84 protein-coding genes, 2 tRNA genes and 1 other RNA gene (1 of these 87 running past the window's edge) are annotated in these 85372 nt (G+C 68.2%); 30 read left to right on the plus strand and 57 right to left on the minus strand.

The window, feature by feature from the left end:
- Positions 1-350, plus strand: the 3' portion of a protein-coding gene (locus F6X53_RS12695) for a cupredoxin domain-containing protein (RefSeq protein WP_238298571.1). Its footprint begins 61 nt before the window's first position; the window shows 350 of its 411 coding nt (coding positions 62-411); its start codon lies off the left edge, out of view; the stop codon is at positions 348-350.
- 11 nt (positions 351-361) lie between these two features.
- Here the strand turns inward: F6X53_RS12695 and F6X53_RS12700 are convergent, their stop codons facing one another.
- Positions 362-1636 carry an efflux RND transporter periplasmic adaptor subunit gene (locus tag F6X53_RS12700; protein ID WP_151000397.1) on the minus strand — a complete coding sequence of 425 codons (1275 nt, stop codon included), beginning with the start codon at positions 1634-1636 and terminating at the stop codon, positions 362-364.
- A gap of 153 nt (positions 1637-1789) precedes the next feature.
- Positions 1790-1864: transfer RNA gene (locus tag F6X53_RS12705), tRNA-Val, on the minus strand.
- A gap of 171 nt (positions 1865-2035) precedes the next feature.
- On the opposite strand from F6X53_RS12705, the gene F6X53_RS12710 reads away from it, so the two are divergent.
- Both F6X53_RS12710 and gltX read left to right on the plus strand, forming a co-directional pair.
- The gene (locus tag F6X53_RS12710) at positions 2036-2518 is read left to right on the plus strand and encodes a PAS domain S-box protein (RefSeq protein ID WP_191970817.1); all 483 of its coding nucleotides are present in this window, start codon (positions 2036-2038) and stop codon (positions 2516-2518) included.
- Between the two features lie 79 nt (positions 2519-2597).
- Positions 2598-3941, plus strand: coding sequence for a glutamate--tRNA ligase (gene gltX, locus F6X53_RS12715; RefSeq protein WP_151000399.1), 1344 nt, complete (start codon positions 2598-2600; stop codon positions 3939-3941).
- A 55-nt stretch (positions 3942-3996) separates the two neighbouring features.
- On the opposite strand, the gene F6X53_RS12720 is transcribed toward gltX, so the two are convergent.
- The 3 genes from F6X53_RS12720 to F6X53_RS12730 form a co-directional block, all read right to left on the minus strand.
- The gene (locus F6X53_RS12720) at positions 3997-5205 is read right to left on the minus strand and encodes an MFS transporter (RefSeq protein ID WP_151000503.1); all 1209 of its coding nucleotides are present in this window, start codon (positions 5203-5205) and stop codon (positions 3997-3999) included.
- Positions 5206-5368: 163 nt separating this feature from the next.
- A complete protein-coding gene (locus F6X53_RS12725; protein WP_151000400.1) occupies positions 5369-7540 on the minus strand; it encodes an OmpA family protein in 2172 nt (723 codons plus the stop codon).
- 230 nt (positions 7541-7770) lie between these two features.
- A complete protein-coding gene (locus tag F6X53_RS12730; protein WP_151000401.1) occupies positions 7771-8772 on the minus strand; it encodes a DUF2865 domain-containing protein in 1002 nt (333 codons plus the stop codon).
- 185 nt (positions 8773-8957) lie between these two features.
- On the opposite strand from F6X53_RS12730, the gene F6X53_RS12735 reads away from it, so the two are divergent.
- Complete coding sequence (locus F6X53_RS12735) at positions 8958-9464, plus strand: CreA family protein (RefSeq protein ID WP_151000504.1); 507 nt, start codon at positions 8958-8960, stop codon at positions 9462-9464.
- Positions 9465-9477: 13 nt separating this feature from the next.
- On the opposite strand, the gene F6X53_RS12740 is transcribed toward F6X53_RS12735, so the two are convergent.
- Positions 9478-9828 (minus strand): hypothetical protein, encoded by a 351-nt coding sequence (locus F6X53_RS12740; protein ID WP_191970818.1) that lies wholly within the window; start codon positions 9826-9828, stop codon positions 9478-9480.
- Between the two features lie 230 nt (positions 9829-10058).
- On the opposite strand from F6X53_RS12740, the gene cysS reads away from it, so the two are divergent.
- Positions 10059-11441 (plus strand): cysteine--tRNA ligase, encoded by a 1383-nt coding sequence (gene cysS, locus F6X53_RS12745; RefSeq protein ID WP_151000402.1) that lies wholly within the window; start codon positions 10059-10061, stop codon positions 11439-11441.
- 90 nt (positions 11442-11531) lie between these two features.
- Here cysS and F6X53_RS12750 read toward each other — a convergent pair whose 3' ends face one another.
- The 7 genes from F6X53_RS12750 to F6X53_RS12780 all read right to left on the minus strand — a co-directional run bounded on the left by F6X53_RS12750 (position 11532) and on the right by F6X53_RS12780 (position 18613).
- The gene (locus tag F6X53_RS12750; protein WP_151000403.1) at positions 11532-12914 is read right to left on the minus strand and encodes a class II 3-deoxy-7-phosphoheptulonate synthase; all 1383 of its coding nucleotides are present in this window, start codon (positions 12912-12914) and stop codon (positions 11532-11534) included.
- Positions 12915-13604: 690 nt separating this feature from the next.
- Positions 13605-13904, minus strand: a complete 300-nt coding sequence (locus F6X53_RS12755; protein WP_151000404.1) for an RNA polymerase sigma factor region1.1 domain-containing protein — start codon at positions 13902-13904, stop codon at positions 13605-13607.
- A 66-nt stretch (positions 13905-13970) separates the two neighbouring features.
- Positions 13971-15371, minus strand: a complete 1401-nt coding sequence (gene gor, locus F6X53_RS12760) for a glutathione-disulfide reductase (RefSeq protein ID WP_151000405.1) — start codon at positions 15369-15371, stop codon at positions 13971-13973.
- On the minus strand, positions 15368-16519 hold the full coding sequence (locus F6X53_RS12765) for an O-antigen ligase family protein (protein WP_151000506.1): 1152 nt from the start codon (positions 16517-16519) through the stop codon (positions 15368-15370). The genes gor and F6X53_RS12765 overlap by 4 nt, the downstream gene beginning before the upstream one ends.
- Before the next feature lie 96 nt (positions 16520-16615).
- Entirely contained in the window at positions 16616-17170 is a 555-nt protein-coding gene (locus tag F6X53_RS12770) for a DUF2059 domain-containing protein (RefSeq protein WP_151000406.1), read from the minus strand.
- 134 nt (positions 17171-17304) lie between these two features.
- Positions 17305-18015 carry a ribose-5-phosphate isomerase RpiA gene (gene rpiA / locus F6X53_RS12775; protein ID WP_151000407.1) on the minus strand — a complete coding sequence of 237 codons (711 nt, stop codon included), beginning with the start codon at positions 18013-18015 and terminating at the stop codon, positions 17305-17307.
- 142 nt (positions 18016-18157) lie between these two features.
- A complete protein-coding gene (locus F6X53_RS12780; RefSeq protein ID WP_151000408.1) occupies positions 18158-18613 on the minus strand; it encodes a hypothetical protein in 456 nt (151 codons plus the stop codon).
- A gap of 237 nt (positions 18614-18850) precedes the next feature.
- Here F6X53_RS12780 and F6X53_RS12785 point away from each other — a divergent pair, with 237 nt between their 5' ends.
- Positions 18851-19549, plus strand: a complete 699-nt coding sequence (locus tag F6X53_RS12785; RefSeq protein ID WP_151000409.1) for an HAD family hydrolase — start codon at positions 18851-18853, stop codon at positions 19547-19549.
- A 14-nt stretch (positions 19550-19563) separates the two neighbouring features.
- Here the strand turns inward: F6X53_RS12785 and F6X53_RS12790 are convergent, their stop codons facing one another.
- From F6X53_RS12790 to F6X53_RS12810, 5 genes are all read right to left on the minus strand, one after another.
- Positions 19564-22791, minus strand: a complete 3228-nt coding sequence (locus tag F6X53_RS12790) for an efflux RND transporter permease subunit (RefSeq protein WP_151000410.1) — start codon at positions 22789-22791, stop codon at positions 19564-19566.
- A gap of 184 nt (positions 22792-22975) precedes the next feature.
- Entirely contained in the window at positions 22976-23410 is a 435-nt protein-coding gene (locus F6X53_RS12795) for a tellurite resistance TerB family protein (RefSeq protein ID WP_151000411.1), read from the minus strand.
- A gap of 58 nt (positions 23411-23468) precedes the next feature.
- On the minus strand, positions 23469-23666 hold the full coding sequence (locus F6X53_RS12800) for a DUF3606 domain-containing protein (protein WP_151000412.1): 198 nt from the start codon (positions 23664-23666) through the stop codon (positions 23469-23471).
- Positions 23667-23788: 122 nt separating this feature from the next.
- Positions 23789-24013 (minus strand): YbdD/YjiX family protein, encoded by a 225-nt coding sequence (locus F6X53_RS12805; protein WP_151000413.1) that lies wholly within the window; start codon positions 24011-24013, stop codon positions 23789-23791.
- Between the two features lie 5 nt (positions 24014-24018).
- Positions 24019-26076 (minus strand): carbon starvation CstA family protein, encoded by a 2058-nt coding sequence (locus F6X53_RS12810; RefSeq protein WP_151000507.1) that lies wholly within the window; start codon positions 26074-26076, stop codon positions 24019-24021.
- 215 nt (positions 26077-26291) lie between these two features.
- Here F6X53_RS12810 and F6X53_RS12815 point away from each other — a divergent pair, with 215 nt between their 5' ends.
- Complete coding sequence (locus tag F6X53_RS12815; protein WP_151000414.1) at positions 26292-27158, plus strand: NAD(P)-dependent oxidoreductase; 867 nt, start codon at positions 26292-26294, stop codon at positions 27156-27158.
- On the opposite strand, the gene miaA is transcribed toward F6X53_RS12815, so the two are convergent.
- Entirely contained in the window at positions 27136-28080 is a 945-nt protein-coding gene (miaA, locus tag F6X53_RS12820) for a tRNA (adenosine(37)-N6)-dimethylallyltransferase MiaA (protein ID WP_151000415.1), read from the minus strand. The genes F6X53_RS12815 and miaA overlap by 23 nt on opposite strands.
- Before the next feature lie 17 nt (positions 28081-28097).
- Between miaA and serB the strand changes: the two genes are divergently transcribed.
- Positions 28098-29000, plus strand: a complete 903-nt coding sequence (serB, locus tag F6X53_RS12825) for a phosphoserine phosphatase SerB (protein WP_151000416.1) — start codon at positions 28098-28100, stop codon at positions 28998-29000.
- A 165-nt stretch (positions 29001-29165) separates the two neighbouring features.
- Here serB and F6X53_RS12830 read toward each other — a convergent pair whose 3' ends face one another.
- The 6 genes from F6X53_RS12830 to F6X53_RS12855 all read right to left on the minus strand — a co-directional run bounded on the left by F6X53_RS12830 (position 29166) and on the right by F6X53_RS12855 (position 35492).
- On the minus strand, positions 29166-30698 hold the full coding sequence (locus F6X53_RS12830) for a Do family serine endopeptidase (RefSeq protein ID WP_151000417.1): 1533 nt from the start codon (positions 30696-30698) through the stop codon (positions 29166-29168).
- A 165-nt stretch (positions 30699-30863) separates the two neighbouring features.
- Positions 30864-31826, minus strand: a complete 963-nt coding sequence (gene hflC / locus F6X53_RS12835) for a protease modulator HflC (RefSeq protein WP_151000418.1) — start codon at positions 31824-31826, stop codon at positions 30864-30866.
- Positions 31823-32986 carry an FtsH protease activity modulator HflK gene (gene hflK, locus F6X53_RS12840; protein WP_151000419.1) on the minus strand — a complete coding sequence of 388 codons (1164 nt, stop codon included), beginning with the start codon at positions 32984-32986 and terminating at the stop codon, positions 31823-31825. Before hflK ends, hflC begins: the two co-directional genes overlap by 4 nt.
- Positions 32987-33267: 281 nt before the next feature.
- Entirely contained in the window at positions 33268-33759 is a 492-nt protein-coding gene (locus F6X53_RS12845; protein ID WP_151000420.1) for a dihydrofolate reductase, read from the minus strand.
- A 53-nt stretch (positions 33760-33812) separates the two neighbouring features.
- Entirely contained in the window at positions 33813-34607 is a 795-nt protein-coding gene (locus tag F6X53_RS12850) for a thymidylate synthase (protein WP_151000421.1), read from the minus strand.
- A gap of 87 nt (positions 34608-34694) precedes the next feature.
- A complete protein-coding gene (locus tag F6X53_RS12855; protein WP_151000422.1) occupies positions 34695-35492 on the minus strand; it encodes a CPBP family intramembrane glutamic endopeptidase in 798 nt (265 codons plus the stop codon).
- Between the two features lie 15 nt (positions 35493-35507).
- Here F6X53_RS12855 and ssrA point away from each other — a divergent pair.
- Together ssrA and F6X53_RS12860 are read left to right on the plus strand one after the other, a co-directional pair.
- Positions 35508-35763, plus strand: a transfer-messenger RNA (tmRNA) gene (gene ssrA, locus F6X53_RS33975).
- Positions 35764-35835: 72 nt separating this feature from the next.
- On the plus strand, positions 35836-36477 hold the full coding sequence (locus F6X53_RS12860) for an SspB family protein (RefSeq protein ID WP_151000423.1): 642 nt from the start codon (positions 35836-35838) through the stop codon (positions 36475-36477).
- 306 nt (positions 36478-36783) lie between these two features.
- On the opposite strand, the gene F6X53_RS12865 is transcribed toward F6X53_RS12860, so the two are convergent.
- Positions 36784-38175 (minus strand): cytochrome P450, encoded by a 1392-nt coding sequence (locus F6X53_RS12865; RefSeq protein WP_151000424.1) that lies wholly within the window; start codon positions 38173-38175, stop codon positions 36784-36786.
- Between the two features lie 128 nt (positions 38176-38303).
- On the opposite strand from F6X53_RS12865, the gene fumC reads away from it, so the two are divergent.
- From fumC to F6X53_RS12880, 3 genes are all read left to right on the plus strand, one after another.
- Positions 38304-39719 (plus strand): class II fumarate hydratase, encoded by a 1416-nt coding sequence (gene fumC / locus F6X53_RS12870; RefSeq protein ID WP_151000425.1) that lies wholly within the window; start codon positions 38304-38306, stop codon positions 39717-39719.
- A gap of 74 nt (positions 39720-39793) precedes the next feature.
- Positions 39794-39985 carry a DUF4169 family protein gene (locus F6X53_RS12875; RefSeq protein WP_151000426.1) on the plus strand — a complete coding sequence of 64 codons (192 nt, stop codon included), beginning with the start codon at positions 39794-39796 and terminating at the stop codon, positions 39983-39985.
- Complete coding sequence (locus F6X53_RS12880; protein ID WP_151000427.1) at positions 39982-40203, plus strand: ribbon-helix-helix domain-containing protein; 222 nt, start codon at positions 39982-39984, stop codon at positions 40201-40203. The genes F6X53_RS12875 and F6X53_RS12880 overlap by 4 nt, the downstream gene beginning before the upstream one ends.
- A gap of 42 nt (positions 40204-40245) precedes the next feature.
- Here F6X53_RS12880 and glcF read toward each other — a convergent pair whose 3' ends face one another.
- The 3 genes from glcF to F6X53_RS12895 all read right to left on the minus strand — a co-directional run bounded on the left by glcF (position 40246) and on the right by F6X53_RS12895 (position 44445).
- Positions 40246-41589 carry a glycolate oxidase subunit GlcF gene (gene glcF / locus F6X53_RS12885; protein WP_151000428.1) on the minus strand — a complete coding sequence of 448 codons (1344 nt, stop codon included), beginning with the start codon at positions 41587-41589 and terminating at the stop codon, positions 40246-40248.
- Positions 41590-41716: 127 nt separating this feature from the next.
- Complete coding sequence (locus F6X53_RS12890; protein WP_151000429.1) at positions 41717-42907, minus strand: FAD-binding protein; 1191 nt, start codon at positions 42905-42907, stop codon at positions 41717-41719.
- Positions 42908-43002: 95 nt separating this feature from the next.
- A complete protein-coding gene (locus F6X53_RS12895) occupies positions 43003-44445 on the minus strand; it encodes a lipopolysaccharide biosynthesis protein (protein ID WP_151000430.1) in 1443 nt (480 codons plus the stop codon).
- A gap of 230 nt (positions 44446-44675) precedes the next feature.
- On the opposite strand from F6X53_RS12895, the gene F6X53_RS12900 reads away from it, so the two are divergent.
- The gene (locus tag F6X53_RS12900; RefSeq protein ID WP_151000431.1) at positions 44676-44915 is read left to right on the plus strand and encodes a hypothetical protein; all 240 of its coding nucleotides are present in this window, start codon (positions 44676-44678) and stop codon (positions 44913-44915) included.
- 42 nt (positions 44916-44957) lie between these two features.
- Here F6X53_RS12900 and F6X53_RS12905 read toward each other — a convergent pair whose 3' ends face one another.
- Positions 44958-45494, minus strand: a complete 537-nt coding sequence (locus F6X53_RS12905; protein ID WP_191970819.1) for a GNAT family N-acetyltransferase — start codon at positions 45492-45494, stop codon at positions 44958-44960.
- Positions 45491-47104: a glucan biosynthesis protein G gene (locus tag F6X53_RS12910; RefSeq protein WP_151000432.1), complete on the minus strand. Its 1614-nt coding sequence runs from the start codon at positions 47102-47104 to the stop codon at positions 45491-45493. Before F6X53_RS12910 ends, F6X53_RS12905 begins: the two co-directional genes overlap by 4 nt.
- 697 nt (positions 47105-47801) lie before the next feature.
- Here F6X53_RS12910 and F6X53_RS12915 point away from each other — a divergent pair.
- Entirely contained in the window at positions 47802-48968 is a 1167-nt protein-coding gene (locus F6X53_RS12915) for a type III PLP-dependent enzyme (protein WP_151000433.1), read from the plus strand.
- A gap of 160 nt (positions 48969-49128) precedes the next feature.
- Complete coding sequence (locus F6X53_RS12920; RefSeq protein WP_151000434.1) at positions 49129-49680, plus strand: GNAT family N-acetyltransferase; 552 nt, start codon at positions 49129-49131, stop codon at positions 49678-49680.
- Between the two features lie 34 nt (positions 49681-49714).
- Here the strand turns inward: F6X53_RS12920 and F6X53_RS12925 are convergent, their stop codons facing one another.
- From F6X53_RS12925 to fliL, 4 genes are read right to left on the minus strand one after another with little or no spacing between them, the layout of a single operon-like run.
- On the minus strand, positions 49715-50578 hold the full coding sequence (locus F6X53_RS12925; RefSeq protein ID WP_244965562.1) for a hypothetical protein: 864 nt from the start codon (positions 50576-50578) through the stop codon (positions 49715-49717).
- Positions 50575-51063 (minus strand): DUF6468 domain-containing protein, encoded by a 489-nt coding sequence (locus tag F6X53_RS12930; protein WP_151000435.1) that lies wholly within the window; start codon positions 51061-51063, stop codon positions 50575-50577. Before F6X53_RS12930 ends, F6X53_RS12925 begins: the two co-directional genes overlap by 4 nt.
- A 20-nt stretch (positions 51064-51083) precedes the next feature.
- Entirely contained in the window at positions 51084-52301 is a 1218-nt protein-coding gene (fliM, locus tag F6X53_RS12935; RefSeq protein WP_191970820.1) for a flagellar motor switch protein FliM, read from the minus strand.
- Between the two features lie 18 nt (positions 52302-52319).
- Complete coding sequence (gene fliL, locus F6X53_RS12940; RefSeq protein ID WP_151000437.1) at positions 52320-52826, minus strand: flagellar basal body-associated protein FliL; 507 nt, start codon at positions 52824-52826, stop codon at positions 52320-52322.
- A gap of 264 nt (positions 52827-53090) precedes the next feature.
- On the opposite strand from fliL, the gene flgF reads away from it, so the two are divergent.
- From flgF to flgH, 4 genes are read left to right on the plus strand one after another with little or no spacing between them, the layout of a single operon-like run.
- Positions 53091-53831, plus strand: coding sequence for a flagellar basal-body rod protein FlgF (flgF, locus tag F6X53_RS12945; RefSeq protein WP_151000438.1), 741 nt, complete (start codon positions 53091-53093; stop codon positions 53829-53831).
- 30 nt (positions 53832-53861) lie between these two features.
- Positions 53862-54653 (plus strand): flagellar basal-body rod protein FlgG, encoded by a 792-nt coding sequence (gene flgG, locus F6X53_RS12950; RefSeq protein ID WP_151000439.1) that lies wholly within the window; start codon positions 53862-53864, stop codon positions 54651-54653.
- Positions 54654-54691: 38 nt separating this feature from the next.
- On the plus strand, positions 54692-55741 hold the full coding sequence (gene flgA, locus F6X53_RS12955) for a flagellar basal body P-ring formation chaperone FlgA (RefSeq protein WP_151000510.1): 1050 nt from the start codon (positions 54692-54694) through the stop codon (positions 55739-55741).
- A gap of 42 nt (positions 55742-55783) precedes the next feature.
- The gene (gene flgH, locus F6X53_RS12960) at positions 55784-56533 is read left to right on the plus strand and encodes a flagellar basal body L-ring protein FlgH (RefSeq protein ID WP_151000440.1); all 750 of its coding nucleotides are present in this window, start codon (positions 55784-55786) and stop codon (positions 56531-56533) included.
- A 19-nt stretch (positions 56534-56552) separates the two neighbouring features.
- Here flgH and F6X53_RS32370 read toward each other — a convergent pair whose 3' ends face one another.
- The 5 genes from F6X53_RS32370 to F6X53_RS12980 all read right to left on the minus strand — a co-directional run bounded on the left by F6X53_RS32370 (position 56553) and on the right by F6X53_RS12980 (position 60453).
- Positions 56553-56729, minus strand: a complete 177-nt coding sequence (locus F6X53_RS32370) for a hypothetical protein (protein WP_191970821.1) — start codon at positions 56727-56729, stop codon at positions 56553-56555.
- Between the two features lie 187 nt (positions 56730-56916).
- Complete coding sequence (gene dksA / locus F6X53_RS12965; RefSeq protein ID WP_151000441.1) at positions 56917-57336, minus strand: RNA polymerase-binding protein DksA; 420 nt, start codon at positions 57334-57336, stop codon at positions 56917-56919.
- 173 nt (positions 57337-57509) lie between these two features.
- A complete protein-coding gene (locus F6X53_RS12970; protein ID WP_191970822.1) occupies positions 57510-58535 on the minus strand; it encodes a hypothetical protein in 1026 nt (341 codons plus the stop codon).
- 4 nt (positions 58536-58539) lie between these two features.
- Positions 58540-59913, minus strand: a complete 1374-nt coding sequence (locus F6X53_RS12975; protein ID WP_151000443.1) for an MBOAT family O-acyltransferase — start codon at positions 59911-59913, stop codon at positions 58540-58542.
- Positions 59914-60027: 114 nt separating this feature from the next.
- Complete coding sequence (locus F6X53_RS12980) at positions 60028-60453, minus strand: flagellar assembly protein FliX (RefSeq protein WP_151000444.1); 426 nt, start codon at positions 60451-60453, stop codon at positions 60028-60030.
- A gap of 245 nt (positions 60454-60698) precedes the next feature.
- Here F6X53_RS12980 and F6X53_RS12985 point away from each other — a divergent pair, with 245 nt between their 5' ends.
- The 3 genes from F6X53_RS12985 to F6X53_RS12995 are packed head-to-tail and all read left to right on the plus strand — an operon-like array spanning position 60699 to position 62706.
- A complete protein-coding gene (locus tag F6X53_RS12985) occupies positions 60699-61832 on the plus strand; it encodes a flagellar basal body P-ring protein FlgI (protein ID WP_151000445.1) in 1134 nt (377 codons plus the stop codon).
- Positions 61833-61874: 42 nt separating this feature from the next.
- Positions 61875-62234: a rod-binding protein gene (locus F6X53_RS12990; protein ID WP_151000446.1), complete on the plus strand. Its 360-nt coding sequence runs from the start codon at positions 61875-61877 to the stop codon at positions 62232-62234.
- Positions 62224-62706 carry a hypothetical protein gene (locus tag F6X53_RS12995; RefSeq protein WP_151000447.1) on the plus strand — a complete coding sequence of 161 codons (483 nt, stop codon included), beginning with the start codon at positions 62224-62226 and terminating at the stop codon, positions 62704-62706. The genes F6X53_RS12990 and F6X53_RS12995 overlap by 11 nt, the downstream gene beginning before the upstream one ends.
- Positions 62707-62713: 7 nt before the next feature.
- Here F6X53_RS12995 and F6X53_RS13000 read toward each other — a convergent pair whose 3' ends face one another.
- From F6X53_RS13000 to F6X53_RS13015, 4 genes are all read right to left on the minus strand, one after another.
- The gene (locus F6X53_RS13000) at positions 62714-63040 is read right to left on the minus strand and encodes a porin (protein ID WP_151000448.1); all 327 of its coding nucleotides are present in this window, start codon (positions 63038-63040) and stop codon (positions 62714-62716) included.
- Between the two features lie 166 nt (positions 63041-63206).
- Positions 63207-64748 (minus strand): flagellin, encoded by a 1542-nt coding sequence (locus F6X53_RS13005; RefSeq protein WP_151000449.1) that lies wholly within the window; start codon positions 64746-64748, stop codon positions 63207-63209.
- Between the two features lie 8 nt (positions 64749-64756).
- Entirely contained in the window at positions 64757-66649 is a 1893-nt protein-coding gene (flgK, locus tag F6X53_RS13010) for a flagellar hook-associated protein FlgK (protein ID WP_151000450.1), read from the minus strand.
- A gap of 43 nt (positions 66650-66692) precedes the next feature.
- Positions 66693-68111, minus strand: a complete 1419-nt coding sequence (locus F6X53_RS13015) for a flagellar hook protein FlgE (RefSeq protein WP_151000451.1) — start codon at positions 68109-68111, stop codon at positions 66693-66695.
- Positions 68112-68367: 256 nt separating this feature from the next.
- Between F6X53_RS13015 and F6X53_RS13020 the strand changes: the two genes are divergently transcribed.
- Together F6X53_RS13020 and F6X53_RS13025 are read left to right on the plus strand one after the other, a co-directional pair.
- Positions 68368-68835 (plus strand): BLUF domain-containing protein, encoded by a 468-nt coding sequence (locus tag F6X53_RS13020; protein ID WP_151000452.1) that lies wholly within the window; start codon positions 68368-68370, stop codon positions 68833-68835.
- A 57-nt stretch (positions 68836-68892) separates the two neighbouring features.
- Positions 68893-69345 carry a response regulator gene (locus F6X53_RS13025; protein ID WP_151000453.1) on the plus strand — a complete coding sequence of 151 codons (453 nt, stop codon included), beginning with the start codon at positions 68893-68895 and terminating at the stop codon, positions 69343-69345.
- 22 nt (positions 69346-69367) lie between these two features.
- On the opposite strand, the gene F6X53_RS13030 is transcribed toward F6X53_RS13025, so the two are convergent.
- The 3 genes from F6X53_RS13030 to F6X53_RS13040 form a co-directional block, all read right to left on the minus strand.
- Complete coding sequence (locus tag F6X53_RS13030; protein WP_151000454.1) at positions 69368-70159, minus strand: DUF2189 domain-containing protein; 792 nt, start codon at positions 70157-70159, stop codon at positions 69368-69370.
- Between the two features lie 166 nt (positions 70160-70325).
- Entirely contained in the window at positions 70326-71942 is a 1617-nt protein-coding gene (locus tag F6X53_RS13035) for a peptide chain release factor 3 (RefSeq protein ID WP_151000455.1), read from the minus strand.
- A 157-nt stretch (positions 71943-72099) separates the two neighbouring features.
- Positions 72100-72843, minus strand: a complete 744-nt coding sequence (locus F6X53_RS13040) for an SDR family oxidoreductase (RefSeq protein ID WP_151000456.1) — start codon at positions 72841-72843, stop codon at positions 72100-72102.
- Between the two features lie 99 nt (positions 72844-72942).
- On the opposite strand from F6X53_RS13040, the gene F6X53_RS13045 reads away from it, so the two are divergent.
- A tRNA-Gln gene (locus F6X53_RS13045) sits at positions 72943-73017 on the plus strand.
- 226 nt (positions 73018-73243) lie between these two features.
- Positions 73244-74494: a DUF2252 family protein gene (locus F6X53_RS13050; protein ID WP_342353995.1), complete on the plus strand. Its 1251-nt coding sequence runs from the start codon at positions 73244-73246 to the stop codon at positions 74492-74494.
- A 40-nt stretch (positions 74495-74534) separates the two neighbouring features.
- Here the strand turns inward: F6X53_RS13050 and F6X53_RS13055 are convergent, their stop codons facing one another.
- The 3 genes from F6X53_RS13055 to F6X53_RS13065 all read right to left on the minus strand — a co-directional run bounded on the left by F6X53_RS13055 (position 74535) and on the right by F6X53_RS13065 (position 77625).
- Complete coding sequence (locus F6X53_RS13055; protein ID WP_151000458.1) at positions 74535-75464, minus strand: DUF6328 family protein; 930 nt, start codon at positions 75462-75464, stop codon at positions 74535-74537.
- Positions 75465-75868: 404 nt separating this feature from the next.
- A complete protein-coding gene (locus F6X53_RS13060; RefSeq protein ID WP_151000459.1) occupies positions 75869-76318 on the minus strand; it encodes a low affinity iron permease family protein in 450 nt (149 codons plus the stop codon).
- 167 nt (positions 76319-76485) lie between these two features.
- A complete protein-coding gene (locus tag F6X53_RS13065; protein WP_151000460.1) occupies positions 76486-77625 on the minus strand; it encodes a potassium channel family protein in 1140 nt (379 codons plus the stop codon).
- Positions 77626-77828: 203 nt separating this feature from the next.
- Here F6X53_RS13065 and F6X53_RS13070 point away from each other — a divergent pair, with 203 nt between their 5' ends.
- Positions 77829-78080 (plus strand): hypothetical protein, encoded by a 252-nt coding sequence (locus tag F6X53_RS13070; RefSeq protein WP_151000461.1) that lies wholly within the window; start codon positions 77829-77831, stop codon positions 78078-78080.
- A 175-nt stretch (positions 78081-78255) separates the two neighbouring features.
- On the opposite strand, the gene F6X53_RS13075 is transcribed toward F6X53_RS13070, so the two are convergent.
- The 5 genes from F6X53_RS13075 to F6X53_RS13095 all read right to left on the minus strand — a co-directional run bounded on the left by F6X53_RS13075 (position 78256) and on the right by F6X53_RS13095 (position 82372).
- Positions 78256-78492: a tautomerase family protein gene (locus tag F6X53_RS13075; RefSeq protein WP_151000462.1), complete on the minus strand. Its 237-nt coding sequence runs from the start codon at positions 78490-78492 to the stop codon at positions 78256-78258.
- Positions 78493-78504: 12 nt separating this feature from the next.
- The gene (locus tag F6X53_RS13080; protein WP_151000463.1) at positions 78505-79218 is read right to left on the minus strand and encodes an SDR family NAD(P)-dependent oxidoreductase; all 714 of its coding nucleotides are present in this window, start codon (positions 79216-79218) and stop codon (positions 78505-78507) included.
- A gap of 14 nt (positions 79219-79232) precedes the next feature.
- Positions 79233-79925 carry a type 1 glutamine amidotransferase domain-containing protein gene (locus tag F6X53_RS13085; RefSeq protein ID WP_151000464.1) on the minus strand — a complete coding sequence of 231 codons (693 nt, stop codon included), beginning with the start codon at positions 79923-79925 and terminating at the stop codon, positions 79233-79235.
- Positions 79926-80346: 421 nt separating this feature from the next.
- Positions 80347-81708, minus strand: a complete 1362-nt coding sequence (locus F6X53_RS13090; protein WP_151000465.1) for a HAMP domain-containing sensor histidine kinase — start codon at positions 81706-81708, stop codon at positions 80347-80349.
- On the minus strand, positions 81692-82372 hold the full coding sequence (locus tag F6X53_RS13095; protein WP_151000466.1) for a response regulator transcription factor: 681 nt from the start codon (positions 82370-82372) through the stop codon (positions 81692-81694). Before F6X53_RS13095 ends, F6X53_RS13090 begins: the two co-directional genes overlap by 17 nt.
- A gap of 582 nt (positions 82373-82954) precedes the next feature.
- On the opposite strand from F6X53_RS13095, the gene F6X53_RS13100 reads away from it, so the two are divergent.
- Both F6X53_RS13100 and F6X53_RS13105 read left to right on the plus strand, forming a co-directional pair.
- A complete protein-coding gene (locus F6X53_RS13100; protein ID WP_151000511.1) occupies positions 82955-83440 on the plus strand; it encodes a heavy metal-responsive transcriptional regulator in 486 nt (161 codons plus the stop codon).
- Positions 83441-83442: 2 nt separating this feature from the next.
- The gene (locus F6X53_RS13105; protein ID WP_151000467.1) at positions 83443-84159 is read left to right on the plus strand and encodes a sigma-70 family RNA polymerase sigma factor; all 717 of its coding nucleotides are present in this window, start codon (positions 83443-83445) and stop codon (positions 84157-84159) included.
- Between the two features lie 453 nt (positions 84160-84612).
- Here F6X53_RS13105 and F6X53_RS13115 read toward each other — a convergent pair whose 3' ends face one another.
- On the minus strand, positions 84613-84840 hold the full coding sequence (locus F6X53_RS13115) for a hypothetical protein (protein ID WP_151000468.1): 228 nt from the start codon (positions 84838-84840) through the stop codon (positions 84613-84615).
- A 138-nt stretch (positions 84841-84978) separates the two neighbouring features.
- On the minus strand, positions 84979-85372 hold a 394-nt coding region (locus F6X53_RS33155), incomplete at its 5' end, for an MFS transporter (protein WP_244965563.1).

Below are 85372 nucleotides of genomic sequence, written 5' to 3' on the forward strand. Positions count from 1 at the left end.
CGCGGCGCCTGCGCCGGCTCGCGGCCAGCACCGGCCCCGCCCTCCTCGCCGGGATGCTGACCGGCCTCGGGCTCGTGACGACCATCGAGGCGAGCGGCCGGGTCATCTCGCAGAAGGGCCGCGCCTTCCAGCCCGCGAGCCTCGTGGTGGAGCGGGGCGAGACGATCACGATCGTCAACGACGACAGCGACCTGCTGCATCACCTCTACGTCGAGGCGGACCGCTTCAACTTCGATTCCGGCGACCAGATGCCGGGCAGCCGCACGGCCATCACCTTCACGGAAAGCGGCAGCTTCCAGGTGCTCTGCGGCATCCACCCCAAGATGAAGCTCGCCGTCCGGGTGAACTGAGCCCGGAGGCCTCAGCGCGCCGCCGCCTGAACCGGCTTGCCCGGCTCGGGATCGGGCGCGCGCTCGATCGGCTGCCCGTCGCGCAGGTCCGGCGGCGGGCTGAGGACGATGCGCTCGTGGCCGGACAGGCCTTGGTCGAGCTCGATCGTCTGGCCGAAATCCCGCTTGATATGGACGCCGCGCCATTCCGCGTGGCCGTCCTCGCGCATCACCACCACCTGCGTGCCGTTCTGGTTGAACACCAGGGCCTCGGCCGGCACCACGATGGCGGGGGCGGTACGGGGGATCTGCAGCGTGACGTAGACGTAGAGGCCGGCCCGCAGGGTCCCGTCCGGGTTCGGCACGTCGACCTGCGTGGTCAGGGTGCGGGATGCGGTCAGGAGCGCCACGGAGCTGCGCTCGACCCGCCCCCGGAAGGCGCGGTCGGGCATCTGCGGCACCTTGATGCTGGCCTCGACGCCCGGGGCGACGCCGACCGCCGCGTTCTGCGGCACGTTCACGGAGATGCGCAGGATGTCGTCGCGGTCCATGGTCAGGAGCGGCGTGCCGCCCGCATCCGCCTTGACGAGGTCGCCGACATCGACGGTCCGGGTCGTCACCACGCCGTCGAAGGGCGCGACCACGTCCTTGAAGCCCGTCAGGGCCTTCAGGCGGTCCACCGTGGCGCCCTGCGCCTTGATGTTGGCCTCCGCCACCTTCACGCCGGCCTCCGCCGAGGCGAGGTTGGCGGATTGGCTCAGCACGCCGGCCTGCGAGTTGTCGGCGTTCTGGCGGGAGGCCCAGCCCTGCACCGCGAGGGTGCTGGTGCGGCTATTCGTGACGTTGGCGAGGTTCACGTTGGCGCGGGCCTGATCGACCATCGCCTTGGCTTGGAGGAGCTGCGCCTCCTGCTGGCCGAGCTGCGCTTCGGCCTGGGCGAGTTGCTGGTCGAGATCGGGCGCCGCGATCCGGAGCAGGATGTCGCCCGCCTTGACCCGGGACCCGATATCGACCCGGCGCTCGGCGACGTAGCCGGTGGCGCGGGCGAAGATCGCCGCCTTGGCGAAGGCCTGGGTCTCGCCCGGCAGGGTCAGGTCGACGGGCGTCTCGACCCGCTCCACCCCGGTCGTGCGCAGGCGCGGGACGAAGTCCTTGACCTTGCGCTGCGTCTCCGTTGCCGCGGCCCGCTGCTGCCATTTCCCGTAGCCGCCCCAGCCGAGGAGGCCGAGGGCGACGAGCCCGACGAGGAGGAACGGTCCCGTGCGCGGCGGCGGCGGGATCTCGTGCACGTCACCGTGCGCTTTCATGAATTGCGGATCCTCGAGCCCGGAGACGCCAGCGGAATGTGGTAGACCCTATACCGTGCCGCCGCCCGGTCCTAGAGCCGCGCGATGACGCATGCGACGGCGCACACAGCTGGAGCGCGAGCGTGCGACGTAAATGCAACGATTTAAAGAAAATGGTGGGCGCGACAGGGATCGAACCTGTGACCCTTCGCGTGTGAAGCGAATGCTCTCCCGCTGAGCTACGCACCCGGACCGAGGGCCTTCTAGGGCCGGTCATGCGGCCGCGTCAAGCCCGATGCGGCCGGCGCCGCCGGGCCAGCCCGGTCGGTCGGCGCGGGATTGCGAGTGGAAATCATCGGCGGAATCGTAGCAAGATCGCTCCCCCGTGGCCGCAGGCATCGGGAGGTCTGGAGGCAGGCTGTGATCTCGGAATGGAATCTGCGATCCGGGATCGCCTACGCGGTCACGGATCTCGAGGGCCGGTTCGTCCAGGCCGACACGCGCTACGCCGAAATCCTCGGGTACCCGGTCGAGGAATTGCTGATCAAGCGGGTGGCCGACGTCACGCATCCGGACGATTGGCAGGCCAATGCCCGCCTGCTCGAGGAGCTCGCCCGGACCGGGCAGCCCTTCAGCCTGCGCAAGCGCTACGTGCGCCGGAGCGGGCGCGCTGTCTGGGTGGAGGTGCGCGCCTCGATGCTCTGCAGCCGGGATGCGGGCGGCTCGCTCATCGCCGTCTGCCGGCCGCTGCCGGAGCTCAACGAGCCGAATCGAAATGCCATCCAGGGCTCGTTCAAGGCGGGGATGCTCCCGGAGGCCGACCGCCACGTCCTGGTCCGGTCCTTCGATCGGATCGCGGAGAGCCGCGCCCTGCTCGACCGGACCGAGCGCTGGCTGCGCTAGGGGCGAGCCTGCGGCCCGCGAGACCCGGCCTTGCGCGAACCGGATCGACGCCGCGCGAAAATCCGCTAGGACGTCGGCCATGGAACCACTCGTCCGCTTCGCCCCCTCGCCCACGGGCTACCTGCATATCGGCAACGCCCGTCCGGCGCTCCTCAACGCCCTGTTCGCGCGGGCGCGGGGCGGGCGCTTCCTCTTGCGCCTCGACGACACCGACCGGGAGCGCTCGACCGAGGCCTACGCGGCTGCGGTCGAGGAGGACCTCGCCTGGCTCGGCATCGTGCCGGACCTGCGCGCGCGGCAATCCGACCGGGTCGCGACCTATGACGCCGCGGCCGAGCGCCTGCGCGCCCTCGGTCGGCTCTATGCCTGCTACGAGACCCCGGAGGAGCTCGACCGGCGGCGCAAGCGCCAGCTCGGCCGCGGGCTGCCGCCGATCTATGACCGCGCCGCCCTCGCCCTCACGGCGGAGGAGCGCGCCGCCTACGAGGCGGAGGGCCGCCGGCCGCATTGGCGGTTCAAGCTCGACCACCGCACCGTCACCTGGGACGACCTCGTGCGCGGCCAGGCGCATATCGACTGCGCCTCCCTGTCCGACCCGGTCCTGATCCGGGCCGACGGCACCTACCTCTACACCCTGCCCTCCGTGGTCGACGATGCCGAGATGGGCGTCACGCACATCATCCGCGGCGAGGACCACGTCACCAATACGGGCGTGCAGGTGCAGATCTTCGAGGCGCTCGGCCGGCCGGTGCCGGTCTTCGGGCACCACAATCTCCTGACCACCGCGGATGGCGAGGGCCTGTCGAAGCGCCTCGGCCACCTGTCGCTGCGCGGCCTGCGCGAGGCCGGCTACGAGCCCGCCGCCGTGCGCTCGCTGGCGGTGCTGACGGGATCGGCGGAATCGGTGCGCCCCGTCGCCTCCCTCGACGAACTCGCGGGCCTCGTCGACCTTGCGCATATCTCGCGCGCCCCCGCGAAGTTCGATCCGCACGATCTCGACGCGCTGAACGGGCGCCTCGTCCACGAGATGCCCTTCGGTGAGGCCCGCGCGCGCCTCCTCGCCCTCGGCATTCCGGAGGACTACGCCGAGCCGTTCTGGGGCGCGGTCCGGGCCAATCTCCAGAAGGTCCGGGAGGCCCGCGACTGGTGGGTCGTGGTCGCCGGCCCGGTGATTCCGGCGCTCACGGACGCGGCTCTGATCGCCGCCGCCGCCGAGACCCTGCCGCCCGAACCCTGGGGCCCGGAGACCTGGAAGGCCTGGACCGGCGCGATCCGCGAGCGCACGGGCGCCAAGGGCAAGGCCCTGTTCATGCCCCTGCGCCTCGCCCTCACGGGGCTCGACCACGGGCCGGACCTCGCGGGTCTGCTGCCGCTCATCGGGCGCGCGCGCGTTGCCCGCCGTCTCGCCGGCGAGACGGCGTGAGGCCGGCGCCTTCCGTCCTGCCCCCTCGCCCCGCGATCGTCCGGATGCGGGCCGGTTACGTCGTCCTGAGCGGCGCGAGGCGCGCGAGGCGGATCGCGATCGCCAGGGCGATGCCGTAGAGGCCGCCGACGAAGACCACGACGCCGGTCCAGCCCGAATGGGCGAAGAACCAGCCGCCGGCCGTGCCGAGGATCGAGGAGCCGAGGTAATAGAGGCAGAGATAGATCGACGAGGCCTGGGCGCGGTCGCGCAGGGCCCGGCGCCCGATCCAGCTCGACGCCACCGAATGGGCCCCGAAGAAGCCCACCGTCACGACCACGATCCCGGCGATGATGACCCAGAGGTTCTGCGACAAGGTCATGAGGATGCCGACGAGCCCGACCGTGATGGCGAGCCAGAGCACCTTGCGGCGCCCGAGCCGGCTCGCGATCTCGCCGGTGAGGGCGGAGCTCGCGGTGCCGGCGAGATAGACGACGAAGATCGCCCCGATGGCGCTCTGGCTCAGGGAGAAGGGCGGATCCAGCAGGCGGAAGCCGATGTAATTGTAGATGCAGACGAAGCCGCCCATCAGCAGGAAGGCCTCGGAAAAGAGCCAGGGCAGGCCGGGATCGCGGAAATGCTGGCCGAAGGTGGCCGGAACCGCGCGCCAGGCGAGATCGCTGCGCACGAAGCGCCGCGAGGGCGGCAGCGCCCGCCAGAAGGCGATGGCGGCCAACAGAGCCAGGACCCCGATGGTGCCGAGCCCGAGCCGCCAGGAGCCGTGATCGGCGATGACGCCGGCGATCAGGCGCCCGACCATGCCCCCGAGCGCATTGCCGCCGATGAGGAGCCCCATCGACAGGCCGATGGAGCGCCCGTGCATCTCCTCGCTGAGATACGCCATGGCGACCGCCGGCAATCCGCTCGCGGTGAGCCCCGTGAGGGCGCGCAGGACCAGGAAGCCGTGCCAGCTCGGCACCAGGGCGGCCACGATGGTGAGGAGCGCCGAGGCGAAGAGCGAGGCGGTCATCACGGGCTTGCGGCCCCAGACCTCCGAGAGCGGGCTGACGACCAGCAGCGCGATCGCCAGCATGGCGCAGGGCAGCGACAGCGCGAGGCTGCTCTCGGCCGGCGAGACCCCGAAATCCTCCGCATAGACCGGCAGCAGGGGCTGCACCCCGTAGAGCACCGCGAAGGTGGAGAAACCGGCCGCCGCCAGCGCGATCGTGGTCCGGCGAAAGACCGGCGTCCCGGCCTCGATCAACCGGGCGCTCGCCTCGTCCATGCTCATGCTGCTCCCGCATTCCGCGCGCCGGCCCCGAGCGTGTTGGGCCCGGTCGCCGGCGCCGTCAACCGGAAGTCGCCGTGGCCGCAGGGCAGCGGCGCAACCCTGTCACGCGCGTGGCCCTCCCCGCGGCGCCTGCCCGGCGCCGCGGGGGCCCGCCCGCTCAGCGCGGCGGCGGGGCCGCCTCGGCCTGGCCCTGCTGGATCAGGGGCGTGATGCGCCGGACCGTGACGCGCCGGTTCTCCCGCGCGGCGTTCTGCGTGTTCACCTTCAGGTACTGCTCGCCATAGCCCTGCGTCGTCAGGTTCTCGGGCGGCACCTGGAATTGCTGGGTCAGCACGGTCGCGACCGATTGCGCCCGGCGGTCCGAGAGGGACAGGTTGTCGATATCGGCCCCGACCGCGTCTGTGTAGCCCTCGATCAGGAACACCTCCTGCGGGTTGGCGCGGATCGCCTGGTTGATCGCGGCCGCGATGGTGGAAAGCCGCGCCGCCTGATCCGGCGTCACCGTGAAGGAGCCCGATTCGAAGTTGATCGTGTCGATGTCGACGCTGCGCATGCGGGCCCGCAATTGCGGGCTGTAGCGGACCTGATCGAGCGTGTAGCGCCGCTCGATCGGAACCACCGGAGGCGCCGACAGGGCCTCGTAGACGCTGCGCTCGTCCGCCCGGTCGTACTCCACGACGTAGCGCTCGCGCGGGATGCGGATATCGGGCGGCGGCAGGGCGACCACGTCGTCGTAGATCGGGCGCGGCCGGCCGCCAGAGGCGTTGTCGATCAGCACCACCTCGCGCCCGTCGCGGAAGCGGCGCGAGCGGCGCAGCAGCCGCCCGTCATCGTCCACCACGGTGACGATGACCTCGCCGCCGGGGCGCTGCAGGTAGGTGACGGTGTCGGCGCCCCGGCGCTCGCTGCGATAGGCGCCCCGGTCGAGATCGCGGAAGCGCTCGTTCTCGTCGTGGCGGATGAAGTAGCCGTCGCGGTCGCGCACGATGATGCGGCCGGGCTCGCGGATATAGGTGCGCCCGTCCTCATTGTACTCGCGCCGGTCCCGCCGGATCCGCTCGTAATCCCGAATATTGTCGTCGTCATCGCGAAAGCCGCCCGGAACGTAGCCGGGGCGGCCGGGCGTGTTGAAGCCGCCTGCATCGCGCGGGCCGCGCTCGTCCCGGCCGCCGCGCTCGTCGGTCCGCCCGGCCGGCAAGCCGCCGGCCCCGGGCGGGGCGGCCTCCGGCGCCGGGACGGGCTGGCCGGGAACGCCCGGACGGGCATTCGGGGCGGCGCCCGGTGCGCTCCTGAGATTGCCGCCGGCGCCCGGAGGCGCGGCATCGGGCTGGACCGGACGGCCCGGAACGCCCGGCGCCGCGTTCGGGGCCTGGACGGGACGACCGGGCACGCCGGGTGCCGCGTTGGGAGCCAGGCCGGGCGCGGTGTTGGGTGGCGCGGCGCCGGGACGCGGCGCGTCGGAACTCGGCGCATCCGGGCGCGGCGCTCCGGCATCCGGCCGGACCGGGCGACCGGGAATTCCTGGCGCGGCGTTGGGCGCCGTGCGTTCGGCGGGGGCGCCGCGCGGCTCGGGCGCACGCTGCGGCTCGGGCGCACGCTGCGGCTCGGGGGCGGCCTGCGGCGCGGGTGCACGCTGGGGCGTCGGCGCCGGGCGCTGGGCCGGCGAGGTGTCGCTGCCCGGCGCGCGCCGCTCGGGCGCGGCGGTATCGCGGCGCTCCTGTCCCGGCGCCTCGCGCCGATCGGGCGCGGCCCGCTCGGGGGTGGCGGGCCGTTCGGGGTTGCGGTCGCGGGCGGCCGGGCGCTCGTCGGGGTCTCGCCGGTCCGGACGCGCGGCGGGGGCGCGGTCCTCGCGCGGCTCCGGACGCTCTTGCCGCTCTTGCCGCGGCGCGGGCCGTTCGGGCGCACGCTCCGGGCGCGCCTCCGGCGCGCGGTCCTGGCGCGTCTCGGGCGCGCGTTCCGGGCGCGCTGCCGGCCGTTCCTCGCGGCGCTCCGGGGCCGCACGCTCCGGGCGCGGCTCGGGCCGGGCCGCGGGCGGGGCGGCGCGCTCGGATGCCGGGCCCCGTTCCGGGGCCGGCCGTTCCGGGGCCGCGCGCTCCGGGGCCGCCCGCTCCGGGCGTGCCCCGCGCGGGCCGTCGCCGCCGCCGCGCGGGCCCTCGCCGCCGCCGCGTGGACCTTCGCCACCACCACGCGGGCCCTCGCCGCCGGGGCCGCCCTGCGCCAAGAGGAGGGTGCCAGTGGCCATGTCCGCGGGGCGCGACAGGGTCGGGCCCGAGAGAAGCAGGCCGGGCAGCACGGTGCCGGTCAGGAGCAGCAGGCGGGTTGTCCGCATCAGGTCATGTCTCGCGTTCTGGGTCGGGGCGATCCCAACAGGATCGGGCCGATATGGTTCCAAAACGCCGGAGGTCAAATCGAGACGCGGACGATGCTGTGGCGCGACCTGGCTTTATTCACCGAGCTGCGTGCGAGAATTTCGGAGAGAGCCTGGACGTCCGTCGGCTCTACAATCCGGGCTTGCGGAGCATCTCCGGGCATGAACCGGCGCGGGCATCCCGCCCCGGTTCAGGGCGTCGCGGTGACGGGGCCCGGGAGGGTCGGGAGCTTCGGCACCGCGATCACGTTGGGGGCGATGATCCGGATCGCGGGCCGCTCGTCCTTGGCACCCGCGATGGCGGCGTCGGGGCTCAAGGGGGGCGCCTCCCCGGCGCGGCCGGCGGCATCCGCCGCGAGGCTGGCGGCGGTCTTGTCGGCGCGTCCCACGAGGGTCAGGCGCACCTTCGGGCGAGACAGGGCCTCGGCCTGCATCGGGGTCACGAAGATGTCGCCCTTGTGCCGGACCAGCATGCTCTCGGCCTTGACCAGGGATTGGGCCCAGCTCTGCCCCTCGCGCTTGCAGGAGCAGTTCGGCACGAAGGTCTTCTGGAACTTGAAGGCGTTGGCCAGCGAGGCGTAGGAGCGGCTGCCCTTGAGGGTGGCGGCCGATTTCAGCGCGTCGTCGCCCCGGGGCATCGAGTAGGCGGCGGCCTCGGCGCCCGGGCAGAGGGCCTGGCACAATTCGTTGGCGCCCTCGCGCCCGTCGGGCAGGTTGTTCATCGGGAAATAGGCGCCGTCGCAGGTGCGCACGCAGATTACCTGAGACCCGCCGCGGGCATATTGGTCGGGGGTGCCGTCGGCGTTCTTCGGCTGGTCGGCGCAGGCGCTCGTCACCGCGGCCTGGAGCTGGCGGCGGCGCGCGGCGGCGACCTCGCCGTTCTCGGCCCCGTAGCCGGCATTGAGCGCGCGGATGCGCTGCTCGACGGCGCCGCATTGCGGCGGGCGGGTGTCGAAGAACAGGAACTTGCCGCCCTCGCAATTGAGGGTGCGGTAATAGGCTTCGAGCCGGGCGATCTCGCCCTGGAGCGCGCGGGCGACGCTCGCCCCGTCGCTCACATTGGCGAGCTCGGCGCGGTAGCGCTGGCAGGCGGAATTCGCCATCGCCTGCACCGCCCCGGCGCCCATGAGGGCGACGAGAGCGAGGGCAAGCACCCGGACGAGCCGATATGTCTGCGAACGGATCAGCGGCATGGCTTTCGAGGCAACGGGCTGGAAGCTTGGCAGTTCCGGGCCGGCCGCGAACGGTCCGGAACGGCACGAACTTAACTTTTTTAAACCCCCTCGCTCCCGGGCGACAGCCCCACTACATGCGCGGCAGCTGTGTTGCGGGGAATGATCGGATGATGTGGCTTCGGGGTCTCACAGGCGGCCGGGAGATGGCGCGCGCGGCCTTCCTGCTGGGGGCCGCGCTCGCGGCGCTCCCGGGCGCGGCGGCGGCGCAGGAGCCCGACCGCATCTTCGACAAATCGACGGTGTGGCGGCCGCTGACGCCCAACGACAAGCTCGTGGTCTACGGGATCGACGATCCGATCGTCGGGGGCGTCGCCTGCCACTACACCCAGCCCGAGAAGGGCGGCATCAAGGGCACCCTCGGCCTGGCCGAGGACGTCTCCGACATCTCGCTCGCCTGCCGGCAGGTCGGCCCGGTGCAGTTCAAGGGCAAGTTCGGGCAGGGCGAGGTCGTGTTCAGCGAGCGGCGCTCACTGATCTTCAAGTCGATGCAGATCGTGCGCGGCTGTGACGCCAAGCGCAACACGCTGATCTACATGGTCTATTCGGACAAGGTGATCCAGGGCTCGCCCAAGAACTCGACCTCGACGGTGCCGTTGATGCCCTGGGGCACCGAGGCTCCGCCGAAATGCGCCGACTTCCTCAAGGGCTGATCCGGGCGCAAACCTAGTCGCGGCAGGTGATTCGGATCGGGCGCTCGTCGAGCTTCGGGGCCGGGGCGGCCTCGATGGCGCCGGTATACTCGTCGGCCGCCGCGATGCCGTAGGAGCCGGCCGAGGCGAATCCTTGCGATTCGCACCAGGCATTGGCGACGACCTGGCCGCACTCGCTCTTGCCGTCGCTGAGGCAGTCGCCGACGCCGTAGCCCTCGCTCGAGGGGATCAAAAAGGTCTTCTCGACCTGGGCTGGGGCGTGCGCCGGGGTCTCTCCGTCCGGGCCCGCGAGGGCCGTGTGCGCCAGGGAGGAGATCAGGACTGCGCTGAACAGGGCGCCGAGGCCGAGAGCCGAGCGTCGCATGAAAAATTCCTCGTCACGGGGAAGTCCGGTTGGGCCGAAGTTCCGACGGGTGGGTAAACAAAAGCTTTAGACGGTCGTCCGTTTTCGGCGCGATCGGCGGGGCCTTCGCCCGCCGTCGTTCTCGAAATGCTCACCGTTTTGGGTTAGCGCAGGTCAGCCGCCGGGGCCGTCGCCTTCGCGCAACACGGCCGGGAGACCCGTCGGCGGCGTCAGGGACGAGAGTTGGTTTCATGGCCCCGTTGTTGCGGCTCTACAACACGCTGACCCGCGAGAAGGCGCCCTTCGCGCCGATCGATCCGTCGAACGTGCGCCTCTATGCCTGCGGGCCGACGGTCTACGACGCCGCCCATATCGGCAATGCCCGGCCGATCATCGTGTTCGACCTGCTGTTCCGGCTGCTGCGCCAGCTCTACGGCGCGGACCACGTCACCTATGCCCGCAACGTCACGGACGTGGACGACAAGATCAACGCCCGGGCGGCCGAGCGCGGCATCTCGATCCGCGAGCTCACCGACGGGACCCTCCGGGCCTTCCACGACGACATCCGGGCGCTCGGCGTGCTGATGCCCGAGGACGTCAACAGTCCGGGCGCCCCCCCGCGCTTCATCGAGCCCCGCGCCACCGACCACATCTTGGAGATGGTCGCCCTGATCGAGCGTCTGGTGGCCAACGGCCACGCCTACGTGGCGGAGGGGCACGTGCTGTTCGACGTGCCGGCGATGCGAGATTACGGCGCGCTCTCGAAGCGGCCCCTCGACGAGATGGAGGCCGGCGCCCGCGTCGAGGTCGCGCCCTACAAGCGCTCGCCCCTCGACTTCGTCCTGTGGAAGCCCTCCAAGCCCGGCGAGCCGTCCTGGCCCTCCCCCGCGGGCATCCCCGTCCCGGGGCGCCCGGGCTGGCACATCGAGTGCTCGGCGATGTCGTGGAAGCATCTCGGCGAGACCTTCGACATCCACGCGGGCGGCATCGACCTGATCTTTCCCCACCACGAGAACGAGGTGGCGCAGTCGCGCTGCTGCTTCGGCACGCCCGTGATGGCCAATGTCTGGCTGCATAACGGCTTCCTCCAGGTGGAGGGGGAGAAGATGTCGAAATCGCTCGGCAACTTCGTCACCATCCGGGAGGTCCTGAATGACTGGCCGGGCGAGGTGGCGCGGCTCGCGATGCTGCGTACCCATTACCGCCAGCCGATCGACTGGACCCTGCGGAGCCTCGAGGAGGCGAGCCGGACCCTCGACCGCTGGTATGCCGCCATCGGCGACATGCCGGGCGGCGGGGAGGTGCCGGAGGCGGTCCTCGAACCCCTCCTCGACGACCTCAACACCGCGGCGGCGCTCGCAGAGCTGCACCGGCTCGACGACCCGGCCCGGCTGAAGGCCGGCGCCGGCCTGTTCGGCCTCCTCGCGCGGACGCGTTCCGAGCGGGACGCCGCCACGGTCGCGGCCTCGGGCGTCGATGTCGGGGCGATCGAGGGGCTGATCGCGGCGCGCCGCGCGGCGCGGGCCGCCAAGGACTGGGCGGAATCCGACCGCGTCCGCGACGCGCTCGCGGCGATGGGCGTCACCGTGAAGGACAACAAGGACGGGACGACGAGCTGGAGCGTGGCGGGCTAGGATCGCGCCCCGCCGCTCGGGCCCGAAGCCCCCCAAGTGGGGCGCGGTCGACCTCCGGGACGGGCCGAGCCCATCCCGGAGGTGCCGGTCTCACTCCGCCGCGTCGAGGCGCGGGCGCTCGATCTCGGCCTGCTCGCGCTTGACGAGCTCCGCCGTCAGGAAGGCCACTTCCAGCGCCTGCTCCGCGTTGAGGCGCGGGTCGCAATAGGTGTGGTAGCGGTCCTGCAGGTCGTCCGCCGTGAGCGCGCGGGCGCCGCCGGTGCATTCGGTGACGTCCTTCCCGGTCATCTCGAGATGCAGGCCGCCCGCCACCGTGCCTTCCGACCGGTGGATGTCGAAGAAGCTCTCGATCTCCTGCATCACGCGCTCGAACGGGCGCGTCTTGTAGCGCCCCGCCGCGACGGTGTTGCCGTGCATCGGGTCGCAGGCCCACACGACGGAGCGCCCCTCGCGCTCCACCACCCGGATCAGATTCGGCAGGTGATCCCCGACCTTGTCGGCGCCGAAGCGGCAGATCAGGGTCAGGCGGCCGGCCTCATCCTCGGGGTTCAGCGCGTCGATGAGGCGGATCAGCCCCTCGGCGGTCATCGAGGGCCCGCATTTCAAGCCGATCGGGTTCTTGATGCCCCGGGCGTACTCGATATGCGCGTGGTCGGCCTGGCGCGTGCGGTCGCCCACCCAGAGCATGTGCCCGGAGGTGGCGTACCAGTCGCCGCTCGTCGAATCGACGCGGGTCAGCGCCTCCTCGTAGCCAAGCAGCAGGGCCTCGTGGCTGGTGTAGAAATCGGTGGTGCGGACCTCCTGGTGCGTCTCGGGATTGATCCCGATGGCGCGCATGAAGTTCAGCGCCTCCGTCATCCGCTCGGCGCAATCGGCGTAGCGCGAGGATTGCGGCGAATCCTTCACGAAGCCGAGCATCCAGCGGTGCGAGTTCTCGAGATTCGCGTAGCCGCCCTGCGCGAAGGCGCGCAGCAGGTTCAGCGTCGCGGCCGATTGCCGGTAGGCTTCGAGCTGGCGGCGCGGATCGGGGATGCGGGCCTCGTCCGTGAAGGTCAGCCCGTTGACGATGTCGCCGCGGTAGCTCGGCAGCGAGACCCCGTCCATCGTCTCGGTGGGCGAGGAGCGCGGCTTGGCGAACTGCCCCGCGATGCGGCCGACCTTCACCACGGGCGAGCCGCCCGCGAAGGTGAGGACCAGCGCCATCTGCAGGAAGACGCGGAAGAAATCCCGGATGTTGTCGGCGGAATGCTCGTCGAAGCTCTCGGCGCAATCGCCGCCCTGGAGAAGGAACGCCTCGCCGGCCGCGACCTTGGCGAGGCTCTTCTTCAGCTTGCGCGCCTCGCCTGCAAAAACGAGGGGCGGAAACGAGGCGAGCTGCGACTCGACCGCTTCGAGCGCGGCGGTGTCCGGATACTGGGGCACCTGCTGGATCGGCAGGTTCCGCCACGTCTTCGGTGTCCAACGCTCACCCATGACCAACTCCCGTACACCTCTCGGCGGGCTTCGCGCGGGAGATCCCGCGCGGAAAGCGCGGCTTATACGGGGGATTGCGCGCGGATGCGAGGGGTTATCAGGTTACGGCGCGCAGGGCCGCTATCGCGGCGCGATATGGCTTCGCGGCCTTGTCACCGCCGTCCTAGTGCTGTTCCCGATCGCGTTGCAACGGGATTGTCGGCCGCGCCTGTGCCGAAGCGGGCGCGGATCCCCTCTCCCGTGCGGGAGAGGGACAGGGTGAGGGTCGAGACCTTTCAGAACGAGGTGCGCCCGATCGGCGCCCAGCCGGCGATACGACCGCATGCTCCATCCTGAAGGCGCTCATCCCTCACCCCAACCCTCTCCCGCACGGGAGAGGGGGCCGGTCGTGGCACCGGCGCCCATTCCGACACCCCGTCCCGCATCGCTGCCGATGGCGCGCCCCCCACCTCTCCCGTCCGGGAGTGGTCGAATCCGCGATAGCGGAACGGGTGAGGGGTGCGACTTCTCCGGACAGCGCGCACCCCTCACCCCAACCCTCTCCCGCACGGGAGAGGGGGGCCGTCGCGCCGAACCGGACCGGGGCTGCCTATTTTTCAGCCCGTTGCAACGCGATCGGGCGCGGCTCTAGCGCCGCTGTTCTGGCTCGGCGAACCCGGTGCGGCTCGGCAAGCCCCGGATTCCGGGACTTCAGCCCGTCTCCCCGTCCTCGACCTCGATCCCGTGCTCGGCCAGGATCCAGAAGATGGCTTCGAGATCCTCCGCCGAGACGTCGCGCGGCGGCAGGGCCTCTTCCAGATCCTCGTAGGTGAGGCAGCGGCTACTCTGCGCCTCGGCCTTGGCGAGGAGCTGGTCGATGGCGCGGCGAATGTCGGCCGCGAGGGCGTCGTGGCTCGGCAGGCGGTAGCTGTAGGCCGGACGCAGGGCGTCGGCCAGCATCCCGTCGATGATCGCCTGCCGCTTCGCGTGCGCTTCGTCTCGCTTGCCCATGCGCCTGATATGGCTCGGCGGCGCCCGCCGTCGAGACCCCTCTTCGCCGCTCTCCGCCGCCCCGGCTCAGCCCACCGCGACCGGGTGCTTCGTCACCGCCGGCACCCGCATGGTGACGAGTTCCTCGCTCGCGGTCGGGTGGACCGCGATGGTCCGGTCGAAATCCGCCTTCGTCGCGCCCATCGTCACGGCGATGCCCACCGCCTGGATGATCTCGCCGGCATCGTGCCCGACGATGTGCACGCCGACCACCTTGTCGCTCGCGCAATCGACGATGACCTTCATGAGGACGCGCTCCTGGCGCCCCGACAGCGTCGCCTTCATCGGGCGGAAGCTAGCCTTGTAGACCTCGATCCGGCCGAAGATCGCCCGGGCCACGTCCTCGTTATGGCCGACGACGCCGATCTCGGGCGTCGAGAACACCGCGGTCGGAATCAGGCGGTGGTCGACGCAGGACGGCGTGTTGCCGAACACCGTGTCGGCGAAGGCATGGCCCTCCCGAATCGCGATGGGGGTGAGGTTCGCCCGGTTCGTGACGTCGCCGACCGCGTAGATCGACGCCACCGTCGTGCGCGAATAGGCGTCGACCGGGATCGCCCCGACCTGATCCGTCTCGATGCCGACCCGGTCGAGGCCGAGCCCCGCCACGTTCGGGCGCCGGCCCGTCGCCACCAGGACCTGATCGGCCACGATCTCGGAGCCGTCGTCGAGCCGCGCCGCGATCGCGCCCGCGCGCCGCTCCAGGCTCTGCACGGTGCGGCCGAGCCGAAGGTCCATCCGCTCCGCATAGGCCGTGCCGAGGGCGTCCCGCACCTCGTCGTCGAAGCCGCGCAGCAGCCGGTCTCCCCGATGCAGCAGGGTCGTTTGGCTGCCGAGCGCCGCGAAGACGCCCGCGAACTCCACCGCGATATAGCCGCCGCCGACCACCAGGATGCGCTCGGGCCGGGTTTCGAGCTCGAACACCTCGTTCGACGTGATGGCGAGCTCCGCGCCCGGAATCACCGGCTCCTTCACCGGCGAGGCGCCGACCGCGATCAGGATGACGCGGGCGCGGACCCGCTCGCCCGTGCCGAGGACGCGCACCGTGTGGGCATCCTCGATCACCGCCCGCTGGGGCACGATCTCGACGCCGGACCGCATCAGGTTGATGTCGTAGATGCCCTCCAGCCGGGCCACCTCGGCGTCGCGGCGGGCCTTGAGCACCGACCAGTCGAACCGGGGCTCCGCGACGCTCCAGCCGAAACCCGCCGCATCCGCGAACTCGTCGGCGAAACGCCCGGCATAGACCATCAGCTTCTTCGGCACGCAGCCGCGGATCACGCAGGTGCCCCCGACCCGGTACTCCTCGGCAAGCTTCACCCGCGCCCCGTAGCCCGCCGCGATCCGGGCGGCCCGCACGCCGCCCGACCCGCCGCCGATGACGAACAGGTCGACGTCGAAGGGTCGGTTATCGTGCGAATCGTTCATGAATTGTTCCGTTCAGAATACACGTTGCGCGGGAGGAGACCCTGCCGCAGCCAGGAGATGGCGACCCCGAGCCCGGCCGTCCACCACGCCTGCCAAGCCCCGTGCTCGACGAAGGCCACGGCGGCGGCGGCCGCAACCAGCGCGAGTGCCGTCGCGCGCGGACCCGGCGGCAACGCAACCAAGGCGCGCAGCATCAGCATCAGGACCAGTCCTGCGAGAACCGCGCCGACGATGCCAAGTTCTACCCAGACTTGCAAAAAGCTGTTGTGCGGATGCCCGACCGCCAGCATGGCCCGCAGCTCGGGCTCGACCTCAGCCGCCGCCGGCGCCTCCGCGAAGCGCGCGGAGACGCCGTAGCCGGCCCCCCGCCAGGGATCGGCCGCGACCGCCGCCCCGAAGCTGCGCGCGATGGCGACCCGCGCCCGCGACGAGGATTGAACCAGCCGCTCATGCGCCGCCTCGGGCATGACCTGCCGCAGGAGATCGCCCTCGATCGGGGCGAGCGCCACGGCGAGCCCGAGCCCGAGCCCGGCGAGGCCGATGCCCCAGCGCGCGGGGAGAAGCCGGCTGAAGCCGAACATCGCGGCACCGGCGAGGAGCCCCATGGCGGCGGCGCCACTCACCGAGCGGAGGATGCCGGCCGCCGCGAGTGCCAGGGTGATCGCGGCGAGGAGCCGCCGCCCCCGCCCGATCAGCACGAGGGCGAGGGGCCCGGCGATGAGAAGGTTCGTCAGGGCCGGGCGGTTGAAGACGAACTCGGCGACCCGCTGTCCCAGGGCCCTCTGCACCGGCAGCCCGGTCGAGAGACCCACGATGATGAGGAGAGAGGCGGCCACCAAGGAGGCGGCCGCGAGGGGCGCGGCGAAGGCCGGGAGGCGACCCGGCGCGAGACGCGCCAGGATGTAGGCGGCGACGAGCGTCGGCAGGAACTCGCGGGCGCTGCGGGCGGAGGCCTCCGGGAACGGCGTCCAGGCGAAGGAGACGCAGCACCAGGCGAGGAAGGCGAGGGCCGTAAGCCCCAGCGGCTTGCGCAACGGCGACAGCAGCAGCAGGCGGGCTTCCGCCCGATCCTCCGCGAGGGCGGCCGCCAGAAACAGCAGAGCCGCGAGCCCGACGAGGAGCGGACTCGACCGGTTTGCCAGGGCCATGACGAAAGGCACGAGGGCCAGCACCGTCGCGCCGGCTGCCGCGAAGCGGCCTGACAGTGTCACGGAGCGGCGACCTGCGGTTGCGTGCTGCGCCCGTCACTGCATCTGGTGGCCGCGCTTGCCCATCTCGGCCCGGACCCGCACCATCACGTATTCCGAGACGTCCTGCGTCCAGGTCTGCATCGCCTGCACCATCTCGTCGAGAACCTGCGGCTGCGTCTCGACATAGCGCTTGCCCGCGGGCGAGCGGAAGAAGGTGGCGATCTCCTGAAGCTCGGCCTCGCTCATCTTCACCGCGTAGATGCGCGCGGCGGTGTCGATCATGCGCTGCTTCTGCAACTCCATCTCGGGCTCAAGGGCAACCAGGACCTCGTTGAGATCCTTGGTCATTTCGGGCCGCGTCAGCGCCTGCTGGCGGATCTGCTCGCCGAAGGCCGGGATGATAGAATCGAACGAGCGGGCGATGCCGGAATTCAGCATCACCTCGCGCGCCAGCGCGAGATGGCTCGGGGTGATCGCGGGCGCGACCGGCGCGGCTGCGGCGGCCTTGGGCGCCGGCTTCTGCGCGGGGGGCTTGGTCTGCGCGGCGACGACCTGCGGCAGCGCGACGAGAAGACCGGCCAGGACGGCGGCGGTGAGGCGGCGGGACATGGCGGCGTGCTCCGGACAACGTTGTTCGAGGAAGCGGGGACGGCGCGGTGGCGCGAAACCCTGCGCACCGGCATGGGGAAAATTCGGTGATCCGGGGGCGGAGGCGCCGGCGGCGCCCGCCGGATGGCCTGCCATCAGAGGCTGCCGAGCACGGTGACCTCGGCCGTGCCGCCGCGATCTGCAGCCAGGATCGCCGCGGATGCAAGCCCCAGGAACAGGCCGTGCTCCACGACGCCGGGCACCGACCAGAGCGCGCGGGACAGCGCCTCAGGGTCCGGGATCCGGCCCAGTTGCGCGTCCAGGATGTGATGACCGCCGTCCGTTGTGAGCGGCGCGCCCGCCGCCGTGCGGCGCAGGGTCAGGGGGCCTGCACAACCGGAAATCGTGATCGCGGCCTCGACGGCCCGTTGCGTCGCGCGCAGGCCGAAGGCGTTCACCTCGATCGGCAACGGGAAGGCGCCGAGCGTCTCCACGTGCTTGGCCGCATCGGCGATCACCACCATGCGCCGGCTCGCGAAGGCGACGATCTTCTCCCGCAGGAGCGCGGCGCCGCCGCCCTTGATCAGCCGAAGCCCCGCATCGACCTCGTCCGCGCCGTCGATGGTCAGGTCGAGTTCCGGCACCTCATCGAGGGTCGCGAGCCGGATCCCGGCGCGGGTGGCGGCCGCGTGCGTCGCCTCGGAGGTCGGGACGCCGACGATCTCAAGGCCGGCCCGGACCCGCTCGCCGAGCAATTCGATGAAGGCGTTGGCCGTGGACCCGGTCCCGATGCCGAGGCGCATCCCGGGCGTGACGAGGTCCAGCGCCCGCGCGGCGGCGGCGCGGCGCAGATCGGGTCCGCTCATCGGCAGGCTCCGGGACGGGCGTGAACGGCATGAGAGGTGGCGACGGACATGACGACGGCGGCCCGGATCCTCAGGGATGGTGCGCCGTCGCCCTAGCACGGCTCCGCGCCCCGGTGGAAGGCGGGGCGCCGATGCGGGCGGCTCAGGGGCGCCCCCCCTGCGGGGGCGTGGCGCTCGGCCCCGCCCGCCCGGGGGCCGCGCCGGTGGCGGGCGCATCCCCGGTTCCGGCCGTGGCGGGGTTGGCCTGCGGCGTGCAGACTACAACCTCCTCCTTCACCTGAACGTAGCAGATGCTCATTTCGCCGGTCCGGAAATTCACCCGGAACACACCCGCCTCACGTGTATGGCGCGAGGCGACGAGCCCGTATTCGGACGGGGTCTGGGCGCCCGCCCCCTCCCCCGCGCCGAAGCAGAGGGTCAGGCCGATGCCCCCGCCCTCGCGCAACCCATACTGGCAGGAGGTCACTTCCCCCGTTGCCTTGTCCACGCGATAAACCCGATTCAAATCCACCTGAGGCGCCGGCACAAACTCGTAGGAAGCCGCGATCGCCGAAGGCATCGCGGCAATTCCGGCAGCGATGAAAAACGCAGTTCGCATGTAAGGTCTCAAGTGCGAGGGTGACATCTTGGCAGCGTGATCTCGTGCGAGCCTGCGTCATATAGGAGCTTGATCGCAGGTGCAGCCGAGAATCGGTCGATTGGCAGGCTCAAAGGCACCGCGTCGCTGTTTCGCGCGATGTGGTGCATGTGAGTTGCCGGATTCGAGCCGATCTCCGCCACAGAGCCGGCTTGACCCTCCGAATGTGTAACGCCGACGAATTTTTAAAGGAAAACTATGCCGAAACTTCCGCCAATCGCCGTCTTCGACCTGGACGGAACACTTGCAGAGACCGCCGGGGATCTTATCGGAACTTTGAACGTGCTCCTGCGTCGTGAGCAAATGCCATCCTTGCAGCTGGAGGAAGCTCGCGATCTGATTGGAGCGGGCGCCAAAGCGCTGATCCAGCGTGGTTTTTCCGCAGCAGGTGCACCGCTTTCGGCGGCCCGATCGGAGCAACTTTTTGGCGATTTCCTCGAATATTACGGGCAGCACCTGTGCGACCATACTTATCTCTACGAAGGTTTGCTTCCGGCACTCGACAAGCTTGAAGAAAGCGGATTCATACTAGCAGTTTGCACGAATAAGCATGAAGCTCACGCGGTCGCTCTACTCGAGAAGCTCGCCATCGCCGGCCGATTCGCGGCAATCTGCGGACGAGCGACGTTTCCCTATTTCAAGCCCGATCCGCGCCACATCACGCTCACGATCGAACGCGCCAAGGGCGATCCGTCACGGGCAGTCATGGTCGGCGATTCCCGCGCCGACGTGGATGCTGCGAAGGCTGCAGGAATCCCAGTCATCGGGGTGACGTTCGGTTATACCGACACGCCCATCGAGCAGCTCGATCCAGATCGCGTCATCTCTCATTTCGACGACCTCGTCAGCGCCGTCGACATTCTCGTGCCGCACGAGCGCGCCCGGGTGGCCTCTTGAGCCCTCGGTGGTCCTCAAGCGTAATCTTCGAGGGGCTTCACCTCTCCTCGGCGTAGAACCGTATAGAGAAACGGTACAAACAGAAGGGTCGATGGCGTTCCGAATGCGATACCGCCCATGACGGCGCGCGCCAGGGCCGCATTCTGCTCGCCGCCCTCCCCAGTGCCGAGCGCCATTGGGATCAGGCCGAGAAACATCGCGCCAGCCGTCATGAGGACCGGTCGCAGGCGAGTTTCTCCTGCGAGCAAGGCCGCCTCAACAGCGCTGCATCCCGTCGACTCTCGATGCTCTTTCGCGAACGTGACGAGCAGGATTGAGTTGGCCGAGGCAATTCCCACCGACATGATTGCGCCGAACAGTGACGGGATCGAGAACGTCGTTCCGGTTACGAACAGGCTGGCTATGATTCCGCAGAAGGCCAGCGGGAGGGCAGCCAGCACCACGAATGGATCGCCCCAACTCTGGTAATTTACAGCCATCAGGAGATACACAGCGATCAGCGCAATGCTCAATCCGACGCCAAGACGAAAAAATGCGGAGTCCATATTCTCGATTTGCCCGCGGATCGTGATGGTGTCAGGGGCAGATAAAGCCTTCTGTTCGTCCGCGATGATGCCGCGAATCTCACGTGCGACCGACCCAAGATCCGAATCTTGTACTGCAGCATAAATATTGAAAGTCGGTGTCGTGTTAACGTGGGATATCACCGTCTGCGCGCTCTCACGCCGGATGCTTGATACGCTGGATAGCAATGTCAACACACCCGGTTGATCTGATGCACCTTGAACGAGGAGTGGCGTGTTCTGCAATGCAGTCAGTGATGCGTTCCGGTACTCTGGAGTCTGGACCCATAGCTGGTAAGGAATTCCGGTTTTAGGGTCCGTCCAGAAATTTGGTGTTACTTGGAATGATCCAGACAATGACACGTTCAGTCCCTGCGCCACCTGTTGTTGCGTAAGCCCCAATTCGGATGCGAGCCGTCGGTCGACATCCACGAAGAATTGAGGCGTTCCGACAATCTGATGAAGGTGGACGTCGACCGCACCACCACTTTCCCGAAGGCGCCGAACAATATTCTGAGCAACAGCGAGATCCTTGTCGCGGTTGCGGCCGGATACTTGCACATCGATCTGAGCAAGTGTGCCAAAATTCAAAATCTGCGTAATAATATCGGATGGTTGGAAATAGATCACGAGATCAGGAAAGCGTTCCCTCAATATTTCGCGCAGTTGCTTCGTGTAGGTGGCCACCGAGCTATGACCATTCTTGAGATTAATCAGCATCTGCCCATCATTATAGGCCACGAAAGAGCCGTCAGAAAAAGCAAAATTATAATTATTTGATGGCAGCCCGATATTGTTGAGAATTTGGTCAACTTCTCTCTCCGGGATAACCTCACGAACGGTCCTTTCGACCTCCGCAAAGATTTGCTGCGCTGTCTCGATTCGCATTCCGGGCCGGGTGCGGAGATGAAGGGTCATCTGGCTCGAAGCGACCTGCGGAAAATAATCTTGGCCGACTAATGTTAAGAGCGCAGTGCTGCCTATGAAGATTACGGCGACAAACGACAACGTCGCGAAGCGGCGCCTTATGACAACATGCAGCAACCCAAGATAGCTACGGTGGAAACGTGCAAAGCCTGCCTCGAAGGCGTTGCGGAATCGGCGTGCAGGCGAAAACATGAGTCTTTTGGCCGTGGCCAAAGGACTGGTGCGGCGACCAAGCTCCGCTTTCTCTGCTTCGGGATCATGATGCGCGGCATACTCACGCGCAACCAATACATCGATGAGGACAGGTACGAGCGTCCGCGAAAGAACATATGAGGTCAGCATCGCGAAAACGACCGCTAGAGCTTGCGGCGTGAAAAGATATTTTGGCGTGTCGGTGAGGGCGAACACTGATACAAAGGCTGCGCAGATAGACAACGTCGAAATCAATGCGGGCTTGGCAATTCCAGCTGCACCCTCAACGACGGATTTGCGAAACGGCTCTCCCTCTTCGAACAATCGGTAGGTGTTCTCGATCGCCACAGTCGCGTCGTCCACGAGAATTCCGACAGCGAGAGCAAGGCCGCCGAGTGTCATCACGTTGATGGTTTCCCCGAGTGCAGCAAGCACTGACAAGGATGTGAGGATTGAGAGCGGGATCGAGATCAGGACGACGATCGTCGAACGCCACGAGCCGAGGAACAGTAGGATCGTCAGGCCCGTCAAGGCCGCAGCGATGATGGCCTCGTGGATGACGCCCTCGATCGCGGACGAGACAAAGACGGACTGGTCGAACAGCGGCTTCAAGGTCATTCCGTCAGGAGCGGCAGCACGGATGTCGGGCAGCGCTTTTCTGACATTGTTGACCACATCGAGCGTCGAAGCGGTGCCATTCTTGAAGACGCGCATGAGCACCGAGTCGAGGCCGTCGGCGCGCACGATATTGACCTGAGGCGGTCCGCCGTCCCGGACATAGGCAACATCGCGAACGAGCACAGGCTGTCCGGCGACGACCTTGATCGGGATCTCATTCAGCGATTCGATTGCTTCCGGCGTCGCATTGAGACGAATGGGGTATTGCTGCTCCCCGATTTTCGCCAACCCTGACGGAACCGTAAGGTTCTGAGCCGTCATGGCGTTTGTCACATCAAGGGGGGTCAATCCGAGCGCCTGCAGGGCGTGCAGATCGAGATCGACCATGATCTGGCGCGGGGCGCCTCCGAACGGCGACGGCAGCGTCGAACCTGGGACCTGCACCAGACGTTGGCGGATGCGGTACTGCGCGTAGTCGTAGACTTTAGTCAGGCTATCCTTGGTTGAAGCGAGGGAAAGCTGGATGACGGGAACCGAGGAGGCCGAGAAACGAAGAATAATGGGCGGTTGGACACCAGGCGGCATGGTCGCTCGTATGGAATTAGTCGACGAGACAACTTGCGCAATGGCAAGATCGATGCTGACGCTCTGATCAAAATAGATCTTCATCACCGACGTGCCCTGGAGGCTCGTCGATTCCATTCGGGAAATATTATTGACGTTGTTCGAGATTCCGAACTCACTGTAGGTCGTGATCCGGCGCTCCATCTCGGGAGCCGATAATCCGTTATAGGTCCAGACAACCACGACCACCGGAATGTCGACCGTCGGCAGTACGTCCTTCGGTGCTACGATGACAGCTGCCGTGCCGCCGAGCATCATCAGGACGGCGAGCACGTAGATCGTGATCCGATACTTCAGCGCATACTGAACGAGGCCCATGGCGTCTCCGGGATGCTGGTAGCCGGGGCTCTCCCGGCTCCGTTATCCAGCGTCGCACCGAACGCGCCAATTGTTTCGCTACCGTGTCAATCCGCCGTTCCGGAGAGCGATGTGTGGTCGCAGATCTTAGCGCCGATACCGGTTTCCTGCCGCTTCTCATGGCGGACAGCGCATCGGAGCGGGGTCACTCCAGAAGCGCAGCCTTATCGACCTTCAAGGCACGCGCAATCTCATCGAGCACCTTGTGCTCGATTTCGCTGATACCGCCGAAGTCCGCCACATCCGCCGCGATCAGGAACACGTCCTGGCGTTGCGTCAACGGGCGATCCACGATCGCCTCGACAAGCCGAATGTTTTCGATTCGGCCTGCACGGGTCTTTGCCCGCGCGATGCCCTCATAGAGTGCTTGCTCGATCCGGAGCGTATCATACGATTTCTCGAGGATCGGGTTCGCTCGCATGCCCGTGATAGCCGACTCGATCTCCTCCTCGTCGATTTCGCCATCGGCAAGCGTCACGTTTGCGGCCGCCGAGACCGCCGCCTCAAGAAAGACCGCATCGCCGGCGTACGACATGATCGTCCGACCAAACCGTAGGATCGCGTTCTGGAAGATGCTCATTCCGGCCTCCCGCTGCGCTGAGTGGCGAGATTTCGGTCCGCAAAGTCAAGCTCTGTCCTCAAACGATCGGCTCGTGCCCTGGCCAATCCCGTTCGAGATGCGCCGCAACGATCGCTGGATCGGTGCCGACCGCCTCGACCGCTGCCTGGACTTGCTCAACCGGCACCATGAAGCGCCGAGCCCAGTATGCACGCTCCCATGGCTCCGCCACGTTCACGACCTTCGGTTCCGGAGTGGTGGTTTCCTCATTCGCCATCGGTAAACCTCGAACATTTGCCTCACAGAGAGCGGAAATCTGCTCTGATGGGCTTAGATCGGGAACGTTTGAAGCCGAGAGAGGATGCCACTCAACGCCGTATTTCCGCGAGAGCTTACGCGTCAGCAGCAGCGAAAGCCATTGCGGTTTCCTACACCGAAGCGCGCATTCTCCCGGTTGCGGAAGAACTCGCGTTCCGTCATCGGTTCCTGATCGGGGTGGGTCTTGCGGATATGTGCCGCATAAACTTGGTAATCGCCCTGCCCCACCATCAGGCGTGCGCCGTCGCAGACGCATTTCGAGAAGGTCTTCCAACGCTCGCGAAGATCCTGCGACGACGCGCCCACTGCCTTCACTCCGCCGGCACGGCCGCGGCGTCCGTCTCGAGTGCCGTCCAGCGATCGGCCCTGAATGCACGGATGGCGGACAGGATGCCAAAGGCCGCAATGGCCACGACAAGCCCGATAAAGAGACCGGCCAGGACCGCATCGACGCGGTCGTTGAATACGATCTGGCTCATCTGATCGATCGTCTTGGCCGGTGCCAGGATCTTACCTTCTGCCAATGCCGTACCGTACCGGTCAGCATGGGAGAGGAAGCCAATTCTCGGATCGGCGGAAAAGATCTTCTGCCAGCCAGCAGTCAACGTGCAAATGCAGAGCCACAGCGTCGGCAAGATCGTCACGAACGCGTAGCGCTCGCGCTTCATCTTGAAGATCACCACGGTGCAGAGCGTCAGGGCGACGGCGGCGAGCATCTGGTTTGAGATGCCGAAGAGTGGCCACAAGGTGTTGATACCACCGAGCGGGTCGGTGACACCCTGATAGAGGAAGTAGCCCCAAGCGGTGACGCAGAGAGCCGTGGCGAGGATGCTCGGAACCCAGGCCGTGGTCTTCTTGAAGGATGGTACCGCGAGGCCGATCAGATCCTGGATCATGAAGCGGCAGGCACGGGTACCGGCATCCACGGCCGTGAGGATGAACAGCGCTTCGAAGAGGATGGCGAAGTGGTACCAGAACGCCATCATCGCCTTTCCGCCGATGGCGCTTGAGATGATATGTGCCATGCCGACAGCAAGCGTCGGGGCACCGCCGGCGCGGGAGATGATGGTTGTCTCACCAACATCCTTGGCAGCTTCGGAGATCGTCTCCGGTGTCACCGTGAAGCCGAGCTTGGTCACGGCAGCCGCCGCGGTCTCCGGCGTGGTACCCACCAGGGCCGCCGGAGAGTTCATCGTGAAGTAGACGCCAGGGTCGATCACGCAGGCGGAGACCAGGGCCATGACGGCGACGAAGCTCTCCATGAGCATTCCGCCGTAGCCGATGAAGCGGGCATCGGCCTCGCTCGCGATCAGCTTCGGAGTCGTGCCGGACGAGATCAGCGCGTGGAAGCCTGACACAGCCCCGCAGGCGATGGTGATGAAGAGGAAGGGAAAGAGCTGGCCCGACCAAACTGGACCGGTCCCGTCCACGAATTTCGTGACGGCGGGCATCTGCATGTGGGGAGCCACGACCGCGATGCCGAGCGCGAGGCCGATGATCGTCCCGATCTTCAGGAAGGTCGAGAGGTAATCGCGCGGTGCGAGGAGCAGCCAGACGGGGAGGATCGAGGCGATGAACCCGTAGCCGATCAGCATCCAGCAGAGCTGTGTGCCCGTGAAGGTGAAGGCGGGCCCCCAGACCGGGTGATCGGCGACGCTGCCGCCATAAACGATGGCGAGCATGAGGAGGACGAAGCCGATGATCGAGACCTCGCCGATCTTCCCGGGCCTGATGTAGCGCGAGTAGACGCCCATCAGCAGCGCGATCGGGATCGTTGCCATCACCGTGAAGGTACCCCACGGGCTGCCCGTCAGAGCCTTCACCACGATAAGGGCCAGAACCGCGAGCAGGATGATCATGATCAGGAAGGTCCCGACCAACGCGATGATGCCGGGGATCGTGCCAAGCTCGGCGCGGATCAGCTCACCCAACGAGCGTCCGTCGCGGCGCATCGAGACGAACAGCACGATGAAATCCTGCACGGCACCGGCGAAGACGACGCCGGCGAGGATCCAAAGCAACCCTGGGAGATAGCCCATCTGTGCAGCGAGCACCGGGCCCACCAGGGGCCCTGCCCCCGCGATGGCCGCAAAATGGTGGCCGAAGAGAACGCTTTTGTTCGTGGGCACATAGTCTAAGCCGTCGTTGTGACGGACCGCCGGCGTGGGGCGCGCCGGATCAAGGCGCATCACCTTCTCGGCGATGAATAGCGAGTAGTACCGATACGCGATCAGGTAGACGCAGACCGCGGCCACCACGATCCAGAGTGCGTTGACGGCTTCTCCCCTCTCCGTCGCAACGATGGCCAATGCGGCGGCGCCGAGCGCTCCGACCAGGGCCCAAGGCCCATGTTTCTGAATCGTGTCCATGGACGTCCACTCCGTGGCCGGTTCTTGGAGCCGGCGGTCTGCGGCTCTTTTGGCAAAGATTTGATCAGGAGAGAATACGGTTCCTGCGGATGCGGCATACATCCGACGGAGGTGTGTCGCCCATCGCCGCAACCTCGTTCAAGCGGCCCACCTGTTTGACGGCCCAGGCACACCAACCTAGACCGCTCCCTCGAATGAAGGATGGGAGACGAGAAATGGCGAAGGTCGCGTTCCTGGGCCTCGGGGTAATGGGTAGTCCGATGGCGGGACATCTCGCGGCCAAGGGCTATCAAGTCACGGTCTACAATCGCACGGGAGCAAAGGCCGAGGCATGGGTCAAGGCCAATGCCGGTCAGCATGCCGTGACGCCGCGAGATGCGGCGCGCGATGCCGAGATTGTGTTCGCTTGCGTGGGCAACGATGAGGATCTGCGCAGTGTCGTGCTCGGTGACGACGGTGCCTTCGCGGGCATGCAGCGAGGCGCGGTCTTCGTCGATCACACGACCGCCTCCGCCGCGGTTGCCCGGGAGTTGGCAGCGGCTGCCGACCATCACGGGTTTGGGTTCATCGACGCTCCTGTGTCGGGTGGTCAGGCCGGTGCGGAGAACGGGGTCCTGACCGTGATGTGCGGTGGTGATGCTGCAACTTACGCGAAGGTCGAGGCCGCGATCGGCTCCTATGCGCGTGCCTGCCGCCTTATGGGCCCGGCGGGCTCGGGCCAGCTCACAAAAATGGTCAACCAGATCTGTATCGCCGGACTCGTTCAGGCTCTGTCGGAAGGTGTGCATTTCGCAAAACGCGCCGGACTCGATGTCGAGGCAGTCCTCGACGTGATTTCCAAGGGAGCTGCCGGCTCATGGCAGATGGAAAATCGTGGTCGCACGATGAATGCCAGTAAATTCGATTTCGGGTTTGCTGTGGACTGGATGCGCAAGGATCTTGGAATTCTACTTGATGAGGGGCGCCGCAATGGCGCATCGTTGCCCATCACGGCGATCGTCGAGCAATTCTACGCCGATGTTCAGGCGATCGGTGGCAACCGGTGGGACACATCCAGTCTCATTGCTCGGCTGGAACGCTGACGCCCGCTTCAATCGCTGCCGCCTCAGGCGTGACCCATTGCCAATCCGAACCCATCTGGTGACGGAACCAGGTGAATTGGCGCTTGGCATAGCGGCGCGTGTCACTCTGCCCACGGACAATCGCCTCATCGAGGCTGATCGCGCCATCGAGATGCGCGATCAGCCCCGGGACCCCGTGTGCGCGCATGATGGGCAATAGGGTGTCGAGGCGTCTGTCGCGCAACCGCTCAACCTCCTCGATTGCGCCCTCGGCAATCATCTGATGAAAACGCAGATCGATGCGCTGCCGGAGAAGTTCACGGGCGGGCGCGAGAAAGACTTTCTGCAAAGTGTAGCCCGCGAGCGGACCGGGCGTGCGGGTGCCGTGAAACTCCGAGATCGGTCGACCGGTCGCAGCATGCACTTCGAGAGCGCGCATGATGCGGGCTCGGTCGGTCACCCGAAGAGCGGTCGCCCCCTGCGGATCGCGGCGGGAAAGTGCGCTGTGCAGTGCCTCAGTCGTCAGCGGCTTCGCCCAGGATCGTAACTCGCTTCGAATCGCGTCCGGCACGGAGGGCATCTCCGATAGGCCGTCCTCGAGGGCTCGGAAGTAGAGGCCGGTTCCGCCGACAAAGATCGGTAAAAGCCCCTCGAGCCCTGGAAGCAGCGCCTCGACGTCGCGCGCGAAGTGACCCGCGGAGTAATTCAGGGCTCCGTCGACATGCCCATAGAGGTGATGCGGGGCGGTGCGTTCGGCTTCCGCGCTTGGACGAGCCGTCAATCGCCGCAAGTCGGCGTAGACCTGCATCGAATCCGTATTGATGACGACACCATCGTGACGGCGCGCCAGGGCTGTCGCCAGACCTGACTTGCCGGAGGCGGTGGGTCCTGCAATGAGAATGGCCACCGGGCCGCAGGCGGCCCTCGGATCGGACAGCGGCAACGGCGGAAAGCTCCCGGATGACCCTCGTCGCGACACTGATAGCAAATGAGGCGAGCCCCGCCATCACCGACGCGGTCCTCGCCGAGGCGCGTGCGGTGCTGGCGACGGAGCACCAGCCCCGTATCCTCCACGGAGAGGTTGCCGCGGAACTATTGGTTCCCGGCGAGCCATCGGCCGCAGTTGCATTGACGGAACGGTTGCGCCGCACGTTTGTCGATGAGCCCATTGATGTCGCCGTGCTCCCCCATGGTCCACATCGGCGCAAACGTCTGTTTCTGGCCGATATGGATTCAACCATGATCGCCCAGGAATGCATCGACGAACTCGCGGATATCGTGGGCTTAAAGCAGCATGTCTCGAGCATCACTGAGCGGGCAATGCGCGGTGAGATTGCGTTCGAACCGGCCTTGCGTGAACGCGTCGCGCTCCTCAAGGGCCTGTCCGTGGCGGTCATTGAGGATCTAATCCGAGATCGGCTCACTCTTACGCCGGGCGGGGCAACGCTCGTGCGAACGATGCGGGCGCACGGCGCCCATACCTGCCTGGTCTCCGGGGGCTTCACGCTGTTCACAGGGCCGATTGGCCGCCGCATCGGCTTCGATGAAGATCGGTCCAATCGCCTCTCGGTGGCCGACGGACATCTAACGGGGACAGTCGAGGAGCCGATCATTGGCAAAGCCGCGAAACGCGACACGCTGGTCGAGCTTCGCGCGCAGCTCGGCATCGGACCTGTCGAGACTCTCGCGGTGGGCGACGGAGCCAACGATCTCGCGATGCTCAGCGAAGCTGGGCTCGGGGTAGCCTACCACGCGAAGCCGGCGGTCGCGCAGGTTGCACATGTGCGGATCGATCATGGCGACCTGACCGCCCTGCTCTACCTGCAGGGATACGGTGCAAGCGAATTCGTAGCCAACGACTAGAACCTGATTTTTTCGAACGTCGAAATATTCAAGAAGCCTATCAAACAAAACTGCGAATGCTATCAGGAAAAATGTAATAGGCCCTCGAGCGATAGCTCGAGGGCCTATTCGAAAATCAAAATTACTCCAATAAATTAAATATTCATCCGGGTCTATAGTTGGGAATTATTCCAAACCTATTGCGACAAAACGCACATCACCGCTCGCGCTTGCGACAAGGAGCAGGACAGACTTGCGTCCTTCTTTCTTCAACGCATCCACGCGCTTGGTCACATCGGAAGGAGCATTGACTGCTTCCTGCCCGACCTCCACGATGACCTCTCCGGGCTGGATCCGCTTATCGGCGGCCGTCGAATTCGGGTCGACACGGGTCACCACGACACCCTTTACCGTGTCCTTGATGCTGAAACGGCGACGGAGTTCATCCGTCATACCCGAGAGATTAAGTCCAAGCGCCTGACGCACTGCACTTTCAGGCTCGGGCTGCTTGGCATTTGCGAGCTGAGGCTTCTCACTGTCCTCAAGCCGTCCGAGCGTCACAGGCCTCGTCGATTCCTGGCCTTTCCGGACCACAACGACGTCGACGGTCTTGCCCACGGGCGTGGCGGCAACGATGCGCGGTAGGTCGCTCGATGCCTTTACGGTGTTGCCATTGAACTTGACGATGACATCGCCGACTTCGAGACCAGCGGTCTTTGCCGGACCCTTCTCATCGACACCGGCAATGAGCGCACCCTTAGCACCGCCTTTCAACCCGAGAGCCTCGGCCGTCGCATCATCGACGTTCTGGATGCGTACACCGAGCCACCCCCGGCGCACCTCGCCATATTCCCGCAACTGATCGATCACGGGCTTTGCCGTACCCGACGGAACTGCGAAGCCGATCCCGACCGAGCCGCCAGTGGGCGACAGGATCGCAGTGTTGATGCCGATCACCTCACCATCCATGTTGAAGAGCGGGCCGCCGGAATTGCCTTTATTGATGGCAGCATCGGTCTGGATATAATTGTCGTAGGGGCCTGACTCGATGTTGCGCCCGCGCGCCGAAACGATTCCTGCGGAGACCGATCCGCCAAGGCCGAACGGGTTGCCAATCGCGATCACCCAATCACCCGGCCGCATCTTGTCGGAGTCACCGAACGGCACCGCTTTCAGCGGCCGATCCGCCGTTGGTTTGACCCGCAGTACCGCGAGATCAATCTTCGAATCCTTGCCGATGATTTCAGCCTTCAGCTTCGTGCCGTCGTGCAGAATGACTTGGATATCGTTTGCGTCGCCGATGACATGATTATTCGTTACAACGATGCCCGACGCATCGATGATGAACCCGGAACCGAGAGAGTTCGATTTCCGCTGCTGGCGAGGTGTCTCGCCCTCGCCTCGTTCACTTCCCTTGTTCCCCCGGCGATTGAAGAACTCTTCGAAGAGGTCCTCAAACGGCGTGCCTGGCGGAAGCTGCGGCATGCTGCGGGCGCTCGGCTTTGCATCCACTGTCGTCGATGCTGAAATGTTGACGACGGCGTCCGTGACCTGATCAGCGAGGTCGGCGAGCGATTCCGGCCCCTTTGCGAAAACAGGCATCGGCAAGTTCGCGGATGCCACAGAGGTTCCGATCACGACCGCCGCGAGGACAGAGCGAACGCGGCCGCGAAGAACCGGAAGACGTCGCGCCATGACGGCGGTGGCGACGGGATTCATGGTCGACCTCTTCAAGGAACGTTTCCCGGATTGTATCTGCGGTTCGCCGCGTGGCGCGCACGATGGCGCGCACGCGCTTGGCGGATAAATCGGCCGCTGCGATCACCATTCAAGGCCGAAAAACCTGCGGCAGTTCGGCCGAACCGCCGCAGGGACCTTATGTCTTCAGCGAGCGGCGCCCGTGGTTGAGTCGGTCGTATTGCTTGGATCCCCAGTCCCGCGCGATGCGCCCGCTGCCGGCTGACGGCCCTGCGGATCGTTGAAGTAGCGGAAGAAGTCCGAGTTCGGGCTGATCACGAGCCGCGTATCTGAACCCTTGAGCCCGTTCTCGTAGGCCTGCATCGAACGATAGAAGGCGAAGAAATCCGGGTCCTTCCCAAAGGCTTCCGCAAGGATCCGATTTCGATCGGCATCGCCCTGACCGCGCAGCTCCTCGGATTTCTGATTTGCCTCCGCCAGGATCACCGTGACATCGCGATCGGCGCGGGCTCGGATCGTGGCGGCGATCTGCTCGCCATTGGCGCGAATATCCGCAGCCTCGCGTTTCCGCTCGGTCTTCATCCGCTCATAGACAGCCGTGCTGTTCTGCGCCGGCAGATCGACGCGGGTCATGCGCAGGTCCACGATCTGCACGCCGAGCGCCTTGGCTTGACGATTCACATCCTCCTGAATCTCGTTCATCAGGCGCATGCGATCCGTCTTCACGATGGCGTCACGCGTGGAGCGTGCGAGAACGTTACGCAGGCTTGAGTTCGTGAAGCTCGACAATCGCTGGTTCGCGAGGCCGATGTTCCCGACAGCCTGATAGAACCGCAGTGGATCGATGATGCGATACCGCGCAAATGCATCCACCTCCAGATTCTGGCGGTCTGCCGTGAGCAGGGCTTGGACAGGCAGGTCGAGATCGAGGACGCGCTTGTCGAACAGGATGACGTTCTCGACGAACGGGATCTTGAAGTAGAGCCCCGGTCGATCTTCCCCGGTCTGGTTCAAGACAGCGCGGACCCGCCCGAATTGCAGCACGAGTGCCTGCTGCATCTGGCCGACGGTGAAAACGGACGCATAGAGCGCGACAACGACCGCTGCCGCGATGACGATGAGGCCGGTTCGGAGAGCATGGTTGTTCATCGTGCCGCTCCACCCGCCTGTTGGCCTGAACCGCTGCGTCCGCTGTGATCCGTTAGAGGAAGAACCGGGATCACGCCCGCAGCCGCTCCGGCGGCACCGCCCGTCGCGCTCTGATCGATGATGACCTTGTTCACCGAACCGAAGACCCTTTCCATCGTCTCAAGGAAGATGCGCTCCCGGCTGACGGCCGGTGCGGTCTTGTAGGAGTCGTAGACCTGCTGGAATCGCGCCGCCTGTCCGGTCGCATCGGCGGTCGCTTGCGTCCTGTAAGCCTCTGCGGCTTGGACGACTTGCGCAGCCTTGCCTCGGGCCTGCGGGACCTCGCGGCTGGCGTAGGTCTTCGCTTCGTTCTGCAACCGCTCTGCGTCCTGCTGCGCAGCATTCACGTCGATGAACGACGGCCGCACCTCCGGCGGTGGCGTCACGCTGACAAGCTGCACCACCTCGATCCGCACGCCGGCTCCATACTCATCGAGGGCGCCTTGGGTGATCTCCTTCACCTCCTGCGCGATGCTCGATTGTTCGTTGGTGAGAATCGCCTGGATGTTGCGACGTCCGATGACCTCGCGCATCGCGCTCTCGGCGATCGCCTTGATCGTACCCTCGGGGTTTTGAAGGTTGAAAACGTAGTCGGAGGCCTTGAGCGGGTTGACGCGCCACTGCACCTCGAAATCGAGGTCGACGATGTTCTCGTCGCCCGTGAGCATCAAGCTCTCTTCAGGCATGTCGCGCGAGCGCCCCTGCGCGCCGACGCCCGCACGGAAGCCGATCTGGATGGAATTCACCTGGCCGACATTCGGCTTCATGACCGTCCCGACCGGATAAGGGAAGTTGTAGCGCAGGCCCTCACCCTTGGCGCCGACATAGCGTCCGAAGATCGTCTCGATGCCAACCTGGTTTGGTGCCACCGTGTAGAAGCCGGTCAACAGCCAGACGCCGACGGCCAGGGCCCCGATCACGATCACGCTCTTGCCACCACCGAACGAGCCGCCCGGTATCACGCCGCGCAGCCGATCCTGACCGCGCCGAAGCAGATCCTCGAGATCCGGCGGGGTCTTGCCGCCGCCGCCGGTGCCCCAGGGGCCGCCACCGTTGCCGCTGCCGCGACCCCAGGGTCCTCCCCCACCGCCGCCGCCGCCGCTCTGATTGCTCCAAGGCATGCTCGCCGATATCTCCTGCTCGCCCCCGGGCGGTCGTTCCCGCAACGATGCCCGCCCGCTCCTGTACAGTCCCGCCGCGATTGGTCGGGACCGCCTGATCCTCACCCGAAAATTCGTTGTGCAGCACCGTCTTGGCGCAGCGCAACTGAGTGGGACCACTCAGTCCTGTCAAGGTACGCCGAGGTTTACCACTCCGGGGAATTGGGCACCCGGGCGCCGAATGGCAACCAGTCCCATGCCCGCTTTCGGCAAAGCTTGCCGCGACACGTCGTGCCAGGCTTCTAACGCTGTCGCTCAAGGTCGACGAAGGCGAAGGCACATTCATCGTGTTCGGACGGCCCATGAGCCTCGCGGTGGACCTCACGGAAGACAGATCTGTCGAAGGCCGGAAAGAGCGTGTCGCCTTCGGGCCGACCCTCGACCTCCGTGAGGTGGATCCGATCTGCGCTGGGCAGGGCGAGTGCGTAGATCTCCGCTCCGCCGACAACCATGAGTTCTTCCGCCTCGCCGGCCGCCATCAAGGCTTCCTCCCAATGATGGACGATGGTGGTGTCGGGGGCGGCGAAATGGGGGTCGCGGGTGAGGACGATGTTGTGGCGGCCCGGGAGGGGCTTGCCCAAAGATGCAAATGTTTTACGGCCCATGAGGATGGGTTTACCCATTGTCAGCGCTTTAAAGCGCTTGAGATCGTTGCGAAGGTGCCAGATCAGGCCGTTGTCGCGTCCGATGACGCCGTTCTGCGCCACGGCGGCGACGAGGGTGATCGTGGGCATTGAAACTCGCGGAATGCTGGGAGGAACAGGAAATCTGTCGGTCTGAAAGTGCCTTACACCGCGATCGGTGCAGGGATGGACGGGTGGGGATCGTACCCCTCGATGTTAACGTCCTCGAAGCGGAAATCTTCCACGGCGCGGATTGCCGGATTGAGGCGCAGCTGCGGCAGTGATCGCGGCGGCCGGCTGAGTTGAAGTCGCGCCTGCTCCAGATGATTCACGTAAAGATGTGCGTCGCCGAAGGTGTGCACAAAGTCTCCCGGCACGAGATCTGTGACCTGTGCGATCATTGCCGTGAGCAGGGCGTAGCTCGCGATGTTGAAGGGCACGCCCAGGAACGCGTCGGCCGAACGCTGGTAGAGCTGGCAGGAGAGGCGCCCTTCGGCGACGTAGAACTGGAACAGGCAATGACAGGGCGCGAGCGCCATCCTGTCGAGATCGGCCGGATTCCAGGCGCTCACGATGAGGCGGCGCGAGTCGGGATTCCGGCGTATCTCATTGACGACCCAAGCGATTTGATCGACGGTCCCGCCATCGGGCTTGTCCCAGGCGCGCCATTGCTTGCCGTAGACGGGACCGAGATTTCCCTCGGCGTCGGCCCATTCATCCCAGATGCTGACCCCGTTCGCCTGAAGCGCCCGGACATTGGTGTCGCCGGCGAGGAACCAGAACAATTCATGAACGATTGAGCGCAAATGCAGGCGTTTCGTCGTCACGAGGGGAAACCCTCGCGCGAGGTCGAAGCGCATCTGGTGGCCGAACACCGAGAGGGTGCCGGTTCCGGTGCGGTCGTCCTTGCGCACGCCCTCGTCGAGGATGCGCTGGAGCAACTGGTGGTAGGCTTGCATCGAACTCGTCTCCTGGCCGGACTTTAGCCCGCCCGGACCTCAACGACAGGTGTACGCGCAGCACGATCCCCCGATTCCGCTTCCGGCTCAGGCCGTGCCCGGCCAGAGCACGTAGGCGACGAGGGCGAGATTGCTCCAGCCATGGAGCGCGATGCAGGGCCAGAGGCGCCCGGTGCGCCAGCGCAGCCAGCCGAGCATCAGGGCGAGCGGCAGGAGCGAGACCGGGCGCGCGAAGCCCCAGGCCGAGATATGCGCCAGGGCGAACAGGGCCGCGGTGACCAGGATCGTGGCCGCCGGCGACAGGAAGCGGCGGGCGCTCGCGAACATCTCGCCGCGCATCAGGAGTTCCTCGGCGCCCGGCGCCAGCACGACCACGTAGGCGAGCCAGGCCGTGACCGCCGTGCGGCTGAGGCTCGGAGACAGGTGGACGCCCTGCGCGAAGGCGGCCCCGAAGGCCTCGGCGGTGCCCGTCACCCAGAGGATGTGGAAGATTGGCCAGAGCAGGAGCACGAGGAGGAGGTGGCGCGCCCGCATGCCGTTCGGCTCCGCCCGGTCGAGGGCGAGGCGGCGGCGCCAGGTCCGCGGCTCGCGCCAAGCCACCGTGCCGAGGACCAGGACCGCGAGGAAAACCTGGCGCAGGATGTCGACGGCGAGTTCGCGGCCGGCAAGGCGCGCCGCCCCGAGGGGCGGCCGCAGGGCCTGGTCGAGAAAAGGGTCGATCCCGTCGAGGAGGTCGGCCCCGACCCGGACCGTCAGGATCGCCAGGAGGCTCGCGACCGCGAGGTAGAGGAGGACCGCGACGACGAGGCCCGCGACCCACAGCACCGCGAGGGCGATCGCACGGGCCGGATGGGCGCTTCGGGCAACAGCCGCATCATCGCGCATCGGCGCTCCACGATCGGGCTTCAAAACCGCCGCGAACCCCCCTATATTCCCGCTTGCAGGCTTCGCAGCCGGCGACGGCGATGAACGTTCTTCGAGATAACCCGATCGGCCCTGGGGACGGTACCCGGCGCCTCCACGGATACCCAGGGCGTTTGGACGCAGCGGCGTTGGGCTTCGGCGGCGTAGGCGGTCCCCCATTCCAAACGAAGGGCTTGCCGGTTAGCATCGTGCGGGCGGGGTTCGAAGGCGCCTGGCAACAGAAGCCTTCACAGGATTTTCACGACCCGGTAACGTCCGACGGTTCGGCTCTGCCGGCGGGCAGCCCCGGGCAAAGCGACGGCCGATGGCAGACGATCTGATCCGTTACGATCTCTTGGTGCAGGATGCCCTCCGCGGCGTCGTCCGCAAGGTGCTGACCGACGCGGCGCGCGACGGGCTGGCGGGGGAGCACCATTTCTACGTCTCGTTTCGGACCGAAGCGCCCGGCGTGCGCATGTCGCAGCGGCTCCGGGAGAAGTACCCACAGGACATGACCATTGTCCTGCAGCACCAGTTCTGGGATCTCAGCGTCACCGAGCATACCTTCGAGGTGGGCTTGTCGTTCTCGGGCGTCCCGGAGCGCCTGCTCGTTCCCTTCGATGCGTTGACGGGCTTCTTCGATCCCTCGGTTCAGTTCGGCCTCAAGTTCGACCTGAGCGACGGCGCGGAATTGCCGGACGAGGAAGAGGCGCCGGCGCCGGCAAAGTCCGGTCCGCGGGGCGCCGCTTCCGAGCCGAGCGAGACCAAGCCGCGCAGCACCGGCCTCGCCGCCATCGGCAGCAACGTGCCGAAGGCGGTGCCGGCCCTGCCGGTCGCCCAGAACGGCGCCGCCAGCGAGGAGGCGAAGGTCCCGCCGCGTCCCGCCGCCAAGAAGGACGGCGAGCCGGAGGCGCCCGAGAGCGGTGCCGAGGTCGTCAGCCTGGACGCGTTCCGCAAGAAGAGCTGACCGCGAAGGCCGCTCGGCCGTCCGCGGCGCGACGATTCCGGCCGGATCTGGTCGGGCGGGCGCGTCACGCCGGGCTATCGCGGAGCACTGCGCGTCGCGATGGCCTCACGGTGCCGGGCCGGCATCTCGCCAGCTCTCGGCCCATCCTCCGCCAATCGCCGAACCTGCGGGCCTTCTCGTCGCCCGCGCCAAGCCAGACGGCCGGAATGCCGGTGCGTGGTCTTCAGCCTTTGCACGCCCGGCCTTCGCGATGGCGGGCACCCCCGACGCGCCGGATCTCCGAGCGATGCACTCGAGCGGCGGCCCTCAGTAGCGCGCTTGTGCATCCATCCGCAGGCCGTGCTCCGGCCGCAGCGTCACCCGGTGGAGCGGGGTCACCGGTGGATGGTCCGCGGGCAGGCTGAAGCGCATGGCGTGCACCAGGTGGGCGAGCACGATCACGGCTTCCTGGACCGAGAAGCTCTGCCCGATGCAGATGCGCGGCCCGGCGCCGAACGGCAGATAGGCGAAGCGGGGAATCTCCGCGCGGGCCTCGCCGAGGAAGCGCTCCGGCATGAAGGCGGCCGGATCCTCCCACAAGGTCGCGTGCCGGTGGAGCACGTAGGGGGCCACCATCACGATCGAGCCGCGCGGGATCTTGATGCGCCCGATCCGGTCGTCCGCGCGGGCCTGCCGGCTCAGGAACGGCACCGGCGGAAACAGCCGCATGGTCTCCTCGATCACCGCCTTGGTGAAGGGCAGAGCGTCGAGGGCGAAATGTCCCGATTCCGTCGCGGCCGCGTCGACCTCGCGCTCGAGGCGGTCCCGCGCGGCCTCGTCCTGCGACAGGCAATAGAGCGCCCAGGTCAGGGCGACCGCGGTGGTCTCGTGTCCGGCCGCGATGAAGGTGACGATGTTCGCCTTCACCTCCAGGTCGGTCAGGCCCTTGCCGGTCTCGGGGTCCTGCGCGGCGAGGAGGAGCGTGAGCAGGTCCTGGGGCGCCTCGCCCTTCTGCATGAGGGTCCGGCGGCGATCGATCAGCGCGTCGACGATTTCGGCGAAGAACCGGATCGCCGGGCGCGCCCGCAGGCGCCCGATCCGGGGCACGAAGGACGGGAAGCCGAAGACGTCGAGGGGATCGATCGGTCCGACCGCCTCGAGGAACCGGGTGATCGCGCGGCCGAGGGCGTCTGGGTCGCTCGGCAGGCCCTGCGTGAAGATCGTCCGTTCCAGGACGTCGAGGGTGACGCGGGTCATCTCGAGCGCGACGTCGACGCGCTTGCCGTCGCGGCGGCGCAGGCGCCGGGCGATGCGGGCGCCCGCCCCGTTCATCGGATCGGTGAAGCTCGCGACGTTCCGGACCGAGAAGATCGGCGCCAGGGTACGCCGCTGCAGCCGCCATTCCTCGTCTTCCGCCGTCAGCAATCCGTTGCCGAGGCCGGGCGCCAGCACGCGTCGCTGAAGATCGTCCTTGCGATAGTTCTTGGCATTCTCGACGAAGAGATAGCGGATCAGGTCCGGGTCGCTCACCACGGTGATCCGCCCCATGGCACCGTCGCCGGCCACCACGGGCGCCCTGAAATGGTCCTCCATCCAAGTCGTGATCGGGTTGGCGCGCGCCGCCTTGAGGAAGGCGAACAACCCCATCGGCTCGCGCAAGGGGGCCGGAACCTTGGGGCGGAAGCGGTCGGCGACGGGGGAAATCGGAGTGGTGAGCATCGAGGCGCCATTCTCAGCGGGTGCAGCGACAGGCCGCGCCGTTTGTCAGACGCCGGGAAAAGCGCCATCGCGATTTGCGTATCCCTGCCGTAAGTAGGGTCCGCTTGTTCCCAGACGTAGAGGCCACGATGTCGCCGCAGCCCACCGAGACAGCCACCCGCACGGAATCCGATACGTTCGGGCCGATCGAGGTACCGGCCCACCGGTACTGGGGTGCCCAGACGCAGCGCTCGATCCAGAACTTCAAGATCGGCACGGAGCGCATGCCCGCGCCGCTCGTCCACGCGCTCGGCCTCGTCAAGCAGGCCGCCGCCCTGGTGAACAAGGATCTGGGGGCCCTCGAGCCCAGGATCGCCGACGCCATCGCGGCCTCGGCGGCCGAGGTCGTGGCCGGGCGGTACGACGACGAGTTCCCGCTCGTAGTCTGGCAGACGGGTTCGGGCACCCAGTCCAACATGAATGCCAACGAGGTCATCGCGAGCCTCGCCAACGAGCGGCTCGGGGGCCAGCGCGGCGGCAAGTCGCCGGTGCACCCGAACGACCATTGCAACCGGGGCCAATCCTCGAACGACACCTTCCCGACCGCCATGCACATCGCGGTCGCGCGCGAGATCCAGGACCGGCTGATGCCGGCGCTGACGCATCTGCACGGGGCGCTGGATGCCAAGGCCAAGGCCTTCGAGAGCATCGTGAAGATCGGCCGGACGCACCTGCAGGATGCGACGCCCGTGACCCTCGGGCAGGAATTCTCCGGCTACGCGCAGCAGGTGGCGCTCGGCGGCGCCCGGATCGCCGCGACTTTGCCCGGCGTGCTGGCGCTGGCGCAGGGGGGCACCGCCGTCGGCACCGGGCTGAACGCGCATCCGAGATTCGCCGAGGCCTTCGCCGCCAAGACGGCCGAGCTGACCGGATTGCCGTTCACCTCCGCGGAGAACAAGTTCGAGGCGCTCGCGACCCATGACGCCCTGGTCTTCACGCAGGGCGCGCTGGCGGCCCTCGCCTCGGGCCTGTTCAAGATCGCGCAGGATATCCGCCTCCTGGCATCGGGCCCGCGCTCCGGCCTCGGCGAGCTGTCGCTCCCCGAGAACGAGCCCGGCTCCTCGATCATGCCCGGCAAGGTCAACCCGACCCAGTGCGAGGCGCTGACGATGGTCTGCACGCAGGTGATCGGCAACGGCACCACGGTCGCCTTCGCGGGGAGCCAGGGCCATTTCGAGCTGAACGTGTTCAAGCCCGTCATCGCCAACGCGGTGCTGCAATCGGTGCGGCTCCTCGCCGACGCGGCGGTGAGCTTCGCCGACAATTGCGTCGTCGGCATCAAGGCCAACGAGGACCGGATCGCCGACCTGATGAGCCGGTCGCTGATGCTCGTGACCGCGCTGGCGCCCTCGATCGGCTACGACAAGGCCGCCGAGATCGCCAAGACGGCGCACAAGAACGGCACCACCCTGAAGCAGGAGGCCCTGCGCCTCGGCCATGTCACGGAAGCCGAGTTCGACCGGGTCGTGCGCCCGGAGGACATGCTGGCGCCGAGCGCCGAATAGGGGCAGCATCCGCCGGCGCGGTTTTTAATCCGCGCCGAGCCCGGCAGGCCGCCGGGCCAGGAGAGGAGGCAGGCATGGCCGAGATCATCAACCTGCGTCAGGTCCGCAAGGCGCGCGAGCGCGCCGCCAAGGACGAGAAGGCGGCCGAGAACCGAATCGCCTTCGGCCGCCCGAAGAAGGCCAGGACCCTGGCGGAGACCCGCAAGGCCCTGGAAGCCGCGCGCCACGAGGGCCACCGCCTGAAGGGCGACGACCCGGAGGCATGAGCGCGGGCATCGTCAAGCGATCGGTGATGATCGCGGGACACCGGACCAGCGTCTCCCTGGAGGAGCCGTTCTGGCGGGCCCTCCGGGAGATCGCGGCCGCGCGGGGCCAATCCGTCCAGGCGCTGATCGGGACGATCGATGCGGGGCGGGCCGAGCAGAACCTGTCCTCGGCGATCCGAGTGTTCGTGCTGGAGGCGGTGCGCGGGATGGCGCCTTAGCTGAAGCACCTCCGCTCCTGTTCGGGAGAGGCGGCGTGTGCCCTACTCCGCCGCCATCAGGGCGTCGCGCGGCCTCACGCCTTCGAGCGCCGCCGGCATCGGGCCGCCGGTGGCCCAGTCGAGCAGTTCCACCGTGTGGACGATGGGGAGGTTCGTGCCCTTCCCGATCTGCGTCGCGCAGCCGATATTGCCGGTGGCGATCAGGTCCGGCCGCATCCGCTCGATATTGGCGACCTTGCGGGCGCGCAGGCGCTCGGCGATCTCGGGCTGCAGGATGTTGTAGGTGCCCGCCGAGCCGCAGCAGATATGGCCCTCGGGCACGTCCTTCACGGTGAAGCCCGCGCGCTTGAGCAGGTTCTTCGGCTCGGTGCGGATGCCCTGGCCGTGCTGCATCGAGCAGGCCGAATGGTAGGCGACCACGAGGTCGCTCTCGACCACGGAGGCGTCGAGGCCGAGGCTCGCCACGTATTCGGTGATGTCGCGGGCGATGGCCGAGACCCGCGCCGCCTTGTCGGCATAGGCGGGATCGTCGCGGAACATGAAGCCGTAATCCTTGATCGTGGTGCCGCAGCCCGAAGCCGTCACCACGATGGCGTCGAGGCCGGGACCGTCCATCTCTGCGATCCAGGCATCGATGGTGCGCCGGGCCTGGGCGTGGGCGGTGGCCTCCTTGCCCATGTGGTGGGTGAGCGCCCCGCAGCAGCCCTCCCCCTTCGGCTGCACCACCTCGACGCCGTGGCGGTTGAGCAGCCTGATCGCCGCCGCGTTGAAGTCCGGGCGCAGCACGCTCTGGGCGCAGCCGCGCAGGAGCGCGACCCGGCCGCGCCGGGGGCCCGAGGCCGGCGGGAACAGGCCGGGCCGGTTCGTCGGGTCGCGGATCGGCAGCGTCGCGGGGGCGAGGTCGAGCATCGCGGCGAGCCGGTTGCCGACGCGCGGCAGCCGCGCCGCCAGCGACCGGAAGGGCCGGCCGAGTCTGGCGCCGAGGAGCGCGAGGCGGAACCGCTCCGGATAGGGCAGGACGAAGGCCAGGAGCGCCCGCAGGAAGCGGTCGTCGCCGCGCCGCGCATGGGTTTTCTCGATATGCGTGCGGGCATGGTCGACGAGGTGCATGTAATGCACCCCGGACGGACAGGTGGTCATGCAGGAGAGGCAGGAGAGGCAGCGGTCGACATGCTTCACCACCTCCGCGCTTGCGGGCTTGTTGCCCTCCAGCATGTCCTTGATCAGGTAGATGCGCCCGCGCGGGCTGTCGAGCTCGTCGCCGAGCAGCAGGTAGGTCGGGCAGGTGGCGGTGCAGAAGCCGCAATGGACGCAGGTGCGCAGGATCTTCTCGGAGGCCGCCATGGCGGGGTCGGCGAGCTGCGCCAGGCTGAAATTGGTTTGCACGATCGTTTCCTCGGCCCGGCCGTCGGGGCGGAAGAACCTCCCCCCGGGCCGCGCTTCCTTCGAATTAAAGCAATTATACCGAAGCAAGTGGCGTTGGGCATGCGGGATCGTCGCGCAGCCCCGCCTTTCAGATGCCCGCGTAGAGGCGGCCGGGGTTGAATAGCCCCTTCGGGTCATGCGCGGCCTTGAGGCCCCGCGTCACCCGCATCAGGGGCTCGGCCAGGGGCTGGAAGACCGGCACCGCGGCGCGGACGGGATCGGGCGCGCGAATCAGCGTCGCGTGGCCGCCCTGCGCGGCGAGCGCCGCCCGGATCGCGCCGGCGCCGGCATCGCCCTCGGCCTCGGCCTCGGTCGCGAGCCAGATCAGGCCGCCGCCCCAATCGTAGTACCAGCGGGCCGCACGGGCGCGGGCGATCTCGGCCGCCAATGCGGCGCCCCTGACCGGGGCTGTCGAGATCCGCCAGACGGCCTCCGCGCCGCCCGCGAAGGCTTCGACGTCGCGAATGCCCCGCCAGAGGGCGGCGCCCGCCTCGCCCTCGACGATCTCGGGCAGGCCGAAGCGCTTGAGCAGGCGACGCAATTCGCCCGCCCGGTAATCGATGGACTCGGCGAAGCCCTCGAGGCGCATCAGCGTCCGGGCCTCGGGGCCGCCGATTCCGGCCGGCAGGTGCGCGGCGCCGGTGAGCTCGAAGGGGGAGCCGAGGGCGGCGCTCAGCGCCTCGACGGCGCGGGCGTCGTCGAGGCCGGAGAACGCCAGGGTGGCGACGCGCTCCTGGACGGGCAGGACCTTGAAGGTCACCTCGGTGAGCAGGCCGAGCGTCCCCCAGGAGCCCGCCATCAGCTTCACGAGGTCGAGGCCGGTGACGTTCTTCATCACGCGCCCGCCGGACTTGATCACCTCGCCGCGCCCGTTGACGAAGCGGACGCCGATCAGGCTGTCGCGCGCCGCGCCCGCATTGATGCGCCGGGGCCCGGAATTGTTGGCCGCCGCCACCGCCCCGAAGGTCGGCTCCCCGGAAGAGCCCATCAGGCGGCGGTGGTCCATGGGCTCGAAGGGCAGCATCTGGCCGCGCGCGGCCAGGAGGGCCTGAACCTCGGCGAGCGCGGTGCCGGCGCGGGCGGCCACCACCATCTCGGCGGGCTCGTACAGGGTGATGCCGGAGAGGCCCCGCACGGTCAGGGTGGCGGCGTCCTGCGCGGGCCGGCCGATCCCGGCCTTGGTGTCGGCGCCGACGAGGCGCAGGGGCTCGGTCCGGCCCGCGGCCTCGCGGACCATGCCCGCCGCCTCGTCCTCGCCGGTCGGTTCATATGAACGCATCGTTTCCTGCCCGTGGCGGGGTGAGCCCGTGCGGCCCCCCCTTTGTGCCAGGATCATGCGGGTTTGCCCGTCGGTTTCAAGCGGCGGGAGGCCACCTATTCGGCGAGAGCGGGCTCGGCGCGCCGCAGGTGGAGCGCCACCATGCTGCGCAGCCCCGCGATGTCGAAGAGCCAGACGAGACTGCCGTAGAGCACCATCCCGAGGGGCACCGAGACCGCGAGCGCGGTGACGGGCTCGCAATGGCGCAGGGGCGTCAGCGCGAGGCCCATCACGAGGCTCGCCGCCCCCGCGCCCCCGAGGCTCCGCCAGGGCAGCCGGAGCGGCTCCGGCCCGGTCAGCGCCCGCAAGGCCAGCCACGCGAAGGCGAGCGCGAGGCCGAGCGTCTGCGCGAGCGCGATGCCGGCCGCTCCCACGAGGGGCGGCAGGATCAGGAGGCCGATCCCGTTGCCCGCGAGGCCGATCACCGCGGCGGCGATCACCGGCACGGTGCGCCGCCGGATCTGGAAGATCGGATTGAGGGCGAAGTTCATCAGCGCGAGGCAGAACAGGCCCGGGATCAACAGGGCGGCATAGAGGGCGAAGGGGCCGCGATAGGCCTCCGGGACCACGAGGGCCTGGAGCGCCGGCAGCACGGCCCAGAACCCGACCGCGCAGGGCAGCAGCAGCGCCACCACGATCGCGGCGTTGTCGGCGACCTGCCGCTCGGCCGCCGCGCGGCCGCGATGCTCCTCGGCCTGGACGGCGAGCTGGAACAGAAGCAGGTCGAGGGCGGTGCCGAGCGTCGAGAGGCTGCGGGAGGTGACGTCGGCCGCGAGCGCGAAATAGCCGGCCTCGGCGAAGCCCGCCTGCGCCGCGATGGTGCCGCGGTTGAGAAAGGGCATGAGCTGGTAGATCGCGTTCGCGGCGATCAGGGGAAGGCCGTAGAGCAGGAACAGGCGCCACGTCTCGCGCAGCCGCACCCGCACCACCGGCGTTGCCGGGTCGCGCAAGGGGTGGCGCAGCAGGAAGACGGTGACGACCTGCGAGACCGCGAAGGCCACGAGCACGTAGGTGGGCTGCGGCAGGTACCACGCGGTCGCCGCCATGGCGGCGAAGCTGATGACGTTCTTGAGGGCGACGAGGCGGAAATAGAGGCCGCCATCGAAGCGGGCGCGGGCGAGCGCGGCGTGGAAATCGAAGACGCCGATGCCGAGGGCGGCCAGCGCCGTGCCGGCCAGGAGCGCCCCGCGGCTCTCGGGCCCCGCCTCGATGCCGAAGCCGGCGCAGAGGAGGGCTTCGGCCAGCAGGACGGTGGCGATGACCGCGTAGGCGCGGTCGAGGCCGTGCCGGATCCAGGGCTCGTCGGCGCGCACGCGGCCCGAATAGAACCGGGTCGCCGACAGGCGCAGCCACTCGAACAGCAGGGTGTTGAGGACGATCGCCCCCGCGGTCGCGAGCGCGAACCGGCCGAAATCGGCGGGGCCGAGCAGCTTGGCGATGATCAGGCCGAGGATGAAGTTCAGCCCGGCATTGAGCACAAAGGCGGCGATGACAGCCATGGTGAGCCTTCAGCGAGCGTCCCTCGTCGGCGCGGCGCGGGCGGAAGTGACGTCGTAGCGGTCGGGGCGGTAAGAATCCCCTAATCGGGCCGCACGATGGCGGGGCCGCGCCTCATCCCCCGGGGTCGAGCGGCGTCGCGATATTCGTGCTCGGCGGGCGAAAAGGTCCGGAACTGTACTGCCAGGGTTGCCGTTCTTAGCGCAGATTCAACCACAGATTGGAGGACACCATGCGCAATACGTTCCTGGCAGCCGCAGCCCTGATGACGGTCCTGGGCGCCCAGACGGCGAGCGCCGAGACCACGGTGATCCGTCGCGACGCGCCCGACGCCGTCGTGGTCGATCGTCCCGCGACCGAGAGAAAGACCGTCGAGACCCGCGAATCCGGCGACGGCTGCGCCTCGAAGACGGTGTCGAAGACGAACGAGTACGGTGACAAGAAGACCGTCACCAAGGAATCCTGCGACTAAGGCTCAAGACGGTAGGAGCGTCTTCGTGGAAGGCCGGTCTCGTCAGGTGCGACGCGCGCTCCCGCGCGTCGCGGTGCCGTCGCCGGCCTTCCCGAGGTCCTTCTCGTAGCGCCAGGCTTCCATCCCGTCCTCGTAGTAATCCGGCCGGACCGCGAACCGGACATAGCCGCGCCGCTCGTAGAGGCGGATGCCGGCCCCGTTATCGGCGCGGACCTCGAGCCGCAGCCTTGTGCAGCCGTGCCGGCGCGCCTCGGCTTCCGCCGCATCGAGCAGGCGCCCCCCAAGGCCGAGCCCCGCCCGGGCGGGCGAGACCGCGATCGAGGACAGGCGCGCGCTGCGGCTGCCGCGCCGGCGCTCGATGGTCGCGGCGCCGACCAGCACGGGCGCGGCGGAAGCCTCGTCCACGAGCGCGACCACGAGCGTCATCGAGGGCGACGTGATGGCGTGGCGGATCGCGCGCCGCTCGGCCCGGTCGCTCGCGAAGGCCGCGTGCTCCAGGGCCACGAGGGCATCGAGATCCCCGCGTTGCGCCTCGCGCAAGGTGACGATGGGCAGAAGCTCTGCCGCCGCCGCGCTCACGCTGCGGCCCAGGGATAGGTCCAGGTCTCGGACAGGGTGCGGTTTCCGGTTCTGAGATAGGCCCTGAGATCGGTCGCCTGCCCGGGCCGGTCGAGGCGCACGTCGATCGCCGCGCGAAAGCCCGCGATGTGCGGATTGGGCGTGATGGAGGTGGCCACGATCTGTCCCTGCCCGGTGCTTGCCACGACCTCGATGAGGGCCGGGTCCGGCATATAATAGGCGAGGTCGCCCCCGGTGAAGTCGATGAGGAAGCGCCGGCTCAGGCTCTCGCCGGGTGAGACGGCGCGCGGATCGTTTGCCGGGGCCGCCCCGCTCGCGGCCGCGCCGACCAGGTAGGTATTGGCCACGAACGCGCCGCCGTGGAGGCGCGGACCCGCCGCCATGGCCCGGACCCGATAGGCGATCGAGACCGGTTCGCCCGCCCGGTAGGGCTGCCGGGGGCGCCACCACGCCACGATGTTGTCGCCGGTCTCCGTGTTCGTCGGCAATTCCATCAGGACGACGCTGCCCTCACCCCAATCGCCCACCGTCTCGACGAAGTAGCTCGGGCGCCGGTGATAGCTGGCCTCGAGATCCTGATAATCCGCGAAGTTGCGGTCGCGCTGCATCAACCCGAAACCCTTCGGGTTCGTGTCGGCGAAGCTCGAGATGCGTCGGCTCGGCGGATTGTCGAGGGGGCGCCAGATCCACTCGCCGCTGCCGGCCGCCATCAGCAGACCGTCGGAATCGTGCAATTCGGGCCGGTAATCGTCCGAGAAGGCCCGGTCGTTCTCGCCGATGAAGTACATCGACGTGAGCGGCGCGAGGCCGACCCCCTCCAGATCCCGACGGGGATGCAGATTGGCCTCGACCGAGACAACCGTCTCGTCGCCCGGCCGGACCGTGAAGCGATAGGCGCCCGTCACCGAGGGGCTGTCGAGAAGCGCGTAGACGATGCAGGCTTCCGCCGCCTTGCCGGGCACCTCGACCCAGAATTCGCGGAAGAACGGGAACTCCTCCGGGCCCCCGGCCCCCTCGACATTGACCGCGAGGCCCCGCGCCGAGAGGCCGTAGAGCTGGTCGCGGCCGAGGACGCGGTAATAGCTCGCGCCCACGAACGCGATCAGTTCGTCCAGCACGTTCGGCTTGTTGAGATTGGTGTGCAGGCGGATCCCCGCGAAGCCGAGATCGACGGGAAGCGGCTTGTCGAGCCGCGTCCGGCCGAAATCGAAGAGGCTCGCCTGATACGGGATCGAGGTCGCGACGCCGCCGCGGACGAGGTTCACGGTGACGGGGCGCCGGTAGAGGAAGCCGAGATGGAACAGCTGGAGCCGGAACGGGCTGCCCTCCGCGCCCAGAAAGGCCTTGGCCGGCCGAAAGCGGATGTCGCGCCAGGCGTCGTAATCGAGGGCGCTGAGGGGTGCCGGCAATGCCGGCTCGCGCGGGTCGAACGGAACCTTCGCGAGGTCGCGCGCCCGGCGGTCCACCGCCTCCAGGCCGAAGGGCTCGGTGTTGCGTCCCTCGGGCTCGGCGAGAGCCGGCATCGGCATCAGGGCGGCGGCGCCCCCCGTTGCGGCGAGGCCCGTCGCTGCAAGGCCCGAGACGACGGCGCGGCGGGTTGGGTCGGTCATGATCCTCGTCAGGGCTCGGACGAACGGGGGCGGCGATGCCGGACCGGGGCAGCGCCCCCGGCCGGCAGGGTCAGATGCGCGCTTCGGCGAGGCTTGGAAAGCCTTCCCGCGGGGTGTCGCGGCGTTTGTGCAACAATTGTGGGAAAGTCCGGCGATTCCGGTGTGTCGCCGCGCGGTTTCCCCTTGTGACCGACAGGGTCCGGACGTATATGCGCCTTGCCCAATTTCGCACGTGCCTGTGGCCGCGTGTCGGTTGGTGGGCATCCGGCCAACTGCCGGACAGCCGCCAGGGGTCTTAAAGGATCGATGGTCGACAGGGTGGATTCCCTCCGGCCGGCATCCAGGTGGCAACACCGGACCCCGACAACAACCGGCAGCCGGAGGCGAAACCGGCGAACCCCGCTCTCCACGGGGGACGCAGCTTAAAGCAACGACGAACGGGCTTTTTTGGTCTCGTCGGCCCTCCAAAGGCCGGCACCGAAGAGGCTTGTTTCTCTTTGCCCGCAGTGCGGTTGGGGTTCCCCCTACCAATCCAAGGCAGCTTCCGGGTGCTCTGCGCCCGCAATGCCCGTCGCGTCTCCAAAGCGCGCCGGTCGTCGCGTCGCATCGCCCCCTGACGCCGGCGATCCGTTCGGATCGCTCGAATTCGACATCGCGTCCCGTGAAGGGCGCCTGCGAACCTATGGTGGGGACGTTCATGACCGATCGCATCCGCGACTTCCTGCGCGCACGCCGCGACCTCGGCCGTGACGAGGGCCCGGTGATGGTCCTCGACCTCGATGTCGTGCGCGACAACTACACCGCCTTCGCCCGCGCCCTGCCGGACACCCGCGTGTTCTACGCCGTCAAGGCGAACCCGGCCTCCGAGGTGCTGCGCCTGCTCGCCGAGATGGGCTCCTGCTTCGACACGGCCTCCGTGGTCGAGATCGAGATGGCGCTCGCCGCCGGTGCCACCGCCGACCGGATCTCGTTCGGCAACACCATCAAGAAGGAGCGCTGCATCACCCGCGCCCTCAAGCTCGGCGTGCGCCTCTTCGCCGTCGATTGCGAGGCCGAGGTCGAGAAGATCGTGCGCGCTGCCGAGGCCGCCGGCCTCGATGCCGGGGACGTGCAGGTGTTCTGCCGCATCCTCTGCGACGGCGCGGGCGCCGAGTGGCCGCTCTCGCGCAAGTTCGGGTGCGTGCCCGAGATGGCGATCGGCGTGCTGGAGCACGCCCACCGGCAGGGGCTGACCGCCTACGGCGTGTCATTCCATGTCGGCTCGCAGCAGGGCAACACGGAAGCCTGGGACGGGGCCCTCGCCTCCGCCTCCATGATCTTCCAGGAATGCGCGCTGCGCGGCATCGGCCTGCAGATGGTCAATCTCGGCGGCGGCTTCCCGACCAAGTACCTCAAGGCGGTGCCCGGCGTGGAATCCTACGGCGACGCGATCTTCCGGGCGCTGACCAAGCATTTCGGCAACCGCCTGCCCGAGACGATCATCGAGCCCGGGCGCGGCATGGTCGGAAACGCCGGCATCATCGAGGCCGAGGTGGTGCTCGTCTCGAAGAAGTCGGACGCGGAGGACGAGGTGCGCTGGGTCTATCTCGACATCGGCAAGTTCGGCGGCCTCGCCGAGACGATGGACGAGTCGATCCGTTACGCGATCCGCACGGATCACGATGACGACCGGATGGCGCCCTGCGTGCTCGCCGGCCCGACCTGCGATTCGGCGGACGTGCTCTACGAGAAGAACCACTATCCTCTGCCGGTCTCCCTCTCGATCGGCGAGAAGGTGCTCATCGAGGGCGCGGGCGCCTACACGACCACCTACGCGGCGGTGGCCTTCAACGGCTTCCCGCCCCTCGAGCAGATCGTGATCTGACGACGCTCGCGCGGTGAAACGGTCCGGACGGGAACCTCGTCCGGACCTGGCGCATTCCCTGCGCCCCTCAGCCTCATCCATCCCGGACGGCCGGCCTCATGGGGAGACCGGTGCGAGGGCTGTCGCTTCTCCCATCTCGGGTGTTGGGAAGGGTACGGCCGTGATCCAGATCCGCGACGAGCATGCTGTCGACGTCCCGGCGCGCGAGCGCCTGCTGGATGCGTGCTTCGGACCCTCGCGCTTTGCCAAGACGTCGGAGCGCCTGCGCGAGGGGCGCCGTCCGGCCCGCCGGCTGGCGCTCACCGCGACCCGCGGCGGCCGCCTCGTCGGCACCGTGCGCCTGTGGCCCGTCGAGGCGGGCGCGGCCGGCGCCGCGTTGCTGCTCGGACCGCTGGCGGTCGACCCGTCGCTGCAGGGCCAGGGCCTCGGCAAGGTGATGATGCACGCGGCCCTCGGCCGGGCCGAGGCGCTCGGCCACGGCGCCGTGCTGCTCGTGGGCGACGCGCCCTACTACGCCCGGTTCGGGTTCTCGCAGGGCGTGGCCGAGGGGCTGTACCTGCCGGGACCGTTCGCGCGCGAGCGCTTCCTCGGGCTCGAATTGCGCGCGGGCGCCCTCGCGGACGCCAGGGGCCTCGTGCGGGCCAGCGGCCTTCCGGCCCTGGACGAGGCCGTCCCGGACTTCGCGGCCGAGGCACGACGACAAGCCGCCTGAGCGCCGGCCCCTCGGATCGCCGGCGTGAACCGGGTCAGCGCGGGGGAGCCGCCGGGTCGATCGCCGGGAGCTCGTTCGGCGGCAGGCCCGGGCCGGCACTCGCCTGCGCCTGCGGGCCGGTGACGCCGCGAGCGCGGTTGGCGAGGGCGACCGTGAGCTTCTCGGCGGTGTCCGGCTGCATCACGGCGAGAACCTCCGCCATCTTGCGGGGATTCATGGCCAGCACGATCGGCACCAGCACGTCGTGGTGGAGCCGGTCGAAGACGCGCGCGGCGTCCTTCGGCTTCATGGTCTCGTACATGGTGACGATGTTGCGCAGGCCCGCCTTCTCGGCCTCGGCCTTCTTGCTGCCCCCCGCATCGGCCTTGTCCTCGGCCTGTTTGAGGTCGCTGACGCCGCCCTCGAGCTTGCGCTCGGCCTCGCCGAGCACCTGCTCGCGCAGGTCGAGATCCTGGCCGCGCTGCTTCAAGGCCTCGCGCCGGGCGCCGAGCTTCTCCAGCAGCGCCCGCTCGGTCGGGGAGGCGGATTCCGGCATGGCCTGGACCGGGGCCTGGACCGGGGCCTGGACCGGGGCCGGCTCCGGCTTGCGCATCTCGGCGGGCTTCTCGGGCTCCTTCGGGTTGACCGAGCCGGTGGTGGTCGGGTCCGGGATCTCGTAGCCGGTGCGGGCCTTGGCGAGGACGCGGGCGAAATCCGGCAGCTCCGCCTCGGATCGCGGCGGCTCGACCAGGAGGGTCGAGAGCTTCAGGACCAGGAGGCCGGCGGCGGCCAGGGTCACGGCATCGATCAGGCGCAGCTTCAGCGGCCGGGGCGGGCGCTTGCGGGACCGGCCGAGGGCGGTGGTCTTGCTGGCGGGCGCGGCAGCATTCGCGGCAGCGATCTTCGGCGCCTCGCTCATGCGGCCCGGCTCCGGACGCGGCTCAGGGCGCGCTCGGACATGGCCAGGGCCGCGGCCGCGGCGGCGCCGAGGCGCTCGCCGTTCGGGCTCGCGGGGGCCGGCGGCGGCGCGGCGATCGCGGGCTCCGGCGCGGTCCGGACGGGGGCCGGGCGGGCGCTGCCCATCTCGGACACGATGGCGCCGATGCGGGCCAGCACGCCCTCCCCGGCCTGGACCTGCGCGGCGATGTCGGCGGCGTAGCGCTCGGCGGTGCCGAGGCGCTCGGCAAGCGTCCGGTCGCACTCGTCGAGGGCGCTGCGCAGGCCCGCAATCGCCCGCTCGGCGGTGTTGCTCGCCACCATCAGGTCGCCGATCGTCTGGCGGAGCGCCGCCTCGTCGCCCTTCATCACGGCGATCTTCCGCGACAGGCGCACCGAGGACACGATCGTGGCGACGAGGAGCACGGCCACGAGGATGTCGGCGAGAAGTGTGATCAGGACACTCATTGCGGGGCACTCATCCGACGCTACCCGTCGTTCCGGTTGTTCATCGAGGCCTCGAAGGCCTGGAGCGTGGTTCGGGAGCGGCGCAGCGGCCGCGTCACCTTGACGGCGATGTTGTCGTCGACCCGGCCGATGCGCCCCTGCGTCAGGGCCCAGTCGCCGCAGCGGACGGTGATCAGGTCGCTGGGCTTGGCGTCGAACATCAGGGTGTCGCCGACCTTCAGGGACATCACCCGCTTCAACGGCAGCATCATCTCGTGGAGGACCGCCTCCATCGCCACGTCCGCCTGCCAGATCTCGGTGGCGAGGTGGCCTTCCCAGACATGGTCGCGGCCGAGCTTCTCGCCCATGAAGCTCTGCATCAGCAGTTCACGGATCGGCTCGATCGTGGCGTAGGGGAACAGGATCTGCAGGAGGCCGCCGCGCCCGTCCATGTCGAGGCGCAGGCCGATCAGGATCGCGGCATTCGCCGGCCGGGTGATGGTGGCGAAGCGCGGGTTCGTCTCGATCCGGTCGATCAGGAAGCGCACCGGCGAGAGCGGCTGGAACGACATCTCGAGGTCGCCCAGGATGATCTCGACGAGGCGCCGGACGAGCTGCATCTCGATCGTCGTGAAGGGGCGCCCGTCGAGGCGGCTCGACGAGCCGCCGCGCTTGCCCCCGAGCAACAGGTCGAGGGTGGAGTAGGCGAGGTTCGACTCGACGGTGACGAGGCCGGAATTCTCCCAGGCATCCGCCCGGAACACGCCGAGCAGCGTCGGCAGCGGGATGGCGTTGAGGTAATCGCCGAAGCGAACCGAGGTGATGTTGTCGAGGGTGACCTCGACGTTATCCTGGAAGAAGTTGCGCAGGCTCGTCGACAACAACCGGATCATCCGGTCGAAGACGATCTCGAGCATCGGCAGGCGTTCGTACTGGACGACGCCCGAATCGACGATGGCCCGGACGCCGCCTGCCCCCGAGGCCGAGAGCTCGCGCAGCGAGAACCCCAGGACGCCGTCGATCTCGTCCTGGTTCAGGATCCGGTCGTTGCCGGCGAGCTCGGGGAGATTGTCGGACTCCCCGTCCTCGATCATCGTCGCCCATTCGGCGGCGACGTCGCTGGCATTGCGGGTGGTGCCCTGCTCGGCGAGGGCCGCGCCCCATTCCTCGGCGAGCGAGGCGTCGCCGCCGCCCTCCCCGGTCTGTTCGAGGAGTGCCGCGGACCAATCGTCGTCCATGCTCGGGTCGTCGGGTTCCATGATCGTCTCGACAATCCGCTACTGGATGATCACGTCCTTGAAGAGGACCGCCTCGGCCTTGGCCGGGTAGAGCGCGAGGTTCACCCGGCGCAGCAATTCCTCGCGCAGCCGGTAGAGGCCCATCGAGCCCGAGAGGTCGCTCGCGCGCAACTCGCGCATGTAGACCTGAACGGTGTCCTCGACGCGGGGCATCAGCGGCTTCACCTCGCTCTCGACCTTCGCGTCCTTCAGCTCCAGCGAGATGCGGAGCTTGGCAAAGCGCGCCTTCTCCTGGCCGAGTTCAGGCGTGAGGTTGAGGATCATCTCGCGCACGTCGAGGAAGACCACCGGCTTCTTCACGTCCTCGACATGGTCGCCCTCGGCATGGGACGCGGCCTTCTTCTTCATCAGGAAGAAGCCGCCGCCTCCGCCGCCGCCGAGGAGCAGCACCGCCGCCAGGATGATGACGAGCTTCTTCTTGCTCTTCGGAGCCTCGACCTCGCCGCCCTCGCCTTCAGCGGGGGCCTTCTTCGGCTTCTTGGCCATGGTGGCGCAACCCAGGATACCGGAAGAGCCGCGCGGAATGCGGCGTCCTTGCCCGAAGAGGTATCGGTTCGTACGGTTAACGCCGCGTTAAGCCGGCAAGATCTGCCGGGTCGACTTTGCCGCCTGCGCGTTCCTGCGCGGCCGAGACGGGTCCGGGGTATTTTTCTAAATCCTTGAAATTGCTTCTGAAACCAGGTTTTCGCGATCTGGCACGCCGGATGCGGATGACGTTAACGACGCTGCCCGCGTCGGATGAGTTCTCAGATGCAAAATGCCCTGTTCATCGGAGTCTCGAGCCAGGTCGCGCTGCAGCGCGAGCTCGACGTCATCGCCAACAACATGGCGAATGTCTCGACCACGGGGTTCAAGGGCCGCAACGCGCGGTTTCAGGAATACCTGATGCCGGTGGCGAGCGCCGATTCGTTTCAGGCCCGCGATCGCCGCGTCTCCTACGTGATCGACCAGGGCACCACCCTCGACCTCGCTCAGGGCGCGATCGAGCAGACCGGCAATCCGCTGCACGTGGCCCTGCGCGGCGAGGCCTTCCTGACGGTCCAGACGCCACAGGGCCTGCGCTACACCCGCAACGGCGCCTTCGAGCTCGACGCGCGGGGCAACCTCGTGACGAGCGACGGGCACGCCGTGCAGGGCGAGGCCGGCGCCATCACGCTCGGCCCCCAGGAGACCGGCGTCGCGATCGGACCGGACGGCACGATCTCGACCAGTCTCGGGGTGCGCGGCCGGATCCGCCTCGTCACCTTCGCCAACCCGCAGCAGCTGAAGAACGAGGGCGCGAACCTCTATTCCGCGACCGCCCAGCCGCAGCCCGCCGGCATCGCGGGCCGGCTCGAATCCGGCGCCCTCGAGCGCTCCAACATCCGCCCCGTCGTGGAGATGACCCGGCTCATGGACGTGAACCGCAGCTACACGATGGTCTCCAGCATGATCTCCCGGCTCGACGACATGCGGGGCACGGCGATCCGCCGCCTCGCCGACGTCGCCTGAGCCCCGCCCCCGGAACGAGGATAAGCACCGATGCGCGCGCTCTACGCCGCAGCCACCGGCATGGCGGCCCAGGAACTCAACGTCCAGGTCATCTCGAACAACATCGCGAACCTGCGCACCACCGGCTACAAACGGCAGCAGGCGCATTTCCAGGATCTCCTCTACCAGAACCTGCGCCGTTCCGGCTCCTCGACCTCGGACCAGAACACGCAGCTTCCCGCCGGCCTCGCCCTCGGCTCCGGCGTGAAGACGGTCTCGACCGCCCGCATCATGTCGCAGGGCACGCTGACCTCGACCGAGAAGGATTACGACGTCGCGATCCGCGGCGAGGGCCTGTTCCGGGTGACGATGCCGGACGGCCGCACGGCCTATACCCGCGACGGCTCGTTCGATCTGAGCGCGCAGGGCCAGCTCGTGACCCGCGACGGCTACCTCGTCGATCCGGGCATCACGGTGCCGAACACCGCCACCGGCGTCACGATCAGCGCGACCGGCGCCGTGCAGGCGACGCTTCCCGGGCAGACGGCCCCGCAGGCGCTCGGACAATTCCAGCTCGCCCGCTTCGTCAACAAGGTCGGCCTCGAATCGATCGGCGACAACCTCTTCGTCGAGACCGCGGCCTCCGGCCCCGCCATCAGCGGGCTGCCGGGCGCGGAGGGCTTCGGCAACCTGCAGCAATCCTACCTCGAAGAGGCGAACGTGAACGCCGTCACGGAGATCTCCTCCCTGATCGCCGCGCAGCGTGCCTACGAGATGAACTCGAAGGTCGTCACGGCGGCCGACCAGATGCTCTCCACCACCTCCCAGATGTTCCGCAGCTAACGCCCCCGGTGATCCCGATGCCCTCGTTGTCCGATCCCATGCAGGCCCTGCAGCCCCTCTCCCAGGCCACGTCTCGGCGGATCGCGCCGCTCGGCCTCGGGATCCTCGGGCGGGCCGCCTTCGCCCTCGCGGCGCTCGTGGCGCTCGGGGTCTTCACGCTCCCGGCCCTCGCCAACGGGGCCCTGCGCCTGCGCGGCGACGTGACGGCGCGCGGCGATATCCTGACCCTCGGCGACCTCGTGGAGGGCGCGTCCGCCGAGGCGGGCCAGCGCCCCCTCTTCCGCGCCCCGGCGCTCGGCGCCACCGGGACGATCCAGGCGCGGCGCATCGTCGAGGCGGTCGCGGCGATCGGGCTCGGCTCCGTCGAGACGGGCGGGCGCGTGCAGATCGCCGTCCAGCGGGCCGTGCGCCGGGTCGGCGCGCCGGAGATCGAGGCGGCGGTCAAGCGCAGCCTCGAGAGCGCCTACGGCCTCGACCCGCGGGGCATCAGCATCCGGTTGGACGGGGAGGCCCCCGTTCTCCTGGCGCCCATCGATCTCAACGGCCAGGCCGCCGCCCTCGACGTCACCTACGATCCGCGCTCGCGCCGGATCAGCGGGCTGATCAGCCTGGGCGAGCGCCAAGCCTCCCTGCGGGTCTCCGGCCTCGTCGTCGAGATGCGGGAGATCGCCGTCCTGACCCGCACGGTGAACCGAAACGAGCCCGTCACCGCCGCCGACATCACTGTGGAGCGGCGCCCGCGCGAGGGTTCGCCGCCCGACGCGCAATCCGGCATCGCGGGCCTCGCCGGAGAGGTGGCCCAGCGCGCGCTCAATGCCGGCTCGGTTCTGCGCGTCGGCGATACCGCACCGCCCGAACTCGTCAACCGCGGAGAGGCCGTGAACATCGTGTACGACACGCCCGGCATCTCCCTCTCGATGCGGGGAACCGCGAGCGAGAGCGGGCGCCTCGGCGCCACCATCACGGTCGTCAACGGCGCCTCGAAGAAGGTCCTGCAGGCCACCGTGATCGGCCCGGGCCGCGTCTCCGTGGGGCCCACAGCGCCGCAGCGCCAAGCCAGCGCCGCCCTCGATGCCCCGAGCCGCTGAAGATCCGTCAGCGCCCTGCCCCTCAGCCCGAGTCCGCGTCCGATGATCGCCAGCCGCTTTTTCGCCCTCGCCGCCACCCTCGCCGCCGCCACGAGCCTCGGCGCCTGCAACACCGCCGACCGGCTCTCGCAGATCGGTGCGCAGCCGGCCCTCTCGGCCATCGCGGACCCGACCGCGCAGCCGGGCTATCGCCCGGTGCGGCTGCCGATGCCGGAGGTGCAGCCCGTCTCCTACGCGCCGAACTCTCTCTGGCGCACCGGCTCACGCGCCTTCTTCAAGGACCAGCGGGCCGCGCGCATCGGGGACCTCGTGACCGTGAAGGTGAACGTCACCGACAAGGCCAACCTCAACAACGAGACCAAGCGCTCGCGCTCGAACACCGAAGGGTTCGGCCTGCCGAACGCCTTCGGGCTCGAGAGCAATGCGGGGGTGAAGGCGGCCGGAATCGCGGCCGACAAGCTGCTCAACGCCACCTCGAACACGTCGAGCGACGGCGCGGGCTCGGTCCAGCGGGCCGAGCAGGTGACCACCAACGTGGCGGCGATCGTCACCCAGGTCCTGCCCAACGGAAATCTCGTGGTCGAGGGCAAGCAGGAGATCCGGGTGAATTTCGAGGTCCGCGAGCTGATCGTGGCGGGCGTGATCCGGCCCGAGGACATCGAGTCGGACAACACGATCGACTCGACCAAGATCGCGGAAGCCCGCATCGCCTATGGGGGCCGTGGCCAGATCACGGACGTGCAGCAACCTCGCTATGGGCAGCAGCTCGTCGACATCCTGCTGCCGTTCTGAGGAGCCTGGAAGCGGGCGCTCAGTGCTCGGTGCCGGGCCGGTTCTGGCGGGGCGTCCCGCCATGATTCTCGGTGAAGGCCGAGCGGCCCGGGTCGCCCTTCGCCTGCGCGACGCGGGCGCGCTGCCACATGGCGACGCCCGCGACAATGATCAGCGTCGCGAGCGCGAGCACGATGATCAGAATATTGTTGTCCATTCCAAGATCCTCATGAGAGGTATCCTTCTAAAATGGGCAGCGCGCGCTTAAGTTCCGGCGCGACGTTAGTTGCCGCAGCGCAAACCAAGCGCGGCGTTCAATATTGACGCCGGTTAAACTTGAGCATTACCGCAGTGCAGCATCCGGAAACTTGGCGGGATCGGATGCGGCGGTGACGTGCGGCCGGTTAATCGTCGCGATAGACCCGCTCGCGCCGCTCGTGGCGCTCCTGCGCCTCCAGCGAGAGCGTCGCGATCGGGCGGGCATCGAGGCGTTTCAGGGAGATCGGCTCGCCGGTCTCCTCGCAATAGCCGTAGGAGCCGTCCTCCAGCCGAGCGAGGGCCGCGTCGATCTTTCCGGTCAGCTTGCGCTGACGATCGCGGGCGCGCAGCTCGATCGCCCGATCGGTCTCGGACGAGGCCCGATCAGCGAGATCGGGGTGGTTCTCGTTCTCGCTCTGCAGGGCCACCAGGGTGTCCTGGGCCTCCCGCAGAATATCGTTCTTCCAACCGAGCAGCTTGCGCCTGAAATACTCGCGCTGCCGGTCGTTCATGAAGGGCTCTTCGTCGGTCGGAACGTAGCCGTCCTCGAGCACCACCTTCGCCATTCGTCGCCCTCACACTTCCCGTATGGCCGGTCTGCGGCGATAATTTTGTGCCGTATAGTCGAGGTCCGAGGTCGCGACAACGGACACTGATGCAGGAACGCGGATAAGCGTCCACATGCAGCATGACATGCGGCAAACACGCCACGGTGGTACGATCGAGAACACTCCACGCGTCATTCCGGCCTCGGCTTCCATTGGAGCAGCCGGCGCAGGCTCGCACCGATCGCGTCGGTCAATTGATGCGCGAGGGGGTGGCGATAATGGGTCTGGTCGAAGAATTGCGCCGAGTCGTGCAGCTCCGGCCGGTCGCGGCGCCAATCGAGCACGGCGCTTACCGGATGGGTGCCGAGCGCCGCCCGCACCGCGTCCTTGCAGGCCTCCTCGGCCGCCGCGCGCGGGGTCCCGGGCCGGGGCAGGCCGGGTGCGTAGACGGGCGGGAAGACGAGGAGCACCGGGGTCGCGGCCGGCACGCGGGCGAGGAGCGCGGCGAAGCGCTCCGCCGCCGGGAAGGGGCCGGCGCGCCCGGGATCGGGCGCATCGGGCGCCGGCTTGTCGCGGTCGGCGACGAGGCGGGGATCGTCGGCGTAGCCCTGGCGCAGGTAGTCGGGCTCGTAATCCCACCAGCCGTCGGCGCGCGCGTAGGCGCGGCGCCCGCGCAGGAGCCAGCCGATCCGCCCCGCCACCTCCTGCGCCACGGAGAAGCGCATCAGCCCGCGCAGATAGGCCGGCACGCTGTCGGAGAACAACCAGAACGGGAACGGTTTGGCGTTCGGGAGGGCCGGGTCGTCGGTGCACCAATAGGCGTCCGCCGCGACCACGAGGGCCGCCGGGTTGGGGTGATGGCGCAGGTACCAGTCGAGGAGGAGGAACTGCTCGCCCGGTCCCGTGGCGGGCACCGCGAGCTGCACGAACGGGACGCCGGTGCTGGCGCTGAGCCGGCCGGGCTCGATGAGCTGGATATGCGAGTTGCCGATGATCGCGCCGGTGAAGGCGGGGTCCCGCCCGCGGCTCGCGGCGGCCGTGCGGGGCCCCTGCGGGCGCACGCCCCCGGCCGAGAGCAGGCGCGAGCGTCCGCTGTCGTAGGGATCGACGAGCGCCGCGAGCGCGAGGTAGCCGGCCAGGAGCCCGGCGGCCGTCAGGGCGAAGCCGGCCGCGAAGCGGCGCCAGGTTCGGCTCTCTGCGAGGTCGAGGGGCTTCATCGCGTCAGAACTGGAAGTAGATGAACTCGTAGTTCGCATCGTCCCCGATCTTCAGGAGCACGATGACGAACAGCAGCGCGAAGGCGGCCGCGAGGCCACGATGGGGCGGCAGGCGGTGGACGGCTGCCCAGGCGCTCGGCCCCAGCATCGCCACGGCCGCGGCGATCAGGATGGTGCGCCACTTGAAGCCGCTGCCGATGGGTGCCAGGCCGAACAGGCCCTTGAACACCGCGAGCGCCGCCTCGAAGCTCGTCGCGCGAAACAGCACCCAGGTGATCACCACGAACAGGGCGGTGAGGAGCCATCCGAGGAGCGCCGGCATCCGCCCGCCGGCGCGGTGCCAGAGCACGCCCGCCCCGAGGCCGAGTCCGTGCAGGGCGCCCCAGGCCACGAAGGTGAGGCCGGCCCCGTGCCAGAGGCCGCCGAGGGTCATGGTGGCGAGGAGCGCGCCGAGCTGGATCCCGAGGCCGCGCCGGTTCCCCCCCATCCCGACATAGAGGTAGTCGCGCAGGAAGCGGGACAGGGTCATGTGCCAGCGCCGCCAGAAGTCGCGCAGCGAGGTCGCCCGGTAGGGCACATCGAAATTCTGCGGCAGCACGATGCCGAACAGGAGCGCGAGGCCGAGCGCCATGTCGGTATAGCCCGAGAAGTCGAAGTAGATCTGGAAGGTGAAGCCCAGCGTCGCCTGCCAGGCCTCGGCCAGGGTCACGACCTTGCCGGCGGCCGCCGCCTGGAACACCGGGTTGACGGAGCTCGCGAGGGGATCGCCGAGCAGGACCTTCTTGGCGAGCCCGACGCAGAGCAGCATCAGGCCCCGCCCGATCCGCTCCGCCGCGTCCCGGCGGGCGTAGGGGCGCTCGTCGAACTGGTGCATGATCTCGCTCCAGCGCACGAGCGGGCCGGCGAGAACCTGCGGGAAGAACCCGATATAGAGGGCGTACCGGACGAGGTCGTAGGCGGGCGCGCGGCCGGCCTTCAGGTCCGTCAGGTACATCACGTGGTGGAAGGTGAAGAACGAGATCCCCAGCGGCAGCACCCAATCGAGATGCGGGGCCGCGACGCCGGGGATCAGGTTGGCGAGATCGGCGAAGAAATTGAGGTACTTGAACAGCGCCAGGACGGCGAGGTTCAGGGCGATCGCCAGCGGGATCAGGACGGCGTTGCGGCTGCGCAGGAAGGCGCGGGCGACGAGCCAGTTCAGCCCGATCGAGGCGGCGAGAAGCGGCACGAAGCGCAGGTCCCACCAGCCGTAGAACACGAAGGACAGGAGGACGAGGATCGGCAGGCGCCAGCCCGGCCGGAAGCGCTCGGCCAGCGCGTGCAGGATCAGCGCGGCCGGCAGGAAGGCGAGGAGGAAGACGAAGGAATTGAACAGCATCGGCGCCGGTGGGACGGCGCGACGGTGAGGCTCCCCGGTCGCGCCACCGGGATTTGAGGCGCGCGCTTTGTCGGGGATCGCGGCTGAGCCGTCAACGTCCGGGCCGGCGGCGGCTCAGGCGCGGCGGCGGGTCTCGAGCTTGGCGAGCTCCACCGCCGCCCGCAGCTCGATATCGGCGATGAGCCCGTCGAGGCGCGGATCGCCGCTCGTCGCCGCCCGGTCCGAGAGGCGGCCGGCGACCGCCTGCAATTCGTGGGTCGGCACGCGCCCCGTGAGAAGCGCGGCCTTGAGCCGATCGAGCCCGTCGAGGAGATCGTGGCCGCGCCGCGCCGAGCGGCGGCGGCGCTCGCTCGGGGATTCGTTGTCGCCCTGGAGCGTCAGGACGGCGTCGAGCCCGGCAAGCGAGGTCGCGCCGGCGGGGGCGTGCGCGGAGGCCGCCTCGGGCGCGGCCCCGAGGGAGAAGCTGCGGCCCTCGTTCGTGCGCCGTCCAGAGGCGACGGATGCTGGCCCTTGGGCCGCAAAGTGGGTGTCGACGCGCATCAGGAAACCGATCGAGGGGGGCGGACAGGGGCCGCCGCGGCCCGATTGTCCGGTTCGCGTGGTTAAGCGTTCGTAAACAGCCGGGCAGAACCTGCCGGGTGGGCACCGAAGGCCCCTGCCCGACCGCTCCGCAGCCGAAGTGCGTGTTCACAAAAATCCATACAATACAATGGTTTGGCGAAACGATCCGGATGGCATGAAGCTGGCAGGGTGAGGCCGAGACCCGATCCCGATCGAAGCTCGGCATGACAACGCGAATCCCCGGCCTCCGCCTCGCCCACCTCCTCGCCATCGCGCTGGCGACGCTCGTCCTCGGCGGCGCGGCGCCGGCCTCGGCCCTGTCGCGGGTGAAGGACCTCGCCTCGATCGAGGGCGTGCGGCAGAACCAGCTCGTGGGCTACGGGATCGTGGTCGGCCTGAACGGCACCGGCGACACCCTCAACAACATCCCGTTCACCAAGCAGTCGCTCCAGGCCATGCTGGAGCGCCTCGGCGTCAACACGCGGGGCGCCACCATGCGGACCCAGAACCTCGCCGCCGTGATGGTGACGGCCAATCTCCCGCCCTTCTCGACGCAGGGCACCCGCATCGACGTGACGGTGTCCTCGCTCGGCGACGCGAAGTCGCTCCAGGGCGGCACCCTGCTGGTGACGCCGCTGCTGGGCGCCGACGGCGAGGTCTACGCCCTCGCGCAGGGCTCGGTCGCCATCGCGGGCTTCTCCGCCGAGGGCGACGCCGCCAAGGTCACCCGGGGCGTGCCCACCAACGCGCGCATCTCCAACGGCGCCAATGTCGAGCGCGAGATCGCGTTCAAGCTCAACGATGCGCGCAGCCTGCGCCTGTCCCTGCGCAACCCCGACTTCACCACCTCGAAGCGGATCGCCGCCGCCATCAACGATTTCATGGGCGGGGACACCGCCGAGCCGACGGATCCGGCGACCGTGACCCTCCAGATCCCGGCCCGCTATCACGGCAACATGATCCGCCTCGTCACCGAGGTGGAGCAGCTCAAGGTCGAGCCGGACCAGACCGCCAAGGTCGTGGTGGACGAGCGCTCCGGCATCATCGTGATGGGGCGCGACGTGCGAGTCTCGACGGTGGCGATCGCGCAGGGAAACCTCACGGTCACGATCACGGAGCAGCCGCAGGTGAGCCAGCCGAATCCGCTCTCGAACGGCCAGACCGTGGTGGTGCCGCGCACCGGCGTGAAGGTCGATACCGGCGACGGCAACAAGCTCGCCCTCGTCAAGGAGGGCGTGACCCTGCGCGAGCTCGTGGACGGGCTCAACGCCCTCGGGGTCGGCCCCCGCGACCTCATCTCCATCCTCCAGGCCATCAAGGCCGCGGGCGCCCTCCAGGCCGATATCGAGCTGATGTGATGCGCCCGTCCTCCCTCACCACGGTCTCAGCGAGGTAACCCCATGCTCCCACTCGCCACCTTCGCCGCCTCGGCGGCCCTGCAGGTCGGAAAGTCCATCGCCGGCAACATCGCGGCGAGCGTGACCAAGACGGCGGACGACACCACCAAGGCGGCCGACGCCAAGGCCCGCAAGGCCTCGACCGATTTCGAATCGATGTTCCTGGAGCAGAGCCTCGACCGCGTCGCGCAATCGGACGGCACCGAGGGGCCGCTGGGCGAGAACGGCACCGGCGGCGGCGTCTACCGCTCGATGCTGACCAAGGAATACGCGACCCAGGTGGTCAAGAGCGGCGGCGTCGGCATTGCCGATCAGGTCTACCGCGAGATGATGAAGATGCAGGAGGCCGCCCGTGCAGCCTAGACCCGACGCGAATCCGGTCCGCATCGCCGATCCCAAGGCGGCCGAGGCGCTCGTGGCCCACGTGATGTCGACCATGCAGGCGCTCTCGGAGATTCTTGCCGAGGAGAGCGGCCATGTCCGCGCCGGCCGCCTGCGCGAGGGCCTGTCGCAGGCGGAGCGCAAGAGCGCCCTGTCGGGCGCCTATCTCCAGGGGCTCGAATCCGCCAAGGCCAACGCGATCGCGCTGGCCCGCTTCGCGCCCCGGGGCGTCGAGGTGCTGAAGGCCGCCCATCAGCGCTTCATGATCGAGGTCGAGACCAACCAGGCGGTGCTCGCCACCGCGCGCAGCGTCTCGGAGGGCCTGATCAAGACCCTGGCGGAGGAAATCGGCCGTTCACGCTCGGCGACGGTGTACGGCGTGCCGTCGATCGCGCCCTCGCCCTATGGCCGCGGCGCGCGAAGCGGCCCCCTGGTCCTGTCCCGCAGCCTGTGAGGCCGGGTCACGGCCGCCCGTTGCCGATGCGCACGAAGGTGCGCACCGGTCCGAGCTCGGATTCCGAGCGGGTATCGATGGCGAAGCGGCCGGCCGCCGCGGGGGCTGCCGCCGCGCCGCCATGGCCGGCGCGCAGATCGATGCCGGCCCCGACCCGCCCCGAGAGCCGGATGCAGCTGCGGCTTCCCGGGATGCGAACGAACCCGCTGCCGAAGGCGGGACAGGGGCGCAGCGGCTCGGGCGCCGGCACCTTGGCGGGCTCGCGCGCCGTCGCCGGCGCGAGGCACCCCGCCAGCAGGCCGGCGACCAAACCGGCGCGCACTCGATTCGCCATCGTGTTCCGGCTCCGGCCCCGCTGATCCCCAGAGATAGGCGAACCCACCGGCACCGATCAAGCCGCGCCACGGGCGAGACCGAGGCGATGACCGCGTCACATCGGCGTCTCGCCCTGCGCGCCGCCATCGGCCGGCCTCGCGGCGGGCGCGGGCCGTGAGGCAGCCTCAGCTGAGGTAATTCACCAGCGACAGCTTCGAGAGCATCGACGTCACCTGATAGCTCGCCTGCAACTGGTTCTGGACGGCCAGGAGCTTGGCGGCGACTTCCTCGGTGGTGACGGATTCGACGCCGTCGACCGCCGATTGCAGGGTCGCCCGCGTCGACTTGTTCTGGGTCTGGGCGTTGCTCAAGGCGCTCGCGCCCAAGCTGAAATCGGCGGTGATCGATTCCAGCGCCCCGGTTGCGGGGAGCAGCGTCGTCGTCCTGGCGGCGACCGCCTTCCAGCGCGCCGCGGACGTGTCGGGCGTGGTCCCCACCGTGTTGACGGCCGCCGCCGCCAAGGATTTTAGCGCGTCCTTGATCGCGTCCTCATTCGCCCGTGCGCCGATCTCGACCGTGTACGTGGCGCCGATCCGGGCCGTCGTCGCGGCCCGCGGATCCGTGGTGGACGCCTCGCCCTTGTACCATTGGACCGTCGATTTCTGATTGCCGGGAAGCAACGCGTCGCTCGGGCTCAGCTGGCTGATGAAGACGGGATTGCCGACCGAATCCTTCCCGATCCGCTCCCCGCCATCGAAGAAGCGCGTCGTCGCGTCGGTGATCGATTTCGCCGCGAGCGTGGTGTTCGCCGCGTCCTTCAGCGCGCCCGTCACGGCGTTCGACAGGTTGGCCGCCGTCTCGGCCGCATTCGCCCCGATGGCGAAGCCCGCATGGGAGCCGGGCGTCACCTGCGATTGCGCGGTCAGCGTGAGGGTCGTGGTGCCCCCGCCTTTCAGCGACAGCGTGAAGGTCAGGCTGTCGCCGATCGCCGGTTGCGCCGAGAGGCCGATATTGTAGATGGTCGAGGGTGCGCTCGCCTGGGCGCTCACCGAGATGGCCGAGCCGGTCGCCGTCGGCGTCCCGGTGAACTGGAAACCGAAATCCTGGCGCGTGAGCGCGTTGGTCTCTTCCGCCACCGAGATCGTGGTGGCGTTGGGCGTCGTGACGGTCAGCCGGCCCGTCCCGCTCGGGCCGAGATCGGCGTCGAGCTGTTCCTGCACCAGGGTCTTCAGCCCGTCCGCCTTCGGGGTCGTCGTCCCGTTCAGCAGGACGTCGCCGGACACGACGGGGGGCGTCTCGAGGACGCGTCCGCCGAAGAGATATTGCCCGGCGGATTGCTGGTTCAGCGCATCGAGGGCGGAATCCAGGCTGCTGCTCGCCAGGAGCGCGTTGTTTTCGGCGGTGGCGCCGTTGTTCAGGGCGGTGTTGTCGATGCTCCGGCGCAGGGTGGTCGTGAGGCTGGTGAGCTGGGTGAGGCTCGCCGTAGCGAGCTTCACCCGGGTCTGCGCGCCCGTGATCGTCGCGTCGTAGCCGTCGAGGGCGCTCAGCGTCGCGTGGGCGCTCAGGCTCGTGGACCGGCCGGCACCGAGGCCGCCATAGGTTTCCGCGGCGCGGCCGGTGGAGAGCTGCGTCGAGAGCCCGTCGAGCCGGCTCTTCAGGTTGACGAGGTTCGTGGTCGTGCGATTGGTGACGAAGCTGCCTGCGGCGAAGGACGGGATGGTCGTCATGGCTGTCCTCAGATCCGCAGGAGGGTGTCGAGCATGTCGCGCGCCGCCGTCAGGACGCGGGCATTGGCCGTGTAGGCGGTCTGCAACTCGATGAGGCGCGACATCTCCTCATCGATATTGACGCCGGCACTCGTGGCGAAACGGCCCTGCGCGGTCGCCAGGGCCACGCTCTGCCCTTCGTCGAGGCTCTGCGCCGCCGTATAGGCCGCGCCCTGGCCGGCGATGATCTCCTGGGCAAAGCCCACGACGCTGGCGCTGTGGGGCGCATTGATCCCGTCGATACCGCTCGCGGCGGAGAAGGTCTGCTTCGCGCTCGTCAGGGTGTCGTAGATCCATTGCGGACGCTCACCCGTCGGCGAACTGGTCGACGCGGTGGCAACGAGCGACGTGCTGTCGTTCCTGATCAGCGTGTTGACCCCGATGCGCTGCGCCAGGCCCGTGCGCTGCGAGCCGCCATGGAAGGAGCCGGTGATGAGGGCGTTGCCCGCGCCGTCGGTGAAGAGCGGGATCTGCGGATTGGCGCCGGTGAGGTCGGCGGCGCTCGCGGGCTGCGTGATCCTCGCGGCGGCGCCCTGCACCACGATCGAGCCGGAGCCCGCGATGGTGAGCGTGCTGCCGCTCGCATTGGCCGAGAGCGCGGGGGACGCCGCCTTCAGCGCGGCATCGATGGCGCTGGCGAATTGGGCCGCGCTCGGCGCGGTCGCGGGCGGTATCGCGGCCGGGATCTGGAAGGCCTGCGTCAGCGCGTTCGAGTCGGTGGTCTGGCTCGCCGCGATCCCGGCGGTGACGGTCTTCGGGTCGGACGCCGCGACCAGGATCACGTTGCGGGTCTGGCCGGTCGCCGTCGTGATCGGGATCGTGAGCGTGTTGCCCGGCTTGATCTTCGCGATCGCGCTGAGATCGAGATCGAAGCCGGTGCCCGAGGCGTTCTTCGTGCCCGCCGTGGTGGTGTCGGTCAGCGATTGCGAGAGACCGGCCGCGAGATCGTCGACCTGGCGCTGCGCCTGCGGCAGGATCTTGTCGCGCAGCTCCAGCTCGGCCGCGATCGTGCCGGAGCGGAGCGCGCCCGCCGCGGCGAGATCGAGGGTCCCCCCGCCCGGCAACGTCGCCGTGAGGGTGCCGACGCTGCGCTTCGACGGATCGGAGGAATAGGCGGATTCGGCGCTGAGCGTCCCGCGCCCGTCGAAGCTGAGGCTGGCGGCCGAGCCGCGATCCACCAGCGTCACGCCGGAATTGGTGATCACCGAGACGGTGCCGTCGTTCTGGTTGACGGTCTTGATGTCGAGATAGGAGGAGAGCTGCGTGAGCTGCTGGTCGCGCTGGTCGAGGATGCTCGCGCGGGCCGACGCATCCGAGGTGCTCGACGCCTTCAGGTTCAGGTTCGCGATCGACGCCAGGAGGCCGTTCGCGTCCGATGTCTCGGTGGAGAGCCGGCCCTCGACGCCGCTGCGCAGGTCCTGGATGCTGCTGGCGATGCTGCCGATCTGCTGCGTGAGGATCGTGGCGGCGTTCACGACCGTGGCCCGGGCCGAGGCCACCGTCGGGTTCGAGGCCAAGCCCTGCAGGGCCGCCGTGAAGGCGTTCAAATTGGCATCGAGCGCCGTCGAATCGCCAGGCGTGCCGTAGAGCTTGTCGATCTGGGCGAGGATGTTGGCCTTCGTCGAGGTATAGGCGGCGCCCGAGGTTTCGAGGCGCAGCTGCTTGAGCGCCGCATCGTCGAAGGTGCGGTTGATCGTCCCGATCGCGACGCCCGAATTCCCGACGCCGTCGGAGACCGTCGTGACCGTCCGCTTGACGTAGCCGGCCGTGCCGGCATTCGCCACGTTCTGCGAGACGATGCCGATCGCCGTCTGCATCGCCTGCAGGCCGGCCGTCGCGGTGCTCAGGGCATTGATCGACATGGTCTTCCTCCCGGAGCCCGGACCTCAAACAGGCGGGCTGCCGTCAGCGGATGACGTTGAGCAGATCGGACATCATCTGCTGCGCGGTCGACATGACGCGCGTATTCGCAGAGTAAGCCTGCTGGGTTACGATCATCTTAGAGAATTCGCCGGCAATGTCGGTGTTCGACGATTCGACGTTGCTGCCGACGAGCTTGGCCCCGTTGAGCCCCGCGATCGGTACGCCCGAATCCAGCGTCTGGTCGTAATTGCCGCCCGATTGCGGGCTGAGGCCGTCCGGATTCATGAAGTGGACGATGCCGACGCTCGCCACGGGAATCGTCGATCCGTTCGAGAACGACCCGACGATCTTGCCGTCCGCCGTCACCGAGACGCTGTTGAGGGTGCCGGCGGCGTAGCCGTTCTGCGTCAGCGTGTTCGTGGTCACGGAGCCGGCCGAGCTGGCGTACTGGGTCAGCGCGTTCGCCCCGATATTGATCGTCACGTCGCCGACCGCGGCGCCGTCGACGGTGACGGCCGGGATCTTGATGGCCGACGAGCCGTCGGCTCCCAAAGTCGCGACGGCCGTGTTGGTCGGGGGCACGAACTTGCCCGAGCCGTCGAAGCTGAAGGCGGCCCCGGCATTGATCCAGTCGGAATCCTTGGCCGCCGACGAGGCGCTCGAGGCGTAGTAGAGGTTCCAGACCGCGTCCTTGGGCGGCGTGACGCTCGCGTCCTGCACCTTCGCCCAGCGGGTCGAGAGCGACACGGGCGCGCCGCTCGCGGTGTAGGCGGTGACGGCCGGCCCCGCGATGCTCTTGTCGAGCAGCGCCTGCGAATCCGCGGCCTTGACGGTGATCGGCGTCGCCGCGGGCGTCGCGGCCGAATCGGTGACGATGGAGGCGGCGACCGCGTAGGGGGTGGAATCTCCCCCCTGCGACGCCACCGTGATCGGGACCTTGGGCAGGTTGGCGCCGTAGGAAATCGAGGTGGTCTGCTTCGCCGGCAGGGTCGCGTTGTTGATCTTGATCGGGCCGGACGACACGACCTGGCCGGATTCCGGATCGAGGTTGTCGCCGAGCAGGTAGGCGCCGGCCCCGTTCGCCAGATAGCCGTTCTTGTCGAGGGTGAAGTCGCCGCGCCGGGTGTAGAGGGTGTTGCCCGAGAAGCTCGCCTGCCCGTTGGCGTCGCCCGACTTCTCCTGGACGGTGAAGAAGCCCTGGCCGTTGATCGCCATGTTGGTGGGCACGCTCGTCTGGGTGATCGGCCCCTGCAGCGAATTGGTGAGCTGCGCCTGCGACATCACGGTGCCGGCGACCTCGTGCTTGGGCGTCTGCTCGGCGATCAGGTCGACGAAGCTCGTATCGATGCGCTTGTAGCCCGTCGTCTGCGAGTTCGCGATGTTTCCCGAGATGTTGCCGATGGCGTAGGATTGCGCCTTGAGTCCGGTGACGGCCGTCTGCAGCGCGGTGAAGATGTCCATGATGGGGTCCGGCCTCATAAACCGTGGGCGCCGCCCGATCGGCAGCCTCCCTCTGGCTCCGGCTCCGCAACCGACATGCCAGAGCTAAGTCTTTGAAAACACGAGGATCACGCGGACGGGACCCGGCAAGAATGCGCGAGCGGGGCCGCGCACTCGGCAGCTCTTGCCGGGCTCTGGCGGCGGTGGCCGGGCGTTTACGCGCCGTTATGGCCGGGCGCCGTACGATGCTCAGAACCGACCCGGGACGACGTCAGTCATGCGTGCCAAGAGGACGAGCCTCGTCCACCTGATCTACTTCTCCCGACTGAACCTGTCGTCGGACCCGCAATTGCGGGCGAACCAGCTCGGCGACATCACCCGGCAGGCCCAGAAGAAGAACGAGTTCTCGGTGATCACGAGCTTCCTGATCATCGAGCAGAACTTCGCCGCGCAGGTGATCGAGGGGGAGCGCATGTCGATCCACGAGACCTTCAACCGGATCGCGGAGGATCAGCGCCACCGCGACGTGCAGATCTGCGAGTGGCGCGAGATCACCAAGCGCGAATTCGTCCACTCCTTCAAGACCGGCATGCGCAACGCCGCCACCGAGACCCTGTTCAACAAGGCGAACCTGCTCGCCCCCCTTCAGCGCGGCACGCCCAAGGCCGCGACCATCCACGCCCTGGCGGTCTCGCTTCAATCCGATGCGATGTCCAAGCAGGGCATCGACCACCTCTTCATCTAGCCGCCCCGCTTGTCGAGACCGGCCGTCCGCCGCCCCTGACCCGAGCCAGCCCGCGCCATGAGCGATACGCCACCGATCCTCGTCGTCGACGACCAGGAAAAGCTCCTCAAGCTGGTCATCATGCTGATGAACCGGCTCGGCTTCCCCGAGGTCGAGGGCGTCACGAGCGGCCCCGACGCGCTGGAGCGCCTGCGCGCGCGAAAATACGCCCTCGTGATCTCGGATCTCGACATGGAGCCGATGGACGGCATCGCGCTGCTGCGCGAGATCCGCGGCGACGACGCCCTGATGAACACGCCCTTCATCCTGACCGAGTCGTCCTTCGACTTCGAGGACATCAACGTCGCCCATCAGGCGGGGGCGGATGCGTTCATCCTCAAGCCCTTCGACATGGCGGTGCTGAAGGGCAAGCTGAAGCAGGTGCTGAACCGCAAGCCGCGTCGGCGCGAGACGCCGCTCGCCACCGAATCCACGCTCAGCATCGATTTCCCGATGCTCGGCAAGTTTTGAGGCCGGCCCGGCGTACGAGCCCTCAGCCGGCGACGATCCGCTCGTAGAGGTGCCAGGTCGCGTGCCCGAGGATCGGCATCACGACGGCGAGGCCGACGAAGAGCGGCAGCGAGCCGAGGATCAGCATGCCCGCCACGATGAAGCCCCAGGCCAGCAGCGTGCGGGGGTTCTTCCGGAAGGCCGCCACGGAGGTCTCGAGCGCGGTGAGCGCATCCACGTGCCGGCCGACGATCAGCGGCACCGAGACGACGCTGACCGCGAGCGTGATCAGCGAGAAGGCGAAGCCCGCGAGATTCCCGAGCGCGATCAGGGCCCAGCCGCGCTGGGTCGTCACGACCTCGTGGGCGAAGCCCAGGATGGTCGCCGGGGCGTAGGAATCGTAGAGGGCCCAGTAGAGGCCCTGGGCCACCACCAGCCAGCACACGAAGATCGTCGCCAGCAGGCCGCCCACCGCCAGGAGTGAGCCGACGGCCCGCCGCCTCAGACCCGTGAAGGCGTGGGCCCAGCCGGTGTCGAGCCCCTGCGCGCGCCGGCGGCTGAGCTCGTACAGGCCGACCGCCGCGAAGGGGCCGATCAGCGCGAAGCCTGAGGCCAGCGGGAACAGGAGCGGGATCAGGTTCCCGTCGGAGGTCATCACCGCGAGCACGATGCCGATGATCGGATAGATCAGGCTGATGAAGATCACGTGCGTGGGCATCGCGATGAAATCGTCGAAGCCGGAGCGGAGCGCGGATCTGAGATCGCCGGCGCCGATGTCACGCACCGGGAGAGCGGCCGATGTGTGGCCGTGGGTGACCGCGTGGAGTGTCGTCATCGCCTAACCTCCGCGAAGGGGGGGCAGCTCGCGACAAGTGGCAGCCGGACCGTGACGCGTACTCGACTGGCTGGCGTCGAGAGCAGGATTCCCTGAGGATAGGTAATCCCGCCGGCGATGTCGCCCGTCCGCCGGCCCCGTCATCGTGACAGAACGACGGTGCCTGTCAGGCGGCGCGCTTCTGGTAATCCTTCACGTCGGTGAAGCGGATCTCCGGGTAGCGCTCCTCCTCGTAGCGGAGCGAGAAGGCGGTGGTTGCCATGAAGACCGGGGCGCCATCGAGGTCGCTCGCCATCGACGAGCCGTGGCTTCCGATGAACTTGTCGAGTTCGACCTCCGAATCCGACGCGATCCAGCGGCAGACCGAGAACCGGGTCGTGTCGTAGTCGATCGGCAGGCCGTACTCGGCGAGCAGGCGCTCCTTCAGGACGTCGAGCTGGAGCGCACCGACCACGCCGACGATCGCCCCGGACCCGTCCTGCGGCAGGAAGAGCTGCACCACGCCCTCCTCGCCCATCTGCTGCAGGGCCTCGCGCAGCTTCTTGGCCTTCATCGCGTCGGTGAGCTTGATGCGGCGCAGGATCTCGGGCGCGAAGCTCGGAACGCCTCGGAACAGGATGTCCTCCCCCTCCGTGAGGGTGTCGCCGATCCGCAGCGTGCCGTGGTTCGGGATCCCGACGACGTCGCCCGCGAAGGCCTCGTCCGCGATGGCGCGGTCCTGCGCGAAGAAGAATTGCGGGGAGGAGAGCGAGATCGGCTTTCCGGTGCGCACGAGGCGCGCCTTCATGCCCCGGTTCAGGCGGCCCGAGCAGACCCGCATGAAGGCGATGCGGTCCCGGTGATTCGGGTCCATGTTCGCCTGGATCTTGAAGACGAAGCCGGTCATGCGCGGCTCGGTGGGCTCCACGAGGCGCTTGTCGGCGTCCTGGCCCCGCGGCGGCGGGGCGAAGCGGGCGAGCCCGTCGATGAGGTCGCGCACCCCGAAATTGCGCAGGGCCGAGCCGAAGAAGACCGGCGTGAGATGGCCCTCGCGGAAGGCCGCGAGGTCGAAGGCCTTCAGCCCGCCCTCGGCGAGCTCCGCCTCCTCGCGCCAATTGGCGGCCTCGCCGTCCTCGGTCAGGAGCGCGTCGAAGAGCGGATCGTCGAGGCCCGAGACCGACACGGTCCCGGCATCATCCGCCGCGTCGAGCCGGCGCACGCGGTTGCTGCCGAGCTCGTAGGTGCCCGCGAAGCTCCGGCCTCGGCCGATCGGCCAGGTGACGGGGGCGACGTCGAGGGCCAGCGTCTTCTCGATCTCGTCGAGGAGCTCGAACGGGTCGCGCGACTCGCGGTCGAGCTTGTTCACGAAGGTGACGATCGGGATGTCGCGCAGGCGGCAGACCTCGAAGAGCTTGCGGGTGCGCGCCTCGATGCCCTTGGCGGCGTCGATCACCATCACGGCGGAATCCACCGCCGTCAGGGTCCGGTAGGTGTCCTCCGAGAAGTCCTCGTGGCCCGGCGTGTCGAGGAGGTTGAAGACGCAGTCGCCGTACTCGAAGGTCATCACCGAGGTGACGACCGAGATGCCGCGCTCCTTCTCGATGCCCATCCAGTCCGAGCGGGTCGAGACGCGGTTGCGCTTGGCCTTCACCTCGCCGGCGAGCTGGATCGCGCCGCCGAACAGCAGCAGCTTCTCGGTGAGCGTGGTCTTGCCGGCATCCGGGTGCGAGATGATCGCGAAGGTGCGCCGGCGGGCGACCGGATCGGCGGGGCGGCTGGTTTCGCTCTGGGGCTGCATCAACATGGTGGGCAACGGCTCTCACGCCCGGACCAGGGCGATCGTCTCAGGCGGCGGGATCGAGGATTGCGCGGCAACCCGGCCAGGGCCGGGCGCCACCGGATGGCTATGTAGGCGGAGTGCGGGCAAAGCGCAAAAGCCGCCGCGCGGCGGGCAAGCCCGATCAGCCGCGGCCGATAAAGGGCATCTTGGTCGCCATGACGGTCATGAACTGGACATTGGCCGACAGGGGCAGCTCGGCCATGTAGACGACCGCCTCCGCGACATGGCGCGCATCCATCACGGGCTCGGGCTGGATCGATCCATCGGCCTGGCGGGCGCCATGCACGAAATTGCGGGTCATGTCGGTCTCGGCATTGCCGATGTCGATCTGCCCGCAGGCGATGTCGAAGGGGCGTCCGTCGAGGGAGGTCGACCGCGTCAGTCCCGTCATGGCGTGCTTCGTCGCCGTGTAGGGGGCGGAGTTGGGGCGCGGCACCTGCGCGGAGATGGAACCGTTGTTGATGATGCGGCCGCCGCGCGGATCCTGCGCCTTCATCATCCGGAACGCCGCGCGGGTGCACAGGAACGCGCCGGTCAGGTTCACGTCGACGGCGCTGCGCCAATCCTCGAGGGTGATCTCGTCGATCGGGACGCCCGGGGTGAAGAGGCCGGCATTGTTGAAAAGAAGGTCGAGGCGGCCGAAGGCGGCACCGGTTCGGGCAAAGAGGCGCTCCACGGAATCCGCGTCGGCGACGTCCGCCTCGATTGCGAGCCCGCCCTCTCCGATGGAGCCCGCCACCAGTTCCAGCGGCCCGCGCCGACGCCCGGCCAGCACGACCCGATACCCCGCCGCACCGAGGCCGAGGGCCACGGCCCGCCCGACCCCCGAGCCCGCCCCCGTGACGATCGCGACCGGCTGCACCATTCCACCCTCCCCGTTCCAGACCTGTCCGGCATCGTTGCGCCGCGCCCTCAACCCTGTTGCCTCGAAACGCGGCGGCGTCTAGACAGCGCTCGGCCACGTTGGGGCGTCGCCAAGTGGTAAGGCAGCGGTTTTTGGTACCGCCATTCGGAGGTTCGAATCCTCCCGCCCCAGCCAGGCATCCTAAGTCTCTGATGTCGCTCGTGTCGCCTGCCGCGGTTCGTGCCCGGCGGCGGCGCCTTCCACGGATCAGGCCCTGCGGTGACAAGCGGGCGCCCGGCCCCTCCGCAGGGCAGGACACGGACACCCTTTGAGCGGCGAAACGGCCTCCACGAACGAAGCGTGGCGTTAATCCACAGCGGAGACGAAACGACGCGTGGCGCCCACCTCGTCTCGTGCGTTGATGCGCGCGGCCAAGATCGTGCGATGGCCGAGCGTACGAGGTTGTGGAATGCCCGAGACCCGAAGCTTCGGCCCCGAGGAACGTGCGGCGGTCCTGGAGCGGCAACGAACCTTGAAGATGGCGAAATCCGCCCACGCCTTTGTCCGCGGCAACACCTTGAAGTTCTACGAGTGGCTCGACGGACTGGCCCGGGGCAGGTTGCCGGAGGGACCGCCGGTCTGGATCTGCGGCGATTGTCACCTCGGCAATCTGGGCCCCCTCGCCGACGCCGACGGGCGCGTCGACATCCAGGTGCGCGACCTCGACCAGACCGTCATCGGCAATCCGACGCATGATCTGGTGCGCCTGGGCCTCTCGCTGGCGAGCGCGGCGCGCGGTTCGGACCTGCCGGGTGTCGTCACGGCGCGGATGCTGGAAGAGATGATCCGCGGCTACGAGCGGGGGCTCGCTGGTTCCGAGGCGAACACGCCGCCGCCCGAACCGGACGCGGTGCGTACCGTGCGCCACCGGGCGTTGGGCCGTCAGTGGAAGCACCTCGCCCGCGAGCGCCTGAAGGACGCCGAGCCCACCATCCCGCTCGGCCGCAAGTTCTGGGCGCTCGACCGGGAGGAGCGCGCCGCCCTCGGTGAGCTTTTCGGCCAAGAGGCGGTGCGCCGCCTCGTGCTGGCGCTCAACGGGCGCGTCGCGGAGGCCGATCTCCGCCTGATCGACGCGGCTTACTGGATGAAGGGCTGCTCCTCGCTCGGCTTCCTGCGCTACGCGGCGCTCGTGCGCATCGTCGAGCCCGAGGGCAAGCGCCGGCTGGCGCTGGTCGACCTGAAGGAGGCGGTGGAGGCCGCGGCACCGCCGGCACCGGGTGCCGAGATGCCGGCGAACCCGGCCGAGCGGGTCGTCGCCGGGGCGCGGGCGCTGTCGCCGAATCTGGGCGAACGCATGCTTCCCGTGCAGCTCCTCGGCAAGCCGGTGGTGATGCGCGAACTCGCCCCGCAGGACCTGAAGCTCGATGTCGGCCAGTTCAGCTCGGCCGAGGCCGTCCGGGCGGCGCATTACCTCGCCTACGTGGTGGGACAGGCGCATGGCCGGCAAATGGACGAGGCGACACGGGCGGGATGGCGTTCCGAGGTCACGAAGGGCATGGGCGGGGGCGAGGCGCCCTCGTGGCTGTGGTCGAGCGTGGTCGAGCTCGCCGGTCGGCACGAGGTCGGATATCTCGACCATTGCCGCCGCTACGCGACGGCGCAAGCCGCCTAGCCGACGCACGAGGACGATCCTCGGCTGCCATTGTTCCGGCCTAAGGGCCGGCACCGCCTTCGCGGCGTGCCCGCAGGACCAGCGGGTAGACGTGCCAAAGCCCGGCCAGCACGGCCAGTGACGCCAGCGCCGCGACGAGCCCCGCCTGGTCCGAATCGACCACCTTCGCCACCACGACGCCGAGATCCGCCGAGATGCCGAGCGCCAGGGAGACGCTCGCGGCGAGCAGGAACCGGGTGCCCAGGATGTGCAATGCCGGCGTGTCCTCGCCCGCGTAGACGATGCGGTGGAAGGAGGCCGGCGCCATCAGCCAGATCACCGTCAGGACCAGGAAGCCCAGCGCGACGAGATGCACGATCTTCGCCGTGAAGGGCAGCGCCTCGAACGCGTCGGAGAAGGTGATGACGAGTTGGAAGCCCAGCAGCGCCTGCGCGCCCGGGAGGATGACGCGCGCCTCGGTCAGCATCTGCTCGATCTTGGTCTCCAGGGACGTGTGCTCGTGCTCGGGCTCCCGGCTCGTCATGGCGCGCTCCCTTCCTCCGATGGTGCGGGCCTTCAGCGCCTGCAACCCATACCAGAACAGGAGCGCCGAGCCGAAGACGAGGGTGCCGGCCACGATGCCGCTCGCCAAGCCCAGCACCGGTTCGACGGCCAGGAACAGGTCGGCCCCGAGCGCCAGGGCGAAGGGGGTGAGCGACAGCCCGGCATAGCGCCCAATGACGCCGAGCAGGCACTTGGTGTCCTGCCCCTGCTCCACCATCCGGTGCTGGACCGAGGGCGTGATCAGAAGCGCGATGGTGAGGGTGACCAAGCCCAGGGCTGCGACCCAGACCACCCGGTCGTGGAACGGCAGGCGCTCGAAGGCTGGGCGGAAGGCGCCCTGGAACTGGAAGCCGAGCAGGATCTGCGAGCCGAGGATCAGGATTCGCGTCTCGTCGAGGCCGACCTTCACCTTCTTTGACAAGGACATGCACGATAACGCCCATCGGGACCGGGAAGCGGCAATGGGCTGGCGCCACATCGGGTTCCGGCGCGCGATCCATGCCGGTCAGCGATGCGCGCCCGACGCGCTCCTCAGGCTGGTGGCGACCGGCTCGTCCAGGCGCACGATGGTCTCCCTGCCCTACGGCGTGTGCTCCAGGATGTCGTCAGTCGGCCGCCACGCCCCCGACCCGCCGAACTTGAACACCGCCTTCTGGGAGACGCGCTCGAAGGGGCGGTCGAGCGGGTGGCGGCTCACCCGATCGCGCCGGCAACCCCGCCCGCGGCGGCACTATTGCGCCTCGGAGGCAGACGTTCGAGGCGGATCGTGCGCAAGCGAGGCGAGCCGCGAGCGCCGCCCCGCATCACACCTCGGGTCGCCGCGGCTCCGGCTCAGCCCCCGGCGGCAGCTGCCGCCGCGCGCGCCGCCTTCTCGCGGGCCTGGGCCTCGGCCTCGTCGGCGGCCTCCCGGACGTCGTCGAGCCGCTCGGCCTTGGCGCGGGTCTCGCATCGTTGCCGAAGCTCGTCGAGCTCCTCCTCGGTGAGGTGCTCGATGCCGATGTAGCGGTTCTGCGCGGCGCTCGCCCGAATGAGCTCGTCGAGCTTGGCCTGGATGGCCGCCCCGTCCCGGTTCTGCGAGTTCTGGATCAGGAACACCATCAGGAAGGTCACGATGGTCGTGCCGGTGTTGATGACGAGCTGCCAGGTCTCGGAATAGTGGAAGACCGGTCCGCAGACGGCCCAGGCGATGACCGTCGCGGCCCCGATGCTGAAGGCGGCCGGGTGGCCTGCCCATTTGGCCACCTTGCCGGCGAAATCAGTGAAGGTACGCGAAACGGACATGGTTGCGGCTCCGACCGGGGAATGCCGGCTTACGGCCGATCTCGGGCCAGGAAACGCCAAGCCGCGGGAATTGGATCCTCACGGCGGGCGGCCCCTGGCGTGACCGATCCCGGTCGGTCTCAAGGTGGCGCGCATCCGCTGCCACCCTGCGCGCCACCTTTCGCGGTTCAGGCAGGCGGGAGGGCGGCAGGCTCCGTCCCGTGTTGCCGCTGCGCGCCGAGCAGCAGCCTCTGGAGCACCGCATTGTTTGGCTTCTGCGTCTCGTCAACGAGCACGAACAGAGCCTGGGCCGTCACCGAGGTGTGTGGGGGCGGGTTGCTGTGCGGCAATCCGAGCGCATCCGCGTAGCCGACCGGCGTGCCCATATTTGCCTCCAGGATGGTCTGAACGATGCGCGACCACGCCAAGCCAGACACCTTGACGTCGAAGCGGAGGCACTCGTCACCCTCGCTGGAGAACAGGCGCTCGATGATCCACTCCGTGCCCGGAGCAACGATCGCGCGGACGATCATCTCCGGATAGCCCCGCAGCGGCCGGACGATGGCCGAGGCGCCCGCTCGCTTGAGCCGCTCCCGGTTCACGTCGTCCACGCACTCGGCAATGATGCGGGCCGTGATCCCGCGCTCGCGCAGCCGGTGGATGATGTCGAAGGTGCGGCTGTCCGAGAGGCGATCCCCCTCGTTCTCGGCAAGAACGACGAGCACCTGAGCCTGATCCACGCCCGCGGCCTCCAGGGCTGCCGGATCATCGAAACGGCCTTTGAGCTGCACGATGAGCGGATCGTCTTCGAGGTCGGGGGGCAGCCCGTCCGGGAAGGCTTCGGTCAGGATCAGGGACGGCGTCGTCGCGAAATGCGCGTGGGAGCGGTGGAGCTGATCGAGGAGGCGGCGCAGGTAGTCGCCCGGCTCATCGGCTGGCGCATTCACGAAGACGATGTGGTCCTGCATGTCCCATCTCCACTCCCCGCGCCGTTTGCGCTCACGCCGCAGGATCCGGAACTCGAAGAAGGCACCGGCGGCCTGCGTCAACAGGAAGATGCCGCTCAGGTAGATCAGCACGATGGTGGCGGCGCGACCGGCCGTCGTCTTGGCGGAGAAGTCGCCGTAGCCGGTTGTCGTGATGGTCGTGAAGGTCAGCCAGATTGCCTCGCCGAGACTGAGATGCTCGAAGGCGACCATCGAGGCGACGTGCAGGCCGACGAGAATCAGCAGGCCGACCAGCGCGAACCGGATGCGATTGCGCAGGTCGCGTACGACGCTGCGACGGAACCTGAGTGGCCGCGCGCGAGACCGCTTTGTGCGTACCATGCCGCTGGTTGCCTCAAACTTCCTGACAAGGCCGTCCGCCGCTTTACCGTGGGATGGGCTGGGCTTCCACCGACCGAGCGCCGCCCGGGTGCGATCGGGATCGGGCCAATGTGTTTTGCTTCGGCGCAACGCGTGGAGGATGCTGTGCCCGCGCGTCGCAATGATGCCAAAGACTGCGTCGATGAAGGCCTTAGAGGTCTTCGATGACGCACACTCGCCTGATCCTTGCCGTCGTGCTTTTTGGTGTCGCCTCCCAGGCCGATGCACGCACCGACGTTGCGGCCACCGACAGGTCGCCGAACCTGATCCGCACAATCGAGCATCGGGCCATCGCGGCCCAGCAACTCAAGCGGCTTCAGCGTCAAGCCAACCAATGGCGCGCCGAACGTCGCCAGGCCTTGCGTGGCACGACGAAGCGGACATCGGTCGCCGATGCGGAGCCTTCCGACCCGTAGCAAAACCCGGCGGCTCGACCTGATCGCGTGACGTGTCCGCCGCTGCGACCAGGGCCGCAGGATCTGCTCCCGGTCTGCGCCAGCCCGCAACGCTCCGTCCCGGCACCCGATACGATCCCGGACCTCTCGCGGTGGCACTCCACATCGGTCGTCCGCTCAAGCCATTAGTCGGCCCTCACTCGGGCTCGATGCGGCGCCGGCGGCGGTATTCCGCGACCGGCAGGCCGCCGACACCCCAGTTCTCCATGGGCACCTCCTCGATGACCACGAAGGTGGCGTCCAGCGGCTTGCCGAGGACGTCGAGGAGCAACTGGCTCGCGCCCCGGATCAGCGCCGCCTTCTCCTCGGCGGTCGCCGCTTCGCGCGCGGGGTCGGACCCTTCGCGCGTGATCTGGATCGTGACGATCGGCATCACCGCATCTCCTCACCAGCGGCCGGCGTGCTGGCCGCCATCGACGTTCAGGATCTCGCCGGTCACGAAGCCGGCCCGCTCCAGATACAGGATGGCCTCCACGACCTCGCCGACCTCGCCCAGACGGCCCATCGGGTGAAGCTTGGCGAGCGCCGCGAGCGCGTCCGGCGCATGCATCGGCGTCCTGATGATGCCCGGCGCGACGGCGTTCACCCGGATGCCGCGATCCGCGTACTCGATCGCCAGGCCACGCGTCACAGCTGCCAGGCCGCCCTTCGTCAGGCCTGCGAGCCCGGACGGCGCGCCGGCGATCGGCTGATCGACCAGCGTCGTCGTGATCTGCACGATGTGGCCACGGCCCTGCGCCAGCATTTGCGCGACGACGCGCTGGGTCACGTGGAAGAAGCCCGCGATGTTGACGTGCAGGGCACGCTCGAACTCCTCCACCGTGTAATCGGTGAAGGGCTTCCCGATGAAGATCCCGGCATTGTTGATCAGCGTATCGATGCGGCCGAAGCGATCGATGGCCGCCTCAACCACCCGCTCGACGACCGCGCGCTCGGCGATATCACCCGCCACGGCGACGATGTCCGGGTCGGGCCCTGGCTCGATGGCGCGAGAATTCGCCACCACGGCGTAGCCGAGCCCGCGATAGGCCTGAACGATGCCGGCGCCGATGCCCTGGGAGGCGCCGGTCACCACCACGACTTTCCGGTCCGTGCGCATCAGAGCGCCTCCTCTCAAGTCCGGCTGCTGGCGCGCAGGCGCTCAAGCAGGCGCTCCGCCGCCGGCCCCGACGAGGCTGGGTTCTGGCCCGTGATCAGGAGACCGTCCTCGACGACGAAGGGCTGCCAATCGGCGCCCTTGCTGAACCGGCCGCCGAGGCGCTTCAGCTCGTCCTCCACAAGGAACGGTACGACCTTCGTCAGTTCCACGGCCTCCTCCTCGGTGTTCGTGAAGCCGGTGACGTTCCGGTCGCGGACCAATGGTTCGCCGTCCGGGGTCGTGACGTGCCGCAGCACGCCGGGAGCATGGCAGACGAGCGTCGCGGGCTTGCCGGCGCCGAGCATCGCCTCGATGAGTCGCCGGGAATCCGGATCCTCCGCGAGGTCCCACATGGGCCCGTGGCCGCCAGGATAGAAGACGGCGTCGAAATCCTCCTGCGTCACGCCGGCGAGCGGCACCGTTTCGGCCACGACCGCTCTCGCCTCGGCATCGGCCTCGAAGCGGCGCGTCGTGTCCGTCTGGAAGTTCGGCTCGTTGCTTCTCGGGTCGAGGGGCGGCTTGCCGCCCTTCGGCGAGGCCAGGACGGGTTCGATGCCGGCATCCTTGAAGACGTAGTAGGGGGCGGCCAATTCTTCGAGCCAGAAGCCGGTCTTGCGGCCGGTGTCGCCGAGCTGGTCGTGGGAGGTCAGGACGATCAGGACCTTCATGACGATCTCCTTTGGTCGGAACGGTCGTCTCCGATCGAGCGACGGCGGTTCGCGACGCCGGGACCGGGTCGCGCGCCGATCCGAACGCGACCGGAGCCTCCGCGGGGCGGTCAGGGCCGGCGAAGCTTCCGGGATAAACCTACGCCTCGTCCAGAAAATTCAAGATTCCCGCACCTTGGCCGAGCGGAAGCGCACGGCCGAGGATCGGCGTGATGTCGAGTAGGGGACAACGCGAAGTCCTGACATCAGCCTCCCCTCGGCACCTCCGGCGCCTGCACCGCTCAGCTGAGGCGGTTGCTGCCTCCGCAAGCCACTTCACCCTGTCGCCGCCAAACGCGAGATCGCGGGGAGAGGCACCACGACGACGTCGGTCGCAGCACACGCAGGTCGTGACATCTCCAGATCGATGCTTGTCCGGCGCTCATCTCCGTGCCGGCTCGTGGCCCTGCGGGAACGCCACGCGCACCTGAAGACCGGGCTGCCCGTTCGACAAGGTCACGCGGCCCCCGTGCAGATCCGCAATCGCCGCCACAAGGCTCAGGCCAAGGCCGTTGCCCGGCGTCGTCCGGCTCCGTTCCAGCCTGTAGAAGCGACGCAGAACGTTCTCCCGCTCCTCCGGCGGGATGCCGGGGCCGTCATCGCGGATCACGGCGACGGCCCGATCCCCCGAGTCCTTCAGTTCGAGGCTGATGGTGCTGCCCTGCGGCGTATGCTGGAGCGCATTCTCGACGAGGTTGACGAAGAGTTGCGCGAGCAGGTCACGGTCGGCGTCAATCCAGACGTCCTCAAGAATGTGCGCCGTCAGCGAGCGGCCCCCATCAGCGGCCGGAGCCGCGTAGGCTTCCGCGACGGTCTGCAGGATCTCCGAGAGGTTGACCCTGCGGAACCCCGACCGGAGTGAGGCCGCCTCAATCTGGGCGATGCGCAGGAGCGCCGAGAAGATCTCCAAAATCCGATCGGTCTCCTCGACCGCTCGATCCACGGCGTCCTGGTAGTCCTCGATCGTTGTCGCGCGACGGCGCGTGGCCTCGAGGCTCTGGCGCAACCGCGAAAGCGGCGTGCGCAGATCATGCGCAATGTCGGTCGAAACCTGCCGCAGGTTCGCCATCAGCCCATCGATACGATCGAGCATCCGATTGAGGGTCGCGGCGAGGCGGTCGAACTCGTCCTCGGATCCGGTTCGGGCGATCCGTTGTGTGAGGTCTCCCCCGACCACCGCCTCGGCCGTGCGGGTGACGGTGTCGAGGCGGCGCAGAAGCGCGCCGGAGATCAGCAAGCCCGTGCCGAGGCCGAGGATTCCCGCTACTGCGAGCGCCACCTGGAAGGCGCGCGTCACCACGGCCTCGATCTCCCTGACCTCCGCGAGATCATCCGCCACCATGACGCGACTGCCGTCGCCGAGTTCGCGTGACGCGATGCGGGGCATATTGCCGCGCAATGTCCCGTGCGCTGCCCCCGGATCTTGGCCGGATTGGAGGAGGGTCCTGTCGCCCAGGACGACGCGGCCATCGGCCTCGACGACGGCGTAGCGGGTATGGGTCGACGGGTTCGCGAACCGTCCCGCCAGCGCGGCCTCCAGGTCCTGCCGGCCGCCTGCGTTGAACTCGTCGACGAGGGCGCTGGCCTCGTTCTCGACCCCCCGTTGCGCCTGTCGTTCCAGCGCGCCCGCGACCGTGAGCACGGTCATCCAGCCGATCACGCCGACCGAGATCATGAACGCGACTGTGTACAGCAGCGCGAAGCGCAGGCCCGCGCTCCGCAGGAGCTCACGAGGCGTCCACATGGAGGATGTAGCCGGCGCCGCGGACCGTCTCGATCGGGTCCGGCTCGGCGTTCTTGTTCAGCTTGGACCGCAGGCGACTCATATGCGTCTCGACGATGTTCGTCCTCGGATCGAAGTGGAAGCCCCAGACATTCTCCAGGAGCTGCCGACGGGTCACGAGTTGGCCCGCGTTGCGCATGAGGAATTCCAGCAGGCTGAATTCCCGCGGTTGCAGATCCACGATGTCTTCGGCGCGGCGGACCCGCCGCGCGACGAGGTCCAACTCGATGCCGGCCGCCCGGAGCACGGTCTCGACGCGGCCGAGCGGCGGGCGACGCGCGAGTGCGTGAACGCGGGCGAGCAGTTCGGCAAAGGCGAACGGTTTGACGAGATAATCGTCGCCGCCGGCCTCGAGACCGTCGACCCTGTCGCTGATGCCACTCATCGTCGTGAGAAACAGGACGGGGGTTTGCACGCCGGACGCGCGCAGGCGTCGCACGAGTTCGAGCCCATCGAGGCCCGGCAGCATACGGTCGATGACGGCCACGTCGTAGGCCCCGTCGAGGGCAAGCCGGAGCCCGGCCGGCCCGTCGGTCGCCCGCTCGACCGCGTGTCCGGCCTCCGCAAGGCTGGATACGAGCAGCGCCAGGGTCGAGGCGTCGTCTTCGACGGCGAGGATCTTCATGCACTTCCGATCTTCCGGGCAGGAATGGGAGAGGCAAGCCGGCGAACCAATGTTGGGAATTTGTAATTTGACGGCAAGCCGCGGAACCCGCTTGCTCGCCCCCGATGGGCACCGCGCTTCGCCTGCGCAAAAATCACAGGATTTTCCACGATCCATGTATCATTGATCAAATGATTTACTTTTTACTATAATAATCTATTGAAATTACTGAAAAATCTATCAAATATATGTAATAGAAATTGAGTTTTGCTTTGCGAGATGACGGCGGATCGGCACGTGTCGTCGCCAAGCGTGGTCAGCCTTGTTGTGCATGATTTGTGTCGAATGGATGAGAACGCGGGAGGACCTCACCGCATGCACCCGAGAATACTTGGGGCTTCCCGAGTTAACGTTGATCACCGAGGGGGACCCAGGGGCGGAAGGCAGGCCTTGACCTTGGAGTATGCTCCAAGGGCTAACAGGTCAGAGGAATGTGTTCGGTACGCAAAAGCGCCGCCGCCGCAGGGGAGCTGAAGTGGCTAACAGCACATGAGGGCCGGTCACGTCGCGGAGCGTGCGAACACCATTAGTAGAAATGCCTTGATGTTCACGATCGGGAAGCTTGCTGACACCACCGACACAACGGCCGACACGATCCGGTTCTACGAGCGCGAAGGCTTGCTGCAGCCGGCAGGTCGGAACGACAGCAGCTATCGCCTCTATGACCAGGACGCGGTGACGCGCCTGCGGTTCATCCGACATGCTCAAGCCTGCGGCTTCACACTGGCTGAGGTCCGGGACCTCCTGACCCTTCGTCAGCGCGAAGGAGCCTGCTGTGGCGATGTCAGGGCTCAGGCGCTCGAGAAGCAGCGCCAGTTGAAGACTCAGATCAAGACGCTGCAGACCATGTCCACGACGCTCGAACGCTTGATCGTGGACTGCACCGACGAGGCTAACCCGATTTCGGCCTGCCCCATCCTGGCTGCCTTCGATGCGACGTTGACGACGTCCGGCTTCCCCAAAGGCATCCAGAGCACAAGCCGAGCACGGCGAAAACCCATCACGCCGCGCAAGGCACAAGGGACGTAAGTATGTCATCGAGCGACAGCGGTTCGGCCGCATCGAAGCGGCCGGACGGGCACCCATCGGCTCCGGGCGAAGGCGCCAGGATCCCGGCACTTGTTCGTGATCACCTCGGTCAGGAGTTGCGGAACTCCTACGCGGTGATTCTGGCAGAGGAGCAGCCGCATCATCTCCTCGACCTCATCGCCCGGCTCGATCTCGCTCTCTCCAAGCTGGATGCCACAGTCGCGTCGGCGTTTCGCGCAAACCTGCTCGCGGCGCTTCCGGGTTTGCGCGCCTTCGCCTGCTCCCTGGCGGTCAACCAGGCGCAAGCCGACGACCTGGTTCAGGAAACGCTGCTGAAAGCTTGGGCCAACCAGCACCGTTTCCAGACGGGCTCCAATCTCATGGCGTGGCTCTGCACCATTCTCCGCAACCAGTTCTACACCGAGTGCCGTAAGCGCAGGCGCGAAGTGGAAGATGCCGAGGGAACGATGGCGGCCCAGTTGATCGCGCCGGCCGCCCAGGAACATGGGGTCGAGCTGCAGAAGATCTGGACGCATCTCGCCAAGCTGCCCGCACTCCAGCGCGAGGCGCTCCTGCTCGTGGCCGCGCAGGGCATGACCTACGAAGCCGCGGCCGAACTCGTGGGCTGTCAGGTCGGGACGGTCAAAAGCCGCGTCAGTCGTGCGCGGGCATTCCTGGCCAGCTCGCTCGAGATGGCCGACAGCCGGATCTCGGCCTGACGCGGCCGGGCTCGTGACCGTCGGCAGATTTGCGATCGGTCTGCAAGCGGACAAAATAATCGTACGCAACCTTCTCGTTTGGGAAGGTTGCGCTACGTCTAGGGCATGCCACGCCGCATTTCTTATCGGATCAGTGACCGTGCCGACGGGCGCTTCGACGTCACCGCGACGCTTGAGCCGGATCAGGTCTTCCGGCGAGAGGGATTTGCCTCGCTTGCCGCGGCCGAGGAATGCGTTGAACTTCTGCGGGTCCTCATGGCGGCTTGCAGTGCTCCGCTCATCCATGAGGTCTCCGGATTGCCGGGCGAGCCCGCGGGCCGCTCCCAGGGCGACGAGACGACGGACACGCACTCGGATTCAAGCACCAGGCGTAGAGCCCGGGGCTTCGCTCCAGGATGAACCAAGCCCCGAGCATGGCGCTTCCGCCTTGCCGAGTACCCTCGACGGCACCCATCATGCCGGCGGCAACAGGGAGGGAGCCGCCGGTGGTTCCTCCGGCTCGCGCGCCCTGAGGCTCCACGAGCGGATCTCCGCGTTCAGCCAGTGGCGAAGGAGGCCTGCATGCTCCTCCGTCAGATGCCCTCCGACCACGTCGAACACGGCCTGGGCCCCATGTGCAAAGCCGCGCCGAAATTCCGGCTTCTTGCTGTCGCCGGCCTCGTAATCGAGCAAGCTCGACATGGCGTTCTCCTTCTGCTGGCTGGGCCTGCCGAACGGGCCGGCAGGACCTCCAAAAGGGGCAGCAACGGCCAATACGGCGAAACCGTTCGACGTCGACGCCGCGTCGAGACCACATGGGGCGGTCGCGGCGCCTCGGTATCACGCCGGCTGGAGTGCGGCCGCCAGGGTCTCGCGGCGCCGGGTGCGGCGACCGGGCTCGGTCGTCGCATCGAGCCAGATCACCAGAGCCAGGGCGGCGAGAGCCGGCGCGCCAAGCGCCAGGAACGAGCCGGTCCAGCCGAGGAGCGCGTAGGCCAGGCCGCCATACCAGGCCGAGAGGGCGCCGCCGATGCCCTGGACGGCGTTGACGACCCCGAGCGCCGTCTGGGTCCGCCCCGATCCCCAGGTCAGGTCCGCCACCACCACCGGCACGGCCACCCCGACGATGCCGGAGGCGACGCCGTCGAGCACTTCCGCCGAGATCAGCCACATCGGGTCGTCGATGAAGCCGGAGAGCGCCGCGCGCACCGGCAGCACGGCAAACGCCACGAGC

The sequence above is a fragment of the Methylobacterium soli genome (assembly GCF_008806385.1).
Lineage (GTDB): Bacteria > Pseudomonadota > Alphaproteobacteria > Rhizobiales > Beijerinckiaceae > Methylobacterium > Methylobacterium soli.

Excerpts from the sequence above, each read along its gene's own strand:
- F6X53_RS12725 (WP_151000400.1), bottom strand. The coding sequence starts at position 7,540 with ATGCGGACAACCCGCCTGCTGCTCCTGACCGGCACCGTGCTGCCCGGC.
- F6X53_RS12770 (WP_151000406.1), bottom strand. The coding sequence starts at position 17,170 with ATGTCCCGCCGCCTCACCGCCGCCGTCCTGGCCGGTCTTCTCGTCGCG.
- F6X53_RS13065 (WP_151000460.1), bottom strand. The coding sequence starts at position 77,625 with ATGGTACGCACAAAGCGGTCTCGCGCGCGGCCACTCAGGTTCCGTCGC.
- F6X53_RS13000 (WP_151000448.1), bottom strand. The coding sequence starts at position 63,040 with ATGGCGAATCGAGTGCGCGCCGGTTTGGTCGCCGGCCTGCTGGCGGGG.
- F6X53_RS32370 (WP_191970821.1), bottom strand. The coding sequence starts at position 56,729 with ATGGACAACAATATTCTGATCATCGTGCTCGCGCTCGCGACGCTGATC.
- fliM (WP_191970820.1), bottom strand. The coding sequence starts at position 52,301 with ATGGAACCCGACGACCCGAGCATGGACGACGATTGGTCCGCGGCACTC.
- F6X53_RS13090 (WP_151000465.1), bottom strand. The coding sequence starts at position 81,708 with ATGTGGACGCCTCGTGAGCTCCTGCGGAGCGCGGGCCTGCGCTTCGCG.
- F6X53_RS12785 (WP_151000409.1), top strand. The coding sequence starts at position 18,851 with ATGCCGAAACTTCCGCCAATCGCCGTCTTCGACCTGGACGGAACACTT.
- F6X53_RS13005 (WP_151000449.1), bottom strand. The coding sequence starts at position 64,748 with ATGACGACCATCCCGTCCTTCGCCGCAGGCAGCTTCGTCACCAATCGC.
- F6X53_RS13015 (WP_151000451.1), bottom strand. The coding sequence starts at position 68,111 with ATGGACATCTTCACCGCGCTGCAGACGGCCGTCACCGGACTCAAGGCG.
- F6X53_RS12980 (WP_151000444.1), bottom strand. The coding sequence starts at position 60,453 with ATGCGCGTCGACACCCACTTTGCGGCCCAAGGGCCAGCATCCGTCGCC.
- F6X53_RS12990 (WP_151000446.1), top strand. The coding sequence starts at position 61,875 with ATGCTCCCACTCGCCACCTTCGCCGCCTCGGCGGCCCTGCAGGTCGGA.
- hflC (WP_151000418.1), bottom strand. The coding sequence starts at position 31,826 with ATGAACAACCATGCTCTCCGAACCGGCCTCATCGTCATCGCGGCAGCG.
- F6X53_RS12750 (WP_151000403.1), bottom strand. The coding sequence starts at position 12,914 with ATGGGTGAGCGTTGGACACCGAAGACGTGGCGGAACCTGCCGATCCAG.
- hflK (WP_151000419.1), bottom strand. The coding sequence starts at position 32,986 with ATGCCTTGGAGCAATCAGAGCGGCGGCGGCGGCGGTGGGGGAGGACCC.
- F6X53_RS13115 (WP_151000468.1), bottom strand. The coding sequence starts at position 84,840 with ATGTCGAGCTTGCTCGATTACGAGGCCGGCGACAGCAAGAAGCCGGAA.
- F6X53_RS12850 (WP_151000421.1), bottom strand. The coding sequence starts at position 34,607 with ATGCAAGCCTACCACCAGTTGCTCCAGCGCATCCTCGACGAGGGCGTG.
- F6X53_RS12890 (WP_151000429.1), bottom strand. The coding sequence starts at position 42,907 with ATGCGTTCATATGAACCGACCGGCGAGGACGAGGCGGCGGGCATGGTC.
- F6X53_RS13095 (WP_151000466.1), bottom strand. The coding sequence starts at position 82,372 with ATGAAGATCCTCGCCGTCGAAGACGACGCCTCGACCCTGGCGCTGCTC.
- F6X53_RS13025 (WP_151000453.1), top strand. The coding sequence starts at position 68,893 with ATGAGCGATACGCCACCGATCCTCGTCGTCGACGACCAGGAAAAGCTC.
- fliL (WP_151000437.1), bottom strand. The coding sequence starts at position 52,826 with ATGGCCAAGAAGCCGAAGAAGGCCCCCGCTGAAGGCGAGGGCGGCGAG.
- cysS (WP_151000402.1), top strand. The coding sequence starts at position 10,059 with ATGGCCCCGTTGTTGCGGCTCTACAACACGCTGACCCGCGAGAAGGCG.
- F6X53_RS12740 (WP_191970818.1), bottom strand. The coding sequence starts at position 9,828 with ATGCGACGCTCGGCTCTCGGCCTCGGCGCCCTGTTCAGCGCAGTCCTG.
- flgA (WP_151000510.1), top strand. The coding sequence starts at position 54,692 with ATGCAGGCCCTGCAGCCCCTCTCCCAGGCCACGTCTCGGCGGATCGCG.
- F6X53_RS13050 (WP_342353995.1), top strand. The coding sequence starts at position 73,244 with ATGCGCGCGGCCAAGATCGTGCGATGGCCGAGCGTACGAGGTTGTGGA.
- F6X53_RS12730 (WP_151000401.1), bottom strand. The coding sequence starts at position 8,772 with ATGCCGCTGATCCGTTCGCAGACATATCGGCTCGTCCGGGTGCTTGCC.
- F6X53_RS12720 (WP_151000503.1), bottom strand. The coding sequence starts at position 5,205 with ATGGACGAGGCGAGCGCCCGGTTGATCGAGGCCGGGACGCCGGTCTTT.
- F6X53_RS12975 (WP_151000443.1), bottom strand. The coding sequence starts at position 59,913 with ATGCTGTTCAATTCCTTCGTCTTCCTCCTCGCCTTCCTGCCGGCCGCG.
- F6X53_RS12780 (WP_151000408.1), bottom strand. The coding sequence starts at position 18,613 with ATGCGAACTGCGTTTTTCATCGCTGCCGGAATTGCCGCGATGCCTTCG.
- F6X53_RS13080 (WP_151000463.1), bottom strand. The coding sequence starts at position 79,218 with ATGCGCACGGACCGGAAAGTCGTGGTGGTGACCGGCGCCTCCCAGGGC.
- F6X53_RS12795 (WP_151000411.1), bottom strand. The coding sequence starts at position 23,410 with ATGAGCATCTTCCAGAACGCGATCCTACGGTTTGGTCGGACGATCATG.
- flgK (WP_151000450.1), bottom strand. The coding sequence starts at position 66,649 with ATGTCGATCAATGCCCTGAGCACCGCGACGGCCGGCCTGCAGGCGATG.
- F6X53_RS12830 (WP_151000417.1), bottom strand. The coding sequence starts at position 30,698 with ATGAATCCCGTCGCCACCGCCGTCATGGCGCGACGTCTTCCGGTTCTT.
- F6X53_RS13030 (WP_151000454.1), bottom strand. The coding sequence starts at position 70,159 with ATGACGACACTCCACGCGGTCACCCACGGCCACACATCGGCCGCTCTC.
- F6X53_RS12925 (WP_244965562.1), bottom strand. The coding sequence starts at position 50,578 with ATGAGCGAGGCGCCGAAGATCGCTGCCGCGAATGCTGCCGCGCCCGCC.
- F6X53_RS12900 (WP_151000431.1), top strand. The coding sequence starts at position 44,676 with ATGCGCAATACGTTCCTGGCAGCCGCAGCCCTGATGACGGTCCTGGGC.
- F6X53_RS13085 (WP_151000464.1), bottom strand. The coding sequence starts at position 79,925 with ATGAAGGTCCTGATCGTCCTGACCTCCCACGACCAGCTCGGCGACACC.
- F6X53_RS13075 (WP_151000462.1), bottom strand. The coding sequence starts at position 78,492 with ATGCCGATCGTCACGATCCAGATCACGCGCGAAGGGTCCGACCCCGCG.
- F6X53_RS12910 (WP_151000432.1), bottom strand. The coding sequence starts at position 47,104 with ATGACCGACCCAACCCGCCGCGCCGTCGTCTCGGGCCTTGCAGCGACG.
- F6X53_RS13055 (WP_151000458.1), bottom strand. The coding sequence starts at position 75,464 with ATGTCCTTGTCAAAGAAGGTGAAGGTCGGCCTCGACGAGACGCGAATC.
- rpiA (WP_151000407.1), bottom strand. The coding sequence starts at position 18,015 with ATGAGCGGACCCGATCTGCGCCGCGCCGCCGCCGCGCGGGCGCTGGAC.
- F6X53_RS12855 (WP_151000422.1), bottom strand. The coding sequence starts at position 35,492 with ATGCGCGATGATGCGGCTGTTGCCCGAAGCGCCCATCCGGCCCGTGCG.
- F6X53_RS12915 (WP_151000433.1), top strand. The coding sequence starts at position 47,802 with ATGACCGATCGCATCCGCGACTTCCTGCGCGCACGCCGCGACCTCGGC.
- flgH (WP_151000440.1), top strand. The coding sequence starts at position 55,784 with ATGATCGCCAGCCGCTTTTTCGCCCTCGCCGCCACCCTCGCCGCCGCC.
- F6X53_RS12930 (WP_151000435.1), bottom strand. The coding sequence starts at position 51,063 with ATGAGTGTCCTGATCACACTTCTCGCCGACATCCTCGTGGCCGTGCTC.
- F6X53_RS12800 (WP_151000412.1), bottom strand. The coding sequence starts at position 23,666 with ATGGCGAATGAGGAAACCACCACTCCGGAACCGAAGGTCGTGAACGTG.
- F6X53_RS12985 (WP_151000445.1), top strand. The coding sequence starts at position 60,699 with ATGACAACGCGAATCCCCGGCCTCCGCCTCGCCCACCTCCTCGCCATC.
- F6X53_RS12755 (WP_151000404.1), bottom strand. The coding sequence starts at position 13,904 with ATGGGCAAGCGAGACGAAGCGCACGCGAAGCGGCAGGCGATCATCGAC.
- F6X53_RS12735 (WP_151000504.1), top strand. The coding sequence starts at position 8,958 with ATGGCGCGCGCGGCCTTCCTGCTGGGGGCCGCGCTCGCGGCGCTCCCG.
- gor (WP_151000405.1), bottom strand. The coding sequence starts at position 15,371 with ATGAACGATTCGCACGATAACCGACCCTTCGACGTCGACCTGTTCGTC.
- F6X53_RS12790 (WP_151000410.1), bottom strand. The coding sequence starts at position 22,791 with ATGGGCCTCGTTCAGTATGCGCTGAAGTATCGGATCACGATCTACGTG.
- fumC (WP_151000425.1), top strand. The coding sequence starts at position 38,304 with ATGTCGCCGCAGCCCACCGAGACAGCCACCCGCACGGAATCCGATACG.
- F6X53_RS12765 (WP_151000506.1), bottom strand. The coding sequence starts at position 16,519 with ATGGCCCTGGCAAACCGGTCGAGTCCGCTCCTCGTCGGGCTCGCGGCT.
- F6X53_RS13040 (WP_151000456.1), bottom strand. The coding sequence starts at position 72,843 with ATGGTGCAGCCGGTCGCGATCGTCACGGGGGCGGGCTCGGGGGTCGGG.
- F6X53_RS13070 (WP_151000461.1), top strand. The coding sequence starts at position 77,829 with ATGACGCACACTCGCCTGATCCTTGCCGTCGTGCTTTTTGGTGTCGCC.
- F6X53_RS12880 (WP_151000427.1), top strand. The coding sequence starts at position 39,982 with ATGAGCGCGGGCATCGTCAAGCGATCGGTGATGATCGCGGGACACCGG.
- F6X53_RS12865 (WP_151000424.1), bottom strand. The coding sequence starts at position 38,175 with ATGCTCACCACTCCGATTTCCCCCGTCGCCGACCGCTTCCGCCCCAAG.
- F6X53_RS13035 (WP_151000455.1), bottom strand. The coding sequence starts at position 71,942 with ATGTTGATGCAGCCCCAGAGCGAAACCAGCCGCCCCGCCGATCCGGTC.
- F6X53_RS13105 (WP_151000467.1), top strand. The coding sequence starts at position 83,443 with ATGTCATCGAGCGACAGCGGTTCGGCCGCATCGAAGCGGCCGGACGGG.
- F6X53_RS13060 (WP_151000459.1), bottom strand. The coding sequence starts at position 76,318 with ATGTCCGTTTCGCGTACCTTCACTGATTTCGCCGGCAAGGTGGCCAAA.
- F6X53_RS12860 (WP_151000423.1), top strand. The coding sequence starts at position 35,836 with ATGGCAGACGATCTGATCCGTTACGATCTCTTGGTGCAGGATGCCCTC.
- F6X53_RS12895 (WP_151000430.1), bottom strand. The coding sequence starts at position 44,445 with ATGGCTGTCATCGCCGCCTTTGTGCTCAATGCCGGGCTGAACTTCATC.
- F6X53_RS12810 (WP_151000507.1), bottom strand. The coding sequence starts at position 26,076 with ATGGACACGATTCAGAAACATGGGCCTTGGGCCCTGGTCGGAGCGCTC.
- F6X53_RS12875 (WP_151000426.1), top strand. The coding sequence starts at position 39,794 with ATGGCCGAGATCATCAACCTGCGTCAGGTCCGCAAGGCGCGCGAGCGC.
- F6X53_RS12845 (WP_151000420.1), bottom strand. The coding sequence starts at position 33,759 with ATGCCCACGATCACCCTCGTCGCCGCCGTGGCGCAGAACGGCGTCATC.
- serB (WP_151000416.1), top strand. The coding sequence starts at position 28,098 with ATGACCCTCGTCGCGACACTGATAGCAAATGAGGCGAGCCCCGCCATC.
- F6X53_RS13020 (WP_151000452.1), top strand. The coding sequence starts at position 68,368 with ATGCGTGCCAAGAGGACGAGCCTCGTCCACCTGATCTACTTCTCCCGA.
- F6X53_RS13100 (WP_151000511.1), top strand. The coding sequence starts at position 82,955 with ATGTTCACGATCGGGAAGCTTGCTGACACCACCGACACAACGGCCGAC.
- gltX (WP_151000399.1), top strand. The coding sequence starts at position 2,598 with ATGGAACCACTCGTCCGCTTCGCCCCCTCGCCCACGGGCTACCTGCAT.
- dksA (WP_151000441.1), bottom strand. The coding sequence starts at position 57,336 with ATGGCGAAGGTGGTGCTCGAGGACGGCTACGTTCCGACCGACGAAGAG.
- flgG (WP_151000439.1), top strand. The coding sequence starts at position 53,862 with ATGCGCGCGCTCTACGCCGCAGCCACCGGCATGGCGGCCCAGGAACTC.
- flgF (WP_151000438.1), top strand. The coding sequence starts at position 53,091 with ATGCAAAATGCCCTGTTCATCGGAGTCTCGAGCCAGGTCGCGCTGCAG.
- F6X53_RS12970 (WP_191970822.1), bottom strand. The coding sequence starts at position 58,535 with ATGAAGCCCCTCGACCTCGCAGAGAGCCGAACCTGGCGCCGCTTCGCG.
- F6X53_RS12700 (WP_151000397.1), bottom strand. The coding sequence starts at position 1,636 with ATGAAAGCGCACGGTGACGTGCACGAGATCCCGCCGCCGCCGCGCACG.
- F6X53_RS12815 (WP_151000414.1), top strand. The coding sequence starts at position 26,292 with ATGGCGAAGGTCGCGTTCCTGGGCCTCGGGGTAATGGGTAGTCCGATG.